The 115,343-nt window shown below is 51.0% G+C and carries 99 protein-coding genes and 1 tRNA gene (1 of these 100 running past the window's edge); 40 read left to right on the plus strand and 60 right to left on the minus strand.

The window, feature by feature from the left end; genetic code table 11:
- From D6029_RS01135 to D6029_RS01150, 4 genes are all read right to left on the minus strand, one after another.
- Positions 1-132: YacL family protein (locus D6029_RS01135; protein ID WP_208642656.1), on the minus strand; the 132-nt coding region annotated here is incomplete at its 3' end.
- 217 nt (positions 133-349) lie between these two features.
- A complete protein-coding gene (acnB, locus tag D6029_RS01140; RefSeq protein ID WP_120063001.1) occupies positions 350-2,947 on the minus strand; it encodes a bifunctional aconitate hydratase 2/2-methylisocitrate dehydratase in 2,598 nt (865 codons plus the stop codon).
- A gap of 274 nt (positions 2,948-3,221) precedes the next feature.
- Positions 3,222-4,652: a 6-phospho-beta-glucosidase gene (locus D6029_RS01145; RefSeq protein ID WP_120063002.1), complete on the minus strand. Its 1,431-nt coding sequence runs from the start codon at positions 4,650-4,652 to the stop codon at positions 3,222-3,224.
- A gap of 249 nt (positions 4,653-4,901) precedes the next feature.
- Positions 4,902-5,621: a GntR family transcriptional regulator gene (locus tag D6029_RS01150; protein ID WP_120063003.1), complete on the minus strand. Its 720-nt coding sequence runs from the start codon at positions 5,619-5,621 to the stop codon at positions 4,902-4,904.
- Positions 5,622-5,827: 206 nt separating this feature from the next.
- On the opposite strand from D6029_RS01150, the gene D6029_RS01155 reads away from it, so the two are divergent.
- Positions 5,828-7,519, plus strand: coding sequence for a DUF3300 domain-containing protein (locus D6029_RS01155; protein WP_120063004.1), 1,692 nt, complete (start codon positions 5,828-5,830; stop codon positions 7,517-7,519).
- A 12-nt stretch (positions 7,520-7,531) separates the two neighbouring features.
- Positions 7,532-8,380, plus strand: a complete 849-nt coding sequence (locus tag D6029_RS01160; protein ID WP_120063005.1) for a DUF2950 domain-containing protein — start codon at positions 7,532-7,534, stop codon at positions 8,378-8,380.
- A 49-nt stretch (positions 8,381-8,429) separates the two neighbouring features.
- On the opposite strand, the gene lpdA is transcribed toward D6029_RS01160, so the two are convergent.
- The 4 genes from lpdA to pdhR form a co-directional block, all read right to left on the minus strand.
- On the minus strand, positions 8,430-9,854 hold the full coding sequence (gene lpdA, locus D6029_RS01165) for a dihydrolipoyl dehydrogenase (protein WP_167455953.1): 1,425 nt from the start codon (positions 9,852-9,854) through the stop codon (positions 8,430-8,432).
- A gap of 201 nt (positions 9,855-10,055) precedes the next feature.
- Positions 10,056-11,939 carry a pyruvate dehydrogenase complex dihydrolipoyllysine-residue acetyltransferase gene (gene aceF / locus D6029_RS01170; protein ID WP_120063007.1) on the minus strand — a complete coding sequence of 628 codons (1,884 nt, stop codon included), beginning with the start codon at positions 11,937-11,939 and terminating at the stop codon, positions 10,056-10,058.
- Positions 11,940-11,954: 15 nt separating this feature from the next.
- Complete coding sequence (aceE, locus tag D6029_RS01175) at positions 11,955-14,618, minus strand: pyruvate dehydrogenase (acetyl-transferring), homodimeric type (RefSeq protein WP_120063008.1); 2,664 nt, start codon at positions 14,616-14,618, stop codon at positions 11,955-11,957.
- A gap of 149 nt (positions 14,619-14,767) precedes the next feature.
- The gene (pdhR, locus tag D6029_RS01180) at positions 14,768-15,532 is read right to left on the minus strand and encodes a pyruvate dehydrogenase complex transcriptional repressor PdhR (RefSeq protein WP_034460913.1); all 765 of its coding nucleotides are present in this window, start codon (positions 15,530-15,532) and stop codon (positions 14,768-14,770) included.
- A gap of 552 nt (positions 15,533-16,084) precedes the next feature.
- Between pdhR and aroP the strand changes: the two genes are divergently transcribed.
- From aroP to D6029_RS01195, 3 genes are all read left to right on the plus strand, one after another.
- Entirely contained in the window at positions 16,085-17,443 is a 1,359-nt protein-coding gene (gene aroP, locus D6029_RS01185) for an aromatic amino acid transporter AroP (RefSeq protein WP_120063009.1), read from the plus strand.
- A gap of 176 nt (positions 17,444-17,619) precedes the next feature.
- Positions 17,620-19,020, plus strand: a complete 1,401-nt coding sequence (locus D6029_RS01190; protein ID WP_120063010.1) for a glycoside-pentoside-hexuronide (GPH):cation symporter — start codon at positions 17,620-17,622, stop codon at positions 19,018-19,020.
- A 9-nt stretch (positions 19,021-19,029) separates the two neighbouring features.
- The gene (locus D6029_RS01195; RefSeq protein ID WP_120063011.1) at positions 19,030-19,986 is read left to right on the plus strand and encodes a glycoside hydrolase family 43 protein; all 957 of its coding nucleotides are present in this window, start codon (positions 19,030-19,032) and stop codon (positions 19,984-19,986) included.
- 21 nt (positions 19,987-20,007) lie between these two features.
- On the opposite strand, the gene ampE is transcribed toward D6029_RS01195, so the two are convergent.
- Both ampE and ampD read right to left on the minus strand, forming a co-directional pair.
- Complete coding sequence (ampE, locus tag D6029_RS01200) at positions 20,008-20,862, minus strand: beta-lactamase regulator AmpE (protein ID WP_120063012.1); 855 nt, start codon at positions 20,860-20,862, stop codon at positions 20,008-20,010.
- Positions 20,859-21,422, minus strand: a complete 564-nt coding sequence (gene ampD / locus D6029_RS01205; RefSeq protein ID WP_120063013.1) for a 1,6-anhydro-N-acetylmuramyl-L-alanine amidase AmpD — start codon at positions 21,420-21,422, stop codon at positions 20,859-20,861. The genes ampE and ampD overlap by 4 nt, the downstream gene beginning before the upstream one ends.
- Positions 21,423-21,504: 82 nt before the next feature.
- Here ampD and nadC point away from each other — a divergent pair, with 82 nt between their 5' ends.
- From nadC to hofC, 4 genes are all read left to right on the plus strand, one after another.
- Positions 21,505-22,395: a carboxylating nicotinate-nucleotide diphosphorylase gene (nadC, locus tag D6029_RS01210; protein ID WP_120063014.1), complete on the plus strand. Its 891-nt coding sequence runs from the start codon at positions 21,505-21,507 to the stop codon at positions 22,393-22,395.
- A gap of 188 nt (positions 22,396-22,583) precedes the next feature.
- On the plus strand, positions 22,584-23,033 hold the full coding sequence (gene ppdD, locus D6029_RS01215) for a prepilin peptidase-dependent pilin (RefSeq protein ID WP_120063015.1): 450 nt from the start codon (positions 22,584-22,586) through the stop codon (positions 23,031-23,033).
- 3 nt (positions 23,034-23,036) lie between these two features.
- Positions 23,037-24,416 (plus strand): type II secretion system protein GspE, encoded by a 1,380-nt coding sequence (gspE, locus tag D6029_RS01220; RefSeq protein ID WP_120063016.1) that lies wholly within the window; start codon positions 23,037-23,039, stop codon positions 24,414-24,416.
- The gene (gene hofC, locus D6029_RS01225) at positions 24,409-25,614 is read left to right on the plus strand and encodes a protein transport protein HofC (RefSeq protein WP_120063017.1); all 1,206 of its coding nucleotides are present in this window, start codon (positions 24,409-24,411) and stop codon (positions 25,612-25,614) included. The genes gspE and hofC overlap by 8 nt, the downstream gene beginning before the upstream one ends.
- Before the next feature lie 37 nt (positions 25,615-25,651).
- On the opposite strand, the gene D6029_RS01230 is transcribed toward hofC, so the two are convergent.
- On the minus strand, positions 25,652-26,695 hold the full coding sequence (locus D6029_RS01230) for a GMP reductase (protein WP_120063018.1): 1,044 nt from the start codon (positions 26,693-26,695) through the stop codon (positions 25,652-25,654).
- Between the two features lie 310 nt (positions 26,696-27,005).
- On the opposite strand from D6029_RS01230, the gene coaE reads away from it, so the two are divergent.
- From coaE to yacG, 3 genes are read left to right on the plus strand one after another with little or no spacing between them, the layout of a single operon-like run.
- On the plus strand, positions 27,006-27,626 hold the full coding sequence (gene coaE / locus D6029_RS01235; protein ID WP_120063019.1) for a dephospho-CoA kinase: 621 nt from the start codon (positions 27,006-27,008) through the stop codon (positions 27,624-27,626).
- On the plus strand, positions 27,626-28,369 hold the full coding sequence (gene zapD / locus D6029_RS01240; protein WP_120063020.1) for a cell division protein ZapD: 744 nt from the start codon (positions 27,626-27,628) through the stop codon (positions 28,367-28,369). Before coaE ends, zapD begins: the two co-directional genes overlap by 1 nt.
- 9 nt (positions 28,370-28,378) lie before the next feature.
- Positions 28,379-28,576, plus strand: coding sequence for a DNA gyrase inhibitor YacG (gene yacG / locus D6029_RS01245; protein WP_120063021.1), 198 nt, complete (start codon positions 28,379-28,381; stop codon positions 28,574-28,576).
- Here the strand turns inward: yacG and mutT are convergent.
- From mutT to secM, 3 genes are all read right to left on the minus strand, one after another.
- Positions 28,573-28,962, minus strand: coding sequence for an 8-oxo-dGTP diphosphatase MutT (gene mutT / locus D6029_RS01250; protein WP_120063022.1), 390 nt, complete (start codon positions 28,960-28,962; stop codon positions 28,573-28,575). The two genes, yacG and mutT, sit on opposite strands and share 4 nt — an antisense overlap.
- A 64-nt stretch (positions 28,963-29,026) precedes the next feature.
- Positions 29,027-31,732 (minus strand): preprotein translocase subunit SecA, encoded by a 2,706-nt coding sequence (gene secA / locus D6029_RS01255; RefSeq protein WP_120063023.1) that lies wholly within the window; start codon positions 31,730-31,732, stop codon positions 29,027-29,029.
- 66 nt (positions 31,733-31,798) lie between these two features.
- Positions 31,799-32,305 (minus strand): secA translation cis-regulator SecM, encoded by a 507-nt coding sequence (secM, locus tag D6029_RS01260; protein WP_120063024.1) that lies wholly within the window; start codon positions 32,303-32,305, stop codon positions 31,799-31,801.
- A gap of 22 nt (positions 32,306-32,327) precedes the next feature.
- Between secM and D6029_RS01265 the strand changes: the two genes are divergently transcribed.
- Positions 32,328-32,846: a DUF721 domain-containing protein gene (locus tag D6029_RS01265; protein WP_120063025.1), complete on the plus strand. Its 519-nt coding sequence runs from the start codon at positions 32,328-32,330 to the stop codon at positions 32,844-32,846.
- An 8-nt stretch (positions 32,847-32,854) separates the two neighbouring features.
- Here D6029_RS01265 and lpxC read toward each other — a convergent pair whose 3' ends face one another.
- From lpxC to leuO, 20 genes are all read right to left on the minus strand, one after another.
- Positions 32,855-33,772, minus strand: coding sequence for a UDP-3-O-acyl-N-acetylglucosamine deacetylase (gene lpxC / locus D6029_RS01270; protein ID WP_034493373.1), 918 nt, complete (start codon positions 33,770-33,772; stop codon positions 32,855-32,857).
- A gap of 100 nt (positions 33,773-33,872) precedes the next feature.
- On the minus strand, positions 33,873-35,024 hold the full coding sequence (gene ftsZ, locus D6029_RS01275; RefSeq protein WP_064539921.1) for a cell division protein FtsZ: 1,152 nt from the start codon (positions 35,022-35,024) through the stop codon (positions 33,873-33,875).
- Positions 35,025-35,087: 63 nt separating this feature from the next.
- A complete protein-coding gene (gene ftsA, locus D6029_RS01280) occupies positions 35,088-36,344 on the minus strand; it encodes a cell division protein FtsA (RefSeq protein WP_120063026.1) in 1,257 nt (418 codons plus the stop codon).
- A 2-nt stretch (positions 36,345-36,346) separates the two neighbouring features.
- On the minus strand, positions 36,347-37,180 hold the full coding sequence (ftsQ, locus tag D6029_RS01285; protein ID WP_120063027.1) for a cell division protein FtsQ: 834 nt from the start codon (positions 37,178-37,180) through the stop codon (positions 36,347-36,349).
- A gap of 1 nt (position 37,181) precedes the next feature.
- The gene (locus D6029_RS01290; protein ID WP_120063028.1) at positions 37,182-38,102 is read right to left on the minus strand and encodes a D-alanine--D-alanine ligase; all 921 of its coding nucleotides are present in this window, start codon (positions 38,100-38,102) and stop codon (positions 37,182-37,184) included.
- Positions 38,095-39,570 carry a UDP-N-acetylmuramate--L-alanine ligase gene (gene murC, locus D6029_RS01295; protein WP_120063029.1) on the minus strand — a complete coding sequence of 492 codons (1,476 nt, stop codon included), beginning with the start codon at positions 39,568-39,570 and terminating at the stop codon, positions 38,095-38,097. Before murC ends, D6029_RS01290 begins: the two co-directional genes overlap by 8 nt.
- Before the next feature lie 67 nt (positions 39,571-39,637).
- Positions 39,638-40,705, minus strand: coding sequence for an undecaprenyldiphospho-muramoylpentapeptide beta-N-acetylglucosaminyltransferase (gene murG / locus D6029_RS01300; protein WP_120063030.1), 1,068 nt, complete (start codon positions 40,703-40,705; stop codon positions 39,638-39,640).
- Positions 40,702-41,946, minus strand: coding sequence for a cell division protein FtsW (gene ftsW / locus D6029_RS01305; protein WP_120063031.1), 1,245 nt, complete (start codon positions 41,944-41,946; stop codon positions 40,702-40,704). The genes murG and ftsW overlap by 4 nt, the downstream gene beginning before the upstream one ends.
- On the minus strand, positions 41,946-43,262 hold the full coding sequence (gene murD / locus D6029_RS01310) for a UDP-N-acetylmuramoyl-L-alanine--D-glutamate ligase (protein ID WP_120063032.1): 1,317 nt from the start codon (positions 43,260-43,262) through the stop codon (positions 41,946-41,948). The genes ftsW and murD overlap by 1 nt, the downstream gene beginning before the upstream one ends.
- A 2-nt stretch (positions 43,263-43,264) precedes the next feature.
- Positions 43,265-44,347 (minus strand): phospho-N-acetylmuramoyl-pentapeptide-transferase, encoded by a 1,083-nt coding sequence (gene mraY, locus D6029_RS01315; RefSeq protein WP_064556689.1) that lies wholly within the window; start codon positions 44,345-44,347, stop codon positions 43,265-43,267.
- A complete protein-coding gene (gene murF / locus D6029_RS01320) occupies positions 44,341-45,699 on the minus strand; it encodes a UDP-N-acetylmuramoyl-tripeptide--D-alanyl-D-alanine ligase (protein ID WP_120063033.1) in 1,359 nt (452 codons plus the stop codon). The genes mraY and murF overlap by 7 nt, the downstream gene beginning before the upstream one ends.
- Positions 45,696-47,183 carry a UDP-N-acetylmuramoyl-L-alanyl-D-glutamate--2,6-diaminopimelate ligase gene (gene murE / locus D6029_RS01325; RefSeq protein ID WP_120063034.1) on the minus strand — a complete coding sequence of 496 codons (1,488 nt, stop codon included), beginning with the start codon at positions 47,181-47,183 and terminating at the stop codon, positions 45,696-45,698. The genes murF and murE overlap by 4 nt, the downstream gene beginning before the upstream one ends.
- A complete protein-coding gene (locus D6029_RS01330) occupies positions 47,170-48,936 on the minus strand; it encodes a peptidoglycan glycosyltransferase FtsI (protein ID WP_120063035.1) in 1,767 nt (588 codons plus the stop codon). The genes murE and D6029_RS01330 overlap by 14 nt, the downstream gene beginning before the upstream one ends.
- Before the next feature lie 15 nt (positions 48,937-48,951).
- Positions 48,952-49,317 carry a cell division protein FtsL gene (gene ftsL / locus D6029_RS01335; RefSeq protein ID WP_120063036.1) on the minus strand — a complete coding sequence of 122 codons (366 nt, stop codon included), beginning with the start codon at positions 49,315-49,317 and terminating at the stop codon, positions 48,952-48,954.
- Positions 49,314-50,255, minus strand: coding sequence for a 16S rRNA (cytosine(1402)-N(4))-methyltransferase RsmH (gene rsmH / locus D6029_RS01340; protein WP_120063037.1), 942 nt, complete (start codon positions 50,253-50,255; stop codon positions 49,314-49,316). Before rsmH ends, ftsL begins: the two co-directional genes overlap by 4 nt.
- 3 nt (positions 50,256-50,258) lie before the next feature.
- Positions 50,259-50,717, minus strand: coding sequence for a division/cell wall cluster transcriptional repressor MraZ (gene mraZ, locus D6029_RS01345; RefSeq protein WP_034493348.1), 459 nt, complete (start codon positions 50,715-50,717; stop codon positions 50,259-50,261).
- A gap of 564 nt (positions 50,718-51,281) precedes the next feature.
- Positions 51,282-52,286 carry a catabolite repressor/activator gene (gene cra / locus D6029_RS01355; protein ID WP_120063039.1) on the minus strand — a complete coding sequence of 335 codons (1,005 nt, stop codon included), beginning with the start codon at positions 52,284-52,286 and terminating at the stop codon, positions 51,282-51,284.
- A 172-nt stretch (positions 52,287-52,458) separates the two neighbouring features.
- Positions 52,459-52,950 (minus strand): acetolactate synthase small subunit, encoded by a 492-nt coding sequence (gene ilvN, locus D6029_RS01360; protein WP_120063040.1) that lies wholly within the window; start codon positions 52,948-52,950, stop codon positions 52,459-52,461.
- A 2-nt stretch (positions 52,951-52,952) separates the two neighbouring features.
- A complete protein-coding gene (gene ilvI, locus D6029_RS01365; RefSeq protein WP_120063041.1) occupies positions 52,953-54,677 on the minus strand; it encodes an acetolactate synthase 3 large subunit in 1,725 nt (574 codons plus the stop codon).
- Positions 54,678-55,083: 406 nt separating this feature from the next.
- On the minus strand, positions 55,084-56,028 hold the full coding sequence (leuO, locus tag D6029_RS01370) for a transcriptional regulator LeuO (RefSeq protein ID WP_120063042.1): 945 nt from the start codon (positions 56,026-56,028) through the stop codon (positions 55,084-55,086).
- 846 nt (positions 56,029-56,874) lie between these two features.
- Between leuO and leuA the strand changes: the two genes are divergently transcribed.
- The 4 genes from leuA to leuD are packed head-to-tail and all read left to right on the plus strand — an operon-like array spanning position 56,875 to position 61,559.
- Complete coding sequence (gene leuA, locus D6029_RS01380) at positions 56,875-58,446, plus strand: 2-isopropylmalate synthase (protein ID WP_120063043.1); 1,572 nt, start codon at positions 56,875-56,877, stop codon at positions 58,444-58,446.
- Position 58,447: 1 nt separating this feature from the next.
- Positions 58,448-59,539: a 3-isopropylmalate dehydrogenase gene (gene leuB / locus D6029_RS01385; protein ID WP_120063044.1), complete on the plus strand. Its 1,092-nt coding sequence runs from the start codon at positions 58,448-58,450 to the stop codon at positions 59,537-59,539.
- Between the two features lie 2 nt (positions 59,540-59,541).
- Positions 59,542-60,942, plus strand: a complete 1,401-nt coding sequence (leuC, locus tag D6029_RS01390) for a 3-isopropylmalate dehydratase large subunit (RefSeq protein WP_120063045.1) — start codon at positions 59,542-59,544, stop codon at positions 60,940-60,942.
- A gap of 11 nt (positions 60,943-60,953) precedes the next feature.
- Positions 60,954-61,559: a 3-isopropylmalate dehydratase small subunit gene (leuD, locus tag D6029_RS01395; protein WP_120063046.1), complete on the plus strand. Its 606-nt coding sequence runs from the start codon at positions 60,954-60,956 to the stop codon at positions 61,557-61,559.
- Positions 61,560-61,698: 139 nt separating this feature from the next.
- Here leuD and D6029_RS01400 read toward each other — a convergent pair whose 3' ends face one another.
- The 3 genes from D6029_RS01400 to trmB all read right to left on the minus strand — a co-directional run bounded on the left by D6029_RS01400 (position 61,699) and on the right by trmB (position 63,656).
- The gene (locus D6029_RS01400) at positions 61,699-62,415 is read right to left on the minus strand and encodes a YggN family protein (RefSeq protein WP_120063047.1); all 717 of its coding nucleotides are present in this window, start codon (positions 62,413-62,415) and stop codon (positions 61,699-61,701) included.
- 195 nt (positions 62,416-62,610) lie between these two features.
- Positions 62,611-62,937 (minus strand): YggL family protein, encoded by a 327-nt coding sequence (locus D6029_RS01405; RefSeq protein WP_120063048.1) that lies wholly within the window; start codon positions 62,935-62,937, stop codon positions 62,611-62,613.
- Positions 62,937-63,656 carry a tRNA (guanosine(46)-N7)-methyltransferase TrmB gene (gene trmB, locus D6029_RS01410; protein WP_120063144.1) on the minus strand — a complete coding sequence of 240 codons (720 nt, stop codon included), beginning with the start codon at positions 63,654-63,656 and terminating at the stop codon, positions 62,937-62,939. Before trmB ends, D6029_RS01405 begins: the two co-directional genes overlap by 1 nt.
- Positions 63,657-63,807: 151 nt before the next feature.
- Between trmB and mutY the strand changes: the two genes are divergently transcribed.
- The 4 genes from mutY to D6029_RS01430 all read left to right on the plus strand — a co-directional run bounded on the left by mutY (position 63,808) and on the right by D6029_RS01430 (position 67,814).
- Positions 63,808-64,893, plus strand: a complete 1,086-nt coding sequence (mutY, locus tag D6029_RS01415; protein ID WP_120063049.1) for an A/G-specific adenine glycosylase — start codon at positions 63,808-63,810, stop codon at positions 64,891-64,893.
- Between the two features lie 2 nt (positions 64,894-64,895).
- On the plus strand, positions 64,896-65,168 hold the full coding sequence (locus D6029_RS01420; RefSeq protein WP_034493327.1) for an oxidative damage protection protein: 273 nt from the start codon (positions 64,896-64,898) through the stop codon (positions 65,166-65,168).
- Positions 65,169-65,228: 60 nt separating this feature from the next.
- A complete protein-coding gene (gene mltC, locus D6029_RS01425) occupies positions 65,229-66,305 on the plus strand; it encodes a membrane-bound lytic murein transglycosylase MltC (protein ID WP_120063050.1) in 1,077 nt (358 codons plus the stop codon).
- A 255-nt stretch (positions 66,306-66,560) separates the two neighbouring features.
- Entirely contained in the window at positions 66,561-67,814 is a 1,254-nt protein-coding gene (locus D6029_RS01430; protein ID WP_120063051.1) for a nucleoside permease, read from the plus strand.
- A 40-nt stretch (positions 67,815-67,854) separates the two neighbouring features.
- Here D6029_RS01430 and D6029_RS01435 read toward each other — a convergent pair whose 3' ends face one another.
- Positions 67,855-69,993, minus strand: coding sequence for an ornithine decarboxylase (locus D6029_RS01435; protein WP_120063052.1), 2,139 nt, complete (start codon positions 69,991-69,993; stop codon positions 67,855-67,857).
- Between the two features lie 436 nt (positions 69,994-70,429).
- Between D6029_RS01435 and D6029_RS01440 the strand changes: the two genes are divergently transcribed.
- Positions 70,430-70,505: transfer RNA gene (locus tag D6029_RS01440), tRNA-Phe, on the plus strand.
- Between the two features lie 289 nt (positions 70,506-70,794).
- Here D6029_RS01440 and D6029_RS01445 read toward each other — a convergent pair.
- The 4 genes from D6029_RS01445 to D6029_RS01465 all read right to left on the minus strand — a co-directional run bounded on the left by D6029_RS01445 (position 70,795) and on the right by D6029_RS01465 (position 73,408).
- Positions 70,795-71,715 carry a nucleotidyl transferase AbiEii/AbiGii toxin family protein gene (locus tag D6029_RS01445; protein WP_120063053.1) on the minus strand — a complete coding sequence of 307 codons (921 nt, stop codon included), beginning with the start codon at positions 71,713-71,715 and terminating at the stop codon, positions 70,795-70,797.
- Positions 71,708-72,241: a type IV toxin-antitoxin system AbiEi family antitoxin gene (gene abiEi, locus D6029_RS01450; protein ID WP_167455954.1), complete on the minus strand. Its 534-nt coding sequence runs from the start codon at positions 72,239-72,241 to the stop codon at positions 71,708-71,710. The genes D6029_RS01445 and abiEi overlap by 8 nt, the downstream gene beginning before the upstream one ends.
- Positions 72,242-72,623: 382 nt before the next feature.
- The gene (locus D6029_RS01460) at positions 72,624-72,980 is read right to left on the minus strand and encodes a TehB family protein (RefSeq protein WP_120063056.1); all 357 of its coding nucleotides are present in this window, start codon (positions 72,978-72,980) and stop codon (positions 72,624-72,626) included.
- 173 nt (positions 72,981-73,153) lie between these two features.
- Positions 73,154-73,408: a helix-turn-helix domain-containing protein gene (locus D6029_RS01465; RefSeq protein ID WP_120063057.1), complete on the minus strand. Its 255-nt coding sequence runs from the start codon at positions 73,406-73,408 to the stop codon at positions 73,154-73,156.
- A 454-nt stretch (positions 73,409-73,862) separates the two neighbouring features.
- Between D6029_RS01465 and D6029_RS01470 the strand changes: the two genes are divergently transcribed.
- Positions 73,863-75,218 carry an HdeD family acid-resistance protein gene (locus tag D6029_RS01470; protein WP_120063058.1) on the plus strand — a complete coding sequence of 452 codons (1,356 nt, stop codon included), beginning with the start codon at positions 73,863-73,865 and terminating at the stop codon, positions 75,216-75,218.
- Positions 75,219-75,220: 2 nt separating this feature from the next.
- Here D6029_RS01470 and D6029_RS01475 read toward each other — a convergent pair whose 3' ends face one another.
- From D6029_RS01475 to D6029_RS01490, 4 genes are all read right to left on the minus strand, one after another.
- Entirely contained in the window at positions 75,221-76,579 is a 1,359-nt protein-coding gene (locus tag D6029_RS01475) for an 8-oxoguanine deaminase (RefSeq protein ID WP_120063059.1), read from the minus strand.
- 192 nt (positions 76,580-76,771) lie between these two features.
- Positions 76,772-77,329, minus strand: coding sequence for an OmpH family outer membrane protein (locus tag D6029_RS01480; RefSeq protein WP_120063060.1), 558 nt, complete (start codon positions 77,327-77,329; stop codon positions 76,772-76,774).
- Between the two features lie 156 nt (positions 77,330-77,485).
- Positions 77,486-77,914 carry an NlpC/P60 family protein gene (locus tag D6029_RS01485; RefSeq protein WP_418230234.1) on the minus strand — a complete coding sequence of 143 codons (429 nt, stop codon included), beginning with the start codon at positions 77,912-77,914 and terminating at the stop codon, positions 77,486-77,488.
- A 352-nt stretch (positions 77,915-78,266) separates the two neighbouring features.
- Positions 78,267-78,770 (minus strand): ESA_00282 family adhesion-associated protein, encoded by a 504-nt coding sequence (locus D6029_RS01490; protein WP_120063062.1) that lies wholly within the window; start codon positions 78,768-78,770, stop codon positions 78,267-78,269.
- A gap of 101 nt (positions 78,771-78,871) precedes the next feature.
- Between D6029_RS01490 and D6029_RS01495 the strand changes: the two genes are divergently transcribed.
- A complete protein-coding gene (locus D6029_RS01495; protein WP_120063063.1) occupies positions 78,872-79,273 on the plus strand; it encodes a hypothetical protein in 402 nt (133 codons plus the stop codon).
- A gap of 5 nt (positions 79,274-79,278) precedes the next feature.
- Entirely contained in the window at positions 79,279-79,635 is a 357-nt protein-coding gene (locus D6029_RS01500; protein ID WP_120063064.1) for a cytoplasmic protein, read from the plus strand.
- A 32-nt stretch (positions 79,636-79,667) separates the two neighbouring features.
- On the opposite strand, the gene fucR is transcribed toward D6029_RS01500, so the two are convergent.
- From fucR to fucI, 4 genes are read right to left on the minus strand one after another with little or no spacing between them, the layout of a single operon-like run.
- Positions 79,668-80,369 (minus strand): L-fucose operon activator, encoded by a 702-nt coding sequence (fucR, locus tag D6029_RS01505; protein WP_120063065.1) that lies wholly within the window; start codon positions 80,367-80,369, stop codon positions 79,668-79,670.
- A gap of 28 nt (positions 80,370-80,397) precedes the next feature.
- Positions 80,398-80,820 carry an L-fucose mutarotase gene (gene fucU, locus D6029_RS01510; RefSeq protein WP_120063066.1) on the minus strand — a complete coding sequence of 141 codons (423 nt, stop codon included), beginning with the start codon at positions 80,818-80,820 and terminating at the stop codon, positions 80,398-80,400.
- A gap of 1 nt (position 80,821) precedes the next feature.
- On the minus strand, positions 80,822-82,267 hold the full coding sequence (gene fucK, locus D6029_RS01515) for an L-fuculokinase (RefSeq protein ID WP_120063145.1): 1,446 nt from the start codon (positions 82,265-82,267) through the stop codon (positions 80,822-80,824).
- Between the two features lie 52 nt (positions 82,268-82,319).
- Positions 82,320-84,098, minus strand: coding sequence for an L-fucose isomerase (fucI, locus tag D6029_RS01520; protein WP_120063067.1), 1,779 nt, complete (start codon positions 84,096-84,098; stop codon positions 82,320-82,322).
- Between the two features lie 498 nt (positions 84,099-84,596).
- Between fucI and D6029_RS01525 the strand changes: the two genes are divergently transcribed.
- The 5 genes from D6029_RS01525 (at position 84,597) to fucA (ending at position 89,895) form a co-directional block, all read left to right on the plus strand.
- Positions 84,597-86,096, plus strand: a complete 1,500-nt coding sequence (locus D6029_RS01525) for a sugar ABC transporter ATP-binding protein (protein WP_120063068.1) — start codon at positions 84,597-84,599, stop codon at positions 86,094-86,096.
- A gap of 3 nt (positions 86,097-86,099) precedes the next feature.
- Positions 86,100-87,083, plus strand: a complete 984-nt coding sequence (locus D6029_RS01530; protein ID WP_120063069.1) for an ABC transporter permease — start codon at positions 86,100-86,102, stop codon at positions 87,081-87,083.
- A gap of 47 nt (positions 87,084-87,130) precedes the next feature.
- Positions 87,131-88,081 carry an ABC transporter substrate-binding protein gene (locus D6029_RS01535; protein ID WP_120063070.1) on the plus strand — a complete coding sequence of 317 codons (951 nt, stop codon included), beginning with the start codon at positions 87,131-87,133 and terminating at the stop codon, positions 88,079-88,081.
- A 129-nt stretch (positions 88,082-88,210) separates the two neighbouring features.
- Complete coding sequence (locus D6029_RS01540) at positions 88,211-89,209, plus strand: LacI family DNA-binding transcriptional regulator (protein WP_120063071.1); 999 nt, start codon at positions 88,211-88,213, stop codon at positions 89,207-89,209.
- A 38-nt stretch (positions 89,210-89,247) separates the two neighbouring features.
- On the plus strand, positions 89,248-89,895 hold the full coding sequence (gene fucA / locus D6029_RS01545) for an L-fuculose-phosphate aldolase (protein WP_120063072.1): 648 nt from the start codon (positions 89,248-89,250) through the stop codon (positions 89,893-89,895).
- A 37-nt stretch (positions 89,896-89,932) separates the two neighbouring features.
- On the opposite strand, the gene D6029_RS01550 is transcribed toward fucA, so the two are convergent.
- The 3 genes from D6029_RS01550 to exbB all read right to left on the minus strand — a co-directional run bounded on the left by D6029_RS01550 (position 89,933) and on the right by exbB (position 92,769).
- Positions 89,933-91,384, minus strand: a complete 1,452-nt coding sequence (locus D6029_RS01550) for a methyl-accepting chemotaxis protein (RefSeq protein WP_120063073.1) — start codon at positions 91,382-91,384, stop codon at positions 89,933-89,935.
- 220 nt (positions 91,385-91,604) lie between these two features.
- Positions 91,605-92,030 (minus strand): TonB system transport protein ExbD, encoded by a 426-nt coding sequence (gene exbD / locus D6029_RS01555; RefSeq protein ID WP_120063074.1) that lies wholly within the window; start codon positions 92,028-92,030, stop codon positions 91,605-91,607.
- Positions 92,031-92,034: 4 nt separating this feature from the next.
- On the minus strand, positions 92,035-92,769 hold the full coding sequence (gene exbB, locus D6029_RS01560; protein ID WP_120063075.1) for a tol-pal system-associated acyl-CoA thioesterase: 735 nt from the start codon (positions 92,767-92,769) through the stop codon (positions 92,035-92,037).
- 164 nt (positions 92,770-92,933) lie between these two features.
- On the opposite strand from exbB, the gene metC reads away from it, so the two are divergent.
- Together metC and D6029_RS01570 are read left to right on the plus strand one after the other, a co-directional pair.
- Entirely contained in the window at positions 92,934-94,148 is a 1,215-nt protein-coding gene (metC, locus tag D6029_RS01565; protein ID WP_244212362.1) for a cystathionine beta-lyase, read from the plus strand.
- Between the two features lie 210 nt (positions 94,149-94,358).
- On the plus strand, positions 94,359-95,018 hold the full coding sequence (locus D6029_RS01570; RefSeq protein ID WP_120063076.1) for a DedA family protein: 660 nt from the start codon (positions 94,359-94,361) through the stop codon (positions 95,016-95,018).
- Positions 95,019-95,051: 33 nt separating this feature from the next.
- Here the strand turns inward: D6029_RS01570 and D6029_RS01575 are convergent, their stop codons facing one another.
- Positions 95,052-95,942, minus strand: a complete 891-nt coding sequence (locus D6029_RS01575; protein WP_120063077.1) for an AraC family transcriptional regulator — start codon at positions 95,940-95,942, stop codon at positions 95,052-95,054.
- 194 nt (positions 95,943-96,136) lie between these two features.
- Between D6029_RS01575 and yqhD the strand changes: the two genes are divergently transcribed.
- Both yqhD and dkgA read left to right on the plus strand, forming a co-directional pair.
- Positions 96,137-97,300: an alcohol dehydrogenase gene (gene yqhD, locus D6029_RS01580; protein WP_120063078.1), complete on the plus strand. Its 1,164-nt coding sequence runs from the start codon at positions 96,137-96,139 to the stop codon at positions 97,298-97,300.
- A 106-nt stretch (positions 97,301-97,406) separates the two neighbouring features.
- Positions 97,407-98,234 carry a 2,5-didehydrogluconate reductase DkgA gene (gene dkgA, locus D6029_RS01585; RefSeq protein ID WP_120063079.1) on the plus strand — a complete coding sequence of 276 codons (828 nt, stop codon included), beginning with the start codon at positions 97,407-97,409 and terminating at the stop codon, positions 98,232-98,234.
- Positions 98,235-98,382: 148 nt separating this feature from the next.
- Here the strand turns inward: dkgA and D6029_RS01590 are convergent, their stop codons facing one another.
- The 5 genes from D6029_RS01590 to D6029_RS01610 form a co-directional block, all read right to left on the minus strand.
- The gene (locus D6029_RS01590; protein ID WP_120063080.1) at positions 98,383-100,623 is read right to left on the minus strand and encodes a YgiQ family radical SAM protein; all 2,241 of its coding nucleotides are present in this window, start codon (positions 100,621-100,623) and stop codon (positions 98,383-98,385) included.
- Positions 100,624-100,850: 227 nt separating this feature from the next.
- Complete coding sequence (gene ftsP / locus D6029_RS01595; protein WP_120063081.1) at positions 100,851-102,263, minus strand: cell division protein FtsP; 1,413 nt, start codon at positions 102,261-102,263, stop codon at positions 100,851-100,853.
- 57 nt (positions 102,264-102,320) lie between these two features.
- Positions 102,321-103,076 carry a 1-acylglycerol-3-phosphate O-acyltransferase gene (locus D6029_RS01600; RefSeq protein ID WP_120063147.1) on the minus strand — a complete coding sequence of 252 codons (756 nt, stop codon included), beginning with the start codon at positions 103,074-103,076 and terminating at the stop codon, positions 102,321-102,323.
- Between the two features lie 82 nt (positions 103,077-103,158).
- A complete protein-coding gene (gene parC, locus D6029_RS01605; RefSeq protein WP_120063082.1) occupies positions 103,159-105,429 on the minus strand; it encodes a DNA topoisomerase IV subunit A in 2,271 nt (756 codons plus the stop codon).
- A 240-nt stretch (positions 105,430-105,669) separates the two neighbouring features.
- On the minus strand, positions 105,670-106,074 hold the full coding sequence (locus tag D6029_RS01610) for a YgiW/YdeI family stress tolerance OB fold protein (protein WP_120063083.1): 405 nt from the start codon (positions 106,072-106,074) through the stop codon (positions 105,670-105,672).
- A gap of 228 nt (positions 106,075-106,302) precedes the next feature.
- On the opposite strand from D6029_RS01610, the gene qseB reads away from it, so the two are divergent.
- The 6 genes from qseB (at position 106,303) to D6029_RS01640 (ending at position 114,439) form a co-directional block, all read left to right on the plus strand.
- Positions 106,303-106,962: a quorum sensing response regulator transcription factor QseB gene (qseB, locus tag D6029_RS01615; protein ID WP_120063084.1), complete on the plus strand. Its 660-nt coding sequence runs from the start codon at positions 106,303-106,305 to the stop codon at positions 106,960-106,962.
- Positions 106,959-108,314 (plus strand): quorum sensing histidine kinase QseC, encoded by a 1,356-nt coding sequence (qseC, locus tag D6029_RS01620; protein ID WP_208642655.1) that lies wholly within the window; start codon positions 106,959-106,961, stop codon positions 108,312-108,314. Before qseB ends, qseC begins: the two co-directional genes overlap by 4 nt.
- Before the next feature lie 121 nt (positions 108,315-108,435).
- Positions 108,436-109,017: an NAD(P)H-dependent oxidoreductase gene (locus D6029_RS01625; RefSeq protein WP_120063085.1), complete on the plus strand. Its 582-nt coding sequence runs from the start codon at positions 108,436-108,438 to the stop codon at positions 109,015-109,017.
- Positions 109,018-109,047: 30 nt separating this feature from the next.
- Positions 109,048-109,365, plus strand: a complete 318-nt coding sequence (locus D6029_RS01630) for a putative quinol monooxygenase (RefSeq protein WP_120063086.1) — start codon at positions 109,048-109,050, stop codon at positions 109,363-109,365.
- A 32-nt stretch (positions 109,366-109,397) separates the two neighbouring features.
- On the plus strand, positions 109,398-110,420 hold the full coding sequence (locus D6029_RS01635; RefSeq protein ID WP_147365210.1) for a LysR family transcriptional regulator: 1,023 nt from the start codon (positions 109,398-109,400) through the stop codon (positions 110,418-110,420).
- Positions 110,421-110,881: 461 nt separating this feature from the next.
- Positions 110,882-114,439 carry an autotransporter outer membrane beta-barrel domain-containing protein gene (locus D6029_RS01640; RefSeq protein ID WP_167455955.1) on the plus strand — a complete coding sequence of 1,186 codons (3,558 nt, stop codon included), beginning with the start codon at positions 110,882-110,884 and terminating at the stop codon, positions 114,437-114,439.
- Positions 114,440-114,478: 39 nt separating this feature from the next.
- Here D6029_RS01640 and D6029_RS01645 read toward each other — a convergent pair whose 3' ends face one another.
- Positions 114,479-115,343 carry the 3' portion of a dihydrodipicolinate synthase family protein gene (locus D6029_RS01645; RefSeq protein ID WP_120063089.1) on the minus strand. 29 nt of this gene lie beyond the right edge of the window, so only the last 865 of its 894 coding nucleotides appear in the window; the start codon falls outside the window, past its right edge — the gene reads right to left on this strand; it ends in the stop codon at positions 114,479-114,481.

A 115,343-nucleotide genomic window follows, 5' to 3' on the forward strand; every position in this document is an offset into this window, starting at 1 on the left:
TTCTTCGACTTCATCAAGCAGGCCGAGATTATCTTTTACTTCTTCGTTAAACCAATGCCCCACGACTTCGTGGCCCATCGACATGCGCACCATCACCCGCCCGGTGACATCGCGCAAAAATTCATATTCCATGGTGTTTTCCTCTACCTTGCCCGGGGAAATGCAGTACCCCTTAGCGTATAGAGTAAGTATCGCAGCAAAGTCGGCGAAAAACAGCGTGATGAGGAGAGGGATTGGAAATAAAAGGAAAGAAATTCCCCTCTCCCGGGGGGAGAGGTTAGGGTGAGGGCGTTCAATATTACACAACCCTCACCCCTGCCCTCTCCCTGAGGGAGAGGGGGAAGCCATCTTAAACCGCAGTCTGGAAAATCACGCCGTCAGCTTTCTCGGTGTACTGAGAAAGTTTGTCGAAGTTCAGATAACGGTAAGTATCAACCGCCGTCTTATCCACCTGCGCCATAAAGGTCTGGTACTCGTCAGGCGTTGGCAGTTTGCCCAGCAGTGAAGCCACTGCGGCCAGTTCTGCGGAAGCCAGGTAGACGTTCGCGCCAGTCCCTAAACGGTTAGGGAAGTTACGGGTAGAAGTGGAAACCACGGTCGAACCGTCTGCCACACGCGCCTGGTTACCCATGCACAGTGAACAGCCAGGGATTTCGATACGCGCACCGCTCTTACCAAACACGCTGTAATAGCCTTCCTCAGTCAACTGAGCGGCATCCATACGCGTTGGTGGCGCAACCCACAGGCGAGTTGGTAACTGGCCTTTGTGGCTATCGAGCAGTTTACCCGCCGCACGGAAGTGACCGATGTTGGTCATGCAAGAACCGATAAACACTTCGTCGATTTTCTCGCCCTGAACATCAGACAGCAGACGCGCGTCATCCGGATCGTTTGGCGCACACAGGATTGGCTCTTTGATATCGTTCAAGTCGATTTCGATGATCTCTGCGTATTCCGCATCAGCATCGGCTTCCATCAACTGAGGATCCGCCAGCCATTTTTCCATGCCCTGAATACGGCGCTCAAGCGTACGGCGATCGCCGTAACCTTCTGCGATCATCCACTTCAGCAGCACGATGTTGGAGCTGAGATATTCAGCAATCGGCTCGCGATCAAGCTTGATGGTACAGCCCGCAGCAGAACGCTCGGCGGAAGCATCAGTCAGCTCAAACGCCTGTTCTACTTTCAGCGTTGGCAGGCCTTCAATTTCCAGGATGCGGCCAGAGAAGATGTTTTTCTTACCTTTCTTCTCAACGGTCAGCAGGCCTTGTTTGATGGCATACAGCGGGATGGCGTGAACCAGGTCGCGCAGCGTAATACCCGGCTGCATTTTGCCTTTGAAGCGCACCAGCACCGACTCAGGCATATCCAATGGCATCACGCCAGTTGCCGCAGCAAACGCCACCAGACCAGAACCCGCCGGGAAGGAAATCCCGATGGGGAAACGAGTGTGGGAATCACCGCCAGTACCGACGGTATCCGGCAAAAGCATACGGTTCAGCCAGGAGTGGATAACGCCATCGCCAGGACGCAGCGACACGCCGCCACGGTTCATGATGAAGTCCGGCAGCGTGTGGTGAGTATTCACATCCACCGGCTTAGGATAAGCGGCGGTGTGGCAGAAGGACTGCATCACCAAATCAGCGGAGAAGCCCAGGCACGCCAGGTCTTTCAGTTCATCACGGGTCATTGGACCGGTGGTATCCTGAGAACCGACAGAGGTCATTTTTGGTTCGCAGTATTGGTTTGGTCGAATGCCTTCCACACCACATGCGCGGCCAACCATTTTCTGCGCCAGAGAGAAGCCACGAGTGCTCGCAACCACATCTTTCGCCTGCACGAATACTTCACTGCGTGGCAAGTCCAGCGCTTCGCGCGCTTTGGTTGTCAGACCGCGACCGATGATCAGCGGAATACGGCCACCGGCACGAACTTCGTCCAGCAGCACGTCAGTTTTCAGTTCGAAATTAGCGATAACGGCGTTGGTTTCGTGGTTACGCACTTCGCCTTTGTACGGGTAAATGTCGATAACATCGCCCATGTTCAGGTCGTTAACGTCGACTTCGATAGGTAGCGCGCCCGCATCCTCCATGGTGTTGAAGAAGATTGGCGCAATTTTGCCACCGAGCACCACACCACCGCCGCGCTTGTTCGGCACGTTCGGGATATCGTCGCCCATGAACCACAGTACGGAGTTGGTCGCAGATTTACGCGAAGAACCGGTACCGACTACGTCGCCAACATATGCCAGCGGGAAACCTTTTTTGTTTAACGCTTCGATCTGCTTGATCGGGCCAACGCTACCAGGTTGATCCGGCTCGATACCTTCGCGGGCGTTTTTCAGCATCGCTAATGCGTGCAGAGGAATGTCCGGGCGCGACCAGGCGTCTGGTGCCGGAGACAGGTCATCGGTGTTGGTTTCACCAGTGACTTTAAAGACGGTAACAGTGATTTTCTCAGCCAGTTTAGGGCGAGACAGGAACCACTCGGCATCAGCCCAGGATTTCAGCACTTTTTGCGCGTGGGTGTTACCTGCTTTGGCTTTCTCTTCGACGTCGTAAAAGTTATCGAACATCAGCAGCGTGTGAGAAAGCGCTTTCGCGGCAATCGCGGCCAGCTTTTCGTTATCCAGCGCGTCAATCAGCGGATGAATGTTGTAGCCGCCTTGCATGGTGCCAAGCAGTTCTACAGCTTTCTCAGGGGAGATTAACGGGGAAGTGGCTTCACCTTTGGTGATAGCAGCCAGGAAACCGGCTTTGACGTAGGCGGCTTCATCAACGCCTGGCGGAACACGATTGGTAATAAGATCTAAAAGGAATTCTTCTTCACCCGCTGGCGGGGTTTTCAGCAGCTCGACCAGTGCGGCCATTTGGGATGCTTCTAAAGGTTTTGGAACAATCCCATCTGCAGCACGTTCGGCTACGTGCTTACGGTATTCTTCTAGCACGACGGTTCTCCTCGCTCTCATTGTCATTTCGGTTCCGGCTATTCTCTTCACGCTCCTGTGAGACAGCAGTTAGTAGGGTAAATGCCCGGTTCCGCGACGGGCAGCATAGCAGGATTTTCAGGGAGGGTGAATGTGTTTACAAAAAAGCAACATTAAATACTTGCTGAATCGTTAAGGGCAAATAAGAAGGTTTTTGTAGGGGGAAAAGCGCAGCGTCATCCACCGGGAAATGTCAGATGACGCAGGCTTATCCGAGCGACGTTAAAAAGAGGAATTACAGTTTTTCGCCGTTAGAACCAATCACCTCCTGATACCAGGCGAAAGATTTCTTGCGGCTGCGTTCGAGCGTTCCGTTACCTTCATTATCTTTATCAACGTAAATTAAGCCGTAACGCTTTTTCATCTCGCCGGTTCCTGCAGAAACCAGGTCGATACATCCCCAAGGGGTGTAGCCCATCAGGTCAACGCCGTCTTCAACTACCGCTTTTTTCATCTCGCTGATATGCGAAGACATATAGTCGATGCGGTACTGGTCATCGACCACGCCATCACTTCCCTGGACATCAATCGCACCGAAGCCATTTTCGACGATAAACAGCGGCAGTTGATAATGATCCCAGAACCAGTTGAGCGAGTAGCGCAGCCCAACCGGATCAATCTGCCAGCCCCAGTCGGATTTTTTGACATGCGGATTTGAAACCAGGCTTTTGGATTCATCGTAATCAAGTTGCGGGTTATCGTCCGTGGCTTTGGTGGCAAACGACATGTAGTAGCTAAAGCCGATGTAGTCGACGCAGCCCTGTTTCAGTGCCGCAAGGTCTTCCTCGGTGATATCCAGCTCGAAGCCACGGCGTTCAAAGTAATTCAGCAGATGTTTAGGATAGGTGCCACGCACGTGAACGTCGGTAAACCAGTAGCGACGGTGCATGGCGTTCATCGCCATCATCATATCGTTTGGCGCACAACTCAGCGGGTAGATTGGGCACATGGCGATCATGCAGCCGACCAGCAGATCGCGATTGATCTCACGCGCAGCCTTCACCGCCAGCGCACTGGCGACCAGTTCGTAGTGTGCCGCCTGGAACATCACCGGCTCGCGATCTTCGCCCTGCTGATACTTCAGGCCCGAGTTAGTAAATGGCGCAAAGTCTTCGTGGAAGTTAGCCTGGTTGTTGATCTCATTAAAGGTCATCCAGTACTTCACTTTGTGCTGGTAACGCGTGAAGACCACTTTGGCAAAACGCACGAAGAAGTCGATCAGCTTGCGGTTACGCCAGCCGCCGTATTCGGTCACCAGGTGATATGGCATCTCGAAATGCGAAAGCGTAATCACCGGCTCGATACCGTGTTTCAGGCACTCGTCGAACAAATCATCGTAAAATTGCAGGCCGGCTTCATTCGGCTCAAGTTCATCACCCAGCGGGAAAATGCGCGTCCAGGCAATTGAGGTGCGGAAACATTTAAAGCCCATCTCGGCAAACAGTTGAATGTCTCCTTTATAGCGATGGTAGAAGTCTATCGCGTCGTGGTTAGGGTAATTTTTGCCCGGCAACACGCCATCGGTAATTTCGCGTGGCACACCATGCGCGCCTGCGGTCATCACATCTGCAACGCTTATTCCCTTGCCACCTTCTTTCCAGCCGCCTTCCAGTTGATGAGCAGCAACCGCGCCGCCCCATAGAAATCCATCTTTAAATCCGGACATATTCTTTCCCTCAATGAGAACGCACGAGTGTGAAGATGAAAACCATGTTATGAACCAGCAGATCAATTAGCAAACCACCGCCCATCCGGGTTTAAACCACTTTTGAACCTCTTAAGAGAGCCTAATCACAGGGGTTGTGAGCCTGCGCTTAGATAATCATGATAAGAGGTGCATTTATACTGGAGTTTCTGAACAACTTTTTTACCGGGAAATGTGATCGATGATCAGAATTAACGCCCCCGGAGAGGATCATTTCCCAGCCTGGCTCAATCTACGCGGCAAGAAATATTTCACCTGAAACTCGAACACATTGGTATAGAGAATCGAATAATCGATGGGGTTATTGCTCTCATCAATAGATTGCGTCTCCATTTTAATAATGGGATCACGGACGCTGATATGCAGCATTTTGGCGATGTCAGGGGAAGGCAGAACCGGTTGAAACGACTCGTAGCAGCCCTGAATAATGACGTTACATTCGTCTTCAATGTAGGAAAATTTTGATTTCTTCATGTGGTTTACCGTCAGATCGGGAAAGCGATTAACGGAAAGCCAGGTTTCCTCAAGTTGCATCGGCACATCATCAATGTGGCGTAAACGCTTGGAGTAATAGACCGGTTCACCCACTGCTAGCTGCAAGCGAGTGGCGATCTCCTCGGATGCTTCCTGCAACTCAAATCTCAGCACCTGGCTGGTCGGCTTTTTCCCTTCGCTGCGGGCGATTTCCGTAAAACTATCAAGATGGGTGACGAACGCCTGGAAATGCTTGTTGCGCAGATAAGTTCCGGAGCCATGCCTGCGCTCAATCAACTCTTCTTGTTCGAGGACTTTTAACGCCTTTCTCAACGTATTTCGCGAAACATTAAAAGACTCCGCCAACTCCTTTTCCGAAGGGAGAATATCGCCAATGCTGTACGTCGGACTGCTAATTCTGTTTTTTAGTAAGTTAACCACATCTTTGTAAACCACTTTTGAACCTCCAGACCTTCTCCAGGGAACATCACTTTCCCAATACGCCTTCTGCGCAACTCGAAATAATATTTCACGATTTCGGACAAGATTCCCGGCAAGAATCACCGTTTAAGTCAAAAATTAAACTATCAGCTATCTATACTCGCCAGATACAGCCGCCTACCGGCATAGCGCATTACTTCTGTAATATCAGGAGAAGTTAAATGAAGTTGCCATTCAAGCCTCATATTCTTGCCATTATTTGTAGTGCCGGCATTTTAGCGGCGTCTGGGGTTCTGTATGTTAAGAGCCAGACCACGCCTCCAACAACCCCAACACCCACGGCTCAGACGACGCAACCCGCTCCAGCGGCGCAACCCGCCCCTGCCCCGGCCACACCAGTGGCGACGGCGACTCAACCCACGTTTAGTACCGCTCAACTCGACCAGTGGGTTGCGCCAGTTGCGCTCTATCCTGACCCGCTTTTGTCTCAGGTTTTGATGGCGTCAACTTACCCGGCCAATGTGGTTCAGGCGGTGCAGTGGTCACGCGATAACCCGAAGATGCAGGGTGATGCGGCGATTCAGGCGGTAGCGAACCAGCCGTGGGATCCGAGTGTGAAATCTCTCGTCGCCTTCCCGCAGTTGATGGCCCTGATGGGTGAAAACCCGGAATGGGTGCAGAACCTGGGGGATGCGTTTTTAGCCCAGCCGCAAGATGTGATGGATTCCGTGCAGAAATTGCGTTTACTGGCGCAGCAAACGGGATCGTTAAAAACAACGCCGCAGCAAACGGTGACCAGCACGCCTGTAACGGTTAATCAGAATACGACGGTTGCCGCACCGGCCCCGGCCACGACAAGTTCATCGTCATCAAAAACCGTCGCCGCAGCGCCTGCGGAAACCATCATTAAAATCGAGCCGACCGATCCGCAAGTGGTGTATGTGCCGAACTACAACCCGTCAACGGTGTATGGCACCTGGCCGAACACGGCCTATCCGCCGACGTATCTCCCACCTCCTCCGGGGCAGCAGTTCACCGACAGCCTGGTGCGCGGCTTTGGTTACAGCCTGGGCGTGGCGACCACTTATGCGCTGTTCAGTAGCTTTGACTGGGACGACGACGATTATCACCATCATGATGATTACCATGGCGGCGGGAGCAACAATAATATCAATATTAACAATGTTAATAATTTCAACCGGATATCGGGTCAAAATCTCCAGAATCGCAATACGACCTGGCAGCATAACCCGGCCTATCGCAACGGCGTTCCGTACCATGATAACGCGGTCGCTCAGCGTTATCATCAGACCAACGTTGCAGGTGGTTTGAGCGCAACGCAACGTGCGCCCGTTAATCGTGACGCCCAACGCCAGGCGGCAGCGACTCAGTTGCAGCAGAATAAAGGACGCATTGACGCAGCGGCCCCGCAACTGGCTTCGCGCGATGCTCAGCGTAAAGCGTCTTCGCAACAACTGAACCAGATTGCCCAGCGCAATAATTACCGTGGCTATGATTCACAAAACACCGATGCGCGCCGCGATGCCGCAAAACAACAGTTCAACAATTCGACCTCTCAGCAACGTAAAGACGCGGTCAAAAATCAGGTAAACCATCCGACTGCGCAACAACAGCAGCGTCGTGAGACGGCTAAAAATCAGGTCAATCACCCTACAGCGCAGCAACAGCAGCGTCGCGAAACGGCTCAGCAACACCGCAGCAGTGGAAACCTCAGCCAGACGCATCGCACAGCAGCCACACGTCCAAATGCGTTTAGCGGAAATGACAGTCGCTCCCCTTCCTGGCAGGCACAAAGCCAGCGTGGGCAACAAAGCCTTAATCGCTCCAGTCATCAGCAGCGTCCGGCTAACAGAGAGCGTCCAGCTGAACATCGTGAATTTCATCGTCGCTAACGGGGAGGCATCATGAAAAATCGTATGAAGTTAAGTGCACTTGTAATGTTGATGCTACCTGCCTTTGTTCAGGCGCAGCAGATGTTTACCACGCCGGAAAAGGCGGCCAGCTCATTTGCCACGGCGGTGATAAACCAGGATGAAGCCGCGCTGACCGAGGTGTTGGGCGATAACTGGCGGCAATATCTGCCTGATGAAAAAGCCGACCCGGAAGCGGTCGCCCGCTTTGTTCGTGACTGGAAAGTCAGCCACAATATTGATGAACAAGGCGATACCGCGCACCTGAATGTCGGGCAGGAAAACTGGCAGTTGCCCATTCCGATGGTGAAAACGGACGCCGGCTGGCATTTTGATATGCAAAAAGCCGCTGATGAAATTCTTACCCGCACCATCGGCCTTAACGAGCTATCAGCCATTCAGGCGATACAAGCCTATGTAGCGGCACAGCAAGATTATTATCAGCTGGATCAACAATACGCTCAGAAGTTTCTCAGTACTGAAGGCAAGAAAGATGGCTTGTACTGGCCCGCAGCACCTGGCGAAGCGCCCAGCCCTCTCGGCCCAAGTTTCAGCCCTGAACACCCGGAATTGGGTTATCACGGCTACCATTTCCGAATTCTGACCGCTCAGGGTGCAGACGCACCGGGTGGGGCGAAGAACTATATTCGCGATGGGAAAATGGCGGATGGCTTTGCTTTAGTCGCCTGGCCTGTGGAATACGGGGAAACGGGAGTGACTACGTTTATGGTGAATAACCAGGGCGTGGTTTATCAGAAGGATTTGGGCGAAGAAACCGCAGAGAAAGTGCAGGAAATAAAAGAGTTCAATCCGGATAAAAGCTGGCAGGAAGAGCAACAGTAATCCATAAAAAAAAGCGGCCTAAGCCGCTTTTTTCTTATCCTTCAGGCGATTACTTCTTTTTCGCTTTCGGGTTTGGCAGGTCGGTGATGCTACCTTCGAAAATCTCAGCAGCCAGACCTACAGACTCGTGCAGAGTCGGGTGCGCGTGGATGGTGAGCGCGATGTCTTCAGCGTCACAACCCATTTCGATAGCCAGACCGATTTCGCCCAACAGCTCGCCGCCGTTAGTCCCGACAATCGCACCACCGATAACACGGTGAGTTTCTTTGTCGAAGATCAGTTTGGTCATACCGTCTGCGCAATCGGAAGCGATAGCACGGCCAGAAGCTGCCCACGGGAAGGTGGCGGTTTCATAGCTGATGCCTTTCTCTTTCGCTTCTTTCTCGGTCAGACCTACCCATGCAACTTCTGGTTCGGTGTACGCGATTGAAGGAATCACTTTCGGGTCGAAGTAGTGCTTCATGCCGGCGATAACTTCAGCGGCAACGTGACCTTCGTGAACACCTTTGTGAGCAAGCATTGGCTGGCCGACGATATCGCCGATAGCATAGATGTGCGGCACGTTAGTGCGCATTTGCTTGTCGGTACGAATGAAGCCACGGTCATCAACTTCAACGCCTGCAGCGCCAGCATCGAGCAGCTTACCGTTAGGTACGCGACCGATAGCGACCAGAACCGCGTCGTAACGCTGTGGTTCAGCAGGCGCTTTTTTGCCTTCCATTGTGACGTAGATACCATCTTCTTTGGCTTCTACCGCAGTCACTTTGGTTTCCAGCATCAGGTTGAATTGCTTGCTGATACGCTTGGTGAAGACTTTCACCACGTCTTTGTCAGCAGCAGGGATAACCTGGTCGAACATCTCAACCACGTCAATCTCTGAACCCAGCGCATGGTACACGGTACCCATTTCCAGACCGATGATACCGCCGCCCATAACCAGCATGCGTTTTGGTACGGATTTCAGTTCCAGTGCGTCGGTAGAATCCCATACGCGTGGATCTTCATGCGGAATGAATGGCAGTTGAATCGGACGAGAACCCGCCGCGATGATTGCGTTGTCGAAAGTGATAGTCGTTGGACCATTTTCGCCTTCAACAACCAGGGTGTTAGCGCCGGTAAATTTACCCAGACCATTTACCACTTTAACTTTACGACCTTTCGCCATACCAGACAGGCCACCAGTCAACTGGTTGATAACCTTTTCTTTCCAGGTACGGATTTTGTCGATGTCAGTTTTCGGCTCGCCGAAAACAATACCGTGCTCAGCCAGTGCTTTCGCTTCTTCGATAACTTTAGCAACGTGCAGCAGGGCTTTAGAAGGGATACAGCCAACGTTCAGACAAACACCACCGAGGGTGCTGTAACGCTCGACAATGACGGTCTCCAGACCTAAATCAGCGCAACGGAATGCAGCAGAATAACCTGCCGGGCCTGCCCCAAGTACGACGACCTGAGTTTTGATTTCAGTACTCATCATGACCTCTTAATTTATTTCCGGCGGTCCCTGGTCTTTAACGCCCATTGCCACCGGGACGTTCTATCCGCACGTAGTCTACAAAACTGTTAACAATTTTGAAACAACAAACGGCAAACGAATTGTCCTTTGCATCAGATAATCTCGAACTGCATCACGAGATTACCAGAAAAAAGCCGACCGAATGGCCGGCTTTTTGGCTTACATCACCAGACGGCGAATGTCGGCCAGCGTGTTGTTGATGATGGTAATAAAGCGCGCACCATCAGCACCGTCGATCACGCGGTGGTCGAAGGAAAGAGACATCGGCATCATCAGACGCGGAGTGAACTCTTTACCATTCCAGACCGGCTCGATAGCAGACTTGGAGACACCGAGGATGGCCACTTCCGGCGCGTTAACGATTGGCGCGAAGTGAGTCGTCCCGATACCGCCGAGGCTTGAAATGGTGAAGCAACCGCCCTGCATTTCGCCAGCCGTCAACTTGCCATCACGAGCTTTCTTAGAAATCGCCATCAGTTCGCGGGACAGCTCAGAGATGCTCTTCTTATTCACATCTTTGAAGACCGGAACAACCAGACCGTTTGGCGTATCAACCGCCACACCGATGTTGATGTATTTCTTCAGCGTCAGCTTCTGACCGTCTTCTGACAAGGAGCTGTTGAAGCGAGGCATCTGCTCAAGAGCCGCAGCAACCGCTTTCATGATGAACACGACAGGCGTGAACTTCACATCCAGCTTACGCTTGGCCGCTTCGTCGTTCTGCTGCTTACGGAACGCTTCCAGGTCAGTGATATCGGTTTTGTCGAAGTGCGTAACGTGCGGGATCATCACCCAGTTACGGCTCAGGTTGGCACCAGAGATTTTCTGGATACGGCCCAGTTCAACTTCTTCGATTTCGCCGAACTTGCTGAAATCAACTTTCGGCCATGGCAGCATGCCAGGCAGACCGCCGCCGGTAGCCGCAGCAGGTGCAGATTCTGCACGCTTAACCGCGTCTTTCACGTAAGCCTGAACGTCTTCGCGCAGGATACGACCTTTACGGCCAGTCCCTTTCACTTTCGCCAGGTTCACACCGAACTCACGCGCCAGGCGGCGAATCAGTGGGGTGGCGTGAACGTATGCGTCGTTTTCAGCGAATTCAGTTTTGCCTTCCGCTTTAGCTGGAGCCGCAGCAGTTTTTTGCGCCGCAGCCGCAGGAGCCGGAGCTGCTGCTTCTTGCTTAGCGGCTGGAGCTGGGGCAGCACCTTCCACTTCAAAGACCATAATCAGGGAACCGGTAGACACTTTGTCGCCAGTATTGATTTTGATTTCTTTTACAACACCCGCGAACGGAGCCGGGACTTCCATAGAAGCTTTGTCGCCCTCTACGGTGATCAGTGATTGTTCAGCGGCCACTTTATCGCCCACTTTAACCATCACTTCAGTCACTTCAACTTCGTCACCGCCGATGTCTGGCACGTTAACTTCTTTCGAGCCAGATGCCGCTGGTGCAGCTGCCGGAGCCGCTTCTGCTTTGGTTTCAGTTGCAGCCGGTGCAGCACCCGCCACTTCGAAGACCATAATCAGAGAACCGGTAGACACTTTGTCGCCAGTGTTGATTTTGATTTCTTTTACAACGCCTGCGAACGGTGCCGGGACTTCCATAGACGCTTTGTCACCTTCAACGGTGATCAGAGACTGTTCTGCTTCTACTTTGTCGCCAACTTTAACCATGATCTCAGTGACTTCAACTTCGTCACCGCCGATGTCTGGCACGTTCACTTCTTTAGCCGCAGCGGCTGCCGGAGCGGCCGCTGGCGCTGCTTCTTTCTTCTCTTCAGCCGGAGCTGGTGCAGCTTGCGCTGCACCTTCGGCGGATTCGAAAATCATAACCAGTTTGCCGGTTTCAACTTTGTCACCTACCGCAACTTTGATCTCTTTGACCACGCCTGCTTGCGGAGAAGGGACTTCCATTGAAGCCTTGTCACCTTCCACGGAGATAATGGACTGGTCAACTTCAACCTTATCGCCCACTTTCACCATGATTTCGGTCACTTCAACTTCGTCTGCACCGATGTCCGGCACGTTGATTTCGATAGCCATTTTATTCTTTACCTCTTATGCCAGACGCGGGTTGACTTTATCTGCATCGATGTTGAATTTGGTGATAGCGTCTGCCACCACTTTCTTATCGATTTCGCCACGTTTAGCCAATTCGCCAAGTGCTGCAACAACCACGTAAGATGCGTCCACTTCGAAGTGGTGACGCAGGTTTTCGCGGCTGTCTGAACGACCGAAGCCATCAGTACCCAGTACGCGGTAATCGCTTGCCGGGATGAAGTTACGGATCTGCTCAGCGAACAGTTTCATATAGTCAGTAGATGCCACAGCTGGTGCATCACTCAGGATCTGAGCAACGTACGGTACGCGTGGTTCAGCAGTTGGGTGCAGCATGTTCCAGCGCTCACAATCCTGGCCATCACGCGCCAGTTCAGTGAAGGAAGTTACGCTGAAGACATCAGAGCCAACGCCGTAGTCTTTCGCCAGGATCTGCGCTGCTTCACGTACGTGACGCAGGATAGAACCCGAGCCCATCAGCTGAACTTTACCTTTGCTACCTTCAACTGTTTCCAGTTTGTAGATACCTTTACGGATGCCTTCTTCCGCGCCTTCTGGCATGGCTGGCATGTGGTAGTTTTCGTTCAGCGTGGTGATGTAGTAGTAAATGTTCTCTTGCGCTTCACCGTACATACGCACCAGGCCGTCATGCATGATGACTGCAACTTCGTAAGCGTAAGCGGGATCATAAGAGATACAGTTAGGGATAGTCAGAGACTGAATATGGCTGTGACCATCTTCGTGCTGCAGACCTTCACCGTTCAGAGTGGTACGACCGGAAGTCCCGCCGACCAGGAAGCCACGCGCCTGTTGGTCACCCGCTGCCCAGCACAGGTCGCCGATACGCTGGAAACCGAACATGGAGTAGTAGATGTAGAACGGGATCATTGGCAGATCGTTGGTGCTGTAAGAAGTCGCCGCCGCCAGCCAGGATGAACCTGCGCCCAGCTCGTTGATACCTTCTTGCAGAATCTGGCCTTTCTCGTCTTCTTTATAGTAAGCAACCTGCTCACGGTCCTGCGGGGTATACTGCTGGCCGTTCGGGCTGTAAATACCAATCTGACGGAACAGACCTTCCATACCGAAAGTACGCGCTTCATCGGCAATGATTGGAACCAGACGGTCTTTGATAGACGGGTTCTTCAGCATCACGTTCAGGGCACGAACGAAAGCGATAGTGGTGGAGATTTCTTTGTTCTGCTCTTCTAACAGAGAGCTGAAATCAGCCAGGGTAGGCATTTCCAGTTTCTCGGTGAATTTTGGCAGGCGAGTCGGCAGGTAGCCGTTCAGTTTTTCGCGCTGGCCATGCAGATATTTGTGCTCTTCGCTGCCTTCTTCAAACTTGATGTATGGCAGTTTTTCGATTTCAGCATCGGTCACAGGCACATTGAAACGGTCACGCACATAACGCACGCCGTCCATGTTCATTTTCTTAACCTGGTGAGCGATGTTTTTACCTTCGGCAGTTTCACCCATGCCATAACCTTTAACGGTATGAGCCAGGATGACAGTTGCTTTGCCTTTGGTTTCTTGAGCATTTCTCAGTGCAGCGTAGATTTTCTTAGGATCGTGGCCGCCACGGTTCAGAGCCCAAATCTCGTCGTCGGACATATCTTTAACCAGTGCAGCAGTTTCTGGATATTTACCGAAGAAGTGCTCACGAACGTAGGCACCGTTTTTGGATTTGAAGGTCTGGTAGTCGCCGTCAACGGTTTCGCCCATCAGCTGCAACAGCTTACCGCTGGTGTCTTTACGCAGCAGTTCGTCCCAACGAGAACCCCAAATCACTTTGATCACGTTCCAGCCAGCGCCCGCGAAGATGCCTTCCAGTTCGTTAATGATTTTGCCGTTACCGGTGACTGGGCCGTCCAGACGCTGGAGGTTACAGTTGATGATGAAGCACAGGTTGTCCAGTTTTTCACGGGTTGCGATAGTGATCGCACCTTTAGATTCTGGCTCATCCATTTCACCGTCGCCCAGGAATGCGTAAACGCGCTGTGCGGAGGTGTCTTTCAGGCCACGGTGTTCCAGGTATTTCTGGAATTTAGCCTGATAGATTGCACCGATTGGACCCAGACCCATTGATACGGTCGGGAACTGCCAGAATTCAGGCATCAATTTCGGGTGCGGATAAGAGGACAGACCATTACCGTGAACTTCCTGACGGAAATTGTTCATCTGCTCTTCGGTCAGGCGGCCTTCAAGGAAAGCACGTGCGTAAACGCCTGGGGAGATGTGGCCCTGGAAGTAAACCAGATCGCCGCCGTCTTTCTCGTTGCGTGCGCGGAAGAAGTGGTTGAAACACACGTCATACACGGTTGCAGAAGACTGGAAAGAGGACATATGGCCGCCCAGATCGAGGTCTTTTTTAGACGCACGCAGGACGGTCATGATGGCGTTCCAACGGATAGCAGAACGAATACGGCGTTCCAGCTCCAGATTCCCCGGGTATTCCGGTTCATCTTCAACGGCGATGGAGTTTACGTACTGGCGGGCAGCAGAACCTTCTGCAACTTTTACTCCACCTTTACGGGCTTCGCTCAGTAACTGATCAATCAGGTACTGTGCGCGCTCAACACCTTCTTCACGGATGACCGATTCGATCGCCTGTTGCCAGTCGCGAGTTTCGATCGGATCCACGTCATTTGGGAAACGTTCTGACATGGGAGGTATTCCTTATCTGTGTCTAATACGTTGATTATCTGGAACCTGTCCCATTGTGCTTTCCTTGAAAAAACACAATAAGACAGGTTCTGCGTTTAGTTGCCGCGCTCTAAAAATTGGCGCTTTTGAGAACCTGAAATTTCAGACTCTTATTCCTTACGTTGCTGTAAGCGCCGCAGAGAACGTTCTCGACGACTCTGTTCGCGGCTGCGATCCAGCAATATTTCTTCGATAAATGCCAGGTGACGGTGCGACGCTTCGCGCGCCTGCTCCGGTTGGCGAGCCATAATCGCCGCAAAAATGCTGGCGCGATGGCTGCTCACTTGCGCCAGCATTTCACGGCGCGCGTAGAGCAATTCAAAATTCTGACGAACGTTTTGTTCGAGCATCGGTGACATACAGCGCAACAAGTGTAGTAGCACAACGTTGTGAGCGGCTTCTGTCACGGCGATTTGATACTGCATAACAGCATCGGATTCAGCATCCAGGTCGCCGGACTCTTGCGCTTGTTGAATCGCAACATGGCAATCGCCAATGCGTTTGAGATCTTCGTCCGTACCACGCAATGCAGCGTAATAAGCAGCGATACCTTCAAGTGCGTGGCGGGTTTCAAGCAGATCAAACTGGGATTCAGGATGGTCAGACAGCAGTTCGACCAGCGGGTCGCTTAAACTTTGCCAAAGACTGTTTTGGACAAAAGTACCGCCGCCCTGACGACGGAGCAGGAGCCCTTTCGCTTCGAGACGTTGAATCGCCTCGCGTAGTGAAGGACGAGAAACGTCGAATTGTTTAGCCAATTCGCGCTCTGGTGGGAGTTTTTCGCCGGGACGCAAGGTTCCCTCGAGGATGAGAAACTCCAACTGCTGCTCAATCACATCGGATAGTTTTGGTTGGCGGATTTTGCTGTAGGCCATGTGTTCCCTATATCTGCCATTAGCCTGTAGTCAATTGGTATGACCAATTTCACATTCTTGACGCTAAAGTAACAAAGTATTCACCTTCTGTCCATATTGGTTTTGATTGAAATCATTAAACCCGGCACATTTTAACAACATTACAGAAATGACGTTTCAAAGCTGTAACTTTGCACAAATGTCACATTTACTCACACCCGAACGCATTTAACGTTTACGAAACAGCAAAAAGTGCTCTTTCTTGCAAATTGAACCGATTCATCAGTTTAAAATATGAATATTAATTCAACGATGTCGCTTAAATTGAATGAATAACGCGCGAAATAAATAACGTGATCGATCTGACGATTGATTTCTTTTTATTCAACTCGTCACGAGAAGAATAGAAAGCAGGTGCAAACACTGGCGCTTACCACTATTCTTTGCGCTGCGGTAGTCCACTACGCAAAATACTGGAATTAAAAACCGTAAAATAAATACTACACATTACGGAATTACAAACTTACAGAGGCGCAGTCAGCGCCCTGAAAATAACCACACACGAGGTTAAAGATGGAACAAGGCGACACGCTTAAACGCGGCCTTAAAAACCGCCATATCCAGCTCATCGCGCTGGGTGGAGCAATTGGGACAGGCCTGTTTCTGGGCAGTGCGTCTGTTATTCAATCTGCCGGACCAGGGATTATTCTGGGTTATGCGATTGCAGGTTTTATCGCCTTTCTGATCATGCGTCAGCTGGGCGAAATGGTGGTTGAAGAGCCTGTTGCGGGTTCATTTAGCCACTTTGCTTATAAATACTGGGGCGGTTTCGCTGGTTTCGCCTCTGGCTGGAACTACTGGGTGCTGTATGTATTAGTTGCCATGGCTGAATTGACCGCCGTCGGTAAATACATTCAGTTTTGGTATCCGGAAATCCCAACCTGGGCTTCTGCTGCGGTCTTCTTCGTCGTGATCAACGCCATCAACCTCACTAACGTAAAAGTGTTCGGTGAGATGGAGTTCTGGTTCGCGATCATTAAAGTCGTTGCCGTTGTTGCCATGATTGTGTTTGGTGCCTGGTTGCTGTTCAGCGACCACGCAGGCCCACAGGCGACTGTGCGTAACCTTTGGGAACAAGGCGGATTCTTGCCACACGGCTTTACCGGCCTGGTGATGATGATGGCCATTATCATGTTCTCCTTCGGTGGGCTTGAGCTGGTAGGGATTACCGCTGCGGAAGCAGACAACCCACAGGTGAGCATTCCTAAAGCAACCAACCAGGTTATTTACCGTATTCTGATTTTCTATGTGGGTTCCCTGGCGGTGCTGCTGTCTCTGATGCCGTGGACTCGTGTCACTGCGGACACCAGCCCGTTCGTGCTTATCTTCCACGAGTTGGGTGATACTTTCGTTGCTAACGCACTTAACGTTGTGGTTCTGACTGCGGCGCTGTCTGTTTATAACAGCTGCGTTTACTGCAACAGCCGTATGCTGTTCGGCCTGGCTCAACAAGGCAACGCGCCGAAAGCCCTGCAAAAAGTCGATAAGCGTGGCGTTCCGGTTAACACCATTCTGGTCTCTGCGCTGTTCACCGCGTTGTGTGTCCTGATCAACTACTTAGCACCAGCAGAAGCTTTCGGCCTGCTGATGGCGCTGGTGGTATCCGCACTGGTGATCAACTGGGCGATGATTAGCCTCGCGCACATCAAGTTCCGTCGCGCGAAAGAACAGCAAGGTGTGAAAACGCGCTTCCCTGCTCTGTTCTATCCGTTGGGTAACTATGTCTGCCTGCTGTTCATGGCGGCAGTGCTGGTTATCATGGCGATGACGCCTGGCATGGCCATCTCCGTATGGCTGATTCCTGTCTGGGTGGTGATCCTCGGCATTGGTTACGCCATCAAACAGAAGAATCTGAAAAGCGTTAAAGCTTAAGTTTCTCTGCTGCTAAAAAGCGCCCCGGTGAGCAAAACTCGCCGGGGCGCTTTGTTATCTGGTTCACACTTCTTTGACAATGACAGAATTGTCCATCCCTGCAACGAATTACAGACACGCAATTAATCTCAAAGCGCTCAATACTCTTGTCCATATTCTGGTCAGGAGCATTTCCAATGGAAAGCGGCAAATTATCAATTAAAGAAAAGATTGGCTACGGAATGGGTGACGCCGGGTGCAACATCATCTTTGGCGCCATTATGTTGTTTGTTAACTATTTTTATACCGACATCTTTGGCCTGGCCCCGGCTTTGGTAGGGGTTATGCTACTTTCCATCCGGGTAATCGATGCGGTAACCGATCCTATTATGGGGGCGATTGCAGACAGAACTCAGTCGCGCTGGGGGCGTTTTCGTCCATGGATTTTGTGGATGGCGGCTCCTTTTGCCTTCTTCAGTTACCTGATGTTTACCACGCCGGACTGGGCCTATAGCAGCAAAGTTATCTATGCCTTCGTCACTTACTTCCTGCTTTCATTAACCTACACCGCGATCAACATTCCTTATTGCTCATTGGGCAGCGTGATAACCAACGACCCAAAAGAGCGCGTGGCCTGCCAGTCGTATCGCTTTGTGATGGTTGGTATCGCAACGCTGATTCTCTCGCTTTCCCTACTGCCGATGGTTGACTGGTTTGGCGGCGGCGACAAAGCCAAAGGCTACCAAATGGCGATGGGCGTGCTGGCAGTACTCGGCATGTTCATGTTCCTGTTCTGCTTCACGACGGTCAGAGAACGTGTTCGCCCGGCGGTGCCCAGCAACGACGACTTAAAAGCAGATTTGAAAGATGTGTGGAAAAACGACCAGTGGGTGCGCATCCTGCTGCTGACGTTATGCAACGTCTGCCCAGGGTTTATCCGCATGGCGGCAACCATGTATTACGTCACCTGGGTGATGGGCCAAAGCACCAGTTTCGCCACAATGTTTATCAGCCTCGGCGTGGTTGGCATGATGGGCGGCAGCATGTTGGCAAAAGTGCTGACCGACCGTATCTGCAAACTGAAAGTGTTCTTCTGGACCAACATCGTGCTGGCGATTTTCTCCTGCGGTTTCTACTTCCTCGACCCGCACGCCACCACGCTGATTGTGGTGATGTACTTCCTGCTTAACATCCTGCACCAAATCCCGTCGCCGCTGCACTGGTCGCTGATGGCTGACGTTGACGACTACGGCGAGTGGAAAACCGGTAAACGCATCACCGGTATCAGCTTCTCGGGCAACTTGTTCTTCCTGAAATTAGGGCTGGCGATTGCCGGTGCGATGGTCGGCTTCCTGCTTTCCTGGTACGGTTACGACGCGGGCGCAAAACAGCAAAGTGCAGAATCCATTAACGGTATTGTGATGCTGTTTACCATCATTCCAGGCGTTGGGTATCTGATTACCGCAGGTGTGGTGCGTCTGCTGAAAGTCGACAGTGAAACGATGCGTCGCATTCAGGCCGACCTTGAAAAGCGCCGTAATAACTACCGCGAACTCAATGAATATCACGACAGCAAACCTGTTGAAGCCAAACTTTAAGGAGGCGTTATGAACCAGGAGCAATGGCCGAATCCATTTATTGAACAGCGTGCTGACCCGTTTATTTTGCAGCATGGCAACGGTTACTACTTTATTGCGTCAGTGCCGGAGTACGACAGGCTTGAGATTCGTTACGCGGAAACGTTAAGCGAATTGCCAAACGCGCAGCCAACCGTGGTGTGGCGCAAGCCAGAAAGCGGCCCAATGAGCAAACTGATTTGGGCACCGGAACTGCATCATATCGACGGCAAGTGGTACATCTATTTTGCCGCCACACATACGCAGGATCTGGATCATCTCAATATGTTCCAGCACCGGATGTTTGCGCTGGAATGCACAGACGCCAATCCGTTAACCGGAAAATGGGTCGAAAAAGGCCAGGTTAAAACGCAGTTCGATAGCTTCTGTCTGGATGCCACGACTTTCCATCATCAAGGGAAACAGTGGTATTTGTGGGCACAGAAAGCCCCCAATATAGACGGTAATTCCAATATCTATCTTGCCGAACTGGAAACGCCGTGGGCAATAAAAGGCCAACCGGTGATGTTGAGCAAGCCAGAGCTGGACTGGGAATGCAGAGGGTTTCTGGTTAACGAAGGGCCAGCGGTGGTGGTTCATGGCGATAAACTGTTTGTCAGCTACTCCGCCAGCGCTACCGACGAAAACTACTGTATTGGCTTGTTATGGATAGATCTGGAAGCGGACCCAACCAACGCGGCTAACTGGCATAAATCGCCTCAGCCGGTGTTTACCACCAGTTATGAAAACAAGCAGTTTGGGCCGGGCCATAACAGCTTCACCAAAACCAAAGACGGGAAAGATGTGCTGGTGTATCACGCGCGCAATTACACCGAAATTGAAGGCGATCCGCTGTATGACCCGAATCGCCATACGCGCCTGAAAACTCTGGAATGGGACGAAAACGGTATGCCAGTGTTTGGCATACCGCCTGCTGATAACCGCTAACTTAACGCGGCACTCTGGCGATTAAACCAGGGTGCCGTAAATCGTCAGCAACGCGACAACGACTAAAACAACCATTGATGTTTTCTTTGCCATCGAAACCGCCGCTTTTGGCGTTTTGATTTTATCGAGGTGCGGCTCGCGGGCCAGAGAATACTGAGCCAATTGAGTTAACACCTGATACTGCGAAGTATGCCTGTCCGCCAGTGAAGCAAACCACGCGGGCAGCGCTCTTTCTCCGTGGCCGAGCAGCGCATATGCCACGCCGAACAGGCGCACCGGCACCCAATCCAGCACATGCAAAATGGCATCAATTCCTGAGTGCAGACGCTCTTGCGGCGAATGATGACGCGCCAACCAGCTCTGCCATGCACGCAAGAAAGCGTAGCCCGCAAGCGTTACCGGCCCCCACATACCACCGACGATAAACCAGAAAAGCGGTGCCAGATAAAAACGGAAGTTAATCCACAACAGCGCGTTTTGCAGTTCCTTCAGGTATTCGCGTTCGTCACAATCCGGCGGAATACCGTGGATGAGTGTAAGTTCACTCGCCATCGCATCACGGGCGTGAATATCATCGTGGCTCGCCGCCTGCAAATAAGCGTGGTAATGCAAACGAACCTGGCCCGCACCAATACACAACACGCCCAGTGCAATCCAGAAAACTAACAACGGCACATTAAAGAACAGGCCTTGCAGCGCACGAATACAGAGGAAAACCACCAGCATACATACGGCGGTCATCAAAATGGTACGCAGCAACGAAAAGCTTTTGACCCGCCGGAAGAGTGCTTCAAGGCGGTGATCTAACTGCCAGTGTTCGCCCAGCTTAAACAGCCGTTCCCAAATCATCACCAGCAGCAATGTAAACAGCGTCATTTCATCTCCTTATTTGACGTTACCTCGACCGATTGGCGAAAACGCTTCCAGTCAAACGCAGGGCCAGGGTCAGTTTTACGTTCCGGTGCAATATCACAATGCCCCGTCATATGGTCAGCCATGGCCGGGTAGATTTGAATCAAGGTATCGGCAATTGCAGTAAGCTGTTGATATTGCGCATCAGTATAGGGCAGCGTATCGGTGCCCTCCAGTTCAATACCAATGGAAAAATCGTTGCAGCGCTCGCGCCCCTGGTATAAAGAAACACCCGCATGCCAGGCCCGCTTATCGAAAGGAACATACTGAACGATTTCACCATCACGGCGAATAAGACAATGCGCTGAAACGCGCAAATGTGCGATACCTTCGAAATACGGATGGGCATTCTCATCCAACGTTCCAGTAAACAACGCATCAATCCATGGCCCACCAAATTCGCCAGGCGGCAGACTGATGTTATGCACCACCAGCAGCGAAGGGGTTTCATCCTCCGGTCGGCAATCAAAATGGGGGGAAGGAACATGCTTTACACCCACCAGCCAGCCGTTTTTTAGCTGCATTCGCGGTCTCCTTAGAGTGGTACTTGAGGTCGCATCAATGTAGCATGTTTCGACATTAACTAAGCCATTTCGGAGTTTTATCATGCCGCCTCGCCGTTACAATCCAGACCGCCGCCGTGACGAGCTTCTCGAACGAATTAACCTTGATATTCCAGAAGCGGTTTCCCATGCTTTGCGCGAAGATCTCGGTGGTGATGTTGACCCCAATAACGACATAACCGCGCAATTACTGGATGCCGAACATCGCTCTCATGCCGTGGTGATCACCCGTGAAGACGGCGTGTTCTGCGGTAAACGCTGGGTCGAAGAGGTGTTTACCCAACTTGGCGGTGATGTGAAAGTTGTCTGGCATGTGGAAGATGGCCAGACGGTGACTGCCGATCAGCCACTTTTTGAATTGACCGGCCCGTCTCGCGTGCTGTTAACCGGCGAGCGTACCGCGCTTAATTTCGTGCAAACACTCTCAGGCGTTGCCAGCGAAGTGCGGACTTATGTTGACCTGCTGGCAGGCACACAAACCCAATTGCTGGACACCCGCAAAACATTACCGGGGCTGCGAACTGCGCTGAAATACGCGGTTTTATGTGGCGGTGGAAGCAATCACCGTTTAGGGCTTTCTGACGCTTTCCTGATCAAAGAAAACCACATTATTTCTTCCGGTTCGATTCGCCAGGCCGTCGAAAAGGCGTTCTGGTTCCACCCGGATGTGCCTGTGGAAGTTGAAGTGGAATCCCTTGAAGAGCTGGAGCAGGCGCTGCATGCCGGGGCTGACATTATCATGCTCGATAATTTCACCGTTGAAGATATGCGCCAGGCTGTTGTCATCACTCAAGGTAAAGCGCGTCTGGAAGTTTCCGGCAACGTGACCAAAGAAACTATCCGTGAATTTGCTGAAACTGGCGTCGACTTTATCTCGGTTGGTGCGCTGACCAAGCATGTTCGCGCACTCGATCTCTCCATGCGTTTCCGCTAATTCCTGCCAGGCAGAGGGGGTAAAATCCTCTGCCCTTTTCTTCTTTTCCCGATACATCTCGCAATTTCTTTGTTACTTCCTGCAACCCACTCAAAAACCCTGGAACCCGCTTTCCTGATGTTTTAAAACGCCCTCGCCTGAGTCATTCAGACGGCGCAAATTGCTGCCATCTCAATCAGGAGCGGCACATGAACAAACAACAGGGATTCACACTTATTGAGCTGATGGTGGTCATCGGCATTATTGCGATTCTTAGCGCCATAGGCATTCCCGCATACCAGGGTTACTTACGCAAAGCGGCACTCACCGACATGCTGCAAACCTTTGTCCCCTACCGCACCGCCGTAGAACTTTGCGCCATTGAACGAGGCGGAATCAGCGAATGTGATGCGGGTACCAACAGCATTCCTTCGCCCAAAACCACGCGCTATGTAAGCGGTATGAGTATTGAACAAGGCGTTATCACGCTCACCGGACAGGAAAGCCTGAATGGGCTAACCGTTTCGCTAACGCCGCGCTGGAGTGATGCGGAAGGTGTAGAAGGCTGGTCACGAACCTGTGCGGCCACCGACGGCGGCTCACTGCAACAATCATGCGAAGAAGTTTTCCGCTTTGATAATAACCAGTCGGGAAATTAATCCATGGTCAATCAGCAGATCCTCGCACTGTGCAATCAATATCAGGCGCTAATACTCTCTGAAGATCCGGCGTTGCATATTGCTATCGCTCCAAATCCACCGGCTCAGTTCTTTGAAGCTTTGCGCTTCATCTGCGATAAACCGGTCAACATCGAATACTGGCCAGCAGAACAACTGGAAAAAAACCGCCATTCCCGATTGCCAACCGGCCCGGATGAACCACAAGAAAACACCGCTCCGGTGGTTCAATTGCTACAGGAAACGCTGCTAAAAGCGATACAACTCAGAGCTTCAGATATTCACTTTGAACCTATCGAGCAGGGTTATCAGATTCGTTTTCGGGTCGATGGGGTACTGCAATTGCAACCGCTGCTCCCCACGCACCTTGCGGCACCGCTAACCGCACGGCTAAAGGTTTTGGGTAATCTGGATATCGCGGAGCGTCGGCTCCCACAGGACGGGCAAATGTCGGTAGACATCGAACAACATAAATGTTCGTTTCGCATCGCGACACTGCCGGTCTATCACGGCGAAAAAGTCGTCTTACGTTTAATGTCACAAACGGAACAAACTTTTGAGCTAACGGAATTAGGTATGACGCCTGCTGATTGCGCCCGGTTTCAGCAGGCTCTCGCCAATCCACAAGGCATGATTCTGGTTACAGGCCCCACAGGCAGTGGAAAAACCATCACGCTGTACAGCGCATTAACAATCCTTAATCAGACCTCAAGCAATGTGTGCAGCGTTGAAGACCCGATAGAAATCCCCATGCGCGGGCTAAACCAGACACAAATTAACAGTAAAGCCGGGCTGAGTTTTCAAAGCGTCTTACGCGCATTACTGCGCCAGGATCCAGACATCATTATGGTGGGTGAAATCCGCGATGGCGACACGGCAGAGATAGCCATCAAGGCGGCACAAACTGGGCACCTGGTGCTTTCAACCTTGCACACCAACTCTACGGCTGAAACGGTAGTGCGTCTTGAACAAATGGGCGTAGAACGCTGGATATTAGCCTCCGCGCTGAACATTGTGGTGGCGCAGCGGTTAGTGCGTAAGCTTTGCCCTCACTGCAAACAGCGACACCCAGACGACATTATTGTTCCCACAACAATTTGGGGGAATGCTCTGCCACGCTGGCAGACAGTTGGCTGCAAACGGTGTTATTGCGGCTTCTATGGACGAAGCGCTTTATTTGAAATCCTGATTGTCTCCCCTTCCCTGCAATCAGCGATCTCCAGAGGAATATCGGCAAGTGAAATCGAAACACTGGCGCGCCAGCAGGGCATGACCACGCTATTTGAAAGTGGTTGTCTGGCAGTCGAAGAGGGACTCACAACACTTGAAGAGTTGTATCGCGTTCTCGGTGTGCCCCATGGCTAAGTTTGTACTCTGGCGCTGGAAAGCCGTCGATCAGCACGGACAGATGCAGCAAGGCGCTTTGCTGGCTGACGATCCGATATCCATCAGAGAGCAATTGTTTAATGCCGACCTTCAACTTTTACATCTGCGAAAAACATCGAATGTCCGCCGGGGCTGCTGGCACATTCAGCAAAAAATCCAGGTCTTTCGTCAGTTGGCTACTCTTCTTCAAGCGGGAATATCATTATCTGACGGGTTGTTGCTGATAGCCGAGCAACACCCGTTTTGTGAATGGCGCGCATTGCTAAAAGACATCGAACAACGCGTGTCTAACGGCACGCCCTTTTCCTCAGCATTGCAACAATGGCCGGGGATTTTCCCCGCGCTGTTTATCGCGCTGATTCATATTGGCGAGTTAACAGGAAAGCTGGATGAGTGCTGCAAACGGCTAGCAGAGCAGCAAGAAAAGCTCTACCGACTACGTAAAAAAGTGATGAAGGCGCTGCGCTACCCGCTATTTATTATGGGAGTCGCGTTAATGGTGACGGTTGGAATGATGGGTTTTGTGCTGCCTGAATTTGCCAATATCTATCGATCTTTTAACGCTCCATTGCCTGCGGTTACGCTGGCCGTTATGGCAATTTCGAATTGGGTCACGTCGCAAGGCATAGTGTGGTTGCTTGCAGCGATTGTATTCGTAGCTGGCGGATTGTTTATGCGCCGTAGAAAACCGCATTGGCAGGAATACGAACAAAACCTACTGCTTCGTATTCCTCTGGTTGCACCGCTTTGGCGCGGGCAAATACTCAGCCAAATCTACACCACCCTATCACTTGCCCAGCAGGCGGGGATCCCGCTTTTACAGGGGCTCGAAGCGGTTGAAAACACACTCACGCAAGTGATGTGGAAAAAGGTCGTCTCGCAGATAAGCGTCAAAGTGACTCAGGGTGTCCCGTTTTGGCATGCGCTTACACAGAGTGGGCGCTTTACACCTTTATGTAGCCAGCTTGTACGTATCGGAGAAGAATCAGGATCTTTAGATTTAATGCTCGAAAAACTGGCAACCTGGCATCATAGCCATACTGAAGAACTGGCCGATAACCTGGCGGCGGCGCTTGAGCCGATTATGATGTTAGTCGTGGGAGTCATCATTGGAACGCTGGTCATCGCGATGTATTTGCCTATTTTCCAGCTAGGCGATGCAATGAGCGCGGGATAACGGCGTGGGCAATGCCACGCCGTAAATCGTCAATAGCTTAGAGGCTATTGAAAACGCGGTTTTCTTGCTCATTTACACGAATGAACGTGGTGCGTTTTGTCAGCTCTTTCAGGCGAGAAGCACCAACATAAGTACATGCAGAACGCAGGCCGCCCATAATATCGCGAGCCGTGTTTTCTACCGGGCCACGCAATGGCAGCTTAACGGTTTTGCCTTCTGCTGCACGGTATTGTGCAACGCCGCCAACGTGGCGAGTCATTGCAGATTCGGAACTCATGCCGTAGAAAAGCATGAATTTCTCGCCGTTTTCTTCAACGATTGTGCCGCCGCTTTCGTCATGACCTGCCAGCATACCGCCCAGCATCACGAAATCTGCGCCGCCGCCGAAGGCTTTAGCTACATCACCTGGCATCGTACAACCACCGTCGCTAACAATCTGGCCGCCAAGACCATGCGCTGCATCAGCACATTCAATCACAGCGGAAAGTTGCGGGTAGCCAACGCCAGTTTTGACACGAGTGGTACAGACAGAACCCGGACCGATACCGACTTTAACGATATCAGCACCAGAAAGAATCAGCTCTTCGCACATCTCACCAGTCACAACGTTACCTGCACAGATAACTTTATTCGGCCACGCTTCACGCGCTTTGGAAACAAACTGAGTGAAGTGCTCAGAGTAACCATTTGCCACGTCGATGCAGATAAATTGCAGCGCAGGGTTAAGGTTGAGGATTTGCTTGGTTTTCTGGAAATCCGCTTCGGATGTCCCCGTTGAAACCATGACAAATTTCAGGATGCTTTCTGGAACGGATTTCACGAAGTCGCTCCACTCTTCAACAGAGTAGTGCTTATGAACGGCGGTGAGGATATCAAACGAGGCCAGTGCCTGGGCCATACCAAATGTGCCCACGGTGTCCATGTTAGCAGCAATGATCGGAACACCTGACCATGCAATACCGGAGTGTTTGAAAGTGAACTGGCGCTCAAGCTCTACATCAGAGCGGCTTTTCAGAGTGGAACGTTTTGGACGAATAAGAACGTCTTTAAAACCTAACTTCAAATCTTCTTCAATACGCATGTTGCAGATTCCTGGGTCGAATGGCGAAGGACGCGTGAACGCAATCAGCACTGTATACCCAAAATAATTCGAGTTGCAGAAAGGCGGCAAGGGAGCAAATCCCAAGGAGCTTACATAAGTAAGTGACTGGGGTTTGTGAGTGCAGCCAACGCATCTGCAGCTTGAAGTATGACGGGTATAACTACCAATTCCAGTGACGCTATCATACGCACTATTAATGCGGCTGCAAGACTGCGAAAACAGTCTTTTTTACGCTACAATCGTTAAAATTTACCTATGAAATATGAAATCGCTTTAGGGTCTGGTGTTTATGGTTTATACGGTGGCATTAACGGGTGGGATTGGTAGCGGAAAAAGCACTGTTGCTGATAACTTTGCCCGATTAGGTATTACCGTTGTTGACGCGGACATCATAGCGCGCCAGGTCGTCGAACCAGGGCAACCTGCCCTTAGCATTATTTCTGATCATTTCGGTACTGGGATCCTTCTGCAGGATGGTTCTCTTAATCGCCGAGTTCTTCGCGAACGAATCTTTTCTTCTCCAGCAGAAAAGCAATGGCTCAATGCCTTGCTCCATCCGCTCATACATCAACGAACTCAAACTGAAATTCGTCAGGCACTTTCTCCTTATGTCTTGTGGGTTGTTCCGTTACTCATTGAAAATAACTTACAACAAAAGGCCGATCGCGTTTTGGTTGTTGATGTATCGCCAGAAGTGCAAATCGCACGTACTATTGCGCGCGATAAAGTCAGTCGCGAACATGCACGACAAATTATTGCTGCACAAGCGACACGTGAGGCACGCTTAAGCGCTGCCGATGATGTAATTAATAACGATGGTGCCCCCGAAAAGGTGGCCGCACATGTTGACCGCTTGCATCGCCAGTATTTGGAACTGGCGTCTCAGGCCGCACAGCAGGAAAATGATTAATGAGCACCCAGATTCTTTTTGAGCACCCATTGAATGAAAAAATGCGTACCTGGCTGCGTATAGAGTTTTTAATTCAACAAATCGAAAGTTCATTACCCGTAGACGATACATCCAAAGCACTGCACTTCTTCCGTAACGTCGGCGATCTGCTTGATGTTTTTGAACGCGGCGAAATTCGTACCGATATTCTCAAAGAGCTTGAACGCCAGCAGCGTAAATTACTGAGCTGGTCTGAAGTTCCGGGTGTCGATATGCAGCGAATCGACTCACTGCGTAGCCAGCTTAAAGAGCACGGCAGCGTATTAATGGCGGCACCGCGTTTAGGGCAATTCTTGCGTGAAGATCGTCTGATTGCATTGGTTCGTCAACGCCTGAGTATCCCCGGCGGATGTTGTAGCTTTGATTTACCAACCTTGCATATCTGGTTGTATTCCCCACAGGCACAACGCAATGCGCAAATTGATAACTGGCTGGCAAGTTTGCAACCTTTGAAGCAGTCACTGAATTTGGTGCTGGATGTTGTTCGTAATTCTGCACCATTCCGCAAACAAACCAGCCTGAACGGTTTTTATCAGGACAATGGCGACGATGCCGATTTATTGCGTTTGCAGCTAGATTTGTCTTCGCAACTTTACCCACAAGTTTCTGGCCATAAAAGCCGCTTTGCGATTCGTTTCTTACCGCTTGATAGCGAAAATGGAATCATCCCCGAGCGTCTGGATTTTGAGCTGGCATGCTGTTAAGGAGCGAAAATGTCTGAACCGACCAAAGTAAACTGCCCGGGTTGTGGCAAAGTCGTAATCTGGAATGAAACCAGCCCGTATCGCCCATTTTGCAGCAAACGCTGCCAGTTGATTGATTTGGGTGAATGGGCCGCCGAGGAAAAACGAATTCCGAGCAGCGGCGACCAGTCTGAAAGCGAAGGCTGGAGTGAAGAAGACCTGCGTTAAGGTTGCTGTAGTTTGCTAATTACCGGTTCGTTGGCTGGTGGAAAATCTGCTGCCACCAGCGAACTTTGCGTAATCCATTGACCCGGTTGCCCTTCTTTCCCCCACGGCTCGCCTTCCCAGCTTTCTACCAGGAAAAACCACAGCGTGATATGTCTGTCCGGGAATTGATAAGCCAACTGTTCAAATAGCGTAAATTCAGTCGCTGTAATCCCCGTTTCTTCCTGAAGTTCGCGAATTAATGCCTGTTCCGGCGATTCGCCGTTTTCAATTTTCCCACCGGGAAACTCAAGCTTATTCGCCATGTGAGCATCAGCAGCTCGCTGAGTAATAAAAATCTCGCTCTTCGGGTTACGGATAATGCCCACGGCGATTTCTAATTGTTTCATTTTTGTGCAGGTACTCCATAGAAAAAAGGCGCAGCAAGCTGCGCCTTTATCGACAATTAAGTGCTTAGCTCAAACGACCATGACACTGTTTGTATTTCTTACCTGAACCGCATGGGCATGGGTCGTTACGACCGACTTTACGCTCACCGGTTTCTTCAGCCAGCGCTTCAGCGGCAATCGTATCGCTATCCTGGTGGCTCAGCTGTTGCATTTGCGCTAAACGCTCAGCTTCTTCGCGACGCTGTTGCTCCATCGCTTCCACTTCTTCAGGCATACGAACCTGAACTTTGCTCAGCGTACTGATCACTTCATATTTCAGAGCTTCAAGCATGGATGCAAACATGGCGAAAGATTCACGCTTGTATTCTTGCTTAGGATCTTTTTGCGCATAACCACGCAGGTGGATGCCCTGACGCAAGTAATCCATCGCCGCAAGGTGCTCTTTCCACAGTGAATCAAGAGTTTGCAGCATGACGCCTTTTTCGAAATGACGCATCATCTCAACGCCAACCACTTCTTCTTTGCGTTTGTACACTTCCATCGCGTTTTGCAAAATACGTTCGCGCAGTGTTTCTTCGTGCAGTTCTGGCTCTTTATCCAGCCATTCTTTAATTGGCAGCTCAAGATCGAAGTCGTTTTTCAGTCGCTCTTCCAGACCTTCAACATCCCACATTTCTTCCAGAGATTGCGGTGGAATGTGCGCATCAATCGTCACTTTAAACACATCTTCACGGATGCTGTTGATGGTTTCGCTTACGTCGCTCACATCCAGCAATTCGTTACGCTGGGTGTAGATTGCACGACGCTGATCGTTCGCCACATCATCGTATTCAAGAAGCTGTTTACGGATATCAAAGTTACGGCTTTCAACTTTACGCTGTGCGTTAGCAATGGCTTTGGTAACCCATGGGTGTTCAATGGCTTCGCCCGGTTTCATCCCCAGTTTGCGCATCATGCCTGAGACACGATCCGATGCGAAAATACGCATCAGGGAATCTTCCATAGACAGGTAGAAACGAGATGAACCCGCATCACCCTGACGACCAGAACGGCCGCGCAGCTGGTTATCGATACGACGAGATTCGTGACGCTCAGTACCGATAATATGCAGGCCACCAGATGCCAGAACCGCGTCATGACGAATCTGCCAGTCAGCTTTAATTTGTGCAATTTGCTCTGGAGTTGGGTTTTCCAGTTCAGCCACTTCTGACTGCCAGCTGCCGCCCAACACGATGTCCGTACCACGACCCGCCATGTTGGTTGCGATAGTTACCGCAGCAGGATAACCCGCCTGAGCAACGATACCGGCTTCGTTGGCGTGGAACTTAGCGTTCAGAACGTTGTGTTTAATGCCCGCCTTGGTCAGCTCAGCAGAAACCACTTCGGATTTTTCGATAGAAATCGTACCGACCAGCACAGGCTGGCCGTTAATGGTACGTTCTTTAATGTCTTCAATGATCGCCGCTATCTTGTCCATTTCGGTCATGTAGACCAGATCTGGCATGTCTTTACGAATCATTGGGCGGTTAGTCGGCACAACGATGGTATCGAGTTTGTAGATAGAGCTAAATTCGAAGGCTTCGGTATCCGCAGTACCGGTCATCCCCGCCAGCTTTTCGTACAGACGGAAGTAGTTCTGGAAGGTAATGGATGCCAGAGTCTGGTTTTCGTTCTGAATGTCCACGCCTTCTTTGGCTTCAACTGCCTGGTGCAGGCCATCAGACCAACGGCGACCTTGCATGGTACGACCGGTATGTTCATCAACGATGATGACTTCGCCATCTTTTACGATGTAGTCAACGTCACGGGTGAACAGTACGTGCGCGCGCAGAGCAGCAGTCACATGGTGCATCAGCATAATGTTAGTTGGGGAGTACAATGACTCGCCTTCTTCCATGATGCCTTCGCGTACCAGTAACTCTTCAACCAGAACCAGACCGCGTTCAGTGATGTTTACCTGACGAGATTTTTCGTCAACGGAGAAGTGACCTTCGCCCTGGAAAGTATCTGAATCTTCTTTTTCCTGACGGATCAGACTTGGGATGATTTCGTTTACTTTGCGGTACATCTCAGAGCTATCTTCAGCCGGGCCGGAGATGATCAGCGGAGTACGCGCTTCATCGATAAGGATTGAGTCAACCTCATCCACCAACGCATAGTGCAGTTTACGTTGGACACGTTCTTCAGGGCTGAACGCCATGTTGTCACGCAGGTAGTCAAAACCGTATTCGTTGTTGGTGCCGTAAGTGATGTCAGCCGCATACGCTTCGCGTTTTGCAGGCGCTGGCATGCCAGGTAAGTTGATACCAACGCTCAGACCCAAGTATTCGAACAATGGACGGTTGTTTTCCGCATCACGCTGAGCCAGATAGTCGTTCACAGTCACAACGTGAACGCCGCGGCCACTTAATGCGTTCAGGTACGCAGGCAGGGTGGCTGTCAGTGTTTTACCTTCACCAGTACGCATTTCTGCGATACAGCGATCGTTCAGTACCATACCGCCAAGCAGCTGTACGTCGAAGTGACGCATGCCAAACACACGCTTACTTGCTTCACGAACCACAGCAAAAGCTTCTGGGATCAGGTTTTCCAGCACTTCGCCTTTTTCAAGACGCGCACGGAATTCACCGGTTTTGGCTTTTAATTCGTCATCAGAAAGTTTTTCAATTTCCGGTTCCATGCTGTTGATAAGAGTCACAACTTTACGCATACGACGCAGAGTACGGTCGTTACGGCTACCGAAAACTTTAGTTAATAATTTGATTAGCATAATAAATTCTCAAACGCCTACCGCCAGGGTAGAGCTAAAATAACGTTATAATTAAAGGAAATGTTTTTAGCTGAGGCGTTGTGGACCGGCGCGGATACCGTGAACCTGGCTAATCCAGATGGCAGGACTAAAAGTCTCGACCGCTGGCGGTTGCCAAAGCGCAATGTGGCGCACAATTACGGGTGGTTTGCTTTCCTGGGTCAGAAGCGCGGTGAGCGTATCCAGTAAAGCGAGTTTGTGAGCCTGAAGTGGCAAGCTCTCTTCTGCGATGGGGAGCGTTTGAGGCACCATAGCAAAAGAAAGGTGGCGAATTACGGTACGAATCGCATGTTGATGCCAGTAATCGACACTAAATGATGGTCGCCGGGTACTTTCCTGCAATAATGCCAGACTATTGAAGCTGACTTTGTTCAGGTAGTCGTGGCTGCTGGTAGACGTTTCGGCAGGGGCAGTAGGCTCGGTATTTTGGCTGAGCGCAGGCATGCCAAAACTCGCCGCGACCATCCCCAATAAGAGATGCGGCCAGAAGTAACGTCTGCCAAACTGTCGCCAACGATTTAGAATACCAATCACTTTTTCCGCCGGAGCATTATGTATGCGTGATAGTCGCCCACAATCTTTAGATCATTTGTTCGATGATGCTGGTGCCGAAAGCGTGCTGCAAAACGTGCAACAACGCGCTACTGCGCTACTACGGCTTAACAGGGCGGTGAAGGGAATATTACCCGCTCAACTACATCCCTGGTGCCGGGTCGCCAATTTTCGACAAGGCATTCTCGTACTTGAAACTGCAAATGCAAGCTGGCTGATGCGATTACGCTATGAACAAGCCACGCTGTTGAGTGCATTACGTGCGCAAATATTACCATCATTGACATCAATCGACATCAGGATTAATCCATCTCTGGCTGCAATTGGGCAAGATTCAGTACAAGAAAACAGCATTCAGACTGTGAAAGGCAAAACTGAAGGGGTTAACAGAGTATTGAGCCAGCAAAGTGCTGAGGCATTAAGAATGGTGGCTGAACGTAGCCCTGAGAAACTGAAGGCAATAATAGAACGACTGGCATCATTGGCCGGAGAGAGTACCAATGAAACCAGTCGCAATAAATAATTCTGGTGTTATGCCAGAACCATTTTTGGTGCTTTGAACGCTAACGGAAGTTCGGCGTCGTCTTCGAAGGTTGCCCATTCCCAGGCTTCCTGCTTCGCCAGAACTGCTTGCAACAATTTATTATTCAGTGCATGACCTGACTTATAGGCGGTAAACGCGCCGATAATGTTATGGCCGCACATGAACAAGTCACCGATCGCATCGAGCATTTTGTGACGAACGAATTCATCTTCAAAACGCAGGCCGTCTTCGTTCAATACGCGATAATCGTCAACAACGATGGCACAATCGAAGCTGCCGCCCAGGCACAAACCACGGGACTGCAGATATTCGATATCACGCATAAAACCAAAAGTACGAGCACGGCTTATCTGGCGCATAAACGCGTCTGCAGAGAAGTTCATGCTGTAGCGCTGAGTACTTGCATCAATCGCCGGGTGGTTAAAGTCGATGGTGAAGTCCAACGAGAAACCATTGTACGGCTTGAATTCAGCCCATTTGTCGCCGTCTTCAACACGAACTGTTTCTTTGACGCGTACAAATTTCTTCGCACAGTTTAATTCGTCAATCCCGGCATCAAGCAGCAGGTAAACGAATGGCGCTGCACTACCGTCCATAATTGGGATTTCTGGGGCATTGACTTCAATAATGATGTTATCAATACCTAACCCAGCCAGGGCGGCGTTAAGGTGCTCAACGGTAGAAATCCGCACATCGTGCTCGTTCACCAGGCAAGTACAGAGCATGGTATCACGCACAGATTTGGCATCTGCCGGAAAATCTACCGGAGGATTCAAGTCGGTGCGACGATAGATGACCCCGGTATTTGCCGGCGCAGGGCGCAACGTCAGTGTGACTTTCTTGCCGGTATGTAAACCGACACCAGTCGCCTGAACGATACGTTTTAATGTCCTTTGTTTGATCATCGTATAATCTCGCCAAATTACCTATCCAACCGAAGTGTATATCACAATCGGTGGACCAGTTTAGCACAAAGAGCTGAGATCCCCAACTTCCGGTTTATTCTTAATCAGCTTGCTTACGCAAAAACGCTGGAATATCCAGATAATCAGGCTCTTTCGTCGTTTGTGGCGTGTTGTCGTTAACTACCTTGGCAACAGGCTTCTGCTCTTGCTGAAGCGGAGCCATACCGTGCTGCTGGTAGCGATCCATGACAGGTTGCTGAGTTTGTTTGTTGGTTACCAGGGTAATTTCTGGACGCTTGTCCATACCAATACCGGTTGCAACAACAGTGACACGCAGTTCGTCGTTCATCTCTGGGTCCAGAGAAGTACCGATAACCACTGTGGCGTTATCAGATGCGAACGCACGAATGGTGTTACCGACAGTTTCAAACTCATCCAGACGCAGGTCGAAGCCCGCAGTGATGTTAACCAGAACGCCACGTGCGCCAGACAGATCGATATCTTCCAACAGTGGGCTAGAAATCGCCATTTCAGCGGCTTCTTCAGCACGGTCTTCACCACTTGCGACACCTGAGCCCATCATGGCATAACCCATTTCGGACATTACGGTGCGCACGTCTGCAAAGTCGACGTTCATCAGACCCGGACGGGTGATCAGCTCGGCGATACCCTGCACTGCGCCTTTGAGTACATCGTTTGCTGCGCCAAAAGCGTCAAGCAAAGAAATACCACGGCCCAGCACTTTCAATAACTTGTCGTTAGGGATGGTGATTAAGGAGTCAACATGCTTAGACAGCTCGGCAATGCCTTGCTCTGCGAAAGCCATGCGCTTCTTGCCTTCAAAGTTGAAAGGCTTAGTCACTACCGCCACGGTCAGGATGCCCAGGTCTTTTGCAACTTCTGCAACAACCGGTGCTGCACCTGTACCCGTACCGCCGCCCATACCTGCGGCGATAAATACCATGTCTGCGCCTTCAAGTGCAGCACGTAACGCGTCACGGTCTTCTTCCGCAGCGGTACGACCCACTTCAGGGTTTGCTCCAGCACCCAGACCTTTGGTAATCCCATTACCAATCTGGATTGTCTGGCCTACAGCAGTTTTACGTAACGCCTGAGCGTCGGTATTCACTGCAAAGAATTCAACACCCTCGATGCGTTCACGCACCATGTGTTCAACGGCATTACCGCCGCCACCACCGACGCCGATGACTTTAATCACCGCGTCGTTGGTCAGTTCCATAGGTTCAAACATAGTTTCTCTCCGTTTTGTGCCTGTCGCCTGAGACCACTAATTTTGTCTGGTCTCTTATAAAATTTAAAACTCTTTTCTCAGCCAGCTATTGAATCGCTTAAACCATGAGCTGACAGAGGTTCGTTTTTCCACTTCTGCTTCACCACTGAGATGCGTTTCTTTCCCGTAGTGCAGCAAGCCGACTGCTGTGGAGTAATATGACTCCTGGGCATAATCAGTCAGGCCTGTAATATTTAACGGTTGCCCAATACGAACTTGCGTATGGAACACACGTTGCGCGCAGGCTGCCAGCCCTTCGATTTGCGCAGCGCCACCCGTTAGTACAATCCCCGCCGCCAAGTGGTGCTTCACACCCTGCTGGCGAAGTTGCTCTTGTAATTGCAAAATCTCTTCGTTAACCAGATTCAATAGCTCGGTATAACGCGGCTCGATAACTTCTGCGAGCGTCTGGCGTTGCAGGCTACGCGGTGGACGTCCACCCACGCTTGGCACTTCAACGTTTTCGTCTTTACCGACAATCGAACCCAATGCACAACCATGGCGGACTTTAATCGCCTCTGCATCGCTCGGCGGTGTACCGAAAGCGTATGCAATATCACTCGTTACCACGTTCCCTGCATAAGGGATAACTTTGGTGTGGCGCAGCGCACCGCCGGTGTAGACCGCGATGTCCATTGTACCACCACCGACGTCAACCACGCAGACCCCTAATTCACGCTCATCTTCGGTCAAAACTGCGTAGCTTGCTGCAAGCCCTGCAAAGATCAGTTGGTCAACTTTGAGGCCGCATCGTTCAACAGCTTTGACGATGTTTTTGGCCATATCGTTGTGGCAGGTAATCAAGTGCACTTTAGCCTGCATGCGCACACCCGATAAACCTACAGGATTTTTGATGCCTTCCTGATAGTCAATTGCGTATTCTTGCGGGATTACGTGCAAAACACGATGTTCGTCACGTACGCGCACTGACTTGGCGGTGTGGACAACGTTCTCAACGTCTTCCTGCGTCACTTCTTCTTCGGAAATTGGCACCATGCCAATCTCGTTTTGACAGCTAATATGCTTGCCTGACAGCGCAAGATAGACCGATGAAATCTGGCAATCCGCCATTAATTCGGCCTGGTCAATCGCACGCTGCACGCATTTTACGACTGACTCGAGATCGTTTACGCCACCTTTGTCCATACCACGCGATGGGCAACTGCCCACGCCAATAATATTGACCATACCGTCAGGCAGAACTTCCCCTACTAAAGCGGCAACCTTTGCGGTACCGATCTCCAGTCCTACTACCAGTTTTCTGTCCGTCGCCTTGATCATTGTTATTCTGCCTGTGACTGATTCTGTTGCTGATTAGGATTAGGTTCCTCTACGGGCGCAGGCTGCCAGCCCACTGCCGCACCGGAGTCATAACGCAGGTCGACATAACTGATCCTTTTATTGTCGGCTTGCTCTTGCTGTTGCAGAACAGGGTAAAGTTCTACAAAACGACTCAGGCGTTTCATCGTATCGCCCCGACCTAAATTAAGTTTGATGCCATTATTTAGCGTCAATTGCCAGGAACGACGAGCGGTCATCGCCGCTTCTTTCAACGTAAATTTATCCTTTGCCAGCACATCGCCCATTTCGCGGTAGCCTTGCAATACTTCACCTTCACTGCCTTCTGGCCCGGATAACATAGGTAAAGTCTGCTTTGCAGCACGTTCTGCCGGAACACTGAACGCATTTCCTTGCGCATCAACCATATGTTGGTCATTCCAGCGCGCTATGGGCACATATTCAACCAGATGAATCTTCAATTCGTCCGGCCACTGCTTTCTTACACTCGCTTGCTTGATCCACGGCAAGCGTTCAATTTGCTGCTGGATGATATTCACATCCTGGGTCATAAAGGTGCCTGGTGGCCCAAGTGCCAGAATTGACTGGCGAATATCATCGTTACGGGTGTAATGACGTTCACCGGTAACCACTAGCTTTGAAAGTGGCAGACGCTGTGCATCTTCCATCCAGCCGACCACAATCCAGCCGCCAATAAATACCGTAAACAGTACCGCGCTCAGGAAAATGATCCCGGCCAGCCGCCCGCCGTTACTGCGACGAGAACTGGTTTCTTCTTCTTCCTGGCGATTACGCGTATTCAGAGCTGCTTGCGACATATCAGTCTGCCAACTCCAGAATCCGCACAACCAGTTGAGAGAATGTCATCCCAGCCTGACGTGCCGCCATTGGCACCAGACTGTGGCTGGTCATGCCTGGAGAAGTATTCACTTCCAGTAAATAAAACTGGCCGTCGCTATCCAGCATGACGTCTACACGCCCCCAACCGCTGCAACCCAAAACTTGCCAGGCTTGCAGCACTAATGCCTGTAATTCTTGCTCGCGTTGTTCGATTAAACCGCCCGGGCAGAAATATTGTGTCTCATCAGAGAGATACTTCGCCTCATAATCATAGAAAATTCCAGCGGGTTGGATACGTATTGACGGTAATATTTCTTCGCCAAGGATCGCAACCGTGTATTCAGGGCCGCTTAACCACTTTTCGATCAGTACTTCTTCGTCATGCTCAAAAGCTAATTCAAGCGCTGCAGGCAGGGCTGAAACACTATCAACCTTAGACATCCCCACGCTTGAGCCTTCACGGCTTGGCTTAACGATAACCGGCATCCCTAAGCCTGCAATCTGTTCGATTGTCGTTGCAGAAATACCCGCTTCGACATCACGGCGCGTGAGTGCAACCCACGGAGCTACAGGTAAATCTGCACCTTTCCACAGCAGTTTGGTACGCAGCTTATCCATGGAGATGGATGAAGCCATCACGCCGCTGCCGGTATAAGGCAATTTCAGGAATTCCAGCAATCCCTGCAGGGTGCCGTCTTCACCGCCTCGACCGTGTAATGCAATAAATACTTTGTCAAAACCTTGTGCTTTAAGCTCAGTCACTGGCGTGTTTTTCGGGTCAACTTCGTGTGCATCAATTCCAGCTTCACGAAGGCCCGCGAGTACCGCAGCACCCGATTGCAATGACACCTCACGCTCAGCGGAAGTTCCGCCCAACAGGACAGCGATTTTATCAGCCATGGTGATCGCTCTCCTTAGTGTGGGACTGCAATTTAAAATCAGCCAGGTTTCTGGCAACTTTCCCGACATTCCCTGCACCTTGCACCAGGATCAAGTCATTTCCTGACAAGATCGGTGCCAGCATGTCCGCGATCTGACTTGCATCAGGCACCAGAATCGGATCGACTTTTCCACGCCCCCGAATGGTACGGCACAATGAACGGCTGTCAGCGCCAGGAATAGCCGCTTCGCCCGCAGCATAAACGTCCAGCATCAACAAGGAATCCACCTGCGACAAGACGTTAGCAAAGTCGTCGTACAAATCACGGGTACGCGTATAACGGTGCGGCTGGAAGATCATTACCAGATTTTTATCCGGCCAGCCTGCGCGAGCCGCTTTAATGGTGGCATCCACTTCGGTTGGATGGTGACCGTAGTCATCCACCAGCATGGCGCTACCTTCTTTACCATTCACTTCTGCTAACGGATATTCGCCGAGGAAATCAAAGCGACGCCCGGTTCCCTGGAAGCTTTCCAACGCACGCAGAATGTCTTCGTCATCAATGCCTTCTTCTGTCGCTACCGAAACCGCTGCCGCCGCGTTTAATGCGTTATGGCGACCCGGCGCATTCAGCGTCACATGCAGAGCAGGTTTATCCTGACGCACAATCGTGAAATGCCCCTGCGGCCCTTTCTGCTGGTAGTTTTCAATGCGAACATCAGCATCTTCGCTAAAGCCATAGGTCGTAATTTTGCGGCCCACACGTGGCAGCAGCTCACGGATAACCGGGTCATCCACGCACATCACCGCCAAACCATAAAACGGCAGGTTGTGCAGGAAGTTAATAAACGTCTGCTTTAAATTTTCGAAGTCGCCCTGGTAGGTATCCATGTGGTCAGCTTCGATATTCGTGACGACAGAAACCATCGGCTGCAAATGGAGGAATGACGCATCACTCTCATCCGCTTCGGCAATCAGGTAACGGCTGTGACCTAAACGCGCATGGGTTCCTGCGGCTTTAACCAGTCCACCATTCACAAAAGTAGGATCCAGACCGGCTTCTGCATAAATGCTGGAAACCATCGCCGTGGTGGTAGTTTTACCGTGCGTACCGGCAATCGCGATGCCATGGCGGAAACGCATCAATTCAGCCAGCATTTCAGCACGGCGGATAACCGGGATACGCGCTTCGTGGGCGGCAACAATTTCCGGGTTATCCATAGAGATCGCGGTAGAAACCACCACAACACTCGCATCCAGCACGTTTTCTGGACGATGGTTGAAATAAATCGTGGCGCCCAGCGCCGACAACTGTTGAGTGACCGGGTTCGGAGCCAAATCAGACCCACTGATCTGGTAACCTTCGTTAGCTAAAACTTCGGCAATACCGCCCATACCGGCGCCGCCGATGCCAACAAAGTGAATGTGCCGGACGCGACGCATCTCGGGCACGATAGAACGCAGTTTCGCCAGTTGTTGTGTATTCATTCTCTAACCTGCAGCGTCAAACGCCATTACTTCAAAAATTCATGGGCAAACCAACCGCCCACAATGATTACGCCAGTGCTGCGGCGCTCACTTCTTTTGCTACCCGCTCTGTGGCATCAGGAATGGATGCAGCACGCGCACGCTCGGCCATTGCCAGTAACGTCGCTCTGTCCCACCCGGCGAGAGTTTGGGTAACGGCATCCACGGTAAACTGCGGTTGCTCCAGTATTTTTGCCGCTCCGGCTTTTTCCAGCGGCAACGCATTCCAGTACTGCTGCCGATCTTTATGCTGGAAAGGAACAAACAATGCAGGTAACCCTGCGGCCGCGACTTCGCTGACGGTCAACGCACCGGAGCGACACACCACGACATCGGCCCACGCATAGGCGGCGGCCATATCATCAATAAATTCGGTCACTTTATGCTGCGACTGTCCAGCTTGTGCATACGCCAGCTGTACCGTTTCTAAACCACCTTTGCCACATTGGTGCCAGAGGGTCACTGCGTCACCCAGGCGACCGGCAACTTGCGGCATAGTCTGGTTCAGGACTCGCGCACCTTGAGATCCACCCACCACTAAAACCCGCACCGGGCCTTCACGACCGGCAAAACGTTCCTGCGGCAATGGCAGCGCTAACACATCGGTTCGCACCGGGTTGCCTACTACGTCTGCATTCGGGAATGCGCCGGGGAATGCCTGCATGACTTTTTTGGCAATTTTCGACAACCATTTATTGGTTAAGCCAGCAATGCCGTTTTGCTCATGCAGTACCACTGGGATGCCGAGCGACCAGGCCGCCAGCCCGCCAGGGCCAGAGACATAACCGCCCATTCCCAGAACCACATCCGGGCGATACGCTTTCATGATGGCTCTAGCCTGACGCCATGCGTTGAAAATATGCACCGGAGCCAGCACCATTGCTTTCAGGCCTTTGCCACGCAAACCTGAAATACGAATAAAGTCGATCTCGATTCCATGCTTCGGAACTAAGTCGGCTTCCATACGATCGGCGGTTCCGAGCCAGCGCACCTGCCAGCCCTGAGCCATTAAGTGATGCGCCACCGCAAGGCCAGGGAACACGTGTCCGCCCGTCCCACCTGCCATCACCATTAACCGCCGGGTTTGATTACTCATCGCACACCCTTCGTAAACGCCTGGGCTTTTGCCAGACGTGTTTCATAATCAATTCGCAGCAACATCATGATTGCCGTAGACATAATTAACAGGCTCGAACCGCCGTAACTGATAAGCGGTAAGGTCAGGCCTTTGGTTGGCAACATACCCGCTGCCGCACCAACGTTTACCAGCGCCTGGAAACTAAACCAGACCCCGATTGAGCAGCCTAAAAATCCTGCAAAACGCTGGTCCATTTCTAATGCGCGTTTACCAATGGACATCGCACGAAAAGCCACGAAGAATACCATCAATAAAGCCAGCACCACACCGATATATCCCAGCTCTTCTCCGATAATGGAGAAGATGAAGTCGGTATGGGCTTCCGGTAAATACTCCAGTTTTTGAACCGAATTACCTAACCCCTGCCCCCACAATTCACCGCGACCAAATGCCATCAGAGATTGCGTTAGCTGGTAGCCGCTACCAAACGGGTCATCCCACGGATTCCAGAAGGATGTTACGCGACGGATACGATACGGTTCGGCGAGGATCAGCAACACAACCGCGGAAATCCCCATGCCGATAATGGCCAGGAACTGCCAGAGTTTTGCCCCTGCCAGGAACAGCATCGCCAGCGTTGTCACGAACAGCACAACTACCGTACCTAAGTCAGGCTGCGCCAGAAGCAGCACCGCTAATACCAGGATCACGCCCATCGGTTTGAGGAAGCCGCGTAGGTTATTACGCACTTCATCTACTTTACGAACCAGGTAGTTGGCGAGATAACAGAACAGCGACAACTTCGTGAACTCTGCAGGCTGAATACGTAATGGGCCGAATGCAATCCAACGGGACGCACCGTTAACCGAGCTACCGACAACCAGTACAATCAATAACATCGCAATGGATAACAGCAGCATTGCCGTACTGTGGCGCTGCCAGAAATCCATCGGCAAACGCAGTGTGATCATCGCTAATGCAAACGCCAGGATGATGTACAAACCGTCACGTTTAGCAAACAGGAACGGGTCATTCGCCAGACGCTGCCCTACAGGCATGGACGCGGAAGTCACCATAATGAAACCGACCGCCGCCAGGCCGAATGTCAGCCATAACATCGTGCGGTCATACATCACGATGCTATTTGAGTCAGCTTCTTTGGTGCCCATCACCCAGCCTTTCACTGCCGACCCCAGCCAGCTCAGGATGGCAAATCCTGGCACTCGGGGCATGCGCAGGCGAGGGAGAGATAAGCGCATCAGCCAAGCTCCTTCGCAAGTTGGGTGAACTGATCACCACGTTGTTCAAAGTTCTTAAACTGATCGAGACTCGCACAGGCCGGTGATAACAGAACCATGTCGCCCGGTTGAACACGGGCGGCAATCAGTTTCATCGCCTCAGCCATGGTTTCAGTTTGCTCCGCAACATCCGGGCGCAGCGCAGCAAGTTCCGCTCCGTCGCGGCCAAAACAATACAGTCGAATGGTGGAACCTTGCAGATACTGGCTCAGTGACGAGAAGTCAGCTGATTTGCCATCGCCACCCAATAACAGATGCAGCGTGCCTTCAACTTTCAAACCGTTCAGCGCCGCTTCAGTGCTGCCGACGTTGGTGGCTTTCGAGTCATTAATCCAGCGCACACCGTTACGTTCCAACGCAAGCTGGAAACGGTGCGCAAGACCGGTAAATGTGGTCAATGCTTTCAGGCTGCTGGAGCGCGGAAGTTTCACCGCATCCGCCAGCGCCAGTGCGGCAAGCGCGTTGGTATAGTTGTGGCGACCTACGATTTTCATCTCTTTGGTGTTGAGGATTTTTTCACCCTTCACACGCAGCCAGGTATCGCCTTGCTGATGATTAAGGTGATAATCGCCCACATCCACGCCAAAGCTAATACAGCGTTCGTCTGCACCACGCACAGGCATCGTCAGTGCATCATCAGCATTCACCACGCAAACTGCTGCGTTTTCATAAACGCGCAATTTAGCGGCACGATACTGTTGCAGTCCAAACGGGTAGCGATCCATATGATCTTCGGTGACGTTAAGAATGGTCGCCGCCGCCGCTTTCAGGCTCGAAGTGGTTTCTAACTGGAAGCTGGATAACTCAAGCACGTAAAGCTCGCGTGCAGGATCAAGCAACATCAACGCTGGCAGGCCGATGTTTCCACCTACGCCCACATTCACGCCAGCCGCTTTCGCCATTTCACCGACTAACGTCGTGACGGTGCTTTTACCGTTAGAGCCGGTAATCGCCACAATCGGCGCTTGTGCTTCGCGGCAAAACAGCTCGATATCACCCACAATTTCTACGCCAGCCTCAGCCGCACGGCTCAAAGCAGGATGGGCAATTGCGATACCAGGGCTGGCAACAATCAGGTCAGCCGCTAACAACCAGTCTTCGTTGAGTGAGCCAGTGTGTCGTTCCACCGCTTCTGGCAGTTTATCCAGTCCCGGTGGCGAGATGCGGGTGTCCATCACGCGAGGCGTCACGCCGCGCGCGAGGAAATAATCCACACAGGACAGGCCGGTGAGGCCCAATCCGATGATGACGACTTTTTTACCCTGGTAATCAGTCATGATTAACGCACCTTCAGAGTAGCAAGGCCGATCAGGACCAGCATCAGCGAGATAATCCAGAAGCGCACAATCACACGCGGCTCCGGCCAGCCTTTCAATTCATAATGGTGATGAATCGGGGCCATACGGAAAATGCGTTGTCCGCGCAATTTGAAAGAACCAACCTGCAAAATCACCGACAGCGTTTCAACCACAAACACGCCGCCCATAATCACTAACAGGAATTCCTGACGCAGCAGCACAGCGATGGTTCCGAGCGCACCGCCCAGAGCCAGTGAGCCAACATCGCCCATAAAGACTTGCGCTGGATAGGTGTTGAACCACAAGAAACCAAGCCCTGCACCAACAATCGCGGTGCAGACGATAACTAGTTCACCTGCATGGCGCAGGTACGGAATATGCAGATATTCAGCAAACTTGATGTTACCTGTCGCCCAGGCAACCAGCGCAAAGCCAGACGCCACCAGCACGGTCGGCATAATCGCCAGGCCGTCGAGGCCATCGGTCAGGTTGACAGCGTTGCCGGTGCCGACGATAACAAAGTACGCCAACAGCACGTAGAACAGGCCAAGCTGCGGCATTACGTCTTTAAAGAACGGCACAACCAGCTCGGTGGCTGGCGTTCCTTTTCCTGCGCTGTACATCGTGAAGGCAACCGCCAACGCGATGACTGACATCCAGAAATATTTCCAGCGGGCAATCAGCCCTTTGGTATCTTTGCGTACCACTTTGCGGTAATCATCAACAAAGCCAATGGCACCGTAACCGACCAGCACGAACAGTACACACCAGACATAGGGGTTTGACGGATAAGCCCACATCAACACGGAAATAACGATAGAAGTCAGGATCATAATCCCGCCCATCGTTGGCGTTCCACGCTTGCTAAAGTGCGATTCCGGGCCGTCGTTACGCACAACCTGGCCGAAGGAAAGTTGCTGCAAACGAGCAATCATACGCGGCCCCATCCATAACGAGATGAACAGAGCAGTCAGCAGGCTGACAATGGCGCGAAACGTCAGATACGAAAAGACGTTAAAGCCGGAATAATATTTGACCAAGTGTTCGGCCAGCCAAACTAACATGTTCCATTCTCCTGTAATGCGCGTACTACCTGTTCCATGGCGGCACTACGTGAACCCTTCACTAAAATGGTAATCATTGAATGCTCTGCGATGAGCGCCTTGAGGCGCACGATTAAAGAAGGCTTATCGGTAAAATGTTCGCCCACTTCAGAGGCTTGACTGATAATTTCACTCAGTGTGCCTACGCTCAGAACGCAATCAATGCCTGATGCTTTTGCGGCTTCGCCAACCTGGCGATGGCATTCAACAGACTCGTCGCCCAATTCCGCCATATCCCCGACAACCATCACGCGGAAGCCCGGCATTTCAGACAGCACCTGTGCTGCGGCGGTCATTGACCCCACATTGGCGTTGTAGCTGTCGTCGAGCAGCAGTTGGTTTTCGGAAAGTTGAATCGGGAACAGACGGCCAGGCACAGCCTTCAGATCGGCAAGACCGGCTTTGACTGCTTCGAGCGTAGCGCCAACTGCCATAGCCAGCGACGCAGCTGCCAGCGCGTTGGCAATGTTATGTCGACCCGGAAGCGGCAGATTCACGTCGATATCGCCCACTGGCGTTTTAATCGTGAACTCAGTGCCGTGGGTAGTGATATGCACGTTAGTCGCTGTAAAATCGCTGCCTGCGGCATTCGGCGAAAAGCGCCAGGTTTTACGCTCGCCGATCGTTTCTTGCCAGTTCAGCCAGTCGTTATTGTCAGCGTTGAGAATCGCGATGCCGTTAGCAGGCAATCCTGCGAAGATTTCACCTTTTGCTTTCGCCACACCGGCCAGTGAACCAAAGCCTTCAAGGTGCGCTGCCGCCAGGTTGTTGACCAACGCGGCTTCCGGGCGAGTCAGGTTTACCGTCCAGGCGATTTCGCCCTGGTGGTTAGCACCCAGTTCAATCACGGCATATTCATATTCTGGTGTCAGACGCAGTAGCGTCATTGGTACGCCAATATCGTTATTCAGGTTTCCGGCGGTGTACAAGGTGTTCCCGCACTCGCGCAAAATCGCTGCGGTCATCTCTTTAACGGAGGTTTTGCCCGAAGAACCGGTCAGCGCGACGATACGAGTTGGCACCTGCTGACGAACCCAGGCGGCCAGTTCGCCGAACGCCTGATGCGTATCGGCAACCACCAACTGCGGAACGTTGACGTCCAGCTTACGGCTAACCAGTAACGCCCCAGCCCCACCGTTCACGGCATCTTGCGCAAAGTCGTGCGCATCAAAACGCTCGCCTTTCAGTGCAACGAACAGACATCCCGGCGTGAGTTTGCGCGTGTCAGTGGTGACATCAATAATATCAGCGTCTGCACCGTGTAAATCACCGTGCAGAACAGTGGCAAGTTGGCTCAATGAAACGCGAATCATGCCACAACCCCCAACAGGCGGGCGGCGGTGACGCGATCTGAGTAATCCAGACGGCGTACACCTACAATTTGATAATCCTCATGGCCTTTACCGGCAACCAGAACCACATCGTTTTCTTTGGCTTGCATGATTGCGTTGGTCACGGCTTCGGCGCGGCCTGAAACCACATGCGCACGGCCTGCATCCAACATGCCCACCAGGATATCGGCAACAATCGACTTTGGCTCTTCAGTGCGCGGGTTGTCATCAGTGACCACAACCACATCGGCGTATTGCTCAGCGATGCCACCCATAATTGGGCGCTTGCCTTTATCGCGATCGCCGCCGCAACCGAACACGCACCACAGCTTGCCGCTACAGTGTAAACGCGCGGCTTGCAGGGCTTTTTCCAGTGCGTCCGGCGTGTGGGCATAATCCACCACTACCGTCGGTTTGCCTGGTGCGCTGAACACTTCCATACGCCCACAAACCGGCTGCAGGCTCGGAGCGGTTTTCAGCAGTTCTTCAATCGGGTAATCCAGAACCAGCAGCGTCGCGAGCGCCAACAGCAAGTTGCTGACGTTAAACGCGCCCATCAGGCGGCTTTCAATTTCGCCATCGCCCCATGAGGAACTGAACTGGATAGTTGCCCCGCCATCGTGATAATGCACGTTGGTGGCTTTCAACCAGCGTCCACGACAGCCTGGCTGCAAATTGTTTTCCATCGTCACCGCAACCGCGTCAGGTAAACGCGCTAACCAGTTGCGTCCGACTTCATCATCAGCATTGATGACAGCGTGGCCGTAATCGTGTTCGGAGAACAACTGCCATTTAGCCGCTTCGTAGCCCGCCATATCACCGTGGTAATCAAGGTGATCGCGGCTCAAGTTGGTGAACACGCTGGCGGCAAATTTCAATGCCGAAACGCGATGTTGCACCAGGCCATGAGAAGAAACTTCCATCGCGGCAAAGCTCGCGCCCTGCTCAGCAAGGTTAGCAAGCACTTGCTGTACATCGACGGCGGAACCGGTGGTATTTTCAGTCGGTTTTACGTTACCCAGCAGGCCGTTACCCACCGTGCCCATCACCGCACTGGTTTCGCCTAATAACTGGCTCCACTGCGCTAACAGTTGAGCGGTAGTGGTTTTACCGTTTGTTCCGGTGACACCCACCAGGCGTAATGCGCTGGAAGGTTCGTGGTAAAAACGCCCTGCCAGAGCAGAAAGACGTTGATGAAGCTGGCTCAGATAAATAACCGGCACGCCGTGCATTTCACGGATTTCGCCATCAGTTGCTTCCCCTTCAGCTTCAGCAATGATAGCGGCTACGCCTTGCGCTATTGCCTGCGGGATATATCGACGCCCGTCCGCCTGATGACCTACGATAGCCACAAAAAGGTCGCCCGATGCCGCCACACGGCTATCGAGTGTCATTTCTCGCAGTGCTCTCTCCGGCGCTTGCGGCACCCATGGAGCGAGAAGGTCGCGCAAATTACGATCTGCCACCTGATCCCTCTTTTTGATTGATTACAAATTCACTTTTTTCACCTGTCGCCAGAGCATCCGGCTCGATGTTCATGGTGCGCAGAACGCCGCCCATGATGGCACCGAACACAGGTGCAGAGACGGCACCACCGTAATATTTCCCTGCTTGTGGGTCGTTAATCACCACCACCAGAGCGAATCGAGGATTACTTGCTGGCGCAACGCCTGCGGTGTAAGCAATGTATTTGTTAACGTATTTTCCATCCGGCCCGACTTTTTTCGCCGTACCGGTCTTAATCGCAATGCGGTAGCCTTTAATAGCCGCTTTAACGCCACCACCACCAGGCAATGCCACACTTTCCATCATATGTACGACGGTACGAACCAGCGGTTCAGGGAAAATTCTCTCACCAGGAACCGGCGGATCAACCTTCGTAATCGACAGCGGGCGATACACGCCGTAACTGCCAATCGTTGCGTAGACTCGCGCTAACTGTAACGGGGTTACCATTAGCCCGTAGCCGAAAGAGAAGGTGGCCCTCTCTATGTCAGACCACCGTTGTTTTTGCGGATATAAGCCACTGCGTTCTCCGACCAGCCCCAAGTTGGTCGCTTTTCCCAATCCAAAACGTGAGTAAGTATCTACCAACGCTGAGGAGGGCATCGCTAACGCCAGTTTAGAAACCCCGACGTTACTCGACTTCTGTAGCACCCCGGTAAGGGTCAATTCGCTGTAGCGCGCCACATCTTTGATCTCATGACCATTGATGCGGTACGGCACGGTATTCAGAACGGTATTTTCACGCACCACGCCACGTTGCAGCGCGGTCATGACCACCATCGGTTTAACTGTCGAACCCGGCTCGAAAACGTCCGTAATGGTGCGGTTACGCATCACGTCTTTTGGCGTGCCGCTCAGATTATTTGGGTTATAGGATGGGCTGTTTGCCATCGCTAACACTTCGCCGGTGCTCACATCTACCAGCACCGCACTGCCCGATTCGGCTTTGTTGAAAGCCACGGCATTGTTCAGTTCGCGGTAAACCAGCGCCTGTAAGCGTTCATCAATACTGAGCGCGAGGTTGTGGGCGGCCTGGCTGTCGGTTGAAGAAATGTCTTCAATCACGCGGCCAAAACGGTCTTTACGCACAATGCGCTCGCCCGGTTGCCCGGTCAGCCATTTATCAAAGCTCTTCTCAACGCCTTCAATGCCCTGGCTATCGACGTTTGTGAAGCCAATGAGGTGAGCAGTGACTTCGCCCGACGGGTAATAACGACGAGATTCCTGACGCAGGTGAATGCCAGGAAGTTTGAGTTTTTTGATGTAGTCGCCGATATCAGGATTGACCTGACGGGCGAGATAAATGAAGCGACCTTTCGGGTTACTGTTAACGCGGGAAGCGAGTTGATCGAGAGGGATTTTCAGAGCGTCAGCCAGCGCTTTCCAGCGGTTATCCAGCGTAATGCCACCGGCATCATGCAGCTCTTTCGGGTCAGCCCAAATCGCATTCACTGGCACGCTGACCGCCAATGGACGGCCTGCACGGTCGCTAATCATGCCGCGAGAAGTAGAAACTTCCTGCACACGGAGGGAACGCATATCCCCCTGGCGAACCAACATGTCTGGCGCGATGATTTGCAGCCAGGCAACGCGCCCCAACAGGAAAACCAGCGCCAGCAAAATGCAACCGCAAAGCAACGCAAAACGCCAACTTACAAAGTTGGCCTGTTCTTCCTGGCGTTTCGGTTTAAGCGTTTTTGCCGCTGCTCTCATCAGTCACGCGATTCCTTATTGCTGAACTACGATGTTTTCCTGCGATGGGTCGACATGCTGCAACTGCAGCTTTTCCGTCGCGACCCGCTCCACTCGGCTATGATCGCCCAGTGCGTTTTCTTCCAGAATCAAGTTACGCCATTCGATATCCAGCGCATCACGCTCCACCACCATTTGCTCACGCTGTGCGGTAAGCAGACGGGTATGGTGCGCGGTGGTGACAACAAAAATGGCGGTGACGATAATGGCGGTGAACAAAATCAATGGCAGTTTCCCGTGGCGCAGTAAGTCACCACCAATCACCGATGGCAGAGCATGGCGCTCGCCACTGCTCAATTGACCGGTTACTTTGCTTAGGGTTTCCGCCACTTTATTGATCATGCGTTCGTCCTTTCGGCGATGCGCAGTACAGAACTACGCGCGCGCGGGTTTTCCGCCACTTCTTCTTCACCCGGCATCATTTTGCCAATAGATTTTAAATATCTGCCGCCGAGCTTGTTCAACTGCGCTTCAGTCATTGGAATACCCGCTGGAACCTGTGGTCCACGGGTGTTTTCACGCATAAAGCGCTTAACAATTCGGTCTTCCAGCGAGTGGAAACTGATAATGGATAAGCGACCACCAGGCGAAAGAGTTTCAATCGAACCTTTAAGCGCCTTTTCAATCTCTTCAAGTTCGCTGTTGATCCAGATACGGATAGCCTGGAACGTGCGCGTCGCCGGGTGTTTGAACTTGTCTTTTACCGGCATTGCCGCTGCCACCACTGTTGCCAGCTCTTTGGTGCGAGTCATTGGCTGTTCGCGGTTGCGCTCGATAATGGCGCGCGCGATACGCTTGCCAAATTTCTCTTCACCGAAGGTTTTAATCACCCAGGCGATGTCGGCTTCGTCAGCGCTTAGCAACCATTCTGCGGCAGACTGACCGCGAGTCGGGTCCATACGCATGTCCAGCGGGCCGTCACGCATAAAAGAGAATCCACGTTCGGCGTCGTCAAGCTGCGGGGAAGAAACGCCAAGATCCAACAGGATGCCGTCGATTTTACCCAACAAATCACGTTCGCGTGCGTACTCGGCTAGTTCAGAGAAAGGTCCGTGAATAATGGAGAAGCGCGGATCATCGATCGCCTTTGCAGCCTCAATGGCTTGCGGATCACGGTCGATAGCCAGCAGGCGCCCTTCTGGTCCCAGTTGGGAAAGAATCAAGCGAGAATGACCGCCACGGCCAAAGGTGCCATCGATGTAGATGCCATCCTGACGAATGTTAAGACCGTTCACGGCCTCATCTAGCAGCACCGAAGTATGTTTAAAATTTTCCATCATTATTTATAGTGACAAGTCCTGCAGACGGTCCGACAAGGTTGTCGTCGTAGCCTGCTCAGCGTCGATGTCTTCCTTGACCTGTTGATGCCAGGTCGTTTCATCCCACAGTTCAAACTTATTGAACTGCCCAACCAGCATCACTTCTTTGGTTAGCCCGGCGTGTTGGCGCAAAACTGGCGCAAGCAACAATCGCCCGGCGCTATCCATCTGACATTCACTGGCATGCCCGAGTAACAATCGCTGCACGCGACGCTCAACCGGGTTCATGCTCGACAGACGAGCTAGCTTTTGTTCAATAATTTCCCACTCGGGAAGGGTATAAAGCAGCAGGCATGGGTGATGGATGTCGATGGTACAGACCATCTGACCTTCAGAGGTTTCGACAAGCTTTTCCCGGTAACGGGTAGGTACGGCAAGCCGCCCTTTGCTGTCGAGATTGACTAATGTTGCCCCACGGAACATGCCAGCCTCACCCTTAAATTCCCCTTTCCACCACTTTGACCCACAAAATCCCACCTAAAGGAGTTTACGGAGCGGAGGAAAACCTTGTCAAGCAAGCTACAACGCTGATGGAAATAAATTTCATCTCCTAAGCGATTGATAAATGACTGGCGTGAAAAGGCGCTACATCCACGATGCAAAATTAACGTTATGAATATTTGAAAGAAAAAAGATCAATAAACACAAATATCGTTAAATCGACTGAAAACCGGACAGTTAAAATATGAAGTGTTCAGTTTGCGACGCGGTCGGCATTTTAAGGTATTTCGTGGAAGGTTAACAGCGCCAGATGCAGGCTAAGCGCGGCCTGGCGAGAGAGTTTGTTGAGTAACAGTTCGCTATTGTTTAATTATCCGTCATTTTTACACTTTGCTATGTAACAAAATAATTCAAACAGCGGAATTATATCAATTATGGAATTAAGGATTCCTCTAATACAAATGAAAAATAATTACCTGAATAAACAAGGGAATTAAAAGAAGATAATTCTTAATAAAAAATGGCAGCCGTAACTGCCATCATTGGTTAGTGGCGACTCAAACTACCGCGACGATATAGATTACGACGAATTCGCGTTAACCCGGCCTTCGGCTTGCGAGGCTCATCAAGGCTTGCCAGTACCAATTCCAGCACGCGCTCCGCAACATCGCGGTGGCGCTGCGCAACCGCCAGCACCGGGCATTGCAGGAAATCGAGCAATTCATTATCACCGAAAGTCGCAATCGCCAGCTCAGATGGCAACTGCCCTTCGCGACGCAGTGTTACATCCATAACACCTTGTAATAATGCAAATGAAGTGGTGTAAAGCGCCTGTGGCATCGGATGCGTTTCCAGCCATTTATCAAAAAGCTGTGCTGCGGCTTCGCGTTCATAGCTGTTGGCATATAAGAAATGCACTTCACGCGGATCATCTTTCCAGGCAGTACGGAAACCTTGCTCACGCAGATAACTGACTGAAAGTTCAGGCAATGCACCGAGGTAAAGTACCGTTTCAGCCGGGAAGGTGCGTAGCTCACTCGCCAGCATTTCCGCATCTTCCTGATCTGCGCCGACAACGCTGATGAAGTTTTCACGATCTAATGCCCGGTCGAGCGCAATAATAGGGAAAGGATCGTTCGCCCAGCGCTGATAGAAAGGATGTTCAGGTGGCAATGAAGTTGAAACGATAATGGCATCAACCTGGCGCTGCAACAGGTGCTCAATGCAACGCATTTCGTTATCAGGCTGATCTTCAGAGCAGGCAATCAGCAACTGATAACCACGCTGGCGAGCCTGGCGCTCCAGATAATTAGCGATACGGGTATAACTGGTGTTCTCAAGGTCTGGAATAACTAATCCGATAGAACGCGTCCGCCCGGCGCGAAGTCCTGCGGCCACCGCATTCGGGTGGTAGTTATGTTCGCGTACAACCGCCATGACTTTCTCAACGGTTTTATCGCTAACGCGATACTGCTTTGCCTTACCGTTGATGACGTAGCTCGCCGTGGTGCGCGAAACTCCAGCCAGGCGCGCGATTTCATCCAATTTCACAGTAGCCCCTTATTTAGGATTTCCATAACCATACCCTGGTCATGGTTTCATTTTTATCATCTAAGCGCAGAATAATACCTCGGGCAACCGCTTTTGCTGGCAGTTGTTGCGCAATTTGCAAAAAAAAACCCGGTTCAGGTTACCGGGTTAGTTTTTAAGCGCCCTTAACAGGCTAGCGCATGATCTTATCGCCGCGAGAAACGCCGACAATTCCCGAACGCGCCACCTCGACAATTTTAGCCACTTCACGAATGGTGTTCAGGAAAGCATCCAGTTTGTCGCTGGTTCCGGCGAGTTGAACTGTGTAAAGCGTCGGCGTCACATCAATGATTTGCCCACGGAAGATTTCCGCATTGCGTTTCACTTCTTCACGCCCGTAACCGCTCGCCTGCACTTTCACCAGCATGATTTCACGCTCGACATGTGAGCCCAGCACCAACTCGCTGACACGCAGCACATCCACCAGTTTGTGAAGTTGCTTTTCGATTTGCTCCAGAACTTTGGCATCACCCACAGTCTGAATAGTCATACGCGAAAGGGTTGGATCGTCAGTCGGTGCGACCGTCAGGCTTTCGATGTTGTAACCGCGCTGAGCGAATAAGCCAATCACTCGGGACAATGCCCCGGACTCATTTTCGAGTAATACAGATAATATCCGGCGCATAATCAGGTTCTCTCCGTTTTGCTTAACCACATCTCATCCATACCGCCGCCACGGATTTGCATTGGGTACACATGCTCAGTGCCATCAACAGTGACATCAACAAACACAAGGCGCTGATTACGCACGGCTTCCAGCGCTTCAATCAGTTTGCTTTCCAGTTCTTGCGGTTCGCTGATACGGATCCCTACGTGCCCGTAAGCTTCTGCAATTCGCACGAAATCAGGTAAAGATTCCATGTAAGACTGAGAATGGCGGCCTGAATAAATCATATCCTGCCACTGCTTCACCATGCCGAGATAGCGGTTGTTGAGGTTCAGCACCAGCACCGGCAAACCATATTGCAGCGCGGTGGAAAGCTCCTGGATATTCATCTGAATACTGCCATCGCCCGTCACACAAACCACTGTTTCTTCCGGCAATGCCATTTTCACGCCAAGGGCTGCTGGCAGGCCGAAGCCCATGGTGCCAAGGCCGCCGGAGTTAATCCAACGGCGAGGTTTATCAAAGGTGTAATAGAGTGCGGCGAACATCTGGTGCTGACCCACATCAGACGTGACATACGCCTCGCCGTTGGTCAGGCGGTAAATAGTTTCAATGACCGCCTGCGGCTTAATTTTGTCGCTGGCTCTGTCAAACTCAAGACACTGGCGTGCGCGCCAATGGTCAATTTGCTGCCACCAGTCACGAATATCATCACAGCCCTGCTGCGGCGCTTCTTGTGCCAGCAATTCCAGCATTTGCTGAAGAACCTGCTTTGCATCGCCCACAATCGGAATATCAGCGCCAACCGTTTTGGAAATTGAAGTGGGATCGATATCAATGTGCAACACGGTCGCATTTGGGCAGTACTTCGCCAGATTGTTCGTCGTACGGTCATCGAAACGCACACCGACCCCGAAAATCACGTCAGAGTTGTGCATCACCATATTGGCTTCGTAAGTTCCGTGCATCCCCAACATACCCAGCGCCTGGCGATGTGTGCCAGGGAATGCGCCCAAACCCATTAAAGAGGAGACAACGGGAATATTGAGTTTCTGAGCAAGCTCAAGCAATTCATCATGGCAGGAAGAGGTGATCGCCCCGCCGCCGACATACATCACTGGCTTTTTCGCGGCCAGCAGCGTTTGCAAAGCACGCTTAATTTGCCCTTTATGACCCTGAGTTGTTGGGTTGTAAGAACGCATGCTGACGGTTTCAGGGTAGCTATAAGGCAGTTTGTTTGCCGGGTTCATGATGTCTTTCGGCAAGTCCACGACTACCGGGCCTGGGCGACCGCTCGCCGCCAGCCAGAAGGCTTTTTTGATAATACCGGGAATATCTTCGGCCTGTTTAACCAGGAAACTGTGCTTCACTATCGGACGCGAAATCCCCACCATGTCGCATTCCTGGAAGGCATCGTAACCAATCAGCGAGGTCGCGACCTGGCCTGACAGCACAACCATGGGAATAGAGTCCATATAGGCGGTGGCAATGCCGGTAATCGCATTGGTCGCACCTGGCCCGGATGTCACCAGCACAACACCAACTTCCCCCGTTGCCCGCGCAAGGCCATCAGCCATATGCACGGCCGCTTGTTCATGGCGCACCAGCACATGATCAATGCCGCCAATGGTATGAAGCGCATCGTAAATATCGAGTACCGCGCCTCCGGGATAGCCGAATACATACTTAACGCCCTGATCGATTAACGATCGGACGACCATCTCGGCTCCTGACAACATCTCCATGGTTTGCCTCCAGGCTTACGTGTTTGACCGACCGCAGAAATCATTTCCGCTAAGTCGTTGAGGCAGGTTGTTGCGCCCTGCATTTTATTTTTAGTAATCCGCCTAACATAACCGCTGAAAATCAGGCAATCAATTGCCAATCTTCAGGCGCAGCAAGAGAGTTTGCCTGCCGATACTGCAAAACCCTTTTCTGGCGGAGTTTAGCTCTGAACATAAGCAAAGATTATGATTGAAAATGTTATGAAAGATTGATTCGCAGGTTAAATCTAATTAACGCAGGGTTTATTGAACGATCAGGAGAGGAAACTCAAAAGGTGCGACAGCGTAAAAATCTATAAAATGGATAAAAAAAAGAATAACCGAGTAGCTTTCACTACCCGGTTTAAAATTGATTAACTGACTGAATCTATTTACTGCATACCGTTGTCAGTAACTTTTCCATCCACTGATGGCCTTTATCGCGTCCGGCGGCTTCGTGCCAGGATAAATAACAAGTAGAGATATTATCTTTCAGCGGTAACGGGAATATTTGCAAATGCAGTGAATCAGCAAACTCTTCAGCTAACCAGCGCGGGGCGATAGCGACAAGGTGAGTCTGCGACACGACATTTAAAACACTGGTCATCGCCATCCCTTGATAAGAAATGCAGGCTTGCTTCTCAACAGACTGATACCAGGGAGCACTAAATGAAGCAAAACGCTCAAGCGACACAACCGCATGCTTCTCGTTATAAATGTCGTCTTCCGTAAGCGGTTTAATTAAACGTGGATGCTTATTACTGGCGACCAGTACCATTTCATCTTCAAACAGCGGTACGCAAGTAAACTCCGGACGACGAAATTCTGTGTAACTAATAACAAACTCCGTCTCCTGGTAACGTAACTGATGTTCAATATCTTTATTCAACGCAGATTTGAAGAGTAACTGAATACCCGGCGCAAAGCGTTTCATATTATTAAAGATGACTGATGTCAGTAGATTATCCAACGGACTGCTGACACAAATGTTAAATACACGTTCGCTGCTGGCGGGTTCAAAACCAGCGCCAGGTAGTTCGTTCTGAACTAACTGCAACGCCTGACGTATCGCACCGAATAACTGGTAAGCGCGCGCTGTAGGCTGTATGCCACGGCCATAGCGCACAAACAGTTCATCATTGAACATGATTTTCAAACGCGCGACCGCATTGCTCACCGCAGGCTGAGACATTCCCAAAGACTGGGCGGCACGGGTAATATTCTGCACTTGCATCACAGCATCAAATACAGTTAATAAATTCAAATCGACAGAACGTAGTTGAGGTTTAAACCCATCATGAACTGCCGGTTGTTCTACATAATTATCAGACATGACTAACTCCACTAAGTTGTCGATTCCTTTTGCGCAGATGACACTGCGAATTTCCCTTAATATCACTTGCTAAGCAGAACATGTTGATTAACGCAATCAAAAACACTATTTAAAATATCCAAATATAAATTTCTAAATTAGCATTATTCAATGGTCCAACAGGTCGTTAGCGACTGGCAGGCCGGGTGAAGCGATTGAATCTTCAATGATTCAATTCTTGCCAGTTGGTTTCTAAAGCGTGCTTATCAAATCACAATATGACTGAACACACAATAATTGGCCCAGTGAATAATATATTAAGTATCGATAACATCCTCATTTTAGAAACAAACGTTCTACTCATATTTTGAGAATAATAAAAGATGATAAATTCCTAAAATAGAAACGAAATGATGAATAAACCCTCCAAATCATAACCATGGTGAATACAACGACCGCTTAACATATTGTTTTTAATTGTTTCTGATGATTTCAATCTTATGCAGCAAGGTAAGAAGTATTTTTTCATACTTCTTATATATATTATGAAACATGAATATCTCAGCACATATAGCTAAGAAACCTTCTCAACTTATGGTTCCTAAAAGGGTGTCTAAAGCAATAGAGTGTTGACACAGCAAACCAGATCAAGTACCAATAAATGCATAACGAAATTCACTTGGGGCTTGAAACATGATTCGCAGCAACCGCCTACTAGGTCTACTACTAAACGCAACTTCATTGCGCGGTAGACTGGTGGGCGAAATCAAGCGTTGATTCAAGCCACCAGACAGAAAAAACCCGCGCCACTGCGCGGGTTTTTTTATGCTCGTAGCAAGGGCCCCTAAGACGAGAAAGGACCACAACATGAGCCAACAAGTCATTATTTTCGATACCACTTTGCGTGATGGTGAGCAGGCATTACAGGCAAGTCTGAGCGTAAAAGAGAAGCTGCAAATCGCGATGGCGCTGGAACGTATGGGTGTGGACGTGATGGAAGTCGGCTTCCCGGTTTCCTCTCCTGGCGATTTTGAATCTGTACAAACCATCGCCCGCAACATCAAAAATAGCCGTGTGTGTGGCCTCGCTCGTTGTGTAGATAAAGATATCGATGTCGCTGCCGAAGCACTGAAAATTGCCGAAGCGTTTCGTATCCACGTGTTCCTGGCCACCTCGACCATGCACATCGAAACAAAATTGCGCAGTACCTTCGATGATGTTTTAGCTCGCGCGGTAAATTCTGTAAAACGCGCCCGTAACTATACCGACGACGTCGAATTCTCTTGTGAAGATGCGGGTCGTACTCCAATCGACAACCTGTGTCGCATTGTAGAAGCCGCCATTGGCGCAGGCGCTACAACCATCAATATCCCGGATACCGTCGGCTACACCACGCCAGTTCAGTTCGGTGGCATTATCCAGACCTTGTACAACCGCGTACCCAACATTGATAAAGCCATTATCTCCGTTCACTGCCACGACGATTTGGGTATGGCGACCGGCAACTCCATCGCCGCGATTCAGGCGGGTGCACGTCAAGTTGAAGGTACATTGAATGGCATCGGCGAACGCGCCGGTAACACCGCGCTGGAAGAAGTGATTATGGCGATTAAAGTGCGCGGCCAAATGTTGGGCGTACACACTAATATCAATCACCACGAAATCTACCGCACCAGCCAGATTGTCAGCCAACTGTGCAATATGCCAATCCCGTCTAATAAAGCCGTTGTCGGTTCAAACGCCTTCGCCCACTCCTCTGGTATTCACCAGGATGGCGTGCTGAAAAACCGCGAAAACTACGAAATCATGACGCCGGAAACCATCGGCCTGAATCAGGTGCAATTGAACCTGACTTCCCGCTCCGGTCGCGCCGCTGTGAAACACCGCATGGAAGAGATGGGCTATAAAGAAACCGACTACAATCTGGACTCTTTATACGACGCCTTCCTGAAACTGGCCGACAAAAAAGGCCAGGTCTTTGACTACGATTTGGAAGCATTGGCCTTCATCGGCAAGCAGCAGGAAGAACCCGAACATTTCCGCATGGAATACTTCAACGTGCAGTCAGGTTCCAGCGTGATTTCCACCGCTTCTGTTCAATTGCAGTGTGGCGAAGAAACGCATTCAGAAGCTGCTACCGGCAACGGCCCGGTTGATGCCGTCTACCAGGCGATTAATCGCATCACAAATTACGACGTTGAACTGGTGAAATACCAGCTTTCTGCGAAAGGCCAGGGCAAAGACGCTTTGGGCCAGGTTGATATCGTTGTGACTCACAAAGGCCGCCGTTTCCATGGCGTAGGTCTGGCGACCGATATCGTTGAATCTTCGGCGAAAGCGATGATTAACGTGCTGAACAACATCTGGCGTGCGGGCATCGTCGAAAAAGAATTGCAACGCAAAGCTCATAATAAAGAAAATAATCAGGAAACCGTGTGACATGTCAAAAACTCATCATATAGCAGTATTGCCGGGTGACGGCATTGGCCCAGAAGTTATGGCTCAGGCGCTGAAAGTGCTGGATGCAGTTCGTAAGCGCTTCGATATGCGCATTACTACCAGTCAGTATGACGTCGGTGGAATTGCGATTGATCGTCACGGCAACCCGCTGCCGCCGGTTACTGTTGAAGGTTGCGAGCAGGCAGATGCGATTCTGTTCGGCTCCGTCGGTGGCCCGAAATGGGAACACCTGCCACCAGCTCAACAGCCTGAACGTGGCGCATTGTTGCCACTGCGTAAGCACTTTAAATTGTTCAGCAACCTGCGTCCTGCCCGCCTGTATCAAGGCCTGGAAGAGTTTTGCCCGCTGCGTGCTGATATCGCCGCCAACGGTTTCGACATTCTGTGCGTGCGTGAATTAACTGGCGGCATCTACTTTGGCCAGCCAAAAGGCCGTGAAGGCTCCGGCATGCACGAAAAAGCGTTTGATACCGAAGTCTATTACCGCTTCGAGATCGAACGTATTGCACGCATTGCTTTCGAGTCTGCTCGCAAACGCCGCCATAAAGTGACGTCCATTGATAAAGCGAACGTGCTGCAAACTTCCGTCATGTGGCGGGAGATCGTCGGCGAAATCGCGAAAGAATACCCGGACGTTGAGTTGGCACACATGTACATCGACAACGCCACCATGCAGCTGATTAAAGACCCGTCCCAGTTTGACGTGCTGCTGTGCTCCAACCTGTTTGGCGACATTCTGTCTGACGAATGCGCGATGATCACCGGCTCCATGGGCATGTTGCCATCGGCAAGTCTGAACGAACAAGGTTTTGGTCTGTACGAACCCGCTGGCGGTTCCGCACCGGATATCGCGGGCAAAAACATCGCAAACCCAATTGCGCAGATCCTGTCTCTGGCTCTGTTACTGCGCTACAGCCTGGATGCTGAAGAGGCCGCTCAGGCCATCGAAAACGCTATCAACATCGCACTGGAAGAAGGTTTCCGTACCGGCGACCTGGCTCGTGATGGCAACGCAATCAGCACCGACGAAATGGGCGACACCATTGCTCGCTTCGTGGCAGAGGGGAAATAATCATGGCGAAAACGTTATATCAAAAATTGTACGATGCTCACGTCGTTTATGAAGCCGTAGACGAAACGCCGCTGCTGTATATCGACCGTCATCTGGTTCATGAAGTGACTTCGCCACAGGCGTTTGATGGCCTGCGTGCGCACAAGCGCCCGGTGCGTCAGCCTGGCAAAACTTTTGCCACCATGGATCACAACGTTTCTACGCAGACTAAAGACATCAACGCTTCCGGCGAAATGGCCCGCATTCAGATGCAGGAGTTGATGAAAAACTGCAAAGAATTCGGCGTTGAATTGTATGACCTGAACCACCCATTCCAGGGCATCGTTCACGTGATGGGGCCGGAGCAAGGTATCACTTTGCCGGGCATGACCATCGTGTGCGGCGACTCCCACACCGCGACCCACGGCGCATTTGGCGCACTGGCATTTGGTATCGGTACTTCTGAAGTTGAACATGTGCTGGCGACGCAAACCCTGAAACAGGGCCGCGCCAAAACCATGAAGATTGAAGTGACCGGCACTGCGGCACCTGGCATCACCGCGAAAGACATCGTGCTGGCGATTATCGGCAAAACCGGCAGCGCTGGCGGCACCGGGCATGTGGTGGAATTCTGCGGTAGCGCGATTCAGGCGCTGTCGATGGAAGGCCGCATGACGCTGTGTAACATGGCTATCGAAATGGGTGCCAAAGCAGGCATCGTGGCACCAGACGAAACCACCTTCAACTACGTGAAAGGCCGTCTGCATGCACCGAAAGCAGCCGACTGGGACAACGCAGTGGCGTACTGGAAAACCTTCAGCACTGACGAAGGCGCGAAATTCGACACCATCGTCACGCTGGACGCCGCAGAAATCGCACCGCAAGTGACCTGGGGCACCAATCCAGGCCAGGTGATTTCCGTCACTGAAAATATCCCGAATCCAGAATCGTTCGCCGACCCGGTAGAACGCGCCTCTGCCGAGAAAGCGCTGGCGTACATGGGCCTGAAACCAGGTATTCCATTGACCGAAGTCGCCATCGACAAAGTGTTTATCGGTTCTTGCACTAACTCACGCATCGAAGATTTGCGTGCTGCGGCAGAAATCGCCAAAGGCCGTAAAGTGGCTCCAGGCGTGCAGGCGTTAGTGGTTCCAGGTTCTGGCCCGGTAAAAGCACAGGCAGAAGCAGAAGGCCTGGATAAGATTTTCATCGAAGCCGGTTTTGAATGGCGTTTGCCTGGCTGCTCGATGTGCCTGGCGATGAACAACGACCGTCTGGAACCGGGCGAGCGTTGTGCCTCCACCAGCAACCGTAACTTTGAAGGCCGTCAGGGCCGCGGTGGTCGCACACATCTGGTTAGCCCGGCAATGGCCGCCGCTGCCGCTGTATCCGGTCACTTTGCTGACATCCGCACGTTGAAATAAGGGAAAACACCATGGCAGAGAAATTTATCCAACATACCGGCCTGGTCGTTCCGCTGGATGCCGCAAACGTTGATACCGACGCAATCATTCCTAAGCAGTTTTTGCAGAAAGTCACGCGCACCGGTTTTGGCGCACATCTGTTTAACGACTGGCGTTTTCTGGACGACGCAGGCCAAAAACCTAATCCAGAATTTGTGCTGAACTTCCTGGAGTTTAAGGGCGCTTCTATTTTGCTGGCACGCGAAAACTTCGGCTGCGGTTCTTCCCGTGAACACGCGCCATGGGCGTTGACTGATTACGGTTTCAAAGTGGTTATCGCACCAAGTTTTGCGGATATCTTCTACGGTAACTCATTCAACAACCAGTTGCTGCCGGTGACGTTGAGCGAAGCAGAAGTGGATGAGCTGTTTAAGCTGGTTGCGGCAAATCCGGGGATTAAGTTTGTGGTCGACCTGGAATCGCAAACCGTGATTGCAGGCGAGAAAAGCTATTCGTTTAACATCGATACTTTTCGCCGCCACTGCATGTTGGAAGGTCTTGACAGCATCGGCCTGACGCTGCAACACGAAGGTTCAATTTCCGCTTACGAGCAGAAGCAACCGGCGTTTATGCGTTAATAAACAGCAAGTCTTATACCCAAAATAATTCGAGCTGCATCGCGGCGGCAAGTGTTCGAGGCCCAGGGAGCTTACATAAGTAAGTAACCTGGGCGAGAGCACGAAGCCAACAAAGAGGCAGCTTGAAGAATGAAGGGTATTACTTCAAAGTCTCAACCAGCCCTTTGCGCTGCCCCTCCAGCGTCACCACTTTGCTACAAACATCGCGGCCAAACTGCTCGAAATCTTTTTCCTGGTTCTTCCACTCATTTTGAATCGAAGTCTGTAACCCGCCGAGGCTGCCCAACACGCCTTGCAGCGGATTACCACCACCTTTCAGAACCGCTTTCGCACCCATTTCGTTGATGCTGTCCTGCAAGATGCCGCCCATCGCCTGATTCACCAGTTGCTGCCCTTCGGAGCGCACTTGATCAATCGCTTTATAATGGAAGGTCAAACCATCCTGGCGAGTCTCGATAATCCGGTTCATCTGCTGTTTCAATTGCGCGTCGAGTTTCGTCAGGCGACCGCGCATATTGCTGCTCTCACCCACTTCCTGAGCGACGATTTTATCCAGCGCAACGCGGCCTTTTTCGACTCGAGCCAATGCGCCGTTGTTGATCCAAGGAAGATCGCTACGCAACGCTTGCTGATAGTTCACCGCCAACTGGCGCTGCGTTGCGTTTAATGTGTGTGGCTTGCCGTTAAATTGCAGGCTGCCATCCGGGGCAATAACCAAATTGCCATTCTCGCCCACAACCTGAACCGATTGCGGATTGATTACCACGTCATCGCGAGGAGTGACGCTGCATTTATAGTCGGCTTGCGCCTGCATCGCGGTGAGCAACAAAACGCCCATCAGAGCCTTACGAATCATAGCTACTCCTGAACATCTAAAAATTTAAGAAAAAAAAGGCCGGTTTTCACCGACCTGATTATTCTGCATATACCCAAAGATTTCGAGTTGCAGGAAGGCGGCGACGCAGTGAATCCCCAAGAGCTTACTTAAGTAGGTGACTGGGGTGAGCGAGGAAAGCCAACGCACGTGCAGCTTGAAAGATTAGGGTATATATCAATCCCACCAGACATCAAACAGCTCGCTAGTGCGAACATCTTCAGCCTTGTGATCTTCAAGCCATTTGCGCACCAGAGCCTGATGCTCTTCGGTGCATTTGCCGATTTCCTGCAGACAGATTAAGCCTTCCCAGGAAAGGTGGCCGCCGCCATCAAAAGCGAGGCCATTTTTATCGATAACTTCATCAATGAATTCATCAACGATTTTATCGATTTGTTCTTCGGAGGTGCCTTCCGGGAAACGCCATGCAACAGAGAACCCCACTTCCTGGAATTCGTCGATGTGCATTTTCTTACGCAAACGACGGCTACGATTAATTGCCATTACTTTACCCTCTCGAACATTAAGTCCCATACGCCGTGACCAAGACGATGGCCACGTTGTTCAAATTTGGTCACCGGACGCGAATCCGGGCGTGGTACGTAGTCGTTACTCTCCGACTGGTTTTGATAACCGTCGATAGAGGACATCACTTCGAGCATGTGTTCCGCATAAGGTTCCCAATCGGTCGCCATATGGAACACACCTCCCAGTTTCAGTTTGCTTTTTACAAACTCGGCAAACGGCACCTGAACGATACGGCGCTTATTATGACGCGCTTTGTGCCACGGATCAGGGAAAAAGAGCTGAACCATGGATAAAGAATTGTCAGGAACCATTTTTTGCAGCACTTCAACCGCGTCGTGACACATCACGCGCAAGTTCTCAACGCCCTCTTCATGAGCGGTTGCCAGGCACGCGCCCACGCCTGGTGAGTGCACTTCAATGCCTAAAAAGTTCTGCTGTGGATTAGCTTTTGCCATTGCCACCAGCGACGTGCCCATACCAAAACCGATTTCCAGCGTGACTGGCGCTTCGCGGCCAAACAGCTCGGCAAAATCAACAGGCGCGTCTTGATATTCAACGCCCATCACCGGCCAATAGTTTTCCAGTGCGAATTCCTGGCCCTTAGTCAGGCGGCCCTGGCGGCGCACAAAACTACGAATCCGGCGCATTGCGCGGCCTTCTTCATTAAATTCCGGTGAGATGACGTCATTTTTCATGGTGTTCAGGCTTTCGTTAGTGTTCGGGAAACGGGCATTATCCAAAGTTAATGGTGAGAAGCAAGCACCAGAAAGTTCCGGTTTACAGTACGGAGTCGTCTGTGCTGGAATCAGCCCCCTAATTTATATTTTTATCGGATGGCCAGGCACAATGACACAAGCGCCGCAATTCTCCCACCAGGTTCTCGACTGGTATCAAAAATACGGCCGCAAAACACTGCCATGGCAACTCGAAAAAACGCCTTATAAAGTATGGCTGTCTGAGGTGATGTTGCAACAAACGCAGGTTGCGACCGTCATTCCTTACTTTGAGCGCTTTATGGAGCGCTTCCCGACAGTCACCGATCTCGCCAATGCCCCACTCGACGAAGTGCTGCATTTGTGGACTGGCCTGGGTTATTACGCCCGCGCCCGTAACCTGCACAAAGCCGCGCAAATGGTGGCGAATCAGCACAACGGCGTGTTCCCGGAAACCTACGATGAAGTCGCCGCGCTGCCCGGCGTTGGGCGCTCTACCGCTGGCGCGATTCTTTCGCTCTCGCTTGGTAAGCATTTCCCGATTCTGGATGGCAACGTCAAACGCGTGCTGGCCCGTTGTTACGCGGTTTCCGGCTGGCCGGGTAAAAAAGACGTCGAGAAAAAACTGTGGGACATCAGTGAGCAAGTCACGCCAGCAAAAGGGGTTAGCCAGTTTAACCAGGCGATGATGGATCTTGGGGCGATGGTTTGTACCCGCTCAAAGCCTAAATGCGAGCTGTGCCCGGTAAACAATATCTGTGTGGCTTATGCCAACAACAGTTGGGCGAGCTATCCGGGCAAGAAGCCGAAAGTGACAATCCCCGAGCGCACCGGCTATTTCCTGATGATGCAGCACCAGCAAAGCATTTTGCTTTCCCAACGTCCGAGCGCTGGCCTGTGGGGCGGTTTGTACTGTTTCCCACAATTCACAACCGAAGAAGAGCTGCGCGAGTGGCTGGCACAACGCCAGATTCCCGCCGATAATCTCACGCAATTAAACGCCTTCCGCCATACATTCAGCCACTTCCATCTGGATATCGTGCCAATGTGGTTGCCAGTGCTTTCGTTTAGCGGGTGCATGGATGAAGGAACCGCTCTCTGGTATAACTTAGCGCAGCCACCGTCCGTAGGACTGGCCGCCCCTGTAGAGCGTTTGTTACAGCAATTACACGCCGAACCGGTTGTTCTCAAACTGGTAAAGGCCGTAGAAGAGGAATAAAGATGAGCAGAACTATTTTTTGTACTTACCTGCAACGTGACGCAGAAGGCCAGGATTTCCAGTTGTATCCGGGTGAACTGGGCAAGCGCATTTATAACGAAATCTCTAAAGAAGCCTGGGCTTTGTGGCAGACCAAACAAACCATGCTGATTAACGAACGCAAAATGAGCATGATGAACCCGGAACATCGCAAAGAACTGGAAGCCGAAATGGTCAACTTCCTGTTTGAAGGCAAAGAAGTGCATATCGAAGGCTACACGCCGCCAGAAAAATAATAACGCAGGGGCCGCTGGCCCTTATGCAAACCACATCAAGCACAACGCATACACGGAACGATGAAAAAATTTCTCGCGCTAGCTCTGGTTGTCCCGTTGCTCATCTCATGTTCGAGCAAAAAAGAAGATTCCTATAACGAAGCGTTTGTTAAGGACACTAATGGTTTTGATATTTTGATGGGGCAGTTTGCTCATAACATCGAAAATATCTGGGGTATGAAGGAAGTATTGATTGCGGGTCCAAAAGACTACGTAAAATATACCGACCAATACCTGACCCGCAGTCACATCAACTTTGACGACGGTACGATTACCATTGAAACCATTGCTGGCACCGATCCTGCCGCGCATCTGCGCCAGGCGATCATCACCACTTTGCTGATGGGCGACGATCCGGGTTCCATCGATCTTTATTCCGATGCCAACGACGTGCAGATCTCCAAAGAGCCGTTCCTGTATGGCCAGGTTATGGATAACACCGGGCAGCCGATTCGCTGGGAAGGCCGCGCATCCAAATTTGCGGATTACCTGCTGCAAACGCGCCTGAAAAGCCGCAGCACCGGGCTGAAGATCATCTACAGCGTGACGATCAACCTGGTGCCAAACCACCTGGATAAACGTGCGCATAAATATCTCGGCATGGTGCGTAAAGCATCGAAGAAATACGGCGTGGATGAATCGCTGATTCTGGCGATCATGCAAACGGAATCGAGCTTCAACCCATACGCAGTCAGCCACGCGGATGCCCTGGGCCTGATGCAGGTTGTGCAACACAGCGCGGGCGTTGACGTATTTAAATCGCAGGGGAAATGGGGCAAGCCAAGCCGCAGCTTCTTGTTTGATCCAGAAAGCAATATCGACACCGGTACGGCTTACCTGGCGATTTTGCAAGACAGTTACCTGGCCGGCATTGATAACCCGACTTCGCGCCGTTACGCCGTCATCACGGCTTACAACGGCGGTGCAGGCAGCGTGCTGCGCGTGTTCAACAATGATAAGAACCGCGCGTATAACATTATCAACAGCATGACGCCGGGCGACGTGTATCAGACGCTGACCACGCGCCATCCATCTGCGGAATCACGCCATTACCTGTATAAGGTGAACACCGCGCAGAAGAGTTATCGCCGCCGGTAATTCCTCTGTTTGTTGTATCTCCTGCTTTTCGTGTTTACGGCAGGAGATACAACACTCCCCCGCTTTCCCCCGCCGCAATTTGCAAAAAATGTAACCGCCGTCACTATTCTCAAATGTAACCAGAAGATGTTTTCATTTATTTGCTGAATGTACCAAAAATCTATTCACGGCACTGCTAATGTTACGATTACAACATATGGCGTCATATATGTTAAAAAACTAACATTTGCTATTAACCTCCGTGAGGATATTTTCATGAACCTTAAGCTGCAGCTTAAAGTACTTTCGTTTCTGCAGTTCTGCTTGTGGGGAAGTTGGCTGACAACACTCGGCTCATACATGTTTGTCACCCTCAAGTTTGATGGAGCAGCCATTGGTGCTGTGTATAGTTCATTGGGTATTGCGGCGGTCTTTATGCCAACGCTACTCGGTATCATTGCGGACAAATGGATTAGTGCGCGCTGGCTCTACGCAGGTTGCCACGTGGTCGGGGCCATCACCTTGTATTTCGCAGCCCAGGTCACGACACCGAGCGCGATGTTCATTGTGATTCTGCTCAACTCGCTGGCCTACATGCCAACGCTTGGGCTGGTGAACACCATTTCTTACTATCGCCTGCAATCTGCGGGAATGGACATCGTCAGTGACTTCCCACCGATTCGTATCTGGGGAACGATTGGCTTTATCTTCGCGATGTGGGGCGTGAGCTTCTCAGGCTTTGAACTGAGCCACATGCAGCTTTATATCGGCGCAACATTGTCTGTGGTGCTGGCGTTGTTCACGCTGACGCTGCCCCATATTCCGGTTGCCAACGCGCAGAAAAACCAGAGCTGGAGCTCAATGTTAGGGCTGGATGCCTTTGCGCTGTTCAAAAACAAACGCATGGCGATTTTCTTCATCTTCTCCATGCTGTTAGGTGCCGAGCTGCAAATTACCAATATGTTTGGTAATACCTTCCTGCACAGCTTTGACCAAAATCCACTGTTCGCCAGCAGCTTTATTGTCGAACATGCGTCGGTGTTGATGTCTATTTCGCAGATTTCTGAAACCGTCTTTATCCTGACAATTCCTTTCTTCCTGATTCGTTATGGCATCAAGAACGTGATGCTTATCAGTATCGTGGCGTGGATGCTGCGCTTCGGTCTGTTCGCCTTTGGCGACCCAACGCCGATGGGCACCGTGTTACTGGTGATGTCGATGATCGTTTACGGCTGCGCCTTCGACTTCTTCAACATCTCCGGTTCGGTGTTCGTTGAAAAAGAAGTGCGGCCAGAAATCCGTGCCAGCGCACAAGGCATGTTCCTGATGATGACCAACGGCTTTGGTTGCATCCTGGGCGGCATTGTTAGCGGCAAAGTGGTGGAGAACTTCACGACAGCGGGGATCACTGACTGGCAAAGCGTATGGCTGATTTTCGCGGGCTATTCACTGGTGCTGGCCTTCGCCTTCGTCGCACTGTTCAAATATAAACATGTCAGAACACCGGCAGCCATACAGCCTGCGGTCTGATTAATACAGCCCCGTTTCTCATCAGAAACGGGGCTTTTTACTACGCCTTCACCATATAACCGTAAAGCCGCTTAATCCCGTCCGCATCCGTTTCGCTGTACACGCCCTGTAATTCCGGCGAGAAGCCCGGCAGCAGATTCACGCCCTCTTCCAGCGCGAGGAAATAACGCAGCGCCGCACTTCCCCAGACTTCGCCCGGCACCACGCACAACACGCCCGGTGGGTACGGCAGCGCACCTTCCGCCGCAATACGCCCTTCCGACTGGCTCAAACGCACTAACTCCACATTGCCGCGAATAAACTCACTATTCGCATCCTGCGGGTTCATGGCAACCGCTGGCAGGCTGGCTTTGCGGAACATCGCTTTTTGCAGATCCTTAACTTCAAAACTGACGTAAAGATCGTGCATTTCCTGGCAAAGCTGGCGCAGCGTGTAGCCTTTGTAGCGTTGCGAATATTTCTGATAGATCGTCGGCAGCACGTCCACCAGCGGCGTATCGTCTTCAATATGCTGTTCAAACTGCGCCAGCATCGCCACCAGATGCGCCATTTTCTCCGTGCTTTCCGCTGGGGTTAGCAAGAACAGAATCGAATTAAGATCCGATTTTTCAGGAACAATGCCGTTTTCACGCAGGTAATTTGCGAGGATCGCCGCAGGCACGCCAAATTCAGTGTACTGCCCGGTTTCAGGATCGATTCCCGGCGTCGTCAGCAGCAGTTTGCAAGGATCAACAAAGTATTCATCCTGCGCATAGCCTTCAAAACCGTGCCATTTTTCACCTGGTTCAAAGCTGAAGAAACGGCGCTCCTGCGCAATGGTGCTCGTTGGATGATCCTGCCACGGCCTGCCCGCGACCACTGGCGGAATAAACGGTTTGATCATCTTACAGTTAGCGATGATCGCCTTACGCGCTTCGATGCCCTGCGCCACACATTCCGCCCACAAACGGCGGCCACTCTCCCCTTCATGGATTTTGGCATTCACATCCAGTGCGGCAAATAACGGGTAGAACGGGCTGGTTGAGGCGTGCAGCATAAACGCATTATTCAGGCGCTTATGCGGGCAAAAACGCGCCTGGCCACGTAGATGGTTATCTTTCTTGTGGATCTGCGAAGTCTGCGAGAAACCAGCCTGCTGCTTATGAACCGACTGCGTAACGAATATGCCCGGATCGTTTTCATTCAGATCCAACAGCAGCGGCGAACAATCCGCCATCATCGGAATGAATTGCTCGTAACCGACCCACGCGGAATCAAAAAGAATGTAATCGCAAAGATGGCCGATGTTATCCACTACCTGGCGGGCGTTATAAACCGTGCCGTCGTAGGTGCCGAGCTGAATAATCGCCAGGCGGAACGGGCGTTTTTCTTGCGCTCGTTCTGGAGCCACTTCTGCAATCTGCTCACGCAGATACTTTTCATCAAAACAGTGCGCGTCGATGCCACCAATAAAACCAAACGGATTACGAGCAGCCTCGAGATAAACCGGCGTTGCCCCTGCCTGAATCAGGGCGCCGTGATGGTTTGATTTATGGTTATTGCGGTCGAACAAAACCAGATCGCCACGGGTCAGCAGCGCGTTGGTAACGACTTTATTCGCCGCCGAGGTGCCGTTGAGAACGAAATAGGTTTTATCAGCATTAAACACTTTGGCCGCGAATTTCTGTGCATCTTTTGCCGAGCCTTCGTGAATCAGCAAATCGCCGAGTTTTACATCTGCATTGCACATATCGGCACGGAATAAATTCTCGCCGAAGAAATCATAAAACTGACGGCCCGCCGGATGCTTTTTGAAAAACTCACCATGTTGGTGGCCCGGACACGCGAACGTGCTGTTTTCCATCGCAACGTATTTTGTCAGCGTATCGAAGAACGGTGGTAGCAGGCTTTCTTCATAATCGACGGCGGCAGTTTCCAGCTCCAGATAATCCTGCGCTTTGCCGCTTATCAGCCCGCTAATCCCTTCTTGCTCGCCAGACCAGCTATCCGCCGCTAAAAAAACAGGAATCGAAAAGCCCGTGCGTTTGAGTAACGCCAGAATACCGCTGCGGCTATCGGCCACAGAAACCACGACGGCGGCAATATCGGTAAAATCGGTGCTATCAAGCGTGACGACTTCACGATGTGTAGACAATGTGGCAACCACATCGTGGCTGGCAGCAATTTTCAAAGATTTCATATGCACAAATCCCAGAGGTCAAGGATGAGTGGGTGCCATGTGGCACAGCAAAGGGAGCATTCCCCGGCGAATGTGTCTTGAAGGTCTGAAGGATAATACCCACTCCGACCGCCAGACATCAGTAAAACCAGGCATCACCTGATTTTACTGATGTCGTACAGTGAGCGTGCGCTGCCCTCACCGCATGGTGAGCGAGGGTCTTCGGAATACTAGCGAGGGGTGAACGAGCGCCATCGAGAGATGTCGGTGAAAATTGACTGTAAACATCAATAAGCGCCCCGTTGCAGATGAGTGAAAAACCGCGCAATCATGGCACCTTCTGCACCCTGGTTCAAGCCAGCGCTGCCACACAGAGCACATTATTCGTGCAAACGCACGGCTTATTCACACAAAAGCGTTGACGCCAAACGGCCTTTACGGTTTAATGCGCCCCGTTGCCCGGATAGCTCAGTCGGTAGAGCAGGGGATTGAAAATCCCCGTGTCCTTGGTTCGATTCCGAGTCCGGGCACCACTATTTAAAGAAACCAGCCTAAGGGCTGGTTTTTTGCTTTCTGGGATTCGGACTCTCCATCGAACTTCGTTCGATTACTCGTCGCATCCATGCGACTCGCCCTGCGGGTCAGCGCAAGCGCTGTTCAAAAACGTTCCCGACGTTTTTGTCCGAGTCCGGGCACCACATTTAAAGAAACCAGCCTAAGGGCTGGTTTTTTGCTTTCTGGGGTTTAGGTGGGTGCTTTGTTTCAAAACCTCACGATGAAACTAGTGTAAAACAGTGAACTGGAGTCAATATCTAAGCATCCTCATAAAATAAACGATTCAGTCTTATCACCCTTTTCATAAAGCTCTCTTTTCAACTGCATCAATAATTCCGTCAACGTTTCGCGCAAAAATAATGAGAATCCTTCTTTCCCAAGCGATGTTTCATAAACTGTCGCAGGAATAAATCGTTTCATTTCCTGATGAAAATCACCACTACCAATAATATTTGGCAACGAATCAATACGTACCAGAAGTTTTTCATTAAAGTCCACAAGACGATAATCTAATAATTTCTTGCTCACCAAATCCGAACGTAAAACTGCGCCCTGTTGCTTAAGCCATACTAAGTCCCACATATCACGATAGCGAATATGCTTGGTTGATGCAGGGAAAGCGACCAGTTTATCAGCCATCACTTCGTCCAATGTTTCAACGTTAATCAATATATCGCTGTATCCATCGGGTAAGACAGAATAGTTACGAACCAACTGCCGGACAGTACGTGTGTAGGCAGTAATATTGGCAATTTCAATCTTAATGCGTTGCCGGGGAATATCTCGTCGTTCAAGCGCAGTCGTTACCGAAATCTGCCACTTATCAACGTTAACTTCCGAATATGCTGGCTCATTACATAATTCCTTTGGCTCTTTAACCGTCACCTCAAGTCCGTATCGATTTCCGAGGTAATGTTCAATGCACTCTTTCATTTCCGCCAGATCTGCAGAACAGAATTCAGTACCGCCAGCAAAATCCAGATCTTCACTAAATCGATTTGAGTTGTAACATAACCTTAGTGAGGTTCCCCCCTGAAATGTCAGACTCTTTAATAGTCCGGCTTCAGACAGGCAAAATAGAATGTCGTAATGCAGTAGTTCTTTTTCCACCACGGGGCGTAACCCCGCCAGTCCATTCTGCTGGATAGCCTCTGTAACCAGAGTGTCAAAATCTAGACGTTTAGACATTCGTCAGCTCCGCATAATCTATCAAGTGAGTATTACGCCCGACCCGAAGTAAATCTCTGACTGCCGTTTCTTTTTTTGCAAAACGGATAGGGGATGTGGTTTCAATCGTGCCTGCCAGAATATCACTGACTGAACGCGCTGTATGGGTTAGCTCAATGACACCCCATGGCGTTTTATACTCACCACTTCGTCCGGTGGTCATGGCGGTTAAGCGGTCAATCGGGATCTGCGAGATAACCCCATACTGTGACAGTGCGGATTCTAGGCTGACATAGCTATATTCACCCCGCCGCAAGGTTTTAACGATGTGTTCAAGAATATAACTATCCTGTGTTGCACGGTTATATACGTACACCCCATATGCCGCGCGCGTTAAAATGCCACTACCTACCAGACGTTTGATCGAGGCTTTCAACGCTCTATCCGACTCATCCGGGAACAGTTTTCCAAAGTCTCGTAAATGAAAAACGTAGCGCCCGTTACGGCTGAATTCATCCAGTGTGTTAATAGCTGTCAGTTTGTCCATTTCAACACCTTTACACAAAAGCCTTAAAAAGAGGTACTTTTTGTACACTTAAATAGTGCCTGGCACAAACATTTCTACAAAAAAGACATCAATAAGTGTCATTATTGTAAACTTAATGACATATCGATAATTTTCTCAGGCAGAGGAATACCTGCACCGATTCAATTCCGTCAAATAATTGCCATCAGCACAATATGGGATGTCTAGAGACAAACTGTTTGATATCAAAAAACAAGGTCGTAAGCGGGGTTTCGACAGCGTGCGAAAAATTATTTACTATATAAATCAGTATAATAAACCGATAAACGATCCCAAGCATTGGCTCCACTATTTAAAAAAACCAGCCTAAGTGCTGGTTTCTTGCTTTCCGGGATTCAGTAATTCAACTCTTCGCCGTATTCACCACCTGCCCAAAGCCCTTTCCTTCCAGTTCTGCTTCTGGAGCTGCAAAGAAATCAATATTGAAATACGTGTCGTCTGTCAGGAGTTCGATGCGGTGCCAATATTGCGGTGGGCTTACGCCGAAATGCCCTTCCTCGATAATCACTTCTATCTCAGCAACCATGTCATTTTCATTTTTGAAGCCGATGTATTTCACCGCGCCAGCCATTACAGACAGTCGCCCGTAAACATCTTTTTTGGTGTTGTGATGGGTGAGCAATGCTTTCGGAACCGAGTCTTTGTTCCAGAATGGAGTTGAGCGAGTGTGTTTATAATCTGCCGGGATGCGAGCTGCCATGATGTTCTCCAGAATTAATAAGGTTCTGGTTTATATAGAGCAACATGCGTGCCAGTAATTTAATGCATTGTTATTAAAGAATATTAAAAACCACATCAGATTTAAGCTGTCATTTTGACAACACCAAAAACAGTCAAAACGACAGTGCCTTGTCATTTTGACTGCGTGACTATTTAATGTCGATTCCTTAGAGGCCGTGGGATTTGCTGCCCGGCTTCATCAAAATAGCGACTAGGCCAAATTTCTTCGGCTGAATGACCAATGACGCTGGCAATGAGCCTTTCACCTTTTGCCCATGGGCGAGATAAAGCATTTGCCAGAGTAGAGGATGCGAGGCCTGCCTCACGGGAGATTGCCGCAAGCGAGGTGCCTTTTTTGTGCACAGCCGCGATGATATCGGCAGTGTGCCAGTCGGTGCGGGGCGTCATTGAGCACCTGCGCCGATAAATGGCAGGAAGGTCGGGTTATGTGAAGTTTTTTTCATGTTTTGCATTTCCAGTATCTTGGGTGACGCGCTACCACAAGAGGTGCAATGCTCTTTGGTGGTAGCCCAGACAGGGATTGCACTACCGGGATACTGGAAACCGGCCTGACCGAAGTCAGCCCCGCCTGAGCCACCATTGAACGTTTCAAATCACAAAATTGATTTTTGACGGATGTGACAAGGCAAAACAAAGGATGAGCTAGATGCGCATTCCTTGCTTCCAGATTCCTCGGGGTGCAACTCCCGGCTACAGATGTGCTGTAGCGCGCGAATAATAACGTATCGCCTAATCGACTGTCACGAAGGGAATTATCACGCTGCGAGACACATTCCAGAACATGTCGAATATGCCTGTTGTGGGCTATATATGTGGAGGAATGATTTAAGGATAAGCCCCTATGATGCGACTCACGATGATCCTGCTCGGCGTTGATTTTCTGCGTTCTCACTGGCGCGGATTACGCCGTTTCGGCTGGATCACACTGATTGCAGGTATCATTATTTTCATTGATGCGCTGGATGGTTCGCTGTTCTTTCCGATCCAACCTTTCGCCTGCCTGCTGTTGTTCGAGGGCGTCGCTACGCTTATGGTGGCGCATAGCGGGATGGGCGGGCAGCGCGTTTTGCGTTATGTAAAAGGTGGCGTATTTACCGTTGCCGCATTGCTTATTCTGGCTGGTCAGCATGATGGTAATTTCGTGCTGTCGATGATTTTCGGCATGCTGTTTTTGTTCGATGGCGCGCTACAAATTGCCTCCGCCGTCGTGGTGCGTTATCGACGCTGGCGACCGGCGTTATGGGGCGGCATTATCGAAATCGCGCTGGCAATATTCTTCTTCCAGCCGTGGCCGTCACACTATTCAGGAACGGTTCCCTATTGTCTCGGCCTCGGCCTGGCATTTGCTGGCTGGAATATGTTTATTCTCGCTAATCGCGTCAAACGTGCCGCTGAAAACCCAGGACTCAAGGGCGCGGTTTACATGGAAGAAGCCGATATTCCTGACGTTGTTGAGTGGGACGGCCCTCCCGCCGATGACGAAAAAGCGCTGACGGTGCATGTATGGACGCCCGCAGGCTCGGCCCCCAGCGAAACCATTCCCCGCCCGGTGATTAGCCGCTATATCGCCGCTGTTGACCGCAACGGTGTTATCTCGACCGGGCATGCGGCTTTAGAATCCCCCGGCGGCGTTTACATCAGCCTTTACCCAGCGGAACTTATCGATCAGTCGCCGGACGAATTTGCCCGTCTGTTGCGTGCCACGCCGGAAAACAACGTGCCAGGGATCTTTCAGCCGGATTACGCAACCGAGTCGGCAAAATGGTGCCCATCAACACGAAAAGTACGAATCCGGAATTACAGCGAAGAACGCCTGAGAGAGTTTTGGGAAAGTTATCGCCAGAACGAATCCTACAATTTGACCTACCGAAATTGCTCAAGCAGCGTGGCGCGGGCGTTAGAAGCGGCGCTGGAAGGATCCGTTGGCAGGTTATGGCATAAACGCGGCTTCTGGATGGCGATGGGGAAATTGATGTCCACACCCGAACTTTGGGTCGCGCTGCAATTACGCAAGCGTGCACAAACCATGGCCTGGACGCCCGGCCTGGTGCTGGATTACGCCCGCGCGCTCAGTATGCTTGCCGATCCGCGCCCGACGGGCTGGCTAAACACCACCAGCCGTGCGCTGAAGAAAATGCTCACACGCCGGGTGGCGTGGGGCAAAGGGAAAAGCGGTGAGGAAACGGCTGAAGATTAACTTTAAATATCAGCGACTAACTTTTTCGCCGCCTTGCGGTGGCGCGAAATAAGATCCGGCACATCCAGCCCAACGATATTGCCATCGGTGACACGCCATTTTCCGCCGATCATTACATGCTCCGCCTTTTCCGCACCGCATAACAGCAGCGCAGAAATAGGATCGTGGCTGCCGCTAAAACGCAGTTCATCTTGGGCAAACAGCGCCAAATCGGCTTGCTTACCCACGGCGATTTCACCGATATCGCTGCGGCCAATCAATTTCGCCGAGCCTTGCGTTGCCCAGCCGAGCACACGCTGCGGCGTTATGGCCTCCGCGCCGTAGCGCAGACGTTGCAGATACAACGCTTGCCGCGCTTCATACATGATATTTGACGCATCGTTAGACGCCGAACCATCAACGCCCAGGCCAACCGGCGCACCCGCATTTTCCAGATCTACCGTCGGGCACATGCCGGACGCGAGGCGCATATTGGAAACCGGGCAATGGCAAACGCCCACACCCGCACGCCCCAGGCGCTGAATTTCACTCTCATCAAAATGAATACCGTGAGCAAGCCAGGTCCGGTCATTTAGCCAGCCGACGCTTTCCAGATAATCCACGGTGCGCAGGCCAAAGCGTTGCAGGCAGAAGTTCTCTTCATCCAGCGTTTCAGCCAGATGAGTATGCAAACGCACGTCTTCTTGCTGGGCGAGTTGCGCGCTGTCTCGCATAATTTCGGTGGTAACCGAAAACGGAGAACAAGGTGCCAGAGCGATTTGCAACCACGCCCCTTCCCCGCGCTGATGGTAGCGTTTAATCAGTCGCTCGCTGTCGCGCAAAATTGTCTCGCCCTGCTGCACCGTGTGGCGCGGGGGCAAGCCGCCTTCGTCTTCGCCCAGACTCATCGAACCACGCGTCAGCACCGCACGCATTCCCAGCTCGCGCACCACATCAACCTGCACATCAATCGCCTCTTCCATGCCCTTCGGGAAAAGATAGTGGTGGTCGGTCGTGGTGGTACAGCCTGAAAGCAAAAGCTCCGCCATGGCGACTTTGCTGGCGAGCGCCAGAGCTTCGGCATCAAGGCGTGCCCAGACGGGATAAAGTTGTTTTAACCACGGAAAAAGCGGCACGTTAACGACCGGTGCCCAGGCTCTGGTCAGAGTCTGATAGAAATGATGGTGAGTGTTGATAAGGCCGGGTAACAAAACTAATTCGCGGGCATCAAACACCGCATCGCATGGGCTTGCGGGTTCACCACCTGCGGGGATCAATTCACGGATCTCGCCAGATTCGACAACCACGCCGCCAGAGGCGTCTTGCAAATTAGCGGTAAAAGCTGCGCGGGGATTTTTGATCCACAGACGTTGTGCAAACATAACTGGCTCCTGAAATAAAAATAAAGGGAAGCCAGCTCAGTTATGGCCTGTCTGCTGATCCAGGCATTGCGCGGGGCAATTCCGCCATTCTAACCAGGAAATAAACGGGCCACCATCGCGTTTTCTTATTGGGGTATTCAAAACGGAAAAAGGCTTCGCTGAACATGCCGCGAAGCCTGTATTGATGCGGTATTACTTGGTTTTTGCAGCGGGTTGTTTTGCTGCTTCTGGCGCTGGCGCAGTTTTCAAAGTGATTTCTGGCACCTTGCCGAAGTCCACTTTTACCGCTTTCAGCTTAGTGGTCAGGTCGGCTGTCACATCCAGCTCTGGCGCGATGGAAACCGCAGCCTGCGTTGGCATGATGACGGAGATTTTCTTCTCGGTACGGTAGGCGTCGCTGGTGGTTTGCATCGCCTTCATCACTACATTACGTGCCGCTTGTTGCTGTGCTTTCCATTGTTGTGTAAGCACATTTCTGTCTGCCTGGCGTGCCGCTTCAACTTTATCGGCTGGCAGAGTGGTGTAGCTCTTTTCTGCCAGTTGTTGGCCTTTGTGAAGATTTTCATTCACCGCTTTCAGATGTTCTTGTTCCTGCTTTAACAGGCCTGATTCCACTAATGCTTTTTCGACGTTAACAAATTTCATTTGTGCATCCCCTGCTGATTTTGCATCACAACCCACGAGCATGGCGCCTGCCACCAGTACGACCATTGCCGCACCGGCCACATGGCGAATTAAATTTCGTTTCATTGATATGAGTCCTGCTGAAATACAAATATGGGCAAACTTATAATTATGAACGATACAACACGCTTATTTCATTCATAATAAATATATACTGAATAAGCTGACGGATATATTATGGAAAATATAATCAAAATAACAGGCACAAAGTCTGAATTGTATTTAACTGACCACTTCTAATCGGCGAGCCGTTTCGTAATGCTTAACCCAATAACTGTTCGAGAGAGAAGACATTGTTACGCCCATGCTGCTTGAGGCATGAATAAACTGATCATCACCGACATAGACGCCCACATGGCGCATACCCGGCGATGTTTTGAAAAAGACTAAATCACCCGGTTCTAATTTCTCTTTGCTGACTTTCTCGCCATTGGTAATTTGTTGCGTCGTGGTTCGCGGCAAGGCTTTATGGAAAGAATCATTAAAGATATGTTGCATCAACGCCGAGCAATCCACGCCTTTATGCGTGGTTCCACCCAAGTGATAGCGCGTCCCTTTCCAGTTTGAGAATTGTTGTAATATAGCGCTTCTGACTTCGGCTGAATCATTGCTGTTATCAGCACTGGAATAATGTGATTTTGTGAAGAACATTTTTTGATTAGAGGTATGTTCTTTTTTATTAAGTGATTGTGTTCCAAATGATGCAAATTCCTTTGGCATATTAAAAGCAAAGGAATTGGCACTAACCAACAAAGGAGCAACAAATAATGTTAACGCGATAAGCTTTTTAAAACGAGGCATAGGAAATATCTTTCTTCAAAAAATACAGACAAACAGGCCATAACTGGTGTCTTCAGTAATGGGATAAGCAACTCCTTTTGGGTGAGCAAATAATAACCGATGAGTGGAATTTAAACAGGTTAAACTTTGTCCAATTCTAGACTTAGGATTTTTGATTTAGAAAACAGTCTGCTACCCCGCTTCGTTTACCTGCTAATCACGCCTAAACGTGAATCAGATCCACCTCAGGGCGCTGATAATGCGGCCACACTAACGCAACCAGCGTGGGATAAGCATCATGGCTGAACTCATCAAAGCACTGGCGTAAATTCAGCACTTCTATATCTGAAAACGCGACTTTTTCTCCTTCTGCGCAGCGTTTGCGCAGGTTGTCGTAATAACGATAGATAGCCGAGTTCAGGTCACTGCAACGCCGTTGAGCACTGAAAAGCACAGGGTTCGCACTCAGTTCATCAACACTCATGCGCTTTATGGTGGCATGAGCAAAATCAACATATTCGTGACTCACCCGCCAGTAATATTCCGGCGTGATTTTTAACATTAACTTTGCAAAGTAATCTTCACATTCATCCGCCTCAGATAAATTTAATTTAGGGGAAGATGAAACAGCCGCTTTTACTTTTGGCTGTGTTAACGATCGCATCACAACCCATACTGCGCACAACGGTAATAAGAATAAAATAATAGTGAAAATGACGCTCGACATTAGAGACTCCTGTTTTTTTTATAGTAATTTTGAGGCAAAATATTGTCAACGTCACGCCGGTTATTTTGATAAACACATCATTGATATAAAAGGAAAATGTCATGCTGCCCAATAACCTGGTGCCCGCGACACTTCCGCTATTGCCGCCGGAAGAGGCTGTGAGCACGGAAGGTGAAATCACGTTATCTACTGATATTGCTGATGATTTCTCACTCCTTGAGAAAACAATCCTCAGCACTAATAATTACGCCGGGCAGGCGAAAAACTCATTGCTGGACGAAAACGATCGGCATTTAAAAGACCGTTTATTTTGTGCGGTAAAGATTGAAGCTATATCCACCTTACTCAATGAGTTAATTGAACAAGAAAAAGTGTGCCCAGCCGATCTCCAGATGTTGATTGAAGATAAAAAATTGCAGATAAGTCAGGAAGCGCAGCAGATCTGGATCAATCAGTTAACTCAGGAAAAAACCTGGCCGCTGTTTTATTCACTGGATAATTAAAATATATGTCGCAGTTACCCGATGATAGCCAAGTGCAGAAATTTACCTTAAGTGAAAATATTGCCGCACTGGTACAAATTAAAAATGAAAATATCGCCCGTTTTGCGCAGGGGAAAATTAATATCACCTCAGCTTTGGTTGAACAAAAATGGCATAACCGCCATCAAATTTATCCTTACCGTGTGAAAGAAGAGATTTATGGTGCCGTGCTGAGTGAAATTATCGCCAGTCATCCTGGATTGAAAAACCAGATTCTTGGACGCCTGGAAGCGCTCTATCAACAGTTGAGAATCGATGAAGCACAAACGCTATCGCGCACCCGTGCGCTGCTGGAAGACAACTACGAAACACCGCATTTGTGACATTAAGACGTGCGCAAAGCATCCGGGCACGCTTAACCTTCGGTAATAATTTCAGTGACATCCGCTCGCACGCCGATTCGCACTTCACTCACTCGTTCAAATTTGCTTTTGTCGATCAGCAATAGCGACTGGGCCGCACGCTTGAGCAGCATGGTTTTGTACTCCGCATTCCAGCTTCGCGTGTCCCACAGCGTTCCATCGCTATCCACGCCTTCGCAAGAAAAAAGGAACAGATCGATATCCAGTGATTTGAGCTGCGCGGCTAATGGCGCGTTGATATAGCAGGCATATTTGCGCTGAAGCACCCCGCCGGTGCAGATGACCTGGACGTGTCTACGCCGGGATAGCGCCTGGCAAATCCGTTCGCTGTTGGTGAAAACAGTCAGGGGCATATCAGGAAGCAGTCGCGCCAGATACCAACACGTTGAGCTGGCATCCAGCGCGATCACCATTTCTGTGGCAATCCATGGCAGCGCACGACGGGCAATATCGGCTTTGCTATTAAGGTGGCTTTTCAGGCGCGCGGAAAAAGGATCGCCACTTTCATCGGCACCACGATTGATACGTTTTGCCCGCCCGTGCTGGCGAATAATTTTCCCCTGCTTTTGCAATTCACGCAGGTCGCGCCGCACCGTTTCATGACTCACATCTAATAAATTAACCAGTTGTTCCGTGGTCAGATTTTCGTATTGTTCGACAAGCTGAACCAGTTCCTGTTGGCGTACGATTTTCATGTTGGCGTCTCCCGGTGATGGCCGGATATTAGGGGGTGACGCCCTTCTTTAACAAGATGTTGCCGTACTTTGCCCGCTCCCCTGTGATGACGATCGCAAATGCACGTTGGGCGCGTTCATAAAATGCATAGCGATCTATGCGCTCTATCGCAGGCCCGTATTCACCATTAAAGAGCGCCTGCCGATAACGCTGCTCTACCTGATTATCGAGTTCATCACCACTGACCGGTGCCATCATCAGCAGTGGCGGCGCATAGCTGTCTAGCTCAAAAAGCGGGATTACCGCCGCCAGCAATTCGCTCACCAGAACACCGTCGGCGCGAATCACCTGCGGGCCAATACTATGAGCAGGAAAATGAGCATCGGCGAAGATAATTTCATCTCCATGCCCCATTTCAGCGAGCACTTTTAAAAGCGTTGGGGAAATTAGCGGCGAGATATTTTTCAGCATGTCACACTCCATTTTCAGCAAAATTGCGATAAACCTCGCATTGTTCGCCAGGATAAAAATAACGATATTGGTAATCAACCTGCGCTCGCGCCTGCTCAGGTGAACTAAATTCGCCACAACCAAACCAGGCAAACATCGCCGCGCCCAGAACCGTTGTTTCGGCATCGTCCAGCACTTTTATTGGCAAACCGAGAATGTCGGCTTTTATCTGGTTCCACAGCGCATTGCGACTGCCTCCGCCTACCAGCAACAACTCCTGCGCCTTAAAGCCGCCGATAGATTCCAGAACCTGCAAATTATTGCGTAACTGCCAACTCAAACTTTCCAGGGCGGCGCGATAAAAATGCCCACGCGTTGTAGAAAGTGTTGCGCCCTGCCAGCCCGCGTTTGACGGGCGTGCCATTAGCCCGCTATCCATCCGCAGCCCTTCGCAACCCGGTTCAACCTTTTGTGCAGCCGCGATCATTTGCTGATAGACCAGCCCGGGCTCAACATCGTGCCAGTGAAGATTACGCACCCATTCCAGAACGCCGGAAGCCAGCCACTGTAGGCCTGGATTATATAAACCCGGCAGGCTGTCCAACTCACAGGTTGAACCGGCATAACCCGGCAACAGCGCGGTGTTAACCGTCGGGCTACGCGCCATTAATATTTCCCACGTCCCAGAGGAAAGCACCGGTTGAGAAAGGCCAGCCCCCGACCCAAACAGTGCAAACTGCGTGTCGTGGCCCGCAGAAATCACCGGAATGCCTGGGGATAACCCAAAGTTTGATGCCACGTGCGGGAGCAACGCGCCGATGACTTCTCCAGGCATCACCTGAGGCGGGAATAACCGCTCAGGTAAGCCCACCGCCTGCAAAATTGCATCGCTGAATCGGGCGTTATGGATATCGAGCAATTGGCTGGTGCCTGCCATCGTGCGGTCAGTAGTCAGCTTCCCCGTCAGACGTTGGTTAATTAAAGATGAAATAAACAGCCATGCGTCGGCGCGCTCGATAAGTTCCGCATGATGCTGTTTAAGCCACAACAATTTGTACAAGGTGTTAAAGCTGAATTGACCGACACCCGACAGCGTTTGTAAATCCTGCGGCGAAATCATGCTGTTAATTGCCGCCATCGTTTCCACGGTGCGCGGGCATTTCCAGCTAATAATCGGGTAAAGCGATTCACCGCGTTGATCGGTTAACGCGCCATCCACCCCAAAAGTGGTGACGGTTATTCCGCGGATTTCCCAGCCGCTCAGTTGCTCCATCACCTCTCGGGAACACCGCTGCAAACGCTGGAGAATGTCGTCGAGTGACCAGTCATGCCAGTGTGGGTTCTCGGCCGAAATACGGCTTTCATTGGCTACCGCCGCTTTGGCAACGATTTGCCCCTCGCGCCCAACGGCCATTGCCCGCACATTTGTTGCCCCACAATCCAGAACTAACACGGCTTCTTGCTTCATCACGCCTCCTGCATTCAATGCCGCCACGTCGTAAGTGGCGGCATTGGCGTGTTTAACGCTTATAAAGCGGGCCATAATTCTGACAGGCACGATAATCCTGCCCTTCGATGTCCATGCCGTGCGCCGCCCATACTGAAGGGCGATAAATCGCATCGTCCTCAACGTTATGCATACACACCGGAATACGCAGCATTGAGGCGAGAGTGATCAAATCCGCACCAACGTGCCCGACAGTCAGAACGCCGTGATTCGCCCCCCAGTTCGACATCACAGACCAGACATCTTTGAACGGCCCAACGCCGGTTAAACGTGGAGCAAACCAGGTCGTCGGCCACGAGGAATCGGTGCGCTTGTCGAGCGTATCATGGACATCTTTCGGCAGATCAACGCTCCAGCCTTCGGCGATTTGTAGCACCGGGCCAACGCCTTTGATCAGGTTGATGCGGCTCATAGTAAACGGCACGCCGCCTCGGGTCAGAAAGCGCGATGAGAAACCGCCGCCACGGAAATACTCGTGCACCGCCGGGCACCATTCGGTTGCGGCCAGGCAAGCATCGGCTTCTTGCTGGCTGATTTGCCAGTGCGGTTTCATGGTTGGATTTCCAGCGTCATCTTGCTGACGGCAGGTGCCATCGAGCGCCGCCGAACCTGAGTTAATCAGGTGGATAATGCCGTGTTCAGCACGCCCGGTGAGCGCCTTGCCTGTCACACGTTTGACGACTTCCGGCGACCAGAAAGTACGCACATCGGCAAACACCTGCGCGGTGCCAGTCAGCAAATGTCCGAACAACATTGAGGCCCCATTGAGGCTGTCATTTTCGGTTGCCACAACGTACGGCTGGCGCACCCCGTGCCAGTCAAAAGAGCTATTGAGCAATGCTTCAGCGGTATCGCCATTCGGGTATTGATCCGTCCAGTGGCGCTGGCCCTGGAAACCTGCGGCAATGGCGTTGTAACCCAATGATTCTTCGACGAGGCCCTTCTCGGCAAGCCTGGTGTTGCCCTTCATCATGTCTCTGATACACATCGCCATCAGCAAGCTTTCACGCAAAATCGCGTGGTTTTCTTGCTCCGTGCGGTGATATTTTTCAGCGTTTTTATCTTCGCCGTATTTAAAGTTTTTATCTGCCCAACTCAGCGCCAGCTCAAGCTCTTGCTCATCATAGATTTTATGGTCAATGCGGCGGCGCAGTTCAGTCATATCCACCGCCTGCACTTTCATGCCGAGGTACGATTCAAAGAAGTTGTGGTCCACTATCGAACCCGCGATCCCCATCGAAACGCCCCCCACCGACAAATAACTCTTGCCTTTCATACTGGCTACGGCAAGACCCGCACGCGCAAAGCGCAGTAGCTTTTCCTGCACATCTGCCGGAATCGACGTGTCGTCAGCTTCCTGCACGTCATGGCCGTAGATTGAAAACGCGGGCAAACCTTTTTGATTGTGCGCAGCAAGCGCTGCGGCCAGATACACCGCGCCAGGACGCTCGGTGCCGTTAAAACCCCAAATGGCTTTCGGACGCATCGGGTCCATATCAATGGTTTCGCTACCGTAGCACCAGCATGGCGTAACCGTGATGGTCAGCCCGACATTCAAACGGCTGAATTTTTCTTCACAGGCGGCGGACTCTGCCATTCCAGCAATTGTCGTATCAGCAATCACACATTCAACGGTAGTACCGCAGGCGTGACGCAATTGCTCGGTAAGCAGTTGCGCCGTGGCTTTCGCCATATTCATGGTTTGTTCTTCAAGTGATTCGCGCACGCCCATTCTTCGGCCATCAATAACCGGGCGAATACCTATTTTGGGTAGTGAATTAATATGGTTCATAAGAAACCTCTTGTTGATAAATCTGTTTTTTGTGAACGAGATAAAGACACTTAAGCACATCAAAAAATGTGAATAGCGTAAAAAGTGGAATTTGCTAACTCGAATTAGCATAGATACCGAAGTTTAAAATCGACAATAAAATTATCTGGGAAGTGTGATGTTTTTCACGAGATTTATCTTTCAGAGGAATTGTTAAAAAACTCAGCTTTTCCGACAAAGAAATAAAACAATCAAATTCAATTAGATAAATCATTAACACAGAGCTGCGTCACAATTTGATAGCAAATTATTTGTCGGAACTGCAGAGTTTGAATAGTTTTAAAGCGGAAATGCTAACTCGAGTTAGCGAATATTAAAATTCAACGGGATTTATACACTGAGCAAACCGGAGCGCGGGCAACACAGAAAAGCCTGAACCCGGAAAATAATGCCATCACGTATTTGTCTTTCCCGTTAAATACCGACCGCGAACACCTGATCAATTCAAGGGAAAGCGCTATGTCAGACCATTTTTTGCAAATGAATAATATTACCAAACGATTTCCCGGTGTTCTGGCGTTGAGTCATGTCAGTTTCAATTTACGCCGTGGTGAAGTCCATGCTTTGCTTGGGGAAAATGGCGCAGGGAAATCAACACTAATGAAAATCCTTTCTGGCGTTTATCGACCGGACGAGGGTGAAATTATTTTTGAAGGCAAAAAGGTCAAATTCGACAGTCCACTCGAAGCGCAAAACTTAGGTATCACTATCATTCATCAGGAATTTAACTTATTCCCGGATCTGACGGTTGAAGAGAATATTTATATTGGCCGCGAGTTTTGCAAAAACAATCGCTGGCGACTCGATGCTCCGGCACAACGGGCATCGGTAAAAGAAATTCTGGCAAAACTTAATCTCAAAATTAAGCCAGAAACACGCGTTTCCGATTTAACCGTTGCCCAGCAACAGATGGTTGAAATCGCGAAGGCCATATCGGTGAATGCCAAAGTTCTGGTGATGGATGAACCGACAGCCGCGTTAACAGAAAGCGAGATTGATAGCCTGTTTCGCGTCACACGCTTGCTTAAAGAACAAGGTACTGGCGTTGTGTACATCTCGCATCGTCTGGAAGAACTGGCGCTGATTGCTGACCGTGCAACCGTGATGCGTGACGGGCAATACATTGATACGGTGGATTATGAAACGGTACAAATCAGTGATCTGATTACCAAAATGGTCGGGCGTAAACTCGGGGACATTTACCCACGACGCCCGCCCTTTACCGGTGAGCACAAGGTGTTGGAAGTTAAAAACCTTCAACGCAAAGGTGTGCTGCATGATATTAATTTCAGCCTTTATCAAGGTGAAGTACTGGGCCTTTCTGGCTTAATGGGCGCTGGTCGAACTGAGCTTGCGCGCGCATTATTTGGCGCTGACCCCATTGATAGTGGCGAAATATTTCTTAATGGTGAATTAACCAAAATAGATGACGTGCATCAGGCTATTGAGAAAGGTATTGGCTATTTAACTGAAGACCGCAAGAAAGAAGGGCTGGCATTAGGATTATCTGTTGAACTCAATATCATGCTAGGAAACTTCCCTGAGTATTCCGATAAATTTGGCATCGTTAAAGAGAAACAATGTGAAGAAATAAGCCAGCAACTGGTTAATGCGTTACGCATTAAGACACCTCACTTACAACAAGCGGCCCTTAATCTAAGCGGCGGTAATCAACAGAAAATAATTATCGCCCGCTGGGTCTGCAAAGATACCGACATTTTAATTTTTGATGAGCCAACCCGGGGTATTGACGTAGGAGCAAAGCTAGAAATTTATGAACTGATGAATCGCCTGGTCGCTAAAGGGAAATCCATCATCATGATTTCATCTGAATTGCCCGAAATTCTTGGCATGTGCGATCGCATATTAGTGATGCGTAGCGGCCACATAGCAGGTGAGCTGACCCAGGCCAACGCCTCTCAGGAAACCATTATGAAATATGCGACGTTAGAGGACTGAATAATGACCGATTCATTAACGCCCACCAACCAACCGGTGAAAACGCGCCGTTTGAATAAAGCCCTTCTGATGCGCCTGGCACCGTTATTTAGCCTGGTGTTATTGGTGATATTTTTTAGTTTCAGTTCCCCCTTCTTCTTTAATACCGAAAATATCATGACGATTGCGCTGCAAACGTCGGTGATTGGCATCATGGCCATTGGCGTGACTTACGTCATTATCACCTCGGGTATCGACCTGTCGTTAGGTTCTGTGGTGGCATTTTCTGGCGTCGTGGTCGGACTTTGCGCCTCTTACAGTATGCCGCTGATTGTCTGCGTAGTTGCCGGGATGCTCGCCGGCGGTTTGTGCGGTTGCATCAATGGTTTTCTGGTCACTCGCGCCACCATTCCACCGTTCATCGCCACTCTTGGTCTGATGATGTCAGTGCGCGGTATCAACATGGTGATGACCGACGGGCGCGCCATTTATTTCTCTGATTATCCGATATTTAAAATGCTGGCGCAGGGTCGCTTGTTCGATGTGCTGCCGTATCCGGTTTTTTACCTGCTGATTATTGCGCTGGTCGCCGCGTGGATCCTGAAAAAAACGGTGATTGGGCGCTATGTGTACGCCGTGGGCAGCAATGAAGTCGCAGCCCATCTTTCTGGTATCAAAGTCCAGCGCGTCAAAATCTTTGTCTACGCCTTCTGCGGCCTGTTAACCGGTATCGCAGGCGTGATCCTCGCCTCGCGTCTTAACTCCGGCCAACCGACGGTTGGCGTGGGTTATGAACTTGAAGCCATCGCTGCGGTGGTGATTGGTGGCACCAGCCTGATGGGCGGCGTTGGCACCATCGGCGGCACCATTATTGGCGCGTTCATTATGAGCGTGCTGAAAAACGGCCTCAACTTGATGGGGGTATCTCAATTCTGGCAGATGGTTGCGATGGGTATCGTGGTCATCGCGGCGGTTTATCTCGATACGTTACGCAAAAAAATGCGTTAGCACTCTTACCCTGTAAAAACCCGAAAATAAATAATGGAGCTCGTGAGATGAAAACCAAACACATTCTAGGTGTACTGTCCCTTGCAGCAATGATGGTCAGCACCGCCTACGCAAAGACATTAACGCTACCGGTGGTGAGTAAAGGCTACCAGCACGAATTCTTCCAGACAGTGAAAATGGGTACGGTCGCGGCGGCGAAAGATTTAGGCGTCGAAACCAGTTTTGTTGGCCCGGCAGACGAAACCCAAATTGCTGAACAAATTCAGCTTATTGAAAACACCATGGCGAAAAAACCGGATGGTATTTTGCTGGCAGCCCTCGATGCGAATGCGCTAACGCCGCTGGTTGAAACCGCCAACAGCCGTGGGATTAAAGTGGTTACCTTCGACTCAGGCGTCAATTCAGATATTCCCGCCAGCTTCGTTGCCACCAACAACGTGAAAGCAGGTGCAGAAGCTGCCGATGCGTTGGCCGCAGAAGTGGGTGGCAAAGGTAAAGTCGGGGTGATTGCACACGTTGCCGGAACCAGCTCCGCCATCGAACGCTCTGAAGGTTTCACCAAACAGATGAAAGAGAAGTATCCGCAAATCACCGTACTGCCGGTGCAGTACAGCGATGGCGACCCACAAAAAGCGATGGATAAAACCACCGATATGGTGCAAGCCAACCCTGATTTGGTCGGGATCTACGCCACCAATGAAGGTTCCACGCTGGGCGTTGCCAACGCCATTGATAGCCTTGGCATTAAAGGCAAAGTGAAGGTCATCGGTTTCGACAGCACTGAAGCGATTATCGGCTTCCTGAAGGCGGGTGTGCTGCAAGGCTTTGTGGTGCAGGATGCCTATCAGATTGGCTATCAGGGTATTAAAGCGCTGGATGATGCAATCAATGGTAAAGCCGTCGCTAAAGTAATTGATATTCCAGTCAAATTTGTCAGCATGAAGAACATTAACGATCCGGCAGTAGATAAGCTGCTGCATCCGTTTGGTAAGAAGTAAACGCAACGGCCGCCCCTTTGCGCCAACGCAAGGGGGCCGTCCGGTGAGAATGACAAACTGCGATGGGTGTTTGAGGTTTTGGATTTATAATGGCAGCTATTTTTTGATAATGGACTGGGAAAAACGGGCATGGCGAAGACGGTAGAACAGATCGCAACAGATCTCAGTTTGTCGGTCACGACAGTGAGACTGGTATTAAGCGGTAAAGCGGAACAATATCGCATTAGTCTGAAAACCCAGACCCGCATTAATGAGCATGTAGAACGTTACGGCTACACCATTAACCATTCAGCCCGTAGTCTGAAATTAAATAAAACTGATACGCTAGGATTAATTATCCCCTGCATATCCAACGTATTTTTTGCCACACTCGCTGAAAAGTTAGAATTACGCTGCCGTAAATCTGGCTTTCAATTAATGATCAGCTGTACTTATAACGATGTGGATTATGAGAATAAACTGGTTAAAGCGTTAATTGCCCGTAACGTCGATGGGCTTTTTATTGCTCCTTCGACGCTTGAGAATCAACAGCACCATTTGCGTCAGGTACAAAAACCGCTGGTCTTACTCGACCGTGATTTCAAATTTACTGATAACGCGCTGGTTGAGAGTGACAACTTTGCCGGTGGTGTGACACTCACGGAATCAATGCTTGAGGCAGGGAAAAAGCCGATGTGGTTTTTAGTGGGTGATACCGCTCTACCCAGTATTCATGACCGTTTACAGGGATATCTTCATGCACTCAAGCAGAACGAATTAAGCGCTGAAAACTGGGTGGCAGAAGCGCAAGATAATACCCCGGAAGGTGGTGCGCAATTGATGAAAGACCTTATCGCGCGCATCGGAGTACCGGATGCCTTTATTGCATCGTCATTGCCGATGCTTGAAGGCGCAATAAAAACGATTCGCGAACATTGTGGCATTATACCGCAACACATCAATATCGGCACATTCGATGAACACCCGATGTTAGGCTTTTTATCCAATAATGTCTGGTCAATGCGTCAGGATGAAGACACATGGGCTGAGAAAGCGTTTGAATTAATGCAACACGCAATTGACGGACAACCGGCAATGCGAACTGAAAAAGTTAATATGGTGCTAATTAAACGTGAGAGTAATCACTGAATATTATTTTCACCGTTCACAGAATATGGAGAAAAGAAATGGAAAGAGATGTACTGGCACGTGAAATAATAGACACCTGCCTTGAAATGACACGACTGGGTTTAAATCAGGGAACCGCCGGGAATATCAGCGTGCGTTATCAGGGCGGCATGTTAATCACCCCAACCGGCACACCGTACGAACATTTAACCGAAGCAAATATTGTGTTTGTCGATGCTGACGGCCAATTTGAAGAGGGCAAAATCCCTTCCAGCGAATGGCGTTTTCATCAGGCTGTTTATCAGGCCCGTCCGGAGGCGAACGCCGTGGTGCATAACCATGCCGTTCACTGCACGGCAGTATCGATTCTCAATCGCCCTATTCCCGCCATCCATTACATGATTGCCGTCGGCGGTGGGAATTCCATACCTTGCGCACCGTATGCCACGTTTGGCAGCAAAAAACTCTCAGAACATGTTTTTGAGGTGATGAAAGACCGCAAGGCCACGCTGCTGCAACATCACGGTTTGATTGCCTGTGAAGAAAACCTGCAAAAAGCATTATGGCTGGCGCATGAAGTGGAAGTCCTGGCGCGGTTGTATCTCACGACGCTAGCGATTGTCGACCCGGTGCCGGTGCTGCCCGACGAAGAAATTGCGATCGTCCTCGAGAAGTTCAAAAGTTACGGTTTGCGGATTGAAGACTAAACCTAATTTCCAGCGCCGCTAAAACCGGCGCTAGAAATCACGCCAGACGAAACACCGTAATCGCCTGCTGCAACTCATCAGCTTGCTGCTGTTGCTGACGCGCCGCCTGCACGGTTTGCGCCGTGTGTTCTACGTTTTCCTGTACGCTTTCATCAATGCTGGCAATGCTTTCATTCATTTGCGTGATGCTCAAACTTTGCTGGTCGCTCATCTCCGAAAGTTCTTCCACCAGCTCCGCCAACGCATTGATGGAACCAATCACTTCGCGCATGGTTTGCCCGGCATTTTCCACCTGCTGTGACCCGGTGCGGGTACATTCCACCGAGACACTGATCAGTTGGCGAATATCTTTGGCGGCGTTTTCGCAGCGTAACGCCAGCGTGCGAACTTCCGCTGCAACTACGGCGAATCCACGGCCATGCGCGCCTGCTCGAGCCGCCTCAACGGAAGCATTCAGCGACAAAATGTTAGTTTGAAAAGCAATGCCGTCGATGAGTTCGAGGATATTACTGATGTGATCAGACTCTTCGCGGATTTGCTCCATGGTGTGCGTTGTTGCATCAATGCAGACACCGCCTTTGCTCGCCAGGCTGCTGGCTTGAGTTGCGAGCATTCTCGCAGATTGCGCTTTTTCACTGGTGACAATCGCCGATGAACTGAGCTGTTCCATCGCGCTGGCAGCCACCGCCAGCGCAGTTGCTTGTTCATCGGTGCGTTTAGACAGCGCCGCGTTACGCTGGATAATACTTTCTGAGGCGGTAAGCACCGACGCTACACCGTCGCTAACCTGGCTAAGTGTGTTGCGCATGGTGGTCAGCGTGGTGTTAAAGGTTTGAGCAAACGGCGTGCGGCTGTCTCTTTCGCTACGCGTTAGCGTTAAGACGCCCGGCTGACGATTAATCTGCGCCGCCAGCTGGGCAACTTCACTGGCGGAACGGGCGTCGTCTGCCATGCGCAATGCCATATAAATAAGTATCACTGTTTGCGCCACCACGAAAATAGCGTGGAATACCACCATATGAATACCGGGATGCATAAAACAGGTAATTCCGAATAATTCATGAGCCTGCAACCAGGCAAATAATAAATGGTGAATAGCGGCGATAGCGGCACCCATTAATACCGGACGATAATCACGATATGCCAGTAATGCAGATAACAGTACAAAAACCGAAAAGTGATATTCAGTTTCACCTTCGCCTAATTGAATTAACAATGCGGCAAAAGCGATGAGTGTAAATGCGTAATACAAGCGGGTAATTAGCTTTCCTGGTAGTAATACTTTGATAACACTGGAACTAACAGCAAGCAATCCGCCTGCGACCAGTGCAACGGGAAGTGATTCATAAGCCCAACCCACTGCAAGAGAAATAACAAACAATCCCCAAACCACAAAAAACATTAATACATCAGCATGCAAATAAATACTTCGGAGAGACACCACGTCGGGCTGTTTATTGCCGGTATGCAAAACAGTCATCGTTGCCATTTGGTTATCCACGCTTCTGTTATCAGATATTTTCAGGACGGAATAATCCCGTATAGAAATAGCATAGATAAATATTGTTTTACCGCGAATAAATTTTGGCGGTTATCAATAATAAAATCGTGTGAGTTTTATAATTTTAATTAAGTCAGACAGAAATGCGGACAAAAGAAAAACGGCCCGTTAGTTAAACTAACGGGCCGTTTCATGAAGAGGCAAAAACTTATTTCGCGGCAGTCACTTCCTGCCCGACCAATCCAATCTTCAAATACCCTGCCTGATGCAGCGTATCCATCACGTTCATCATGGTTTCGTAATCAACTGATTTGTCTGCGCGGAAGAAAATCGTGGTGTCTTTCTTGCCTTCGGTCGCCGTCATCAGCGTGTTAATAATGCTTTCTTTGGTCACTTCATCGTTACCAATAAACATGGTTTTGTCAGCTTTGACGGACAGATAGACCGGTTTTTCCGGGCGAGGTTGCGGCTGGCTTGAGGACGCTGGAAGGTTAACCTTCACATCCACCGTCGCAAGCGGCGCGGCAACCATGAAGATAATCAGCAATACCAACATGACATCGATAAACGGCGTCACGTTGATGTCGTGCATTTCGCCGTTATCATCGTGGTTTTCGTTAAAACTCATTGCCATGGGATCAACCTACACGCAGTTTCTGAGCGGTACGTACCGGGCGCGCCTGGGAGCTAGCCGCTAAATCCAGATCACGACTTTGCAGCAACAGAACCTGAGCTGCAACATCACCCAGCGACGCTTTGTAACCGCCAATCACACGGGCAAATACGTTATAGATAACAACCGCAGGAATCGCTGCAACCAGGCCGATAGCCGTTGCCAGCAACGCTTCTGCGATACCCGGCGCAACAACCGCCAGGTTAGTGGTTTGCGACTGGGCAATACCTATAAAGCTGTTCATAATGCCCCAGACCGTACCAAACAGGCCGACAAACGGGGAAATCGCACCTATAGTCGCAAGGAAGCCGTTACCGCGCCCCATATGACGACCCGCCGCCGCAACGCGACGCTCAAGACGGAAACCGGTTCGCTCTTTAATGCCTTCGTTGTCTTCGCTACCTTCGGAAAGCTCCAGTTCGTTCTGGGCTTCGTTGATAAGCATGGTGCTCAGGCTTTTCGCATCAAACGTTTCGGCCATTTGACTGGCTTCATCCAGAGAGCGGGCATTAGCCAGTTGCTGCTGTTCGCGCTTAAGACGGCGCTTCTGCGAGGACAGCTCAACACTTTTGCTAAAGAAGATTGCCCAGGTGACGACAGAGGCCAGAATCAGGCCGATCATCACAATCTTTACCACGATGTCGGCATGCTGATACATGCCCCAGACAGAGAGGTCTGTCTGCATCAAATTATTCGTCACTCTTACTCTCCACCACGAAACAATACAAAAACTGGTCGTAATAATATCAAAACGGCATCGAATTGATAGTAGTTCTCATTAGTATTTAAAGAGTGCCTGAAATTGTCTATGCATTCCTTGCGCTTACGCAGCAAAAAGATGATAAGTTAGATTTAGACATCCAGATGGTTAAACAGGGTAAAGTGAACATGACTGCGAAGAAGCACATCGAAACGGCGCTGGTTAATGCCGGCCGCGATAAAAAATTCACCCAGGGTTCGGTTAACAGCGTCATTCAACGCGCTTCCTCATTGGTTTTTGAGAACGTCGAAGCCAAAAAACAGGCGACGGCAAACCGCGCTAAAGGCGAACTGTTTTATGGCCGTCGCGGCACCCTCACCCACTTTTCCCTGCAAGAAGCGATGTGCGAACTCGAAGGCGGCGCAGGTTGTGCGCTTTATCCTTGCGGCGCGGCAGCGGTTGCCAATGCGATTCTGGCGTTCGTCGAACAAGGCGATAACGTGCTGATGACCGGCAGCGCTTACGAGCCAAGCCAGGATTTCTGCACCAAAATTCTCGCCAAACTCGGCGTCACCACCACCTGGTTCGACCCGATGATTGGCGAAGGTATTGCCGAACTGGTGCAGCCCAATACTAAAGTCGTATTTCTGGAATCGCCTGGCTCAATCACAATGGAAGTACATGACGTTCCAGCGATAGTTCAGGCTATACGCCGCGTGTCTCCAGACGCCATCATCATGATTGATAACACCTGGGCGGCGGGCATTCTGTTTAAGGCACTGGATTTCGGCATTGATATTTCGATTCAGGCGGGCACCAAATACCTGATTGGCCATTCCGATGCGATGGTCGGTACAGCGGTATCAAACGCACGTTGCTGGGATCAACTGCGCGAGAATTCGTATTTGATGGGGCAAATGCTGGATGCCGACACGGCGTACATGACCAGTCGTGGTCTGCGCACTTTGGCGGTGCGTCTGCGCCAACATCATGAAAGTAGTCTTAAAGTTGCCGAATGGCTGGCGCAGCATCCGCAGGTTGAACGGGTCAATCACCCTGCACTGCCCGGAAGTAAAGGGCATGAGTTCTGGAAACGTGACTTTACAGGTAGCAGCGGTTTGTTCTCATTCGTGCTGAAAAAGCGTTTGAATAATGAGCAATATCAACACTACCTGGATAATTTCCACTATTTTAGTATGGCCTATTCTTGGGGTGGCTATGAATCGCTTATCCTTGCCAACCAACCGGAAGAGCTAGCGGAAATCCGCCCCGCAGGCGGGATCGACTTCACCGGAACGCTGGTTCGCGTGCACATTGGCCTTGAAAATGTTGACGATCTGATTGCCGATCTCGACGCAGGTTTCCAGCGTATCGCCTAAAATTGCCAGAAGTGGTTATCTGAAAAGACAGTTTTTGCCGTTTCGAGTTGATTTGTTGAGCCTGTGATCATGAAGTCGAAGGGGATTTAGCGTTACACTATATCCTCAAGATTAAGGCCCCTTTCGCTGGGGCCTCATAAATTAAGGTGCGCCTAATCTTTAGTCTGTAGATTCACGCGTGCTCATTAAAGCAGTTCCACAGGATTTGCCATGGCTGTTATACACAATATCGTTCAGGCGCTTTGGCAACATGACTTTGCTGCACTCGCGGACCCTCATGTTGTTGGAGTGGTTTATTGCGTCATGTTTGCGACGCTGTTTCTCGAAAATGGATTACTGCCCGCCTCGTTTTTGCCAGGAGACAGCCTGCTATTACTCGCAGGTGCGCTGATAGCAAAAGGGGTGATGGGTTTTGTCCCGACAATGATTATTCTGACCGCGGCGGCAAGCCTCGGTTGCTGGCTGAGCTACGCCCAGGGTCGATGGCTCGGTAACACCAGGCTGGTGAAAAGCTGGCTGAAACAACTTCCACCGCAATACCATCAGCGCGCAACGGTGATGTTCGATAAACACGGGTTGTTCGCGCTATTAGCCGGGCGCTTTTTGGCGTTTGTGCGCACATTGCTGCCAACAATGGCGGGGATTTCCGGCCTGAGTAATCGCCGCTTCCAGGTGTTTAACTGGTTAAGCGGCTTGTTATGGGTCGGCAGCGTCACCAGCCTGGGTTACGCCTTAAGCATGATCCCATTCGTGAAACGCCATGAAGATCAGGTGATGACCTGCCTGATGATCCTGCCGATGGTGCTGCTGGTTGCAGGTTTGGTAGGCACGGTATTTGTGGTGATAAAAAAAAGATTTAACCCTGCATAAGATAATGTCGGATGACGCTAACGCTTATCCGACCTATATCACACGCATACGCGCCGCATCTTCCCCCGGCGTCACGCCAAAATAGCGCTTAAATTCCCGGCTAAACTGCGATGCACTTTCATACCCCACACGAATCGCCGCAGTGCTGGCTTTCATTCCATCATGCAAGATCAGCATCCGCGCTTTGTGCAGGCGATAACTCTTCAGATATTGCAGCGGCGAAGTGCTGGTAACGGATTTAAAGTTATGGTGGAACGCAGAAACACTCATGTTCGCTTCGGCGGCCAGTTGGTCAACCGACAGGTTTTCGGTGTACTGCGTTTCGATACGGCGCAACACGCGGCTAATCAGGCTGAAATGCGTCTGGCGACTCACCAGCGCCAGCAACGCCCCACCGCACGGGCCGACTAAAATGTGGTAGAGAATCTCGCGGATTATCTGTTTCCCAAGAATTCGTGCATCAAGCGGGTGTTCCAGCACGTCCAGCAAACGTTCGGCGGCACACAAAATCTCTTCTGAAATCTCAGCCGAGTTAATCCCGGTGGAGTTGTTATGCGGATGCGATAAATCATCCTCGCCAATATCCATCAGCAAATCCTGAAGCTGCAAAATATCAATGTTAATCCGCAAGCCCGCCAGCGGCATTTCAGGCGAGGCGAAGGTTTCACATTCAAAAGGCAGCGGCACGGTGAGCAGCAGATATTCGTTAGCGTCATAGCGGAAAACGCGGTCGTTCAAATAACCCGTTTTTTGGCCAGAAAAGAGAATAATGATCCCCGGCTCGTACATCACCGGCGTGCGGGCGTAAGGTTTAGTGCCATACAATAAGTTCACATTTGGCAACGAACCAAGACCACTATTTTCTTTTTTTATCAGATAATTAATCTTATCTGTTAACTGCTGGCATATCTCTTCCCGCTTCATACCCCACCGCTCCACAAGGTTTTTATGACGTTATCAGTGTGCGTCTAATCTTTCTAATTCTCCAGCTCTGCGTAGAAATAGGCAAGACAAAGGCAGGAATATGCATTGAGAGATAGCCGCCTGAAGCCGACAATGGACAACATCAAATTGCGTGAAGCAATGTCTTTAATCACCCACAAAACGGGAATCTATAAATGAACAACTTCAACCTACATACTCCAACCCGCATCCTGTTTGGTAAAGGCGCTATCTCCGAACTGCGTGCACAAATCCCCGCTGACGCCCGCGTACTGATTACTTACGGCGGCGGCAGCGTGAAGAAAAACGGCGTGCTGGACCAGGTTTACGCCGCGCTCGAAGGCCTGGATGTGCTGGAGTTCAGCGGCATCGAGCCAAACCCAACTTACGAAACGCTGATGAAAGCGGTCGAAGTGGTACGTGAGCAGAAGGTGACTTTCCTGTTAGCCGTCGGCGGCGGTTCCGTACTGGATGGCACTAAATTCATCGCAGCTGCGGCTAACTACCCGGCGGATATCGACCCGTGGAATATCCTGCTGACCCACGGCAACGACGTTAAGAGCGCCATCCCGATGGGTTCTGTATTGACGCTGCCAGCCACCGGTTCTGAATCCAACAAAGGTGCGGTGGTTTCTCGCCGTGCAACCGGTGACAAACAGGCGTTTATGTCTGAGCACGTGCAGCCTGTGTTTGCGGTGCTGGATCCGGTTTACACCTACACTCTGCCACCGCGCCAGGTCGCCAACGGCGTGGTCGATGCGTTTGTTCACACCGTTGAGCAATACATCACTTACCCGGTGAATGCCAAAGTACAAGACCGCTTCGCCGAAGGCATTCTGTTAACACTGGTTGAAGACGGTCCGATTGCGCTGAAAGAGCCAGAAAACTACGACGTGCGTGCCAACGTGATGTGGGCGGCGACCATGGCGCTGAACGGCCTGATTGGCGCTGGCGTGCCGCAGGACTGGGCAACGCATATGCTGGGTCACGAACTGACTGCAATGCACGGCCTGGATCACGCGCAAACTCTGGCGGTGGTTCTGCCTTCTTTGCTGAACGAGAAACGCAACGAGAAACGCGGCAAACTGCTGCAATACGCTGAGCGCGTGTGGAATATCACTGAAGGTTCTGAAGAAGAACGTATTGATGCCGCCATCGCTGCAACGCGTAATTTCTTCGAACAAATGGGCGCGCCAACTCGCCTGTCAGCCTACGGTCTGGATGGCAGCACCATCCCGGCATTGCTGGTGAAACTGGAAGAAAAAGGCATGACCAAACTGGGCGAACGTCAGGACATTACTCTGGATGTTAGCCGTCGCATTTACGAAGCAGCCCGCTAAGTAATTTAGCCATTTGGTTTTCGTTTTTTAGGATTTGGTCCAGACTTAAACGCAATTGTTACGCCGGGGCATCGCCCCGGACGTATCGTTAGTTGAGGAGGAATTAATGACTAATCCAACCATAATCAAGCTCCAGGATGGGAACGTAATGCCGCAGCTGGGCCTCGGTGTCTGGCAAGCCAGCAACGACCAGGTTCAGATTGCCATCGAAAAAGCGCTGGAAGTCGGCTATCGCTCCATCGATACCGCCGCCGCGTACAAAAATGAAGACGGCGTCGGCAATGCGCTAAAACATGCCGGTGTCCCGCGCGAAGAATTATTCATCACCACCAAGCTCTGGAACGACGATCAACAGCGTCCACGCCAGGCGCTGGAAGATAGCCTCGAAAAACTCCAGTTAGATTACGTCGATCTGTATTTGATGCACTGGCCGGTTCCCAGCAAAGATCATTATGTTGAAGCCTGGAAAGGTTTGATCGAACTGCAAAAGCAAGGGCTGGTTAAAAGCATCGGCGTATGTAATTTCCAGCTTAACCATCTCCAGCGTTTGATTGATGAAACGGGCGTCACGCCAGTGATCAACCAGATTGAGCTGCATCCGTTATTGCAACAGCGCCAGCTTCATTCCTGGAATGCGACACACAAAATTCAAACCGAATCCTGGAGCCCGCTGGCTCAGGGCGGCGAAGGTGTGTTTGACCAGAAAATCATTCGTGATTTGGCGGATAAATATGGCAAAACTCCAGCCCAGGTTGTGATTCGCTGGCATCTGGACAGCGGCCTGGTGGTGATTCCGAAGTCGGTGACGCCATCGCGTATCGCTGAGAACTTTGATGTGTTTGATTTCCGTCTCGATAAAGACGAATTGAGCGAGATTGCGAAGTTGGATAGCGGGAAGCGTTTGGGGCCAGATCCGGATGTGTTTGGCAGTTAACTTTCTAAAACAACCCTCACCCCGGCCCTCTCCCTGAGGGAGAGGGTGAAGATCTAAACCTTGAGCGATCCCCTCTCCTGGGGGAGAGGGTGGAAACCGGACGATCCCCTCTCCTGGGGGAGAGGGTTAGGGTGAGGGCATTATCTTATTAAGCTGGGCGTTTCTTCGCAGCAGGCTTCCCGGCCTTTTTCTGCGCAGCATTAGCCACCACAGCCGGTTTAACAGCACCTTTAACCGCAGGTTTCGCGCCGGTCGCTGGAGCTTTGCGCTGATGCGTCATCGGCGTGTGCTTGGTCAATGCCGGACGAGCACCACGATTATAGCGACGCGCTTCACGCATCTCTTCAATCGTTGGTGAAGGCACCAGGCACTCACGACGGCCACCAATCAGGTGTTTTTTACCCATCGCTTCCAGCGCTTCACGAATCAGCGGCCAGTTGGCCGGATCGTGATAACGCAACAGCGCTTTATGCAGGCGGCGCTGGCGATCGCCCTTCGGCACCACCACATCTTCACTCTTATAACTAATCTTACCCAGCGGATTCTTGCCGGTGTAATACATGGTCGTGGAGTTCGCCAACGGGGACGGATAGAAGTTCTGCACCTGATCCAAACGGAAGCGGTTTTTCTTCAGCCACAACGCCAGATTCACCATGTCTTCATCACGCGTACCAGGGTGCGCGGAGATAAAGTAAGGAATCAAATACTGCTCTTTGCCAGCCTGTTTGGAATAGGTATCAAACAGCTCTTTAAAGCGCTGATAGCTGCCCATTCCCGGCTTCATCATCTTCGACAGCGGCCCTTCTTCGGTGTGTTCCGGGGCAATCTTCAGATAACCGCCAACGTGGTGCGTCGCCAGCTCTTTGATATAACGCGGATCTTCCACAGCGATATCGTAACGAACACCGGAGGCGATCAGGATCTTCTTGATGCCTTTCAGCTCACGGGCGCGGCGATACAGATTGATCGTCGGCTCGTGGTTGGTGTCCATGTGCGGGCAAATATCCGGGTAAACGCAAGACAGACGGCGGCAGGTTTGTTCCGCACGCGGCGACTTACAGCGCAGCATATACATGTTGGCGGTTGGGCCACCGAGATCCGAAACCACGCCGGTAAAGCCTGGAACCGTGTCACGCATCGCTTCAATTTCGCTGATGATCGAGTCTTCGGAACGGCTCTGAATAATGCGCCCTTCGTGTTCGGTAATGGAACAGAATGAGCAACCGCCGAAGCAGCCACGCATGATGTTCACCGAGAAACGGATCATTTCATAAGCAGGAATACGCGCACTGCCGTAAGCCGGGTGCGGAACGCGTTTGTACGGCAGGGCAAAAACGCTGTCCATTTCTTCAGTAGAAAGCGGGATCGCCGGCGGGTTGATCCAGAGGTAACGATCGCCGTGTTTTTGCATTAACGCACGCGCACAACCTGGGTTGGTTTCGTGGTGCAAAATACGTGAAGCGTGGGCGTAGAGAACTTTATCGTTTTTAACTTTTTCGAACGATGGCAGCAGCACGTAGGTTTTTTCCCACGGCTTCATCGGCGCTGGTTTCACCACGATGGCTTGCGCTTCGTTGATAGGTTTTTCCGGTTTGCCGGTTTCAGCACACGGTAAATCTTCGCCGTACGGATGTGGAATTGGGTCGATACGACCTGGCATATCCAGACGCGTAGAGTCCACGCCAGACCAGCCCGGCATCGCTTCTTTACGCATCATCGCGGTGTTACGCACATCGCAGATTTCGTCGATTTTCTCACCCATCGACAGGCGATGAGCCACTTCCACCAGCGGGCGCTCGCCGTTGCCGAAAATCAGCATATCGGCTTTGGCATCCACCAGAATGGACCGACGAACAGTATCAGACCAGTAATCGTAGTGCGCGGTACGGCGCAGGCTCGCTTCGATGCCGCCAAGGATCACCGGCACATCGCGCCAGGCTTCTTTACAGCGCTGGGTATACACCAGGGATGAACGATCCGGGCGCTTGCCCGCCACGTTATCTGGCGTATAAGCATCGTCGTGACGCAGCTTACGATCCGCGGTGTAGCGGTTGATCATGGAGTCCATGTTGCCTGCGGTCACACCGAAAAACAGATTCGGTTTGCCAAGGCGCATGAAGTCTTCTTTAGAATTCCAGTCTGGTTGGGCAATGATACCCACGCGGAAGCCCTGCGCTTCCAGCATACGGCCACAGATCGCCATACCAAAACTCGGATGGTCGACGTAGGCATCTCCGGTAACCAGAATGATGTCACAGCTATCCCAGCCTAAATCGTCCATTTCCTTACGTGACATGGGTAAAAATGGTGCCGGGCCAAAACAGGCGGCCCAGTATTGCGGCCACGAAAAGAGTTCGCGGTCGGGCTGGATCAAGCTAATAGAGCTCATAATGCTTCCGAAAAATGAATAAAAAATGATTTAAAAATAACCAAAGCCGGCGATTATACGCTGGTATGGGGTCAAAAATGAAGTGTTATTGTAATGTTAAAAAATAAGGCCCTCACCCCGGCCCTCTCCCCCAGGAGAGGGAGAACTCCGAATATTCCCTCTCCCTGATAGAAAGGGAGGACACCCTAACCCTCTCCCTCAGGGAGAGGGTTAGGGTGAGGGGTGGTTTACGGCGCAGGTTGAACCAATAATTGCCCAATCGAACCACGGTCAGCCATTTCAAGCGTCTGACTGGAATAGAGGAACGGGAAGTGCTCCCAGGAAGGTTGCCCAAAGTAAACCAGTAACTCCACCTGCCCATCCACCCAAACCGTATCCTTCCAGCCACGGTCTTCACCAAACGGTGCCGCACCATTGACGTTTTTAATCAGGAAACTCACGCCTTCAATATGGAAAGACTGCGGCATATCGGAACGCACGGTCCAGCGCTCCCACGTGCCCTGCTGAGTCTGGATATCAATACGTTTCATGTCCCAAAGCTGGCCGTTAATACCGGGATCTTCGCCCAGGGTAATTTCACGGCTGCGTGCCGGATTGCCGTTAATGATCTCATCCGGCAGCAGGCGCATTGGCAGCGTGTCGGTCACCAGCGGCAACAGGCCGGTGGCGCGTAAAGTCAGAACCAGCGTGGAGATAAGAATGCTCGACGGCTCGAAGAAGCCACGGATTCTGTCCATGATACCGGCGGCTTCACCGCAGGTAATCGACACTTCTTTGCCGTCGCTCATATCCACCAGAATTTCGCGGCGCTCGCCCGGTGCCAGCGAAAGTTGCTTCACGGAAACCGGTGCAGGCAAGAAACCCTGATCGCTGGAAATCACATGCATCGCACGCCCATCGCTCATTTGCAGCAGATAGCGGCGTGAGTTTGAAGCGTTGAGTAAACGTAAACGCACCCAACCACGAGAAACCTCGACATACGGCCCCTGCACACCATTAACCAGCAGCGTGTCGCCAACAAAACCGCCGTTGCCCGGCTCTTCATATTCCGGCGCACCAAAGTTATCGAGGCGTTTGTCCTGAATGATTATTGGGAAATCATCGACGCCATAATGGTTAGGAATCGGCAGGTTTTTGCTGACTTCATCTTCGATAAGCCACATGCCTGCCAGCCCTGCGTAGACCTGCTTTGCGGTGCGATTTGGCGTATTCGCGTGATACCACAGCGTCGCCGCCTGCTGGCGAATCGGCAGAACCGGCGCCCAGTCTACGTTTGTCTGCATCATACGCGCCGCACCGCCCATCAACGGGCCTGGAACCTGCAAACCGGCAATCGTCATCGCGATGTTTTCCTGCAGACGATTGCTGTAAATCATTTTGACGTCATCGCCGCTCCATACGCGGATGGTCGGCCCAAGATAACGCCCGTTCAGACCCCAAACCGGAGCCTTCGGGCCGCCGGTAAACGACCAGTGCGCCCGCTGCAATGTCAGGAACAAAGGCTGACCACGACGGGATTCCAGTAAAGGAGGAACGGGTAAAGGTAGCTGCTGTCCTGCCGCGTTTGCCCTCAGTGGCACCGAGCCGGCACAAAGTGCGACTCCTGATGCCTGTATAAACTGACGCCGACTGAGTGACATAATTGCTCCATGTGAAACTGTGGGGCGGCACAACGCGTGCCGCCAAAATAAAAGCGATTAACTCGCCTGATTATTCTCAACTCGCCCGGAAGCTTCACGCTCCGCGACTTCTTTATCTAGTTCGGCGATTTTTTCTCTCATGATATCGCGGCAATGCGTGGCGAGCTTACGCGCCTGATCTTTGCCGTAACCGCTGATATCAATCGGATCCAGCATTTCAACAATCACCAAACCGTTATTCCAACGGTTTAGCTTAATTTTATTACTGGTATTGGAAACACACACCGGAATAATTGGCACGCCCGCAGCAATTGCAGCATGGAACGCGCCGGTTTTGAATGGCAGCAGACCACGGCCACGGCTACGTGTGCCTTCAGGGAACATCCACACCGATATGTTACGTTTCTGAATTTGTGCCACAACCTGGGAAATAGTGCCCAGCGCTTTAGTGCGGTTGTCGCGGTCAATCAGCATGTTGCCAGTTAACCAATAGATTTGACCAAAAAACGGAATCCACAGCAGGCTTTTTTTACCGACAGTCACTGTTGGCGGCTGCACGATTTTTGCCGCTGTCACCATGTCGAAATTGTTCTGGTGGTTACAGATATAAATCGCCGTCGGGTGGTTTTCAGCGCCAGCAGGTAAACGGGTTTCAACTTTTAAACCGAAGACCGGGGCCAGGCGGCCAAACAGATGGCCGAAGGTCGCAACATGGCGCGGGTTACGCGGGCTGAACAGGCAATAAATGCTGCCAAAAATGCACAGCAGAATGCAGTAAATGACCACAATAATAAAACGCAGGATGGATAGCATAACAACCTCAAAAGCCAAAACCGCTGGCAAGTATGACTTGCTTTAGCGTAATTGGGCGGCACAAGGGCCGCCTGTATTTCGATTACTCTTCGCTGTCACCGGCACTGGCGCGAAGTGGAGAATCCACCTCAACACGATCAATGCGTTGCAGACCGCGCATCAATGTTCCGCGACGGCCACGTTCGCCGGTAATTTTCTGGAGTTCTTCCGGGCGAAGTTTAATTTTACGCTTGCCAACGTGCAACGTGACGGTGCTTTGCGGTGGTAGAACAAACAGATGTGCCAGTTTGTCTTCACCTTTTGCCGCTTCCGCAGAAGGAATCGAAATGATTTTATTCCCTTTACCTTTAGAAAGCTGCGGCAAATCGCCGACCGGGAACATCAACATGCGGCCCGCTGCGGTAATCGCCAGCAGCATGTCGTCAACGCTTGTAATTTCCATTGGCGGCATGACTTTCGCATTTTCCGGCAGTGAAATCAGCGTTTTACCCGCACGGTTTCGTGCCACTAAATCGTTAAAGGTACAGACAAAACCGTAGCCCGCGTCAGAGGCCATCAACAGTTTCTGGTCGTCCGGTGCCATTAAGACGTGTTCAACCACGGCACCTGGCGGCGGCGTCAGTTTACCGGTCAACGGCTCGCCCTGACCACGCGCCGAAGGCAGCGTTATCGGGTCGAGCGCGTAGCTGCGCCCGGTGGAGTCGATAAACGCCACAGGCTGATTGCTCTTACCTTTGGCTGAACCGAGGTAGCTGTCGCCCGCTTTGTAGTTTAGCCCTTGCGCGTCGATATCATGGCCTTTGGCGCTACGCACCCAGCCCATTTGCGACAGCACAATCGTCACCGGCTCAGACGGCGTCATGTCGTGCTCGCTCATGGCTTTCGCTTCGCCACGTTCACGCAATGGTGAACGGCGGTTATCGCCATAAGCGTCAGAATCGGCCTGCAATTCTTTCTTCAGCAAGGTATTCATTTTGCGTTCAGACGCCAGAATCCCCTGCAATTGGTCACGTTCTTTTTCCAGATCGGCCTGCTCACCGCGAATCTTCACTTCTTCGAGTTTTGCCAAATGGCGCAATTTCAGCTCGAGGATAGATTCCGCCTGCGTTTCACTTAACTCGAAGCGCGACATCAATACCGGCTTCGGTTCATCCTCAGTACGAATGATGTGAATCACTTCGTCGATATTGAGGAACGCCACCAGCAAACCTTCGAGGATATGCAGGCGTTTGAGGACTTTTTCAAGACGATAGCTCAGGCGGCGGCGCACCGTTTCGCGACGGTAAACCAGCCACTCGGTGAGTATTTCCAGCAGATTTTTCACCGACGGACGGTTATCCAGACCGATCATATTGAGGTTGATGCGATAGCTTTTCTCAAGATCGGTGGTGGCAAACAGGTGGTTCATCACCTGTTCAACGTCGATACGGTTGGAGCGCGGAACAATCACCAGGCGCGTCGGGTTTTCGTGGTTCGATTCGTCACGCAAATCTTCAACCATCGGCAGCTTTTTAGCGCGCATCTGGTTGGCGATTTGTTCAAGCACGCGGGCACCAGAAACCTGATGCGGCAACGCGGTGATCACCACATCGCCATCTTCTTTTTTCCACACCGCACGCATGCGCACGGAACCGCGACCGTTCTGGTAGATTTTGCGAATTTCTTCACGCGGGGTGATGATTTCAGCTTCGGTCGGATAATCCGGCCCCTGAACGATATCCAGCAGTTCGTCGAGGGTGGTTTTCGGCTGATCAATCAGCGTCATTGCCGCCTTCGCGACTTCGCGCAGGTTGTGCGGTGGGATGTCAGTTGCCATGCCCACGGCAATGCCGGTGGTGCCGTTGAGCAGGATATTTGGCAGACGCGCAGGCAGCATTTTCGGCTCCTGCATGGTGCCGTCAAAGTTCGGCACGTAATCGACCGTTCCCTGCCCTAATTCACCCAGCAAGACTTCCGCGTATTTTGACAGACGCGATTCGGTGTAACGCATCGCGGCGAAGGATTTCGGGTCATCCGGTGCACCCCAGTTCCCCTGGCCATCAACCAGCGGGTAACGATAGGAGAATGGCTGCGCCATCAGCACCATGGCTTCGTAGCAGGCGCTGTCGCCGTGCGGATGGTATTTACCGAGCACGTCACCGACGGTACGGGCAGATTTTTTGAATTTAGCGCTATTGCTTAATCCCAACTCCGACATCGCATAAACGATACGACGCTGTACGGGCTTTAAACCATCGCCAATGAACGGCAGGGCGCGGTCCATAATGACGTACATGGAATAGTTGAGATAAGCATTTTCCGTGAATTCGTGCAGCGCAAGGCGTTCTGCACCATCATGAGTTAAATCACTCATTAATTTATTCATCCTCAAACTGACGAGCCGAGTGTGGCCACAAACGGCGTAATTGCCGCCGATAGTACCTTATCTGGCAGTCGTAGTCACAGATGAGTGATTATCTTAGGTGAAGTAAAGCGACAAGAAACGAGCCGTAAATAGCGGCTCGTTTGAGACAGACGACAAAACTTTTCGTAGGTCGGATAAGCGCCAGCGTCATCCGACAAATGAGCCGCTAACAGCGGCTCACAGGGCGATTTATTTAACTTTAGAAATTTGTTTCACGTCGATTTCAACGGAGTTCCAGTCTTTGTCGACTTCACCCTGAATTTCAACGGTATCTTGCGGAGTGATGGTCTGGCCATTCCAGCGCTTATGGTCGATATCCACGTTAATGGTGCCGGACGCGTCGCGGAAGATGTAATGGTCACCGCCGATGCGGGATTCAATCTTGCCGCGCATCGTCACCCAGGTATCGTCAGACAATGACTTGGCTTTTTCTACCGTAGTGTTGCTGCCACTTGGGCCAACGAAGCCACCCGCCGTTTGGGTCTGTGTTTGAGCGGCTGGCGCATTTGGATCCTGGAATCCACCTTGTTGTGCAGCGATAGCCGGTGCGGCGGTAATAGCGAGAATAGTCATAATAGCGGCTAATTTTTTCATCGTTAATGTTCCCTTTATGAATGAATGTTTTTAATGCCCGGATGAATCAGTGTATCGGGCGGTATGAAAGCTATTTAACCCTACAGATCTTAACGCGATCTTAATTCCCTCACTTAAAATAGCTTTTTTTAACAAATTGCGCGCAATGCCGAAGCATCGAATGTTTCCCCTGTACACTCCCGCGCAAAAGTTATTAACTTCCCGCAAATGGGCAGTAAGGGAAACACCATGCGCGTACTACTAATTGAAGACGACAAGCTCATCGGCGATGGATTAAAAGCCGGGCTCACCAAAATGGGCTTTAGCATCGACTGGTTTACCGACGGGCTACAAGGTCAGTCAGCATTAAGCCTGGCTCCCTACGACGCAGTGATTCTGGACCTAAGCCTGCCGGGAGTCGATGGGCTAGATATCTTAAAAGCCTGGCGTCGGGATGGTCGCACTGAACCCGTACTTATTTTAACCGCCCGTGACGCCCTCGAACAACGGGTCGAAGGCTTGCAGCTCGGAGCCGATGATTACTTATGTAAACCCTTTGCGTTAATAGAAGTTGCCACCCGGCTTCAGGTTTTAATTCGCCGCAATCATGGGCAAGCGCAATCGGTACTTCGCCATGCGGGCGTGGAATTAGATCCGATTAAACTAACCGCCAGCCGCGATGGTGAAACCTTATCGTTAAAACCCAAAGAGTTTGCCTTGCTGGAATTATTGATGCGTAACACCGGGCGCGTATTACCGCGCACCATGATTGAAGAGAAAATTTATAGCTGGGATAACGAGGTTTCCAGAAACGCGCTGGAAGTCCATATCCACCATTTACGCCGCAAACTCGGCAGCGGGTTTATTCGCACGGTACACGGCATCGGTTATACGCTGGGTGAAGAATGATAAAAAAGCTGACCCAAAGTTTACGCGCAAGGTTAATTGCCGGGTTTATTTTACTGACGCTTATGGCCTGGATTGGTGCAAGTCTTGCCGCCTGGCAGCAAACCACAAAAAATCTCAACAAGCTGTTTGATACGCAGCAAGTGCTGTTTGCCAAACGCCTCAGCGTTCTTGATCTCAGCTCGGTGCGCGGTGAACCCCAACTTCCGCGTACCAAAAGCATGATTTCCCATCATCGTGGCAAGCAGGATGACGACACGCTGGCTTTTGCCATTTATAGCGCCGACGGGAAACTGATACTCAATGACGGCGATAACGGCAAAAATCTGACTTATCGCTATCAGCGCGACGGTTTCGTGGACGGCAAATTGCCCGGCGACGACGATCTGTGGCGCATGGTGTGGGTGACTACGCCTGATGGGAAATACCGTATTGTGGTCGGCCAGGAATGGGAGTACCGCGAAGATTTGGCGCGGGATATCGTGTTGTCCCAGCTCACGCCGTGGCTCATCGCCTCACCGATAATCTTGTTGCTGCTGGTATGGCTGGTTAGCCGCGCCCTTTCTCCGCTTCATCAACTGGCGCGCCAGTTACGCAACCGCAAACCTGACGATGCAAGCGAACTGCCAACTGCAACGCTGCCGCAAGAAATCCGCCCAATGGTGGTTGCGCTCAATCATCTGTTTACCCGTACCGATGAATTTATGCAGCGCGAGCGGCGTTTCACTTCAGACGCGGCACACGAACTGCGCAGCCCGCTGGCAGCGTTAAAAGTGCAGGCAGAAGTCGCGCAACTTGCCCAAGATGACGCTCCCGTACGCGATCACGCCCTCAATAACCTGAGTGCCGGAATCGATCGCGCGACGCGACTGGTCGATCAATTGCTGACACTTTCACGCCTGGATTCTTTAGCCGGGCTGGATGACGTGCAGGACGTGGCGTTTCAGCCGTTGCTGCAAAATGCGGTGATGGATGCCTATCACCAGGCGTCGCGCGACGGCGTTGATATTCGCCTTGAGATAAAAGATGCCAGCGTGAAACGCCAGGGGCAACCGCTGCTGCTGAGCTTAATGGTCAGAAATGTGCTGGACAACGCGGTGCGCTACAGCCCGCGCGGCAGCGTCGTGAATGTGGTTTTGCAAAGCCATGAGATAACCATTACCGACAACGGCCCCGGCGTCAGCCCGGAGTTTTTAACCTCGCTTGGCGAGCGTTTCTTCCGCCCGCCAGGACAGGAAAAAACCGGCAGCGGCCTCGGGTTATCCATCGTGCGGCGCATTGCCACTTTGCACGGGATGCAGGCTATGTTCATGAACGCCAGCAACGGCGGGTTTGAAGTGCGGATCCGCTGGTAAAAATCCCTTCCTTACTCGGATTATTGCGTATTAAGCAAAAGTCTTTGCCGATTTATGGCATTTAATCGTGACGCTGATCACAGTAGACTGCGCGTCAGATGCAATTATTCGAGGACTAACTATGAGCAATATCCTAATCATCAATGGTGCGAAAAAATTCGCCCACTCTAACGGCCAACTTAACGACACCCTGACCGACGTCGCGGAAAGCTTTTTGCGCGACCTCGGGCATGATGTTCAGGTCACTCGTACCGATAGCGAGTACGACGTAAAAGAAGAAGTCGAAAAATACCTGTGGGCCGACACCGTGATTTACCAGATGCCAGGTTGGTGGATGGGCGCGCCATGGACCATGAAAAAATACATCGATGATGTGTTCACCGAAGGCCACGGTTCACTGTATGCCAGCGATGGCCGTACCCGTTCAGACGCTGAGAAAAAATACGGTTCCGGCGGCCTGATTCAGGGCAAAACCTACATGCTGTCATTGACCTGGAATGCGCCACTGCAAGCCTTTGAAGATAAAGAACAGTTCTTCCATGGTGTGGGCGTTGACGGTGTTTATCTGCCATTCCATAAAGCCAACCAGTTCCTGGGTATGGAAGGTCTGCCGACTTTCATCGCCAACGACGTAATGAAAGTGCCTGATGTTCCGCGTTTTATCGCAGAATATCGCGAGCATCTGGGCCGAGTTTTTGCTTAACTGTTAGGTAAACCTCTAAAGGAGTGAGTCATGCTAACCGTTATTGCTGAAATTCGTACCCGTCCAGGCGCACATCATCGCCAGGCAGTTTTGGACGCTTTCGCCAAAATTATTCCTACCGTTCTCGAAGAAGAAGGTTGCTTCGGGTACGCGCCGCTGGTCGATCATAATGCGCAAGTTGCGTTCCAGACCGCAGCACCTGATTCGGTGTTTATGCTGGAAAAATGGGAAACCGTTGCGCATCTGGAAGCCCACCTGCAAACCAGTCACATGAAAGAGCACAGTGTTGCGGTAAAAGACGACGTGCTGGATGTTCATATCCATATTCTGGAAGACGCGATTAAGTAAACTGCACGCCAGAAGACAAAAGGGAGCGGTGTTTGACACCGGCTCCCTTTTTTATTGCAGGTGCTAGGGCCGTTCATATTTCGCAATCGCTGCTAAGCTACTCATTACTCAGCGTTCACGGCGGTCAGGGTATGAAAACAAAGACGGTTTCCGATAAAGTTTTAAAACTCGCTAATTTTAACCTTAATCTGCTGACCACTTTCTGTTTGATCTACTCCACCCGCAGCATCACCGAAGTGTCTGAAATTCTTGGCGTGACGCCTCCGTCCATTAGCCATTCGTTGCGTAAACTGCGCCTGCATTTTGAAGATCCACTGTTTATTCGCCACGGAAATACGATCTCTCCAACGGTGTTTGCCGACGATCTTTATATCCAGTTAAAACATACTCTCGAAATAATGAGTGATTCGGTGGGCCGCAGTAAGCAAACGAATAATCGGGAAATGCTGGTTATCTATTCCCCTTTTTCTGTTGCGGTACATAATTTATCAACTGCTGTGTTAAAAATTAAATCCGAGAAACTTAATTATAAAATAAAATATATCGAAACCAATCTTGGCATTCCTGATGCTGTAGAGTTATTGAATTTACGCAAAGCCGATATTGTTTTCTCTGCGGCACCGGTTATCAGCGCTACATTAAACTGCATTTTACTTCGTCAGTTGCAACCGATAATAGTCTGCCGGAAAGAGAATCCCTTCAAGAAAACGGCCATTAATATAGATGAATTTCAATCACTCGATTTAGTGAGCCATTTAACCGCTGACGAAATGATTTACCAAAAAAAACAGTCCCTCCAGGCGATGCTTAAAAAAAACCATATCTCATTTGAAACCAATTCATTAATGATGCTGCTGACTTTGCTATCAGAAACAGACTGCATCGGATTCATCACTGAGGAAGCATTTGAGCGATATCATCAGACATATGGTTTACGACGACTGACACCACAGTTTCCTGTGCAGCAAGTGAACGTGTATTTGACCTACCGAAAAGAGCTGGAAAAAAAGACCAGTTTCATGCTGTTTCTCAACAGTATTCTCGGTAATGAATGACTCATACAATAAAACTAAATCCGCATTTAACGCTGAGTAATAGGCTGTTCAAGTTTCGTCCGTATACTTATTGAACGCACAAGGCAGTTGAATAATATTAAGCTGTAGTTATATTCCTTCTCCATCACTCATTTATATTTAGCACCTATTCTCTGACGAATTAACTGCCTCTGCGATGAACATCCACAAATTTGAGGCAAGTTATGAAAATCATTAAAATACCCCATCCGCACATTCTTTATAACCATCATAAAATAATATTCAAAACATCAGCCGGATTAATTGCCGGTGTTCTGAGCTTTGGCTGCCCTATGGTCAATGCAGAAACACTTGTCAATTCACCAGGTTCCATTGGTATCTACTTACGCGGCGAGTACTCAGATGAAACAATAAAAATGAGTGCCGCCAATACCTCGGGGGTAAAGATCGGGGATGCTGGAACCATTATCCTGAAACGCGGGGTGATAAAAAATAATGCAGTAGCCGCCGCTGGGGCTAAAGGCCAGACAGGGGTATTCGTTTTCGGCGATAGTAACGTCGAGCTTATTGATTCCATTATCACTCTCGAGCCACTGACGGCGGCGAGCGCTATTGTCACTGCCAGTGACATGACTGGCATGATTGTCGAGAGCGGAAAACTGAGTCTTGAAAATACCAGCGTCACGGTAGGCGGCGGGACGAAGGGAATCAACAACCGTGGGATTGTCGTTACAGGCGCAAACTCTCAGGCATCGCTTAATCACTCAAGCGTAAAAACGTCTTCGCCAGGAGTGGGTATCTTAGCCCTCCAGGGTGGCACGCTTGATTTAAAAGATTCATCAATTGAAACGTCCGGTGCCAGTGCTACTGCTGTCAGAGCTGAAAGTAGCGGCAAAATTTCTCTGGAAAATAGCCAGATAAAGAGTACTGGTGCAGCGACCGCCGCCACTGCAACCGCTGCCCTTCACGCCCTTTCGGGTGCTACCATTACGGGTTCTAACCTGGAGGTTAGCGTGACAGGTAACTACCAGGGTGGCGCTAGTGCTGAAGGTTCTACCAGCTCAATTGTAATTAATAACAGTAAGTTAACGGTTAGCGGCGGCGGAGGGGCGAATGCCTTATCGACGGTAGTCAGAGCGATTAACGGTGCTTCGATTTCTGTAAACCGTTCAGAAATGGCGGCCTCGGGAATGCAAAGCCATGGCGTATCAGCAGAAGGCGTTGGGTCGCGTATACAAGTCCTCGATTCCACCATTGAAACCAATGGCGCACGCAGTTCCGGGTTAAATATAAACGGTGGCGCTCGCGCTGAAATTAATAACACCGCCATCAAAACGACAGCGCCAGATAACGCCAGCGGCCCCTGGGGACATGGCATTTTGCTCCAGGGAACAGATTCTGCTTTAACCCTCACAGGCAGTCGCGTCACCACCACGCAAAAATCCAGTTTAGGTATCAGTGCATCAAGCGGCAGCGCTCTACAGATTGATAACTCTCAGATTACGACTTCCGGTAATTACGGTAGCGGGATTAGCGTCGCCAACAGCACAGCCACCATCACTAACAGCCATATCAATACTTCCGGCAACGATAATGCCATGGGAATTGTGGCGAATATTGGCGCGACGGTGACGGTAACGGGAGGCAGTGTCACCACAACAGGCAGCGGCTCGCCGGTGCAGTCAAGTCTCACCTTCCCTCATGCCCTGGCTTCACGCGGCGCGGACGCGTTGCTCACCGTTGATGGCACCACGCTTGTAACGAAAGGTTCTCAGGCATACGGTGCCACCGCCGATGATGGCGGCAGTATCGTCCTGAAGAATTTGTCGGTGAAAACGTTGGGGAAAGACTCCATCGGTTTGTACGCCGGAATTGGTGCGCTAAAACCCGGCAGCGTGGGGCTGACCGCGACGAACGTTTCTGTCGTGACGCAGGGTGATAATGCGACCGGGGCGTTTGTTGGCCGCAAATATAAAGCTGAAAACGCCGAGATGGTGCTGGATAACGTCGCACTGGCAACACTGGGCGATAACTCGCGCGGTATTTGGGCTGAAGCAGGCGCTACACTTACCGCTAAAAATGCGGTTATCACCACCGACGGCGAGCTGTCTCACGGCATTCTGGCGAGCAATGGCGGACGAGTTCAGGCGAGTAATGTGGTTGCCACAACACACGGAGAAAATGCGGTGGCGCTAGCTGTTCAGGGTTCTCAAGCCTGGACCGGGCAGGCAAATTTAACCAATGCAACGCTTGCCAGCGAGCACGGCCACGGCATTCAAACAACGGGCTATGCGGATATCAACATGCAAAACAGCCGCGTTACCGGGGAAAGCCAGTGGTTGCAGGCCAACAACGGCGCCGGGAATTTACCGGGCAATGCGCACATCAACCTGTCCGGGAGTATCGCAACCGGCGCGGCGTTAACAGAAGCCAATACGTATTCAGAAGTCGCGTTAAACAACACCAGTTTGTGGTTTTTAACCGGTAATTCTGTGCTCAGTCAGCTCAAAAATAACCAAAGCCTGATCAATTTCAGCACTCCGGAAAACCACCAGTACAAAACGCTAACGGTCGATAACTACCACGGCGACAACGGGACAATTGCGCTAAATACCCATCTGCACGATGACAATTCCCCTTCAGACCAGTTAGTCATTAACGGCGGGCATGCCGATGGCTCTACTAATCTCAAAATCACCAACACCGACGGCACTGGTGCGCTGACTCGCGGCAACGGCATTAAAGTGGTTGATGCGATTAGCGGGGCGACGACGGATACGCAAGCCTTCAGCCTGCTAAATAAAGTGAAAGCCGGGCCGTATGAATACTCGTTGTACCGTTCCAGCGTCGATAATAGTAACGAAGAAGCCTGGTATCTGCGCTCAAATAAAGAGCCGCAACGCGTCATAGAAGATCCCGCTCCGCCACCAATAATCGCAGATCCCGATCCAACACCAGAAAACCCCGATCCCGCTCCAGGCAAACCGCCCGTTGAACAGCCTCCGGCGGAAATCGTCCAGCCGACCACGCCTCCTGAGCTGCCAGCCGCTATACCGAATTACCGTGCGGAAACCTCGTTGTATCAGGACATTCCGCAACTCGCGCTGCTGTATGGCCGAATGCTGGTTGATAGTCTGCATGAACGCACCGGAGAACAGTTCGCCAGCCCGGAAAAAATCACTCAGGCGACAGAATCGTCGAATATGAGTTGGAGCCGTTTCATCTACAAACAGGGCAAGTCAGATTTCGACGGGCCGCAGTCACGCTTTTCGCTCAATGCCATACAGCTTGGTATTGATTTGTATCGCGAAAGCAAAGATGACGGCAGTTCAAATTTTGCCGGAGTGCTGGGGAATATCGGCAAAATCAACAGCAAAGTGACGCATACCGATAGCGAAAATGCCGGGCGCAATAACCTGAAATCATGGGGCGTTGGCGGCTACTGGACGCACTTTACGCCTGCGGGCAGTTATCTCGACGTGGTGGCGCAGTACAACCGCCTGTATGTGGAATCCAGCCCAACCGATCTCAGCCCGATGAAAACCAAAGGTTACGGGTTAAGCGCGTCCGCTGAGGCGGGTTATCCGTGGCAGCCAGACGCAGAAGTTCAGCGTTTTATCGAGCCGCAGGCGCAGTTGATTTACTCAACAGTGAAACTGGACAAAACCCACGATCAGGCATCTGAAGTGAAGTTCAATCGCGCTGATTCTCTGACCGGGCGTGTCAGCGTGCGGGTTCATCAAAGCTGGAATCACGAAGATTCGCAGAACAAGAAAGCGGAAAAAACCCGCACCACGGCCTGGGTTCGCCCCGGTATCGTGCATGAATTTAAAGGCAATTCTACAACCGAGTTTTCATCGCAAGAGGGTTTTATCCCTTTCACGACCCACAGCGCGGGAACCTGGGGCCAGTTGAATGCAGGTGTTGATCATCAGCTAAATCCGTCGGTTTCACTTACCGGATCGTTGAGCGTCGAGAAGTCGTTTGAAGGAAGCAGTGTGAATTATGGTGGGATTGTCGGGTTAAAGATTAAGTTCTGAGAAAACGGAAGGCTCTATTTTTATAGAGCCTTCAAAAGATTAAAGCAGGAAGTCAGCTTTACGGAAAGCCTGTAATGCGTCCTGTTTTTGCTGCTCGGTCATTGGGCGTAGCGGACGGCGCGGATCGCCCACATCAATACCATGAAGTTTCATCGCCACTTTACCGGCAGCCACGCCACCATACTGAACCAGCACACGAATGATGGCGATGACCTTGTCCATACACGCCGCCACGTCTTGTTGATCACCGCGATTAAAGCTATCAATCAGGCGATGATATAACGGGGCCGCGTAGTTGTAAGTGCTGCCAACCGCGCCCACGGCACCGCAAGCCAGACCTGCGGGTAAAAACTCATCGACACCAAACGGGATATCAAACTGACCGTTGTTCACACGCACGCAGCGCTGGTATTCGTACATATCGCTGGAGTTGAATTTCATTCCAGTGAGGTTCGGGATCTTATCTGCAGCAACTTGCAAGAACTGCTCCATATCGAGGTTCACGCCTGACATACCGGAGTGGTAATAGTAGAAACCTTTAGATGGCGCAGCGGCGGCGTTGATGCGGCAGTACTCCACCAGATCGTCAATGTTGCCCGGTTTGAAGAAGCACGGGCCAATCACCGAGGTGGCAAAGATATCCAGAGTTTCGGCATGGCGGCTCAGTTCGAGAGAATCTGCAATGCTCAGTGCGCCGGTATGCAGGGTGATACTCAGTTTTCCGCCGCTGGCACTTACCCAGCGTTCGGCAATTTTCTTACGTTCGTCTACCGAGCAATGAATGCCTTCGCCAGTCGTCCCGCAAACGTATGCCCCTTTCACACCTTGTTCAATCAGGTGTGTGGCAATCTGGTCAATAACCGGATAATTGACACTTCCATCAGCGGTAAATGGGGTATGTGGC

This window comes from Buttiauxella izardii, assembly GCF_003601925.1.
Lineage (GTDB): Bacteria > Pseudomonadota > Gammaproteobacteria > Enterobacterales > Enterobacteriaceae > Buttiauxella > Buttiauxella izardii.

What these genes read in the sequence shown, in the direction of transcription:
- D6029_RS01145 (WP_120063002.1), bottom strand. Translation starts at nt 4,652, where the DNA reads ATGTCCGGATTTAAAGATGGATTTCTATGGGGCGGCGCGGTTGCTGCT.
- D6029_RS01155 (WP_120063004.1), top strand. Translation starts at nt 5,828, where the DNA reads ATGAAGTTGCCATTCAAGCCTCATATTCTTGCCATTATTTGTAGTGCC.
- D6029_RS01160 (WP_120063005.1), top strand. Translation starts at nt 7,532, where the DNA reads ATGAAAAATCGTATGAAGTTAAGTGCACTTGTAATGTTGATGCTACCT.
- lpdA (WP_167455953.1), bottom strand. Translation starts at nt 9,854, where the DNA reads ATGAGTACTGAAATCAAAACTCAGGTCGTCGTACTTGGGGCAGGCCCG.
- aceF (WP_120063007.1), bottom strand. Translation starts at nt 11,939, where the DNA reads ATGGCTATCGAAATCAACGTGCCGGACATCGGTGCAGACGAAGTTGAA.
- aceE (WP_120063008.1), bottom strand. Translation starts at nt 14,618, where the DNA reads ATGTCAGAACGTTTCCCAAATGACGTGGATCCGATCGAAACTCGCGAC.
- pdhR (WP_034460913.1), bottom strand. Translation starts at nt 15,532, where the DNA reads ATGGCCTACAGCAAAATCCGCCAACCAAAACTATCCGATGTGATTGAG.
- aroP (WP_120063009.1), top strand. Translation starts at nt 16,085, where the DNA reads ATGGAACAAGGCGACACGCTTAAACGCGGCCTTAAAAACCGCCATATC.
- D6029_RS01190 (WP_120063010.1), top strand. Translation starts at nt 17,620, where the DNA reads ATGGAAAGCGGCAAATTATCAATTAAAGAAAAGATTGGCTACGGAATG.
- D6029_RS01195 (WP_120063011.1), top strand. Translation starts at nt 19,030, where the DNA reads ATGAACCAGGAGCAATGGCCGAATCCATTTATTGAACAGCGTGCTGAC.
- ampE (WP_120063012.1), bottom strand. Translation starts at nt 20,862, where the DNA reads ATGACGCTGTTTACATTGCTGCTGGTGATGATTTGGGAACGGCTGTTT.
- ampD (WP_120063013.1), bottom strand. Translation starts at nt 21,422, where the DNA reads ATGCAGCTAAAAAACGGCTGGCTGGTGGGTGTAAAGCATGTTCCTTCC.
- nadC (WP_120063014.1), top strand. Translation starts at nt 21,505, where the DNA reads ATGCCGCCTCGCCGTTACAATCCAGACCGCCGCCGTGACGAGCTTCTC.
- ppdD (WP_120063015.1), top strand. Translation starts at nt 22,584, where the DNA reads ATGAACAAACAACAGGGATTCACACTTATTGAGCTGATGGTGGTCATC.
- gspE (WP_120063016.1), top strand. Translation starts at nt 23,037, where the DNA reads ATGGTCAATCAGCAGATCCTCGCACTGTGCAATCAATATCAGGCGCTA.
- hofC (WP_120063017.1), top strand. Translation starts at nt 24,409, where the DNA reads ATGGCTAAGTTTGTACTCTGGCGCTGGAAAGCCGTCGATCAGCACGGA.
- D6029_RS01230 (WP_120063018.1), bottom strand. Translation starts at nt 26,695, where the DNA reads ATGCGTATTGAAGAAGATTTGAAGTTAGGTTTTAAAGACGTTCTTATT.
- coaE (WP_120063019.1), top strand. Translation starts at nt 27,006, where the DNA reads ATGGTTTATACGGTGGCATTAACGGGTGGGATTGGTAGCGGAAAAAGC.
- zapD (WP_120063020.1), top strand. Translation starts at nt 27,626, where the DNA reads ATGAGCACCCAGATTCTTTTTGAGCACCCATTGAATGAAAAAATGCGT.
- yacG (WP_120063021.1), top strand. Translation starts at nt 28,379, where the DNA reads ATGTCTGAACCGACCAAAGTAAACTGCCCGGGTTGTGGCAAAGTCGTA.
- mutT (WP_120063022.1), bottom strand. Translation starts at nt 28,962, where the DNA reads ATGAAACAATTAGAAATCGCCGTGGGCATTATCCGTAACCCGAAGAGC.
- secA (WP_120063023.1), bottom strand. Translation starts at nt 31,732, where the DNA reads ATGCTAATCAAATTATTAACTAAAGTTTTCGGTAGCCGTAACGACCGT.
- D6029_RS01265 (WP_120063025.1), top strand. Translation starts at nt 32,328, where the DNA reads ATGCGTGATAGTCGCCCACAATCTTTAGATCATTTGTTCGATGATGCT.
- lpxC (WP_034493373.1), bottom strand. Translation starts at nt 33,772, where the DNA reads ATGATCAAACAAAGGACATTAAAACGTATCGTTCAGGCGACTGGTGTC.
- ftsZ (WP_064539921.1), bottom strand. Translation starts at nt 35,024, where the DNA reads ATGTTTGAACCTATGGAACTGACCAACGACGCGGTGATTAAAGTCATC.
- ftsA (WP_120063026.1), bottom strand. Translation starts at nt 36,344, where the DNA reads ATGATCAAGGCGACGGACAGAAAACTGGTAGTAGGACTGGAGATCGGT.
- ftsQ (WP_120063027.1), bottom strand. Translation starts at nt 37,180, where the DNA reads ATGTCGCAAGCAGCTCTGAATACGCGTAATCGCCAGGAAGAAGAAGAA.
- D6029_RS01290 (WP_120063028.1), bottom strand. Translation starts at nt 38,102, where the DNA reads ATGGCTGATAAAATCGCTGTCCTGTTGGGCGGAACTTCCGCTGAGCGT.
- murC (WP_120063029.1), bottom strand. Translation starts at nt 39,570, where the DNA reads ATGAATACACAACAACTGGCGAAACTGCGTTCTATCGTGCCCGAGATG.
- murG (WP_120063030.1), bottom strand. Translation starts at nt 40,705, where the DNA reads ATGAGTAATCAAACCCGGCGGTTAATGGTGATGGCAGGTGGGACGGGC.
- ftsW (WP_120063031.1), bottom strand. Translation starts at nt 41,946, where the DNA reads ATGCGCTTATCTCTCCCTCGCCTGCGCATGCCCCGAGTGCCAGGATTT.
- murD (WP_120063032.1), bottom strand. Translation starts at nt 43,262, where the DNA reads ATGACTGATTACCAGGGTAAAAAAGTCGTCATCATCGGATTGGGCCTC.
- mraY (WP_064556689.1), bottom strand. Translation starts at nt 44,347, where the DNA reads ATGTTAGTTTGGCTGGCCGAACACTTGGTCAAATATTATTCCGGCTTT.
- murF (WP_120063033.1), bottom strand. Translation starts at nt 45,699, where the DNA reads ATGATTCGCGTTTCATTGAGCCAACTTGCCACTGTTCTGCACGGTGAT.
- D6029_RS01330 (WP_120063035.1), bottom strand. Translation starts at nt 48,936, where the DNA reads ATGAGAGCAGCGGCAAAAACGCTTAAACCGAAACGCCAGGAAGAACAG.
- ftsL (WP_120063036.1), bottom strand. Translation starts at nt 49,317, where the DNA reads ATGATCAATAAAGTGGCGGAAACCCTAAGCAAAGTAACCGGTCAATTG.
- rsmH (WP_120063037.1), bottom strand. Translation starts at nt 50,255, where the DNA reads ATGATGGAAAATTTTAAACATACTTCGGTGCTGCTAGATGAGGCCGTG.
- mraZ (WP_034493348.1), bottom strand. Translation starts at nt 50,717, where the DNA reads ATGTTCCGTGGGGCAACATTAGTCAATCTCGACAGCAAAGGGCGGCTT.
- ilvN (WP_120063040.1), bottom strand. Translation starts at nt 52,950, where the DNA reads ATGCGCCGGATATTATCTGTATTACTCGAAAATGAGTCCGGGGCATTG.
- ilvI (WP_120063041.1), bottom strand. Translation starts at nt 54,677, where the DNA reads ATGGAGATGTTGTCAGGAGCCGAGATGGTCGTCCGATCGTTAATCGAT.
- leuO (WP_120063042.1), bottom strand. Translation starts at nt 56,028, where the DNA reads ATGTCTGATAATTATGTAGAACAACCGGCAGTTCATGATGGGTTTAAA.
- leuA (WP_120063043.1), top strand. Translation starts at nt 56,875, where the DNA reads ATGAGCCAACAAGTCATTATTTTCGATACCACTTTGCGTGATGGTGAG.
- leuB (WP_120063044.1), top strand. Translation starts at nt 58,448, where the DNA reads ATGTCAAAAACTCATCATATAGCAGTATTGCCGGGTGACGGCATTGGC.
- leuC (WP_120063045.1), top strand. Translation starts at nt 59,542, where the DNA reads ATGGCGAAAACGTTATATCAAAAATTGTACGATGCTCACGTCGTTTAT.
- leuD (WP_120063046.1), top strand. Translation starts at nt 60,954, where the DNA reads ATGGCAGAGAAATTTATCCAACATACCGGCCTGGTCGTTCCGCTGGAT.
- D6029_RS01400 (WP_120063047.1), bottom strand. Translation starts at nt 62,415, where the DNA reads ATGATTCGTAAGGCTCTGATGGGCGTTTTGTTGCTCACCGCGATGCAG.
- D6029_RS01405 (WP_120063048.1), bottom strand. Translation starts at nt 62,937, where the DNA reads ATGGCAATTAATCGTAGCCGTCGTTTGCGTAAGAAAATGCACATCGAC.
- trmB (WP_120063144.1), bottom strand. Translation starts at nt 63,656, where the DNA reads ATGAAAAATGACGTCATCTCACCGGAATTTAATGAAGAAGGCCGCGCA.
- mutY (WP_120063049.1), top strand. Translation starts at nt 63,808, where the DNA reads ATGACACAAGCGCCGCAATTCTCCCACCAGGTTCTCGACTGGTATCAA.
- D6029_RS01420 (WP_034493327.1), top strand. Translation starts at nt 64,896, where the DNA reads ATGAGCAGAACTATTTTTTGTACTTACCTGCAACGTGACGCAGAAGGC.
- mltC (WP_120063050.1), top strand. Translation starts at nt 65,229, where the DNA reads ATGAAAAAATTTCTCGCGCTAGCTCTGGTTGTCCCGTTGCTCATCTCA.
- D6029_RS01430 (WP_120063051.1), top strand. Translation starts at nt 66,561, where the DNA reads ATGAACCTTAAGCTGCAGCTTAAAGTACTTTCGTTTCTGCAGTTCTGC.
- D6029_RS01435 (WP_120063052.1), bottom strand. Translation starts at nt 69,993, where the DNA reads ATGAAATCTTTGAAAATTGCTGCCAGCCACGATGTGGTTGCCACATTG.
- D6029_RS01445 (WP_120063053.1), bottom strand. Translation starts at nt 71,715, where the DNA reads ATGTCTAAACGTCTAGATTTTGACACTCTGGTTACAGAGGCTATCCAG.
- abiEi (WP_167455954.1), bottom strand. Translation starts at nt 72,241, where the DNA reads ATGGACAAACTGACAGCTATTAACACACTGGATGAATTCAGCCGTAAC.
- D6029_RS01460 (WP_120063056.1), bottom strand. Translation starts at nt 72,980, where the DNA reads ATGGCAGCTCGCATCCCGGCAGATTATAAACACACTCGCTCAACTCCA.
- D6029_RS01465 (WP_120063057.1), bottom strand. Translation starts at nt 73,408, where the DNA reads ATGACGCCCCGCACCGACTGGCACACTGCCGATATCATCGCGGCTGTG.
- D6029_RS01470 (WP_120063058.1), top strand. Translation starts at nt 73,863, where the DNA reads ATGATGCGACTCACGATGATCCTGCTCGGCGTTGATTTTCTGCGTTCT.
- D6029_RS01475 (WP_120063059.1), bottom strand. Translation starts at nt 76,579, where the DNA reads ATGTTTGCACAACGTCTGTGGATCAAAAATCCCCGCGCAGCTTTTACC.
- D6029_RS01480 (WP_120063060.1), bottom strand. Translation starts at nt 77,329, where the DNA reads ATGAAACGAAATTTAATTCGCCATGTGGCCGGTGCGGCAATGGTCGTA.
- D6029_RS01485 (WP_418230234.1), bottom strand. Translation starts at nt 77,914, where the DNA reads ATGTTCTTCACAAAATCACATTATTCCAGTGCTGATAACAGCAATGAT.
- D6029_RS01490 (WP_120063062.1), bottom strand. Translation starts at nt 78,770, where the DNA reads ATGTCGAGCGTCATTTTCACTATTATTTTATTCTTATTACCGTTGTGC.
- D6029_RS01495 (WP_120063063.1), top strand. Translation starts at nt 78,872, where the DNA reads ATGCTGCCCAATAACCTGGTGCCCGCGACACTTCCGCTATTGCCGCCG.
- D6029_RS01500 (WP_120063064.1), top strand. Translation starts at nt 79,279, where the DNA reads ATGTCGCAGTTACCCGATGATAGCCAAGTGCAGAAATTTACCTTAAGT.
- fucR (WP_120063065.1), bottom strand. Translation starts at nt 80,369, where the DNA reads ATGAAAATCGTACGCCAACAGGAACTGGTTCAGCTTGTCGAACAATAC.
- fucU (WP_120063066.1), bottom strand. Translation starts at nt 80,820, where the DNA reads ATGCTGAAAAATATCTCGCCGCTAATTTCCCCAACGCTTTTAAAAGTG.
- fucK (WP_120063145.1), bottom strand. Translation starts at nt 82,267, where the DNA reads ATGAAGCAAGAAGCCGTGTTAGTTCTGGATTGTGGGGCAACAAATGTG.
- fucI (WP_120063067.1), bottom strand. Translation starts at nt 84,098, where the DNA reads ATGAACCATATTAATTCACTACCCAAAATAGGTATTCGCCCGGTTATT.
- D6029_RS01525 (WP_120063068.1), top strand. Translation starts at nt 84,597, where the DNA reads ATGTCAGACCATTTTTTGCAAATGAATAATATTACCAAACGATTTCCC.
- D6029_RS01530 (WP_120063069.1), top strand. Translation starts at nt 86,100, where the DNA reads ATGACCGATTCATTAACGCCCACCAACCAACCGGTGAAAACGCGCCGT.
- D6029_RS01535 (WP_120063070.1), top strand. Translation starts at nt 87,131, where the DNA reads ATGAAAACCAAACACATTCTAGGTGTACTGTCCCTTGCAGCAATGATG.
- D6029_RS01540 (WP_120063071.1), top strand. Translation starts at nt 88,211, where the DNA reads ATGGCGAAGACGGTAGAACAGATCGCAACAGATCTCAGTTTGTCGGTC.
- fucA (WP_120063072.1), top strand. Translation starts at nt 89,248, where the DNA reads ATGGAAAGAGATGTACTGGCACGTGAAATAATAGACACCTGCCTTGAA.
- D6029_RS01550 (WP_120063073.1), bottom strand. Translation starts at nt 91,384, where the DNA reads ATGGCAACGATGACTGTTTTGCATACCGGCAATAAACAGCCCGACGTG.
- exbD (WP_120063074.1), bottom strand. Translation starts at nt 92,030, where the DNA reads ATGGCAATGAGTTTTAACGAAAACCACGATGATAACGGCGAAATGCAC.
- metC (WP_244212362.1), top strand. Translation starts at nt 92,934, where the DNA reads ATGGTTAAACAGGGTAAAGTGAACATGACTGCGAAGAAGCACATCGAA.
- D6029_RS01570 (WP_120063076.1), top strand. Translation starts at nt 94,359, where the DNA reads ATGGCTGTTATACACAATATCGTTCAGGCGCTTTGGCAACATGACTTT.
- D6029_RS01575 (WP_120063077.1), bottom strand. Translation starts at nt 95,942, where the DNA reads ATGAAGCGGGAAGAGATATGCCAGCAGTTAACAGATAAGATTAATTAT.
- yqhD (WP_120063078.1), top strand. Translation starts at nt 96,137, where the DNA reads ATGAACAACTTCAACCTACATACTCCAACCCGCATCCTGTTTGGTAAA.
- dkgA (WP_120063079.1), top strand. Translation starts at nt 97,407, where the DNA reads ATGACTAATCCAACCATAATCAAGCTCCAGGATGGGAACGTAATGCCG.
- D6029_RS01590 (WP_120063080.1), bottom strand. Translation starts at nt 100,623, where the DNA reads ATGAGCTCTATTAGCTTGATCCAGCCCGACCGCGAACTCTTTTCGTGG.
- ftsP (WP_120063081.1), bottom strand. Translation starts at nt 102,263, where the DNA reads ATGTCACTCAGTCGGCGTCAGTTTATACAGGCATCAGGAGTCGCACTT.
- D6029_RS01600 (WP_120063147.1), bottom strand. Translation starts at nt 103,076, where the DNA reads ATGCTATCCATCCTGCGTTTTATTATTGTGGTCATTTACTGCATTCTG.
- parC (WP_120063082.1), bottom strand. Translation starts at nt 105,429, where the DNA reads ATGAGTGATTTAACTCATGATGGTGCAGAACGCCTTGCGCTGCACGAA.
- D6029_RS01610 (WP_120063083.1), bottom strand. Translation starts at nt 106,074, where the DNA reads ATGAAAAAATTAGCCGCTATTATGACTATTCTCGCTATTACCGCCGCA.
- qseB (WP_120063084.1), top strand. Translation starts at nt 106,303, where the DNA reads ATGCGCGTACTACTAATTGAAGACGACAAGCTCATCGGCGATGGATTA.
- qseC (WP_208642655.1), top strand. Translation starts at nt 106,959, where the DNA reads ATGATAAAAAAGCTGACCCAAAGTTTACGCGCAAGGTTAATTGCCGGG.
- D6029_RS01625 (WP_120063085.1), top strand. Translation starts at nt 108,436, where the DNA reads ATGAGCAATATCCTAATCATCAATGGTGCGAAAAAATTCGCCCACTCT.
- D6029_RS01630 (WP_120063086.1), top strand. Translation starts at nt 109,048, where the DNA reads ATGCTAACCGTTATTGCTGAAATTCGTACCCGTCCAGGCGCACATCAT.